The following is a 115343-nucleotide window of genomic DNA, read 5'->3' as shown; positions in this document are numbered from 1 at the left end:
ATCAGCATTTTGCGAAATACAGCTTAGGGCTTGATGAACGAAAAACCTATAAATTGGATGCACCTGATATTGGACAGCTTTTCCATGAAGCTTTAAAAACAATTACAGAGTGGATTCAGGCAGATGGTAAAGATTTTGCGCAATTAAATAAAAAAGATACAGATGCCTATGCTGAAAAAGCTGTGGTCAACTTAGCTCCTATCCTGCAGCATCAAATATTGCACAGCTCAAATCGTTATAAATATATTCAGCAGAAGCTTCAGGAGGTAATAGCACGAGCTGCATTTGTGTTAAGTGAACAAGCACGGCAAAGTAACTTTACACCAGTTGGTCTGGAGCTTGGATTTGGAGAAAAAGAAACACTTCCACCTTTGACGCTGCCATTGCCAAATGGGTTTGAGCTAATGCTTAGAGGAAGAATAGACCGTGTTGATAAAGCATTGAATGAAGAGTCATTATTCTTAAGAATTATAGATTATAAATCAAGTGCCAAAGGTTTGAATCTCATTGAGGTTTATTACGGATTGGCATTGCAAATGCTCACATATCTGGATGTTGTTTTATCCCATTCCGAGCAATGGCTTGGCAAGAAAGCAACACCAGCCGGCGTCCTTTATTTCCATGTGCACAATCCAATGATTTCTGGTAAAAATAAAATGAATGATGAAGCTATTGAGAATGAAATTTTCAAAAAGTATAAAATGCAAGGACTGCTTTTATCAGATGAAGAGATTGTTAAGCTAATGGATACATCACTCGCTTCAGGTTCAAGCCAGATCGTACCTGCAGGTGTTAAAAAGAACGGTGGATTTTACAACTACTCAAAAATAGCTGATAATGAAACATTTACAAGTCTGCAGCAACATATTCATCAGCTGATGATGCAGGCTGGTGTAGATATGACAGCAGGAGGGGTGCATCTCAACCCATTCCAGCATAAGCAAAATGTTGCTTGTACATTCTGTTCATTTCGTTCTGTATGTCAATTTGAGCCGATATTGGAAGAAAATAATTACCGGAAACTTACCGATTTAAAAGATGATGATATTTTAGAGAGACTCCGAAAAGAGGAGGGATATAATGGTTAATTGGACGAGGGAACAAGAGGAAGCAATTTATACCGATGGCAGTGATGTGCTTGTTGCAGCAGCAGCAGGTTCAGGAAAAACAGCTGTACTAGTTGAACGGATTATTCAAAAGCTGCTGAAAAAAGATAATCCTGTTGATATTGATTCATTACTTGTCGTTACATTTACGAATGCAGCTGCACAGGAAATGCGAAACCGGGTAGGCTTGGCACTTGAAAAAGCACTTGCAGAGGACCCTGCTTCCATTCACTTGAAAAAACAGCTCTCTTTACTGCAGAGAGCTTCTATATCCACACTGCATTCCTTTTGTCTGGATGTAGTTAAACAATATGCCTATTTGCTGGATATTGATCCATCTTTTCGAATTGCCAATGATATGGAAGCAGATCTGATCAAGCAAGAGGTAATTGATGATTTATTTGAGGAATGGTATGGGACGGAAGGAGAAGCGCAGGAGAGATTCTTCGCAGTTGTCGATCGATTTTCCAGTGATCGAAGTGATGTGGAAGTCGAGGATCTTGTGCTTAAACTTTATACATTCGCCATGCAAAATCCATGGCCCGATCACTGGCTTGATCAGCTGGCTGAGACATACAATGTGCCCGAAGACTGGCAGGAATCACAGTTGGATTGGCTATCTATCATAAAAAGAGAAGTAGAAAGTCAATTTGAAGCGATCGAACAGGAAATGACCCTTGCGCAGGAGTTAACGAAGGAAAGTGATGGGCCTTATCAATATGCAGATACCATTGATACTGATTTTTTAATGCTGAGGGAAGCTCTTGCACATCTTCATTCCTGGGATGATTTACAAACATATCTGTCCGGAAGTGCATTTGTAAGACTTTCAGGCAAGAAAGCAGATTGTGATGAGACAAAAAAAGATAAAGTAAAAGCATTGCGTGAGAGCTATAAAAAACGCTGGGAAGGTATGAAGAAAGATTGGTTCAGTCGTAATTTAACCAGTCATGTTGATGATATGCGTGAGCTGGCACCTGTTATCAAGCAGTTAACAGAACTGGTAAAACAGTTTAAAGCCCGGTTTACAGAACAAAAGCGGGAAAAAGCAATTGTTGATTTCTCTGATCTGGAGCATTATTGTCTCAAGCTTTTAGTTGATGAAACTTCAACAATGGATCAGCCCATACCTTCAAAGGTTGCCAATCAGTTCAAGAAGCAGTTCAGTGAATTGTTAGTTGATGAATACCAGGATACCAACCTCGTTCAGGAAACCATTTTAACTTTAATCAGTGACCAAGCAGGGTCTGGTAATATGTTCATGGTTGGTGATGTGAAACAAAGTATTTATCGCTTTCGTCATGCAGAACCATCACTTTTTATTCAAAAATATAAACACTTTGCGAGTGAGGAAAATACAGCAAAACGAATTGACCTGGCAAGTAATTTTCGAAGCAGGGAGCATGTTTTAACAGGGGCTAACTATATTTTTAGACAAATCCTTGATGAGGAATTAGGCGAAATTAATTACGACGAGAATGCCGAGTTGATATATGGGAATAAAATGTATGATGATCTACCTTACACAACGCCATATCCGGAGCTGCTTATAATTGATAGGGAAGCACCGGAAGAAAAAGAAGATGCTACAACAGAAGAAGAGAATTATCAGGACTTGGAAAAAGCACAGCTGGAAGCAAGGGCCTATGCGAAAAAAATAAAAACCTGGATTGGCCGTAAGGATGTTTCTCCACTTAAGGTCGTTGATAAAGCAACACAAACGCAAAGGGATTTGCAATATCGTGATGTCGTTATTTTAATGCGATCCATGACATGGGCACCTACGATTGTGGATGAATTAAAAAAACAGGGAATTCCGGTCTATGCAGAGCTTTCAACCGGATATTTTGAAGCAATAGAAGTGAAAATCATGATCAGCCTACTGAAGGTTATTGATAATCCAAGACAGGATATTCCGCTTGCTTCTGTTTTACGTTCACCGATTGTTGGATTAAATGAGGATGATTTAGCATCTGTTCGTCTTGCAGGTAAAAATGAGTCATTTTATGATGCCATGAAGCTATTTAAAAAACAAAATACAAATAATGCAGCCAATCAAATAGCGAATTTCCTTGAACTGTTGGAGCAATTTCGCTTGGCTTCAAGACAGGGAGCTTTATCAGAATTAATCTGGGATATTTACAGGGAAACCGGCTATTATGATTTTGTAGGGGGCATGCCTGGTGGAAGGCAAAGGCAGGCAAATTTACGAGCATTATATGATCGTGCCAGGGGGTATGAAACAACATCATTTCGAGGGCTTTTCCGCTTTCTTCGTTTTATTGAACGAATGGAAGAGCGCGGTGATGACCTTGGTTCAGCCAGAGCATTAAGTGAACAGGAAGATGTTGTCCGGATTATGACGATTCATAAAAGTAAGGGGCTGGAGTTTCCTGCTGTGATTTTGGGTGCGATGGATAAGCAGTTTAATTTACAGGATTTAAAACAGAAATATTTGCTGCATAAGGACTTAGGGTTTGCGAGTAAATACATTGATCCTGTAAAGCGCATAAGCTACCCAACATTATTTTACCATGCCATTGGACAGGAAAAATTGCGTGAGCTTCTGGCGGAGGAAATGCGCGTATTATATGTTGCATTAACAAGGGCGAAAGAAAAACTCGTGATGGTCGGCAATGTTCCATCATTCGACAAGAAGCAGCAAAAGTGGCAAAAAATGATTGATCATTCCCAGTGGGTTTTGCCCGCACATTTTCGTATGGAATCCAAAACATATTTAGATTGGGTTGGACCAGCTCTAATCAGGCACCAGGAAAATAATGTGTTACGGACAGAAGAATTAACAGATGCTGTATTAAATGAAATTCGGATTGATCCTTCCAAATGGAGTGTTTCGATTATCCATGGCAGTGAATATGCGAATTTGGATGAATCAACAGCAGAAGCAGATATGGCGCTAAAAAGTAATATAGTGAACTGGAACCAAGTTGAAGTTCAGGATGAGCTGTTGGAAAAGGAAGTAAATGATCGCCTGTCCTATCAATATCCTTTTGAACAAGCTGCCAAATCCCGTGCCAAACAAACAGTTACTGAAATTAAAAGACAGCGGGAAATACAGGATGAATATAGCTCAGATCAGCTCATCCCGGCTTATCAAGCACCAATTGTAAAGCGTCCAAACTTCATGCAGAAAGAAAAAACAATTACGGCTGCTGAAAAAGGTACTGCGATGCATACAGTAATGCAGCATTTACCAATGAACAGACCTTTAAACAATGCTGAGGTTGCTGAGCATTTAGAAGCTATGATAGATAAAGAGGTAATAACAAGGGAAGAAGCAGAAATAATAGATAGGAATGCTATTGAACAGTTTTTCAAGACAGATATCGCCGCATATATGATGGAGGAGGTATCTTCACTGAACCGGGAAGTACCATTCAGCCTTTCTTTACCAGCAAGTGAGGTATATGCATCCTGGACAGGTGATACAGATGAAAGTGTCCTGATTCAGGGTGTAATTGATTGTATTATTCCGAAAGATGATGGCTGGATTATTCTGGATTATAAAACAGATGCGATTAATGAAGATGTTACTGATGAGGTTAAAGAGAAGATGATCAAAAGATATAAAACACAAATGGAGCTTTATCGATATGCAATAGAAACAATTTGGAAGCAACCTGTTAAAGAGACGTATTTATATTTCTTTACAAAGCAGCTAATCGTAGAAGTACCAAGTGAATAAAGACATGAGATCAACCTTTTATGACAAAGGGTTGATCTTTTTTTTGGCTTTTTTGTAAATTTTGTTGTTTGTTATTCTTTGTAGTGGATGTAAAAGTCGACATAACTTAGTGTGCTACCTCCCACTCTTTAGAGGATGAGTGCTAATTCAGCGCTACGGAAATACACTACGCTTTCCGTGGGCGGCTGGTGAGCCTCCGCTTGCTACGCATTCGGGGGTCTCACCTATGCCTTTCCTCCCACAGGAGTCTACGTGTATTTCCTCCGCTGGGATGGTGCTTTCACCTTCAAACAATTATTGTCCACTTTTGTGATGAATAGTTGGATCTGTAAGCAGTCGAATCTAGCACAGGAAAAAAACAGTCTGAAGCTATTCCCATAGAAAAAAATATTTGAACGCAACTTAGAGTAGCTTTCTTCCAGGGGAAAAAGCTCCATTGACTTTATGCGCTGGAATGGTGAAATTCTTTACTAGCGTAGGTAGAATACGAAGACTCCTGCGGGAACAGCACGTGTCTGAAGACCCCGCAGAGTGGGTTTCTCGAGGAGGCTGAAGCCGGGCCCGCGGAAAGCGAAGTATTCTGCCGAAGCGAGTTTTAGCACTCAATCAGCATTCGAATTAGTGAACACGTCACACAAAAGAATTTTCACTGTGTCGCACTTTATACCTTTGTTGCAAAAAAAATTTGGAGGGAGGAGTATCAGCAGTTCCAACCTCTTCGAAAAACAGCCTTTTTTATTTTACGATTAATAATCCAGCCACATATTTTAGGACTCTCCGAAACCATAATTTCCTCTTTTTATTGTCACATTTAGGTGAAGTTCATTGTTTTGTCATGAATTCACTTAATTCGTGATGGAAATCACACAACCATGTGATTTGAATCACTTAGAAAAGACCCCTTCAGAAATAAGATAGAAGTAAGAAATAAATAGGGAGGTAATTTCAGATGGAAGATAAAATCACTAATACAGATGAGCAATCACTAAAGGGTACCCTGTTTTCTTCATTAGTATTTGTTGGCGGTGGAATTGTCGCATTTATATTATTACTGTTTATCGTTTATATGACGAGAGTTTAAGGAGGGAAATAACATGAAAATGCATCGTGCTGAAGAGATTTGGCTTATTATTAGTGTCAGTGTTTTAGTTCTTTCCATGGTAGTTACAGGATACCAGACATTTGCACAGGGAATGGGACCACCTAGTAATATGGAAACAATCGATCCACAGAAGGTAGATGAACATGAACTATTTTCCGAACCTGGCGTTTATAAAACAGGTGAGAATCAATATGAGGTTGTTATGACATTGCAAATATTCTCGTTCACACCAGGTGATATCGAAATACCTGCAGGTGCTGAAGTTACATTCACAATGACATCAAAAGACGTTGTTCATGGATTCCAAATTGCCGGAACGAATGTGAATGCAATGGTAATGCCTGGACATATACAAAAAATAACAGAGACTTTCGATGAACCTGGCGAGTATTTGATTCTATGTAATGAATACTGTGGTGCTGGACACCAGGCGATGGCTACGACAATTACGGTTAAATAGGAAAGGAGGAAAATGAAAATGGAAACAGCAGTTTTAAAAGAAACATTTATGGATAAAACAAATAAAAAATTAGGTGTTAATCCGGAAGATGCACTTGTTTCAAAAGTATATTTATCTTTAGCATTTATCTTATTGTTAGTTGGCGGAACGTTAGGTTTACTTCAGGGTCTTAACCGTGCCGGACTTTTGCAGTTGCCTGTATGGTTAAACTATTATCAGATTTTAACAGCACATGGAATTTTACTTGTAGTTGCATTTACTACGCTGTTCATGACTGGCTATTTTTACGCAGGGGTTTCACACACACTTGGAGGATTGACTTCAAAGGCAAGGAAATTTGCCTGGAGCGCACTTGCTTCATTGCTAGTTGGAACTGTAATGATCATGACCACAGTAGTGATGGGTGAAGCGTCAGTAATGTACACATTTTATCCGCCAATGCAGGCTTCACCTTGGTTTTACATTGGTTTGGTATTCCTGGCTCTTGGAATATGGTTGGCAGGAACAGGGGTATTCGTAAACGCAGCGAGCTGGAAAAAAGCAAACCGCGGTCAGAAATTACCATTGTTCTCCTTTTTCGCAGTTGGAGGTTACCTCCTGCTGATACTGGGAAGCCTTGGTATAACTGCTGAAGTATTAATGCTCATCCCTTGGGCTTTTGGGTGGACAGAAACAGTTAACGTTATGCTTAGCCGGACACTCTTCTGGGCTTTCGGACATACAGCAGTTAACGTTTGGTATTTAGTAGCAGTATCTGCATGGTATGTTGCAATACCAAAAATTATTGGTGGGAAAACATTTAGTGACGTCTTAGCACGTGTAGTCGTTATTTTATCCGTAATATTAAACGTACCTGGTGGATTCCACCATCAAATTATTGACCCGGGAATCACACAAAGTGTTAAATTCATGCACGTATTCATGAGTTTATCAATTGCACTTCCATCACTATTAACAGCATTTGCAATGTTTGCGATATTTGAACGGGCTGGAAGGAAAAAAGGTGCGACAGGACTTCTGGGTTGGTTTAAAAAATTGCCTTGGAAGGATGTACGTTTCCTTGCACCAATGATTGCAATGATTACATTTATTCCAGCTGGAGCAGGTGGAATTGCACAAACGAATAACCAATTAAACCAAACTGTTCATAACTCTCTATGGGTAGTTGGTCACTTCCACTTAACTGTTGGGGTAACTGTTGCGCTGACATTCTTTGGAATCGCTTATTGGTTGATTCCATACTTAAGCAAACGTGTAATGACAGCAAGACTGAATAAATTAGGACTTATTCAAACATGGCTTTGGGCAATTGGAATGCTATTCATGTCAGGATCCATGCACTGGGTTGGACTTCTTGGTTCACCACGAAGAACATCTTTCTCAACATATGGAGACAATGCTACAGCATTAAGCTGGGATCCATACCTGATGTTCCTTGGAATTGGGGGAACACTCCTCTTCGCAGGTGTAGTATTAATGGTATATATCGTATTCCATCTAATGTTCAGGGCACCTAAAGGACATACAGAATTTCCTATAGCAGAAGAGGAAGAAAATGCTTCTCCGACACCGAAATGGACAGAACGTTGGGGCCTATGGATTGTACTGGCAATTGCAGTTATTTCAATGGGATATGTTATCCCGATCGTTGACATGATTGTAAATGCACCTCCGGGATCACCCGGATTCAAGACCTGGTAATCGATAAGTGATATAAGATAACTAATGGAATAGCCCTGCATATCGAGCTATTCCATTAGTTTTAGTGCTATAAAATTTATGTAGGAAGTGATCATTATGATCAAAAACAAACATAATAACCTTGCAATAATTATTGTTTTATTATTTGGAGTTGCTTTATTTTATGTGGGAACAGATGGCTTTCAGGCATATACGGCCGAGACAGCCAGGACTACTAAATTAATTGATGAAAAACCCTCGTTTCCTAAAGTAACACTGGAAGACAGTCAGGAGAGAATGTATCCTTTTTCGGAATTTGAGGGGAAATATGTAATGCTAACCTTTATTTATACCTCCTGTACAGATGTTTGTTTGCAATTGGAAGTAAATCTGGCGGAGGTGTATGATCAGATTCCGGAAGAATATATAGGGGAAGACATTGCATTTTTAAGTATTAGTTTTGATCCAACCAGGGATACCCCGGAAGTGTTGGATAAATACAGAAGCTATTTTGAAAGTGATGGGGAAACTTGGCGAATGGCAAGAATTCCCAACCAAGAGGAATTGGATTCACTTCTGGATGATTTTGGAGTAATTGTTATTCCGGATGGAGAAGGGAATTTCGTTCATAACTCTGCATTTTATTTAGTTGACAGAGAAGGTAATTTAGCAGATGTAATGGATTATACCAAAATTGATGAAGCAGCTGAGAAGGTTACATCAATTCTTGATGCTGAAGCGACCCAAAGGATTTCATCAATTCCTGATACTGAAACGGGGGAATAAATTATGAGACAGGCAATGTATGGATTGGTATTGTATGTTTTCTTAATGCTTCCACCTGTGGCTAACTTGGCAGAATCGGTTATGACAATTCATATGCATATGCAAATGCCCCTGTTTGTTATTGCTGGCATGTTGATGACCCCATTTTTGAAACAGCAATTTCCAAGGTTTTTTGCAAAGTGGAATAGTAATGGAGTACCAGGTATTATTTTGTTCATGATCGTAGTCATTTATTGGATGATTCCACGTACAATGGATGAGGCATTGACAATACAGGCGATAGAGATTTTTAAGTTTATTAGTTTACCATTTTTAGCTGGAGTACCTTTACGTGACAGCTGGAAGAAAATTAGATTAGTAGGTAAAAATATTATTTTTGTAACATTAAGTGTTATCTGTGGTTTTATGGCATGGTTATATATATTTTCACCGGAGCAATTATGTAATAATTACCTGATTGTAGAACAAATAACACTGGGATGGGCATTTTTATTCCTGGCATTAAGTATTATGATTTATTTTGTACAACAGTTTTTCGTTGACCGATCTGAATGTGAGTAAAGCATGAAGAAGAGATAGTCTGATAAAATAGACTACCTCTTTTTTTAAGCATTGGCAGTTACGTTCTGATCACTAACATCTGGATCAAATGGATTGGTGGAACTTACTCCATTATTTGTACAGATAAAATCCCCGGTATTTAATGATCCAGAACCAGTATTTGTTTTGGAAGTGCTTTTTGGTGAAAGGTAAAAGGAATCACCAAAATTTATGACCCCGCCACCAACACTGTTTATTTTAATCGGTCCAACGATGGATGGCATAAAAACACCTCAGAAAAATAATTTCATAGAATAGCATATGAAATAAAATCAAAAGTTGTGTATAGTTAGGACTGAAGCTTTCGAAAATGCTTGATTCTTGCATCGCCGGTAATATTGTTAATGCTTCCCACTTGAAATACAGATGAACTGCTCACACCAATTAAAGAAACATTCTGTACGTGAATGGATTCGGCGTGGTGGATTGTGTTTGTATGGACACTGTATTTCGGTTTAAGCCAATTTGCTTCTCTATTAAAGATGGGATAGTCACGGAAATGTAGATTATCCTCTTTGGTAAATGTTGCACCTTCCTGTTGTACGGCAATACCTCTGGATTTCTGTGTTGTTGTAACAGTGTCTCCAATTGTAAAAATAGAACTGTAGGATATGGAAATTGTACGTATATTAGATATTTCGGCGGTTCGTTTTTCCATACTGACATTCCTCCGGTTATGGTGCTAATGGTACAATATTTCCAATAGTGAATGCTTCCGGTGGGGTATCAAAAAAAGAGGAAAGATTCATTTCTTCATTATCCCCGATCAGGAAAACTGACGAAGCAGCAACATTATCGACTTGAACATTTTCAACGTTTAATCCCCAGTTGTGTACCTCTATATTCATTATTCTTCTCCTTTTCCTTCATTTGTTTGGATATAATTTAATAAGGACTGATAAATTTCCTTTTTAATTTGATCACTTATATAAAGCTTGAAATCCTGTTCATTTGTTAATTTATTGTTACGCATTGCTTCCTGTTCATAAAAGGCAATGCGGCTTGGAAGCTGTTTTTCAATATCCTGAATCATTACAGACTGAAAATCTTCATCAATCGTATAATTATATGATTTGGATAGATCACGAATTATAGAAGGCCCATTATCATGCAGGTAACTGCTTAATTCAGAATTTAATGTCTGTTTTAGTGGTGGTGGGTTTTGTGGTACTTGATTTTGATGAACACCAAAGTCTTCAATATTGGCTAAATCATTGGGGGATAAACCGATTTGAAGGGTTCCATCAAGACGCTCAATTTTCAGTTGATCAAAGTTATATTCGATTTTTTCTATCGTATTTGTGCTTTTTTCCTGAAATGCTTTTTCCAGGCTGTGCAGTCTTTTTTCCAGTGCTTCTATCATTTTTTCCTGTTTTGTCATGTAATGGTGCAACTCGTAAATATAATTGGTCCAGTCATTACCATTCATAAAATAATCCCCCTTCACTGTTTTATAGACGGATGCCTATAAACAGATTATGCAAAGGATATTGAGATGTGCTATTGCACCGGAGGAGATAATGGTATGATGGGGGTAACACTTCCGATTGGCTCAGCAGGGGCAGCAGGTCCTGTATATCCACCTGTGTTGTATATGTCAGATTGTGCCTGGATACTTCCCGTGCTTCCGATCTGGAGGACAGATGAATTGGTAATAGAGCCAACTTTTATCATATAAATACTGATTGATTGATGGATGGTTAAATTCAATGTAATTCACTCCGATACTAACTAATAGGCTGATCGATTTTATCAGAATCATAAACCTTCGTGATGGAATTGTTTAGATGAATACGGATTCCGTCTCCCGTGTTAAATGAGCCACCACCAGCGAATGTTTTTGCATTGCTTTCAGGGCACATGGAATACACGTCTCCAATATTGAAAATACTTGATGCAGATATATTGATTACTTTAACAGCACCCACTTTGGCTGGCATTGGAAAATCCTCCTTCCTGTTAGTTTATGTAAATACATATAATTGTTGAGAATTTTTAAGGATGTTCTCTGTTTTTCTGGGTTAGAGAAATTTGACATTGGTATTAGATGAAAGGATTTTAACATGAAGAATATTGTTTCCCCAATAAAAGGAAAGAACAGATTAATATGGATAGATGCTGCACGCGGATTTGCTATTTTTGGAATTTTCATCGTTAACATTGGGGCATTTTCTGCTCCATATTTTATGTACGGCGGTGCAGATGATGCCTGGAATTCTGCTGCCAGCCAATACACACAGGCTATTATAGATATCTTTTTCCAAGCAAGCTTTTATACACTTTTTTCGTTGTTATTTGGCTTCGGATTTCAGATCGTGAAGGAGCGGCTGATTGAGCGTGGCGTGGAAGTCTACGGCTTTTTAAGCAAAAGACTTCTGATATTAATTTGCTTTGGTATGATCCATGCATTTTTAATTTGGCATGGAGATATTTTATTATCATACGGCTTAATTGGTTTATTGTTATTATTATTTTTGCAGGCTAAAGAAAAAACGCTCCTGCTCTGGGGGATCATTTTACTGGGCACAAGTGTTGGTATTATCTCTCTAATGTTATATATGGTTCGGGACTATTTACATTTATATGATGCAGATGCAATTAAGCAGGCTTTCAATAATTATCAAAACAGTAATCTGATGAATATATGGACACAAAATTATCATGACTGGGTGTATGGTAATGGCGGAATGAGCTACTTATTATTAGGGACAACCTTATTGCCATTATTTTTGTTTGGCATGTATTTAGCCAAAAAACGCCTGCTTCATGAACCAATGAAACATAAATCTATATTGATCACATGGTGGTTTATTTCTTTACTGTTTTTTATTATTTTAAAAGCAGGACCACACTTTTTGGGAAATCCATTATGGTTTTCATACATTCAGGATAATATTGGCGGAACTGCTTCCGCATTGTTTTATATTTTCTCAATTACATTACTCACTCAAACGGAAATAGGGAAAAAGTTAATCACACCATTTATTTTTGTAGGGCGAATGGCTTTAACGAATTATATCATGCAATCTGTCATTAGTTTTTTATTATTTTATGGAGTCGGGCTTGGTTTGTATGGTTCAATCAAGCCACTCACTGGAGTTATCATTGTGATTATCGTATTCAACTTGCAGGCTCTGTTTAGTAAATGGTGGTTTTCCCACTACTTATTTGGCCCTTTGGAATGGATATGGAGAAGTTTAACCTATAATAAAAAACAACCATTTCGACAGAGAAGGGATGGATAAGATGGATCAGAATTGGAAGGAAAAATGGGTGGGGGAATCAGCTCGAAAGTTGAAATGTCCGCCCGTGGGAAATTTTATTGTTTTTTTAAAAAAAGGGTTAGGAATATTATGTTAATATTAAATGGAAGGCATCATTAAAGACCAGATGATTTATTATTTTTAACAAGTTATGCCGTAATAAAATAATGTAATGAAATGTGGTGATTAAATGAATCAGAGAGTAAACAAATACAACCAGCCAATTGGTGAGGAGTTGCCCGGTTGGCAGAAAAGAAAAATCCCTTCCAATATGTATTATGTCGGAAAATATACCATTGTCACTAGATTATCTCGTACACATACCAAAGAGCTCTATAACGCCTATAAAAATTCTCACCCTAGTAATTGGACCTACTTACCCGACGAACCACCTCATAACTATGAAGTATTTGAACAGACATTACTAGAAAAAATAGAAAGCAGCACACACATCTATTATGCTGTGTTAAATAAAGAGACAAACAAACCACTTGGGATCTTTAGTTTAATGAGGATAGATCAGGCAAATGGGGTGATCGAAGTAGGAAATATTAATTTTTCGGATGCAATAAAAAGAACAAGAATGTCTACCGAAGCACACTATTTATTAGCCATGTACGTATTCGAAGAACTCCAATACCGGCGCTATGAATGGAAATGTGATTCCCTTAATGCTCCCTCCATTCAAACGGCAAAACGTTTAGGATTTAAGTATGAAGGCACCTTCAGAAATGCCGTTATCTATAAAAATCGCTCACGAAACACCAGCTGGTTTTCAATGCTAATAGAAGAATGGCCTCTACATAAACAAGCATTAACTCAATGGTTGACAGAGGAGAACTTTGATGACAAAGGAGTTCAAGTTCAAAGATTAGAAGCATTTAAGCAATAAGAACAAAATTGCTTGCTTATTTATTAAAGCAAACGGGCGCTTTTCTCAATAGGCTGTTCATCTATTTGTTGAAAAACTTAATAATTATCCCCCTTATGTATTCAACAGGGAGGCGTGGAAAATGAAACTCGGATATATTATCAGGAGAATAATGCTTAGCTTAATGGCATTGGCTGGATTTTTATTAGCTACAGTCTATAATTATCCTGTTTACGGAAGTATTTTGTTGGTGATTACTCTGATTGCCTTATTTATAGTTCACCATTTTGAAAAAAAGAAGTAATATAGATAATTATTGTAAAGAATTACACTTAAACTATTTGGTGGAAGTAATTCAAAAGGCCGGAGATTTAGGAGTAATTGAGCAAATTTATTTAACAGTTGTTACAACGAACGCATCAGCTAAACGATTGTGCTCATCATTTGGTTTTAAAGTATTTGGAACTGAAAAAAATGCTTTGAAATATAATGATACATATTTTGATGAATACCATATGGTTTTATTTCTTTAAGTATTTTTTTATATTGGTGAATACCAGAATAGTAGAATAGAAAAACATTGTCACATGTTCAAGATGTTATATTAGATCAGTTCTTAGCAAATGCCAATGACCCTAGCTGGTATTTTCCATTTACAGAAGCAGTTCAAAATCTATCAGAGGAAGAAGCATTGAAGAAAAATCTCAGCTCATTGAACTGAGATTTTTAATTTTAATTACAAAAATGGTGTAATTCGTTATACAATTAACCTTTCAATACTTCTTTAATTTGATCTATTGCCCAATCCAGGTCATCTTTTTCGATAATAAGAGGAGGGGCGAATCGAATTACATTTTCATGTGTTTCTTTACATAATAACCCTTTTTCTTTTAATTGTTCGCAATATGGTCTGGCTGATTCAGTTAGTTCTACACCAACGAAAAGGCCTTTCCCTCGAACTTCTTCAATAATTGGGTTATCAATTTTCCTCAGTTCATCCATCATATAATTACCTAATTCCAGTGAACGATCTGCTAAATTTTCCTCTTCCAGTACTTCCAGGGAAGCTACAGATACAGCACAAGCTAAAGGATTTCCGCCAAATGTAGAGCCATGTGAGCCTGGGTTGAATACGCCAAGGATATCTTTGTTGGCAACAATACAGGAAATAGGGAAGACACCGCCACCCAATGCTTTTCCAAGAATGAGAATATCCGGAGTTACATCCTCCCAATCACAGGCGAACATTTTACCACTGCGGCCAAGTCCTGCCTGAATTTCATCAGCAATATATAAAACCTTATTTTCTTTACACACATCATATGCTTCTTTTAAGAAACCTTCAGGTGGGATGACAATACCTGCTTCACCTTGAATTGGCTCAAACAAAAAGCCTGCAGTGTTTTCATTAATTGCTGCCTTTAATGCATCGATGTCACCATATGGAATAAGTTTAATTCCAGGGAGCATTGGCCCAAATCCACGTTTATATTCTGTTTCGGATGATAGAGATACTGCTGTCATTGTTCGACCATGAAAATTACCAACACATGCGATGATTTCTGCCTGATCTTCTGCAACACCTTTTACATCATACGCCCAGCGTCTCGCTGTTTTAATAGCAGTTTCCACGGCTTCAGCACCAGTATTCATCGGCAGCGCCATTTCTTTATTTGTAAGCTTACAGATTTTTTCATACCAAGGCCCCAATTGGTCGTTATGGAAAGCTCTTGAAGTAAGGGTTACTGCGTCCGCTTGTTTTTTCAATGCATCAATAATTTTTGGATGACGGTGACCCTGGTTTACAGCGGAATAAGCACTTAGCATGTCCATATAGCGATTGCCCTCGGGATCTTCTACCCAGACACCTTCAGCCTTTGCTATTACAACAGGAAGCGGATGATAATTTTTTGCCCCGTATTCCTGTGTCTGATCAATGATTTCCTGACTAGTTTGTACCATACTACCCCTCCAATAATAAAAATTTACAGTCTATTTCAGTATAACAGTTTTTGCTCCAATTTACTCCCAGTTTGAGGTTCAAAAATATTAAAGTTCCTGTACAACCTATTAAATGAAATTTTATTCCTCACATGGTATGATATCGATAGTAAATATTGTAAAACTGGAGGATTATAAATATGACACATATGCATATTACCGGATGGGCGTTAGCAATAATTTTGTTTATCGTAGCACTAATTATGTACAATCAGGGAAAAGGAAAGCCGGCAAAAATTGTACACATGATTTTACGCCTTGATTATTTATTCATTCTTTATAGTGGTGGAAGTCTGATTGCAAATTATTTCGGTGGAAGCTCACTTATGCCTGAGGCGATTATTAAAGGACTTGCAGGTATCTGGGTTATTGCTGCACTCGAAATGATTCTTGTGAAAACAAATAAAGGAAAGCCAACAAAAAGCTTTTGGATTCAATTCATTATTGCATTTTTAATCACGTTAATTCTAGGTTTCTGGCGTTTACCAATGTAATGACTGGATCATACTTATTAATAATAAAGCTGTCTCTGATGAGGCAGCTTTAGTTATGGTTGGAAACCTACAACTGTGAAGTATTTTCAACAATAATCCATTAGTTATTGACTATTAAAATGTAGGGTTAATAATAGAACAAGAGCTATTATTAACCGTTGGAGGAACAAATCTTATGAAAAAGACAGCATTATTGTTTATATCACTATTTTTTATTGCATTTACTGCAAATTCTGGCACTATCTCAGCACAGGAAAGTCAAATACAGGATGAAATTATTTATAATATAGTAGTGGATCGTTATAATAATGGGGATTTCAACCGGAATGAGCAGGTAAATATTGAAGACCCTAATGCCTATCATGGGGGGGATATCCAGGGAATCATTACAAAATTGGATACTTTTCAGGAATTAGGAGTGACAACCCTCTCATTATCACCAATTATGGAAAATGCGCCAGCGGGCTACCACGGATACTGGATAGAGGATTTCTACAGTATAGAGGAACAGTTTGGGACAATGGAGGATTTACATACATTAATCGACGAGGCCCATAAAAGAGATATAAAAATTGTTTTGGAATTAGTATCGAATTATATTTCATCAAGTCATTCGATCGTCTCTGATCCGGAAAAAGCGGATTGGTTGCTTGGAGACGCTAATTTATCAACAGATTGGGCAGACAATGTTGCTGTCTTAAATCAGGATAATCCGGAAGTACAGACATTCCTTACTGAAGTTGCTGAATTCTGGATGAATGAAACAGATATTGATGGGTTTAAACTGCAAGCAGTCGATCAGTCATCGATAGATTTTCTGGAAACTTTTACGGCACATATAAAAAGTATTAATCCTGAATTTTATATCATTGGAGATATATTAAATACAGACGAAGATTTGAAGGAAATCAAGGAAATCTCTGGTATTGACATGGTAGATAATCCAATACTTCAACAATCCATGACAAATACTTTTTCAGAGTTAGGTAATCCGGTTTCAGATTTATATGAGGCCTGGGAAGAAAGTGGAAGTGAAAAGGACCTTCTTTATATTGATAACAAATACACAGACAGATTCACCCAAGTATTTGCAGAAAATGGACGTAATTCAGTAACTGCATGGTCATTGGCATTAACATATATGTATACTACTCCTGGTGTGCCGTCATTATTTCAGGGCTCCGAATTACCAATGTACGGGGATGCATCAGAAACACAAAAGCTTGTGCAATTTAATAGTGGAGATGCTGAATTAACGGAATTTCATAACCGGATTTCATCATTGCGTTCACAATTTCCTGCCTTAGTCCATGGAGATTTCGAACTTGTTGATTCAAGTGGAGCGATGAGTGTTTTCAAGAGAACATACGAGGATGAAACCATGTTCATCGCTATTAATAATGATGAAGAGTCACAGGCTGTTTCCGTTACTGGAATTGATTCAGGGATGCAGTTAAGGGGATATCTTGGGGATAATATTGTACGTGAGAACGATAATGGAGAATTTAGAATAAGTATTCCCCGTGAAACTGCAGAAGTATTTTCAATTGAGCCTGATCAGGGATTTAACTGGGGTTTAATTGGTTTTGTGATAGGGGTATTTCTATTGTTTGTAGTCGGTGTGATTTATTTAACTCGTAAGCAAAAAAAGAGAGAAGCGAGGGAGTAGCTTCTCTCTTTCTATCCGGATACAATGATTCCGCCATTCACATGGATCATTTGCCCGGAAACATAGCTCGAATCCTCACATGCTAAATAGACATAGGCAGGCGCCAGCTCTTGTGGCTGGCCAGGCCTTTTCATTGGAGTATTTCCACCGAATGAATCAACCTTTTCTTCACTGAATGATGCCGGAATTAACGGTGTCCAAATTGGACCGGGAGCTACTCCATTCACTCGGATTCCCTGATCAGCCAAAGCGCTGGCCAATGATCTTGTGAAAGATGTTATTGCTCCTTTTGTAGCGGCATAGTCAATTAAATCCTTGCTTCCCTGATATGCAGTTATGGAAGATGTATTAATAATGGAACTGCCATTTTTTAAGCTTGGTAATGCGGCTTTTGTCATATGAAACATTCCAAATACATTGGTGCGGAATGTTTGTTCAATCTGTTCACTGGAAACTTCCAAAAAACTTCCTTGTGGATGTTGTTCAGCAGCATTATTTATTAGGATATCTATTTTTTTAAACTTGTCCAATGTTTCAGTAACTGCTGCTTCACAAAATGATTGATTTCCAATATCTCCATTGATTAATAAGCATTTTTGACCTGCTTGTTCAACCAATCGTTTTGTCTCATTGGCATCCTCATGTTCGTCCAGGTAGACAATTGCAAGATCTGCGCCTTCCTTGGCAAAATGAACACTGACAGCTCTCCCGATCCCACTATCTCCACCTGTTATTAAAGCAACTTTATTTTTTAGTTTATTACTCCCTTGATAATTGCTGCGAATATATTCAGGTTCGGGATGCATTTTCGATTCCAATCCCGGTTGTCTATCCTGATGCTGGGCAGGTGGTGTCTGTTTTCCATTGGAGTGTTCCATCCCCATTTTTATCTCCTCCTCGTAAGTATTTCCTGCTATTAATCTTCCCGAATCATTATTTTTCAATCATAAAAGAAAAAAAGCCCTTAAGTAGGACTCGGGGCTTAAGCATATTCGTGGGCTGAGACAGCACCTTGTTTATGTAACTGAAAATAAATTCTTCGATAGTCTTTTATGTCTATTTCTTCTGCAATATACTTCTTTTGATAGTAGTCCAATAAATCATTTACCGATTCAGGTGATTGCTTGTGTTGACTTTCAAAAACGCTGGTTATTTCATTAATAAGCATGGAATTCCTCCTCATATATTTTAAAAAAGGTTGTACTAAAAAATATATGTAGGAATCACCTAGTTCATTCGATGATTTTTTGGCAGTTAAGAAAGTATAACTACTTTCTTAACTGCATAAGTGCAACTAAGGCATACGCCTAAAGGCTTGGCGTATGCCAAGTTTTCTAAATTTAAATGAAATCCATAGCATAATGAGGCCAATTAGTAATAATAGGCTTGCTGCAAGAAGTCCCTGTGTATAAAAGGGAATGGATGTGAAAGTAAACCATTCTGTTAGAGCCTGACTGAAAAGGAATAATTCGTTTAGGATAAATCCAATGAAAAAAATAATAAAACCATTCCTTGTACGCTGATTGGCAGGTAAAATGCTGACCATTTGATATTGTGCCAGAATAAAAATGCTAACAAATCCTAACAAGGTGAAATGCAAATAACCGATAATAACACTTCTTGTTTCATAAATAAGCTGTGCCATGGAAGGTGTGATCAGGCCAAGCTCCATGGTGCTTTTGCCAAATAATAATACTAATGCGATCCAAATACAGGTGACAGTTAATGTTGAATAGGCTTTACGGATCTGTTTCCATGTACGCTTAAATGCCAATAAGACACACACTACTCCAATCCATTGCCCAATACTGCCAATGACCGCAAGTATCTCCGCAGATGCACCCAAATCTGCCCAAAGCACTGATAAGAAGTAGCCAGGAAATAATGCTATAAAATAGATCCAAAACCCTTTGTTGAGAAGGGGAGCATGGATTTTTACTTTTTTGGAATAGAGCAGAATGATGAATAATCCGATTAAAAATAATGAAAGCCATCCGTTATACTGAAAATGTAAATAAAAGTAGATTGCCATATCAAAGAGATAGGATTCCTTCAGTCCATTTGCTGAAATAAATGCGAGTGCATAAGGCCCAATGGAGGAAATGATCAGCGCTATTAATGCACCTTTTATAAAGAGTGAAGCAGACTTAGGTACGGATTTATTTGCTTTTATATGACGATAAATAAAAGAGGCTGCCCAATATTCTGCGAAAATATGTAATGTGGAAAGAACAATCGAATATACGGCATAGCCCTGATAAATAAATGCCAGGAACATGAAAAACGAAATAACAAATATTGTGCATGTGAGTGCAATGGCTTCATTTTTTCGTTTAATTGTTTTCCAATAAATAGATAAGAAGACAATAAAGACACCTAAAAAAGCCCATCCTAAAATAGCTAAATGCGAATGTGCATGTAATATATTTGTATAAGAAGCGGAAAAATCGGGATAGAATGGAAAAGCTCTCATCCATACACCGGATAAAGCTGTAAGTATAAAGAAAAAGAATGTAAAGTGTACAAATATTTTAGGCATTGTTAAATCCCCCTGAAATTCCATCTATGTCCATGATAGATAAAAAAGGACTGGTCATGCAATATGAATGGATGAAAAGTCAAAAAAATATAATAAAACTATGTCGGAAAAAGCACAAAGTTGCTGTGACTTGGAGAGAAAGCGATATTAATCCGTGCGCCGGCAGCGGCTGATGTTTCTGCTTTCGAGCTGATGTTCAGCTTAGCTTCAAAAGCTAAAAGAAACAGCAGGGGGAAGCTCCTGCTGTTTCCCTAAGTTGTTAGTATGGGAGTGACTGATCGGGCAAAGAAATAGTCTTTATTATAGTTTCATCCTTTATATTATACACCTTCATTTGATCATATGATAATGTGTAAATTAAATCATCCACGGAAACAATCCGCTTTATTTCCGATTCCCATTCAGCGTATTCTATATTATTTTCCTGATGGGTAATCGTGTCTTTTAGCTTAATTCCATTTTCAGGTGTGATGTTATAGAGGAGAGCACCTTCAAACAGATATTGCTGGTCCTCGTAGGTGATATCTCCTTTATGAACTGTTTTTGCTTCGAACAGCATCGCAGGGAAGCCAAATAGGTTTTTAGTTGGATGCTGATACATTGCTTTATGATTATGATTCAATTCGGAATAGGAATGACCCTGGCCGATAATTTCACTGAACTTTTCTTTTGGATTTGTGGGATCTGTTACATCAAACAGTGATATCTTTAATCCGTCCATTTGTACGAGTGGCTCGGGGCCATGTTCATTTTCAACTAATTTTGTGTTTTGTCCGAAACCAATCAGATGATTATCATCAAGTGGGTGGAGATAGTCACTAAAACCCGGTATTTTTAATTCACCCAACACAGTTGGATTTTTTGGATCTTTTAAATCGATCGCAAATAATGGATCAACTTGTTTAAAGGTTACCATATATGCCATATTTTCCATAAAACGGACACTATAGATTCTCTCTCCCTCAGCAAGTCCTTCAACAGCACCGAGAGGATTTAAATTAGCATCAAATGTATAGAGATTGTTTGTTGAGGGTTCATCCTCACTCCACATATCACCCTTTGTTGTTGCAATCCGGAACGTATCACCCTGTTCATCCATCGCAAATTGATTAATCAATGTTCCATTAACGGTTGTCTTAGCGTTATAGCTAATGTCCCCATCATCAATTTTAAATTGGATGATTTCCGTATTTGCAGCAGCAGGCCTTGCTATCATGGTATCTGCAGATTCCTTATCAGTTGATGTTCTTTTGTTTGTTTTGTATTTATTTACAGCAATATAGATATGTTTTTTTGACATATACATTTGATTTGATGCACCTAAATAGGTTTCCACCTTTGCTTCTTTTTCCATGTCATTTAAGTTAATGGATGTTAACATCAGGAAGTTTGCCTCTTCGCTGTCAGGGAAAAAATACATATCATCAAAATGAACAGCCCCACCTTCATTGCTTACCGCAGTATCTTTTATAAATGGACGAATTTCAGGATTATCTGATTCCTCAAGTATTTGGTAGGGTGGATGTTCATTAGCAATAAGATATAGATGCCCATTCATTTTCCTTGATGCGGTTAAATTGCCCTCAACAGTCACTTCTCTGATTTTATTTGGGTTTTCTTTGTCGGAAATATCATAAATATAGGCTGTTGTAAGATTACGATGGATAGGGAGAACGGCTATCTCATTATTTGAGTTTTCATTTGTTGATTTCTCTATATCTGCGGGGCGGATTGTTCGGTAAGTGTAACCGATACTGATTAAATAATCATTGTGCAGATAGAGTTCGTTTGGCTGGAAATCCTTTTCTTCAATTTTACTGACAACTTTACTGTCCTGCTTATCGGTGGCGGCAATTAAAATATCAGCTTCGCGGGCAAAGTAAATGAAGTCACCATCACTTTTTACCTTATCCCCCTCGTCAATACCTGCAACTTGAACGTTTGTTTCGGAAGTTGCTAAACTTTGGCTATCCCCGCCGCTGGCAGCCATATCCGCAGACTCATTGCTCATTTCCGCAGATTCGCTTTCTTCAATGAACACTCCGGATTCCTGTTCATTCCTACGTTCGTTTAAAAGAGTCACTAATTGTTTCTTATTTTTAATATTCGGTAATTCCTCAACAGCAGTAAAGGCATGGGTTAGTGAGTCGGATATTTCCTTTCCGGCAGCTGTTTGTACCTGATCTGAAATAGTGATTTGGTAATCTTCATCAATGGTGTAGCCGTTTTTAGGAGGTTTTAATGTTAAAATTGTATTCGACTCGTTCCATTCCAAGGTAATTGGGATATGCTTATTTTTGCTATCAATGACTGTTACAGTTTTATCCGTGAATGTATCCGGATTCATTTGCTTAGAAAAATGAACCCTCCAATCTTTAAATGCCTGTACATGACTTGAAGCGGAAGGGATCTCTGCTTTAAGTCCATTGGCAGGAAATAAGATAAAAGCCAATGCAGCTAAGCAAACGATGCCAGCAGCAACAATCCAGACAATTTTATTTTTCATTATGACACCCCTTTTTATGAAAATTTTTCCTTTAAACAATTAGACGTGAGTAAACGGGTTAGGTTACAAGTTTTGTATTTTATTTTTTTTAGGAGATAGGGACATGGTGTGAAAATTGGGGAGGGGAGGGGTTAAAAGTTGAGAGACAAGTCCAAGAAGTTGAGAGACAGAGCAGGAAAGTTGAGAGATAACCCTGCCATCATGGAATACGTCTCAACTCAAGCCCTTTTTCTCTCAACTTCAATTAGATATCTCTCAACTCAGATACTTTTTCTCTCAACTTCAATCAGATATCTTTCAACTTCAATGATTCCAATCCAAAAAACATGAATATGAAAAGAAGCAGCGCTGACGATTGAATCTTAGGGAAATGTGGAATAACTTATTCTAAGTGTTGAAAAAAAGCCTGACCCTCAATAGGTCAAGCTTTTTCGGAAGACTTATTTGGTTTGTTTGAGAAAAAGAGTGCGATGGTTCCGGGACCGGCATGTGCTCCAATAACTGAGCCAACCATTTCTATAATGATATCCTGGACGCCGAATTTTTCTTTAATCATCCCAGCTAATTGTTCGGCTCTTTCAATATCATCACAATGGCTAATGCCAATTGTCTGGTTTTTAAAGTCAGTACCGCGTTCTTCCATAATTTGTAGCATGCGATTAAATAATTTTTTAGATCCTCTTATTTTTTCAAGAGGGATTAACTTTCCATCATCAACATGCAAAATTGGTTTTATTTTTAATAAGGAACCAACAAAGGCAGCTGTTTTACTTACACGGCCACCACGGTAGAGGTATTCTAAATCATCTACTGTAAAAATATGTTCCATGTGCTTGGCCCGATATGTCGCTTCTTTTAGTATTTCTTCGATAGAAGCCCCTGCTTTTGCAAGTTTAGCTATATGAAGTACAATTAAGCCATAACCCAGTGAGGCGCACTTTGTATCAATTACATGAATTGGGGCGTCAGGGTATTCATCTTTTACTTGCTGTTCCATCATTTTTGCAGCTTGATATGTACCAGATAGTTCAGATGAAAATGCTAAATATACTAAAGGTTGATTTGCCTCAGCATATGAGGTAAAAATAGTTTGAAAGGTCTGTGCAGATACTTGGGATGTTTTTGGAACTTTTCCTTCTCTCATCGCATCATAAACGGTTTTCGGATCAATTTCTACACCGTCTTCAAATTCTTTTTCATCTAAATGAACAGTTAATGGTACCATTTCGATGTCAAATTCGTTATAATGATTCTTTGACAAATCACTTGCAGAGTCAGCAAGAATTTTAATATTCATTGTTCCACCTTCATTCATTATAAATACTTGTATTTCTTATAGTTTAAAGCTAGTAGGAAAGATAGTCAAAGTATATTTGATTATTTAAAAAATATTAGAAAAATTGGCTTGTCGCGAATCCTTAGGTGGCGAAAGCACAAAGCCTGCACTTATACTGATTTTAAAAAAGTTATACTTTGCTATCAGTGTAAAAAATGAGTTGGGAAAAAAGTTGGGAGGTTGCCATGTTTATCGTTGAAGCAAAACGAATTATTGTTGTTATTTTTGGAGCTTTACTGAATGCTATTTCGCTGAACTTCTTCTTAATTGAAGCAAATGTTTATGCAAGTGGCTTTACCGGGGCTGCACAGCTGGTCTCCAGTGTGTTTAATGATTTTATCGGAATTAGTATCAGTACAGGTATTTTACTCTTATTATTCAATATTCCTGTAATTATTTTAGGCTGGTTCAAAGTTGGAAGAGGTTTTACAGTATATAGTATTATTTCCGTTATTGCTGCTACTTTTTTCCTGGAGGTACTGCCTGTTTTCTCACTATCGGATGATATTATTTTAAATGCCGTTTTTGGTGGACTTATTGGTGGTGCCGGTGTTGGTATGACATTGAAATTAGGTGCCTCAACCGGTGGGATGGATATTGTTGCAATGGTATTATCACGTATGAAAGATAAGCCAATCGGAACATACTTTTTATCATTAAATGCCGTAATTATTGCGATGGCGGGTATTCTTTATCTACCTGAAAATGCGTTATATACATTATTAACACTTTATGTAACAACACGTGTAATTGATGCACTTCATACACGTCATGAAAAAGTTACTGCAATGATTATTACACTTAAAGCAGATGAACTACAAGCGGCAATTCATAATCAAATGGTACGGGGGATTACGATTATACCTGCAAAGGGTGCGTATACAAAGCAGGATAAAAATATGATGTATCTTGTTATCACAAGATATGAATTGTATGATTTGGAAAGAATAATTAATGAAGTTGATCCAAATGCATTTACAAATATTGTTCAGACAACCGGCATATTTGGATTCTTTAGAAAAGATTGATGAAACGGGGAATATGTAATGAAATATATCATCTTGTTATTGACTGCAATTATGCTGATAGGATGTGCTGAGTCACAGGAGCCAAATACAGAAACAGAAACACAGGAGAGTGCAACTGTTAACTTTAGAAATATTGATGTACAAATAGAAGCAAATCAAATTAATTTAGCAGGTGAAGCAAATACGGAGGAAGATGAAATATTCTATACGGTTGATCATGGGGAACAGATGATAGTTGAAGAAACCAATATTCAGCTTGATGAAGGAACCCATGGGTGGAGTAGTTTTGAGCTGGAAATCACTTTACCGGAGAAATCTGCAGATAAAATAGAAGCCCCCATTGTTACATTATATGGAAAAAACAAAGCTGGAAAAGTCATGAATCCAAATTATATACCTGTTGACCTGGAAAATAGCTAATAAAAAAAGGAGGTAAGCTAAATTTAGCTTACCTCTTCATTATATTGTATTGTATGTATGATCAGTATCCGTATTTTGCAAATACCTCAGTTACTTTAGGTGACAAATCATCCCATTCAGCGTCAAAGTCTTTATTTACAGTAATAAAATGTTGATATCCAAAAACGTTTGCCACACCTTCAAGCTGCATTAAAACATTTAAAATTTCATACTCACTTGTGTCACCAGGCATAACAGAAATACTGTTTGTTCCTTCAAATATAAGCTTATCTGTAGTGAATTTTAGTGCGTTTGGATTTGGTGTAGCTTCTACACGAACTCCCATAGTTATCCCTCCTAATCATACTATATCTATATTAGCAGAAATAGAGTGAAAAAGAAATTATAATAAATGCCCCCACAATCATGTGAGGGCAGATGTTTGCTGTAGTAAATCCTTTTCATCCATTTAATGAATTGGATATTACTGTATGCAATATGCAGAGGTTAGCTTAACTGATTCCTTTGTTTCAATTGTTGTTCCAGCTGTTGCAGTTGTTGTTTTTCCTCGGGGGATGCCTGGTTATATGCTTCCTGAATGGCATTTTGTGCTGCCTGTTGATCGGTTTGGCTGGCATTGGTATTTCCTTGCGCATTCATAAAGTTAGTAACAGCGTTTTTAGCTTGTTGAAATAAGTTATTTTCCAACTAAAACCCTCCTACGGTATGATTATCTGCTTCCTCTTGTTTTCGTTTTACATCTGAAAACCTGGATCTGTAAGGAAATCGTTCGTCGTGTTTTTTGACAGAATCAACGCCTTGTTGAACAAAGCGTTTTGATTTGCTTCCTTTTCCCACGATGACTCACTCCTTCAGTTTGCTGGAAATGCAACAACTAAACAAAAAAGTGAACGCTTTTACACGCTCACTAGTAGTATGGATGAAACTTTAATATATATAGTAGGAAATATCCGGGAAAATTACACAGATTTAACTTTTAACTGTAAATACTCCTCCAGGAAAATTCCTATTCCATTCTGTTCATTTGTATCTGCAACATGTTTGGCAACTGATTTTAATTCATCGATTGCATTCCCCATAGCTACTCCAACACCTGCGTAATCAATCATTTCCAAATCATTATCTTCATCACCAAAAGCAATTATTCTTTCATTTGGGATATTAAAATAATAAGCAATTTTTTGCAAGCCAACCGCTTTGTTCATCCCTTTTTTAACAATTTCAATAATATTCCATGGAGCGCCCCATTTGCGGTGTTCGATCAGCTCAGCATGATAATCGTTCAGATGACTTCTAAGTTCATGAATATGCTCTTCTTTCGGATGAATAAGAACAGATGTAGGATCTTCTGTCAGCAGATTTTTTAAATTTCCAATTGTAAATGGTGGATCATCCTGAGCTGATTGAAAAATATCGATTATTTTTTCGTCATACTGGTCAAGGTAAACATCGTCCATCACTTCTGCTAAAATATTATTAACATCCAGTTCATAACAGGCATCAATGATCTTATGTGCAGTCCGTATTGGCATTGGATTATGAAGGGCATCCCATTTATTATCCCGCGGATGATGGATAAGTGCACCATTAAAATTAACCATAGGTGTATCCAATCCAAGCTGGTGATAATAGTCAATACTTGCACGATGTGGTCTGCCTGTAGCTATTACAACGATATGGCCTTCATCCATTGCCTTTAATACAGTTTGTTTTGTTCGGGAACTAATTTCTTTTTTATCTGTTAATAATGTACCGTCCAAATCTAAAGCAATTAAATGTCTTTTATTTTCCATTAATCTCACCTCATCTGACAATAGTGTATAAGTGATCGTAAAATATGTAAAGTAAATTTTTTCTTTACATTGTTTGCAAAGATGTCAAAGTTAATATTACTATATAATAGGGAACATGCAGGTATAGTAAGTAACAAATTTTCATAAGGGGACTAAAAAATGATAGGAATATACGAAAAAAACATTAAAACAATTCCATGTCTTGTTGTTGTTGATGCTGATCGGGAGAACGAAGCTTTGCCAATTGTTACTTATTTTCATGGGTTCACCAGTGCGAAGGAGCATAATTTGTCTTTAGCTTACTTATTGGCAGAGAAAGGATTTCGGGTGGTACTTCCGGATAGTGAATACCATGGTGCAAGGGAACAGGCAATCTCTTCCTTGAAAAAGCAGATTTCCTTTTGGGATATTGTAATGCAAAATGTAAAAGAATTAAAGGATATTAAGGATTATTTTGATGAAAAAGGATTGGTTTTAAACGAACGATTTGGTGTAGCCGGTACCAGTATGGGTGGTATAACAACATCTGCAGCTCTAACGCAATACCATTGGATTAAAGTGGCTGCGGTGCTAATGGGTTCACCTAAAATAACTACCTATGCGAAAACATTGGTGAATAGCTTCAAAAAAATGGGTGACCTTCCAGTGACAGAGGACATGATCGATCATCTCTACGAACAGCTTGAAAATTATGATCTGTCTAAACAGATGGAAAAACTGAATGGACGTCCGTTGTTATTTTGGCACGGTGAAAATGATGCAGTTGTTCCATTCGACCATTCGTATACATTTTATGAAGATGCAGCAAAAACGTATGAAAATGCTGATAAGATACATTTCATAAAGGAATCCAACCGGGATCACAAAGTAAGCAGATATGCTATTATTGAAACAGTTAAATGGTTTGAAGAGCATTTGTAAGTAAGTGAGCTATATCATTTAAATTATTGAAGAAATATGTTTAAATATAGGTATGAAGTATACGAGGAGGTAAATTCATGGATGAAGCTTTAAAAGAAAATATGATAGGTGCCCTTGAGAACGTAATTGACCCTGAGTTGGGCATCGATATTGTTAACCTTGGTTTAATATATGACGTTGATTTAGATGAAGAAGGCATGTGTACAGTTACAATGACGCTTACAGCGATGGGTTGCCCACTTTCAGCACATATCGAGGCTGATGTAAGACGAGCACTTGCAGATATTCCGGAAGTTAAAGATATTACAGTTGATATTGTTTGGAACCCACCATGGGGAAAAGAAAAAATGTCCCGCTATGCAAAAATTGCGCTTGGTATTCCGGACTGATTCATTTCACAGAGGTTGATTCATTTCATATGGGTCAGCCTTTTTATTTTGCACTTTGATAATGTTGATGAGGTGAACCATGCAAAACGAACCGAATTTCCCAATTTGTCAAATAGTTGGTTATAAAAATTCTGGAAAAACAACCTTGATGGAAAAGCTGATTCGCTATTTCGCTTCACAAAATAAACAGGTTGGTACGCTAAAGCATCATGGACATGGAGGAGAACCTGAGCTCGTTAAAGAAACAGATAGTTATAAGCATTTGGAAGCAGGGTCAAGAATCAGTGCAGTCCAAGGGGAAAATCAGCTCCAAATTACGATAAATGATGCTTCTTCAAAGCTGGATGAACTGATTCAATTTTATACATATGTACCAATAGATATTTTACTAATAGAAGGATACAAACAAGCGGCTTTTCCTAAAATTGTATTAATTAAGGAGGAGCAGGATTTACAGCTGATCAATGAGCTGGACAATATAATCGCAATTGGTACTTGGGATGATAACTTAGTCAAAAATTTGAATTATTTTACTTTTATTATGGAAGAAACAGACAATAACTTGCCCAGGCTTGCGGAGTATATTACAGTTAAAGATAGAACGCATTTTAAAAAGGGGAACCTGAAAAATGGAGAAAAACTTTTGGATAACGAATGAGGCTATAGAAATAAATGATGTAGTAAATAAAGTGGTACGCCCGGAAGCTGGTGCGGTCAATACATTTATCGGAACTGTACGTGAATTTACAAAAGGAAAAAGAACATTATATTTGGAGTACCAGGCTTATGCTTCCATGGCTGAAAAGAAGCTTGAGGAGATCGGCCGGGAAATAGATCAGAAGTGGGGAGATGCAAAGACGGCAATTGCCCACCGAACGGGTCGACTGGATATCTCTGATATTGCAGTTGTTATCGCTGTTTCAACCCCACATCGCAAAGATGCTTTTGAGGCAAGTCGTTATGCGATAGAACGAATTAAAGAAATGGTTCCTATCTGGAAAAAGGAAAACTGGGAAGATGGAACACTTTGGATAGGGGATCAAAAGGAAACGAAATCCTATAAAGAAAATACGCCAATCGGGGAGGATCATACAAATGATTGATGTGTTATTTTTTGCCGAACTGCAGGAAGCAGTAGGACAGGAAAAAGTCTCGTTACAGATTGAAGGGATTACTGTAAAGGATTTAAAAACAAAATGGCTCGCGGAATATGAGTTGGATAATATAGATGATGCCATGGTTGCAGTAAATGAAGAATATGCTCAAGAAGATACTGTATTAGCAAGTGGAGATGTTATTGCATTTATTCCACCGGTAAGTGGAGGGTAAAATGCGTGCGGTTGGAAGACTTTAATCTGTGGCATGGGAGATGCCTCTCGGAACTGAGACATATTGGAGAGTTGAGAGATAGTGGCTGGAAGTTGAGAGACGGCGGCTGAAAGTTGAGAGACAGCAGCTAGAAGTTGAGAGACACCTGCCGAAAGTTGAGAGACGCCCCCTGAAAGTTGAGAGAAAATGAAGAATACCTTACTTATCTCTCGACTTTCTATAGTTATCTCTCATTTTCACACATTATCTCTCAACTTTTTACTTGCATCCATGATGACCCCGGCTGAACAATAGGCCGAGCGCAGCAACATCGCTCTAGCCAAATCCAAGCATTCCTTTTGCTTTGTCACTCATTTTTCCGGGGTTCCAGGCGGGATCCCAGACCATATCCACGTGTACGTTACCAACTTCTTCGATCTGACTGACGCGATGTTTCACACCATTTGTTATACTATCATGCATCGGACAGCCTGGAGTAGTTAATGTCATTTTAATTTCAACATTGTCCTCAATGTCCACACCGATTCCATAAATAAGACCAAGATCCATAATGTTAATACCTAATTCTGGGTCAATCACTTCAAATAAAGCTGCACCGACTTTCTTTTCAAGAGACATAATAAAAACTCCTTCCAATTTTTTATACAAATAAAACCCGTACAATGGATACAGCATAGGCCAGTGAAGTTAATGCCAATAATCCCTGGAAAATAAATACCACTGCTCCTATTTGAAATAATGCTCCTAAAGTTAACCCGATCACACTTACCGTGAATAATACAAATAGGACAACACTCACTTTTTCATTTATCATTTCTTTAAGTGTTGGCACTTTTTCTTTCCCGATTTTATTCGAATATTTATGTGTCCACCATAAAAATGGAACAATTTTGTATAAATAGCCGAGAATACTGAATATAATCCAACCCATAACATAAAGGAAAATCAGCCAGCTCCAAATGGTTGGATGATCAACACCGGTCACTTTTAGAAGTACTGCAATCAAGTGAATTGCCAGGCCATTACCTATAGCCAAAAGCGAAAATGTAAAAGGTTTATCAAGTTTCTTCTTTATCCGTTTTGCTAAAATTTCCTTTATATCAAGGACGAAAAAGCTAAACCCAATGAATAATACCAGCCATCCGGATGTTTCCAGAAACATAAAATCCAGCCAAAATGAACTGATCAGCAAGATCAAACCAATGATATAAGTAAAGAATGCCGGCTTTGCCCATTTCATGGAAAATCCATGGGAAAGACTGAACATCGGAACTAATTTATACGAAAATCCAAAGATTAATAATGTGAACCATCCTGCAACACCTAATACAATATGTGAAGCTAAAATTGTATTATGGCTGCCAATTCCACCATAAGAAATATTCCAGGCTAGTAAAAAACCTGCGACAATCGTGAGAAAAAAACTTGTGATTGCCCCAAGCACAAAATAAGTCATCATATTTTTATTCTTTTGCTTAAGGATTGTTTGCACCATTTGAATAATAAACATAATAATACCAATGATGGCCAGAATTCCACCGTAAATAGCATTATCTGGCTGAACGCCGAGCAAAATTGCAAACAATGTAACTCCAATAGCTGTAATAATGAATTGAATATATCCAAGCTTTTGACTCCAAATAGGTGTTAAAAACGCAACAGGAACCAGCTGATACATTGCTCCCATCGCAATCATTACTGCATAGCCCAGCAACAGAAAGTGTGCACCCATCCAGATGTCGGGCAGGCGAAATTGCCCTGCCAATAATAAATCATTATTGAAAAAAAGAATAGCCTGTGCCACAACTAGCGCAATAAGAGCATAAATAATAAATGCTAGCGGCAGTTTGACATTTGTGTCTGATTTCATGCTCATTCCAGGCATCAATTTAATCACCAGTCTTTGTTATGGAAATTTTGAAGCTGCCATCATCCAGCGGTTCAGTTTCATGAAGGTAGCCACGATCATTCAATTCTTCATACAGGAACATTGGTCTGCGGTCGTTGATAATTGCCAATGATTCTCCGTTATTCATTTTATCCAAAGCCTTTAGTGTTCGCATCATTGGTTGTGGTGGCTCAAGTCCCCGATTGTCAATGATCATTTTTGTGTACCTCCTGTTTTTGTATAGGTTACTTTCCAATGCTTTCTCTCTACTTTTTCTGCTTCATGTTCAAAGCCTTTTCTTTTTAAAATGGCATGTAATGGAACTGGATTGAATGGGGCATGCAAAATGAATGCCTGGCCATCTTCCAATTGCTTTACGGTGCCCATGATTTTATCAAAAGGTTCTTTCTTTAATCTCAAGTCCTCGCGTACATCCAGCTCAACGATTTCTTTTGTATTCATCTAAATCACCTCTTTTTATAATTTCTACTCTTATGATAATGATTTTCAATTAGAAAAGTAGTGACTTGTATCACAAATTTAAATAGGAAGTTTTAAAGTGAGGCTCTTTATGTAAACTGTGGGGCTGCACTTCGTTCGGTCCCACCAAAATACTGGGACTACGCACTGCTCGCCCCATCGAAACCATTTGTTGTTTTTTTGACTTTCGTAGTTCCTATAGAATGCGATTTAACCATAGCGTGACATTCTTCTGCCCTTTTGAAGATGAGTGCTAGTCCAGCGCTCCGGAAACACACTTCGCTTTCCGCGGGCGGCTGGTGAGCCTCCTCGAGCTGATGCTCTCCGGGGTCTCACCTATGCCTTTCCTCCCGCAGGAGTCTATGTGTGTTTCCTCCGCTAGATTTCCGGTTACTGCCGATGAACTATATTAGTAATTAATATTCAAAACATCAAACCACCTCACCAGTTCGGGTGAGCGGAGGGCGGTGACTCTTGCGGGAATAGCACGTCCCGCAGAGTGGGTTGCTCGAGGAGGCTGAGGCCGTGCCCTAAGGTCCGCATCCGCCCGCAGCGATCCCGGACGGCGGCAATAGCACATGTTATTGGAATCAATCTCGATTTACTTCGCATTTTATATCAACTATGGTGCAGAATAACAACAAGGTTTTCAGTGGAGCGAGCAGTGCGAGTCCCAATCTATGTGAAAACAGCCTAAAATAAAGCTGAATGCAAAAAAAACGAGACCGGAGTTTCGTTTTTTTAGAAGAGAGAACTATAAAATTTTGGCGATATACATGTTGATACTAATTTAAGCTGGATCCGGCTGTTTAAAATAATTCATCATCCAATCCGTCAGTATCCAGTACAATAAACCCGGCCTTATCTTGTGAGACTAATTTCTTCTTTTTAAGCTGTGTTAGTGTGCGACTGACTGTTTCACGACTGGAACCTATCATATTTGCCAGTTCCCTGTTCGTAAATTGAGTTAATATACGAACTTGGTTATCTGTCGTTTCTTTTCCGTAACTTCTGGAGAGGCGCAGCAGGAGCATGATAATTTGTTCATATGTATTGTGAAGAATCTTTTCTTCCAAGCGCCCTTGCAGGTCAACTATAATATCACCTAAGACACGGAATAATTTTATACAAATTTCCGGATGTGTTATGAGGAAATTTTCAAATAAATGAATGGGAATATATATTAAAACAGCATCTTCAAGAACTTCTGCATGTGCCGGATAATTGTCTTTTCGAAAGAACCCCTGGTGTGGGAACATATCCCCTGGTTGTAACACATTTACAATTTGTTCTTTCCCATGAAAATCTGTTTTATATATTTTGATTTTGCCTTGATGTATGAAATAGACATTTGTTAATGGATCGCCTTGCATAAAAATATGTGCACCATGACGATACAGCCGGTTTTTGGCTAATTCAATAATTGGCTCCATTTCAAAGTCTGTCAGATCTTTAAAAATAGCAAACCTCTGCAAAAGGTCCCGTACAGATTCAGAGTTCATTGTAATACTCCTTCCTAATCATCTATCTATAATACTGATTCACCTAAAGTAATCGCTTTCCTCTCTTTATCTTATCACGTTATATCTGTTGAAACCTGAATGAAATGTGACTATTTTATGAGACCGTGATAAAAATCATAAGTTAACGGTGTTTTAACTCACTTACACCAAATCAATTTCAGCCTATGATAAGAATGTCCAGAAAATACAAAATGATTAACTGGGAGGTTAATAAGATGAATGATATTAAATATACAACTAAGTTGCATGCACCAGACATAGAGCCAAGACATAGACATCCGCGGATTTTTGAAGTATTTGATGAGTTGAAACCAGGTGAATTCATGCAGCTTTCAAATGATCATAATCCAAAACCATTACATTATCAATTTAAGATGGAAAGGGAAGACACATTTTCCTGGGAGTACCTGGAAGAAGGGCCAACACTTTGGCGGGTAGCGATTGGAAAAAAATAATTTCAAAAATAGATCCTTGAAACTAATTTCAGGGATCTATTTGTGTCGAAATAATGAAACTGTACAAATAAGTGAATAACATCACATCCTATATAAAGAAGGAGATTTACAATTTAGACAGACCTTTTTTATTGATTTAACAATGCTTGATGGAAAGCCAAGTTTACTAACAGGAGGATTACCATGTTTACAAGAGATTATAATGAAAATCCGTTTATTGTTATTTGGGAATTGACACGTGCCTGCCAATTAAAATGCCTGCATTGTCGTGCTGAGGCACAGTACCACCGGAACCCATTGGAATTAAATTTTGATGAGGGTAAGAAACTAATTGATGATATATATGAAATGAATAATCCAATGCTTGTTTTTACCGGTGGGGATCCATTGGAACGTCCGGATGTTTTTGAAATCGCCGAATATGCGGTTAAAAAGGGTGTGCGTGTTTCCATGACACCATCTGCAACACCAAATGTAACAAAAGAAGCGATGCAAAAAGCAAAGGATGTCGGTCTGGCCAGATGGGCATTCAGTGTGGATGGCCATTGTGCAGAGGTGCATGATCATTTTCGTGGTACAGATGGTTCGTTTGATTTAACGATGAACGCTATAAAATATCTGCATGAACTTGAAATGCCGCTCCAAATTAATACGGTTATTTCCAGATACAATTATGAGTACTTGGATGAAATGGCCGAAATGGTAGAAAAAATGGGTGTAGTCCTTTGGAGTGTATTTTTCCTTGTTCCAACAGGAAGAGGGAAGGAATCTGATATGATTTCACCAGCTGAACATGAAAAAGTTTTACGCTGGTTATATAAGCTATCTAAAAGAGTTCCTTTTGATATTAAAACAACTGCAGCCCAGCATTACCGCCGTGTTGTTATTCAAAATAAAATGCGTGAAAATAAAGGGATGAGCGATAAAGAACATATCTTTTATGAGGATGCACTTAACGAAGGGAAGACAGGTCAGATTGATGGATTGGGCCGTGCCCCTAAAGGAGTAAATGATGGAAATGGTTTTGTATTTATATCGCATACCGGGGATGTATATCCAAGCGGACTGCTGCCAATTAAAGCAGGTAATGTCCGTCAGACACCATTAGCAACTATTTACCGTGAATCAGAAGTATTCCAGAACTTAAGAAATCCGGATAAATATAAAGGAAAATGCGGGGTTTGTGAATTCCGTCATGTCTGTGGTGGATCCAGATCAAGAGCTTATAATGTAACAGGGGATTATATGGAGAGCGAACCATATTGTGTTTATATTCCAAGAGCATGGCGTGAAAAAATGAAACAGGAAAGAACAAAAGTAAAATAAGAGAAGGTGAGACTATGCAATGAGTCTCACCTTTTAACTATAAGAATAAAATAACAAGTATACCTACGATGAAACAATAGAATGCAAAATATTTCAGGTTACCTTTAGCCATGACGTTGATAAACCATTTTAATGCATAGAATGTGGCAATGATAGATGCCATAAATGCAATTAAGTATGGAATCATTAATGTATCAAAGTCTGGATCACCAATAATATCAGTTACTGATAATACGCTTATTCCAAGACTGACTGGAATATATAATAAGAATGAAAATCTTAGTGCAGTCTCCTGTTTCATACCAACTAGCATTGCCGCAACAATGGTAGCGCCTGAACGACTGATTCCCGGAATTAAAGCAACAGCTTGAGCGAATCCTACAATTAGGGCATCTTTTATGGTGAGATCTCCATCATTTTTACTACCTCTAAGATTACGTATAATCCATAAAGCGGCTCCGGTTAAGAGTAGAGTATAACCCACTATAGCTACACCGCTTAGCTTTTCACCAATATAGTCTTCAAATAATAAACCAAGTACCCCAGTTGGGATCGTTGCTATCACAAGAAATACAATAAATTGAAAATCGCCTTTAGCATCCTCTTCCTTTTTTGTAATGTAACGAAAGCTATTTTTAATTAATCGAATGATGTCATTACGGTAGATAAGAAGAACTGCTATCAGTGAACCAAAGTTAACTAATATTTCAAAAGAAAGTCCTTTAATTTCAATATCAAATAGTTCACGGAAAATGATTAAATGTCCGCTTGAAGATATCGGAATTGGTTCTGTAAATCCCTGAATTAATCCCAATATTAAATACTTAAGTAATATCCAAAGTTCTGTGATTGTTTCCATAACATGTTCCTCCTGGGAATGCTTCATTTTCATTTCATATATAAGTCACCAATCTATAGGCATATGAATAGTCTATTTGGTGAGGAGGGTTAAGAAAATGAAGAACGATTATCATCATATATACGATTTATGTAAAAAACATATGCACTCCTATGTGCTTGCTGAAATGGTTGACGGATCAAAGCTGGATGGAATTATAACCGGACTGGATGAAGAATATGTTTATTTTGCTGTACCAATAGATCAAAATCAACATCAATCACCGGATTATCCTCCAAACGAGAATGACCGCCAGTTTGGCTATGGCTACCCGGGCTACGGCTATGGTTACCCTGGCTATGGCTATGGTCGTCCTCCAAGGAGATTCAATAGGCTCATTTTGCCTCTGGCAGCACTTACTGCATTAACTGTATTACCCTGGTATTAGTTTCAAAAGGAGAACCCTTGCCAGTTTGGTTTCTCAGAAGGCAAGGGTTCTTCCACCATATCCAAATTCAGCTGTTACTCTTTTCCTCTTTCAATATGCCATCACCTAAAATGGCAACGGCAACTATAAAGAGACCTGTTACGACAAATGTACCCATCATGCTGAATTCATTTCCAGCCATGCTTGCTAGAACATAAGAAATCACAGCACTAATCAGCACTGCCCAAATAATTGTTACTATGTACCGCATCGCTACACCTCATCTTAAGAAAATTGCTTTCTATAATTTTTAAAGATAATCTATTGTTTTAAAAACATTCTTATATAGTTTACCAAATCAGAGGAAAAATTAAAAGTATTTCTTTTATCATCTACATAGAATTTATCGAGGGGGATTATATATGACATTTTTAGTTGCAAGCTGCAATCACTGGATTGGTTTTCATATTGTAAATGCTCTCCTGGAAGAGGGGTATGAGGTTGACGGAGTAAGCGGGGAGGCCGGTAATGAAAATCTGCCAATGTTTTTTGGTAGAAATAGCCTGTTTACAATGGTAAATGCAAATGAAAGAAAGGATTATGATATAGTAATTATTATTGACGAAACGCTGAACATGGAAAGAATTGAATCAAAGCGTATCATAAAAATCGGTGAGATTTCTGATGGAAGTGAAAATACTGTCCATATTAAAAACCTTTTACTTTATGGTGAATGGATGGCAATGAATGAAAAAGGTATATATAGTAATAATGAATTTATACCATTTAATTCAAAAACTTTTCAGGATGAGGCAATATACATCAAGGATTTTACGAAGGCTTTAATACAATGGCTAAAAACAGATGAGCTGCCATCAAATCTACATGTAAAATCTTCGAAAAATAAAGACGACAAAGGTTTAAAACTTGAAAATACCATCTATCTTCGTGACAATATACCTAAGGAAGAAAAATTAAAAACAGTATTAACTCATTATAAAGAATTTATAAAACTGTACGAATAAATTTATGTATAATAGTCAAAATGATACAATAAAGAAAGACAGCTAGTTGCAGACAGGAGTGCCTACATTGAAAAAAACATTCATTATTCTATTATTCATTTTAACTTTAATTATAATCACGGGCTGTAGTGGTTTAAAGAGTCAGGATCATATTCAAAATGTAGGTATGCTGGTTGATGGCACAATAGAAAGTCAGGCATGGAATGAAAAAGGCTATGAGGGATTACAGCAAATTGGTGAACAGTATGATGTTAATGTATTTTACAAGGAAAATATAGTTACAGAACAGGAAATTGAAAGTGCTGTTAATGAATTTGTTGAGGATGGGGTAAATCTCATATTTGGACATAGCAGTATTTATGGGAATTACTTCATTGATATAGCGGAAAATTATCCGGATGTTCATTTCGTTTATTTTAATGGGGGATACTCTGATGATAATGTCACAAGTTTAAATTTTAATGCACATGCAATGGGTTTCTTTAGTGGCATGATAGCAGCGGAGATGACAGATTCCAATCATGTAGGAATGATTGCAGCATTTCAATGGCAGCCAGAAATAGAAGGCTTTTTCGAAGGTGTAAAATATCAAAACCCATCAGCCGAAGTGACAGTTGAATTTGTAAATAATTGGAACGATAAAGAAACTGCAGCTGATTTGTATGAAAAAATGCGTGAAAACAATGTTGACGTTATTTATCCCACAGGAGATTCCTATAGTGAAGAAATAATAAAACGCGCAAGTGAAGATGGTATTTATGCCATTGGCTATGTAGCAAATCAATCTGAAATAGATGAAAATACCGTTTTAACAAGTACTGTTCAACATGTGGACAAGCTGTATGAGATAACAGCAGAGAAGTTTAATGAAGGAGAACTTGAAGGTAGTATACTAACTTTCGATTTTGCAGATGAAGTCATTTCATTAGGTGAATTTAGTCCAAGTATTCCTGAAAGCTTTCAGAAATTTATGGAAGAAACAGTTGAAACATATATCGAAACAGATTTATTACCAAACGAAAGATAGGAAATTTCATTATTTCTTGCATGTTAGAAAAATATACATTAAAATTAGTACCAAGTCATAAGATTTGATATTAATATTTAGTATATAAGGAGATGGAAATATGAACGTAGGTGTGTTAGGCACTGGTCATTACCTTCCAAAAAAAATAGTTACAAATAAAGATCTGGAAAAAGTTGTGGACACAAATGATGAATGGATCAGAACTAGAACGGGTATTGAGGAAAGAAGAATAGCCGATGATGATGTGAATACATCGGATATGGCGTACAATGCTGCGAAGAATGCATTGGAGGAAGCGGATGTTAAAGCAGAGGAGATTGATTTAATACTGGTTGCGACAGTTACACCTGATACACCTTTTCCATCGGTGTCCTGTATGCTTCAGGATAAATTAGGTGCTTCAAATGCCGCGGCTATGGACATAAGTGCAGCATGTACAGGGTTCATGTATGGAATGATCACAGCGAAGCAATTTATTGAAACAAAGGCATATAAAAAAGTACTTGTAATCGGCTCTGAAAAACTGTCCAAAATTACAAACTGGGAAGACCGGGGTACATGTGTCCTTCTTGGAGATGGTGCGGGTGCTGCAGTTCTGGGTGAAGTTTCTGAAGGCAGAGGGATTTTATCCTTTGAGCTTGGTGCAAATGGTGCAGGTGGCAAGGAACTTTACCAAAATGAAGATAACCATCTTGTGATGAATGGCCGTGAAGTTTATAAATTTGCTGTCAGACAAATGCCGGAATCAACAGTCAATGTAGTTGAAAAAATCGGCCTAAGTAAAGAGGATGTAGATTATTTGGTTCCACATCAGGCGAATATCAGAATTATGGATGCAGCACGTGAGCGGTTGGGAATTTCAGAAGATAAAATGGCAAAAACCATTAAAAAATATGGAAATAACTCTGCAGCATCGATCCCGATGGCTTTATCGGAATCCGTCAAAGATGGTAAGATAAAAGATGATGATTTGATCGTTTTGGTCGGATTTGGTGGAGGTTTGACCTGGGGCGCTGTAGCCATGCGTTGGGGCAGATAAGCCATTAATATGTTTAGTAAAAGTTCTATAGGAGGATACCTTTATGGATGAAAGAAGAGTGGTCATAACAGGCTTAGGGGCGGTAACACCTTTAGGAAATAATGTTGAAACAATGTGGGGAAATATTTTAGAAGGAAAATCAGGTGTTGATTTTGTAACACGGGTAAACAAAGATGATTTTCCGGCAAAGGTTGCAGCAGAGGTGAAAGATTTCGACCCAACGGATTTCATGGAGAAAAAAGATGCACGCAAGATGGATCCATTTACACAATACGCTGTAGCAGCTGCTAAAATGGCAGTTGAGGATGCTAAGCTCACAATCGATGAAAGCAATGCAAACCGTGTTGGTGTATGGATTGGTTCAGGTATTGGCGGAATGAAGACATGGGAAGAGCAGCATACAAAGCTTCTGGAAAAAGGACCGAAGCGGGTCAGTCCATTTTTTGTTCCAATGATGATCCCGGATATGGCAGCAGGGCAGGTGTCCATTCAATTAGGCGCAAAAGGAATTAATTCCTGTTCGGTAACTGCTTGTGCATCTGGTGCAAATTCCATCGGTGATGCATTCAAAGCAGTTCAGCGTGGTGATGTGGATTACATTATTGCCGGCGGAACAGAGGCACCTATTTCAAACATGGCATTTGCTGGCTTTTCTTCAGCCAAGGCATTGTCATTGAATGAAGATCCACAGAAGGCAAGCCGTCCATTTGATAAAAATCGTGATGGTTTTGTAATGGGTGAAGGTTCAGGAATACTAATTCTTGAAACACTGGAATCAGCATTAGAGCGCGGAGTTCATATTTATGGAGAAATTGCGGGCTATGGTGCAACAGGGGATGCCTATCATATTACAGCACCTGCCGAAAATGGTGAAGGTGCAGCAAGGGCCATGCAGCATGCACTGGATGATGCTGGGGTTACGCCTGAAGACGTGGATTATATTAATGCACATGGTACGAGTACTGCACTTAATGACAAATTTGAAACAACAGCGATTAAGACGGTTTTCGGGGAACATGCATACAAATTGGCAGTATCCTCAACCAAATCGATGACAGGCCATCTGCTTGGTGCAGCTGGTGGTGTTGAAGCTGTAATATCAATTAAAGCAATTGAGGATAGTGTTGTACCAGCAACAACGAATTATGAGACACCTGATGAGGATTGTGATCTGGATTATGTTCCAAATGAAGCAAGAAAACAGGATGTTGATGTTGTTGTAAGTAATTCATTAGGATTTGGCGGGCATAATGTTGCATTAGTATTTAAAAAATATAAAAAATAGATTGTTTATGTGAAAGCTGACCAGTAGTGTGTACTGGTCAGCTTTTTTCGGTTGTGGGGTGGGTGGTTTTGGGGTTGAGAGAGGGGTTGGGAGTTGAGAGACAGCACCCGGGAGTTGAGAGAAAAGAGGAAATCCTTACTTATCTCTCAACTTTCTTTAGGGATCTCTCAAGTTTGGCAGGTTTTCTCTCAACTATACTTAGTTATCTCTCAACTATACACTTGTATCTCTCAACTTTCTCACCAAAATCTTCCCACACTCCAAATAACTCAGGTAATTAATATTCATTTATTCACTTGTCCAAGCATAAATTAATAAAAACAATGGGACAGGCTTGGGTGATAATAGATGGGATATATATTTTTATTTTTAATTGGATTCGGACTTGCTGTCGCTGGCGGGGTAACTATAATTGCATACATGAATTTCTTGCCTGCAGGAATAGGGTGGGTAGATTACTTTATTTTTATTAAAGGCAGAATTGAGTGTTATTTTCTGCCTGCTGGAATTATATTAATGGCTTTTGTAATTTATCATTACCCAAACAAACTTTAATCTCAGCAAAAATAGAATATTTTTTCCAATTGATGGTCATAATGTATTCTAAGTTGAGTTATAAAAGTGAGGGTTGATTATGTTATATTTGCATGATGTGTGGGTGAATTGGTTTGAAGGGGAAGAAAATGGTTATAATGTATGTTATTTTCATGAATGGCGCAGAGAAGATGCAATTGAACTGCTGGATCAGGTTCCATTGCTGTACATAACTGATGAACTATACAACTATATTGAAAATGATATGCATGATTTACCTAAAGCGATGCTAGATACAATTTACAAACGAGCTTACATGCGAAAAGGCCAGGATAGATCGGTATTGGATTATGCATGTGTTGTAACGAACGGTAATGATATATTGGCAATGGATACCATTGGCTATCAAATACCAATTCGAAAAAGCAGATTAATACCAAGGCAGGAGCAGCTTGTTTATGACATGATCCAAAACACGAAACCGCAGTCTTTCCAATACGATGATAGAAATTATGAAAAAGAATATCATATTCTTTCCATGAAACCGGAACTTATTTTTGGATTAACTAGAAAAGAACGACAACTGAAGCAGCTTTTAATGATGGGATTAGATCAATTACGAACAACAAATAATCCAAAAGAATTACGTTATTGGCTGACAGAATGGGATCCAAAAACCTATCCATTTAATCGATTCATGGATGAAAATAAGGTATGGGACGAGTTATACAAAGGCGTCCAGCAGGGTTGGAGTGCTGCACATGAAGAGCTATGCCTAAAGTTAATTAAAGGCCAGCCATTCCTTGAAAAAATGTGGGAGATTGAAAATGGCCAGGAGCAGAATGCTTCGAAATAGCTTTTAATTACATGTGTGTGGCTTGTTTTACCTGAAAAAAGCCGAAGTTCACAAAGAATATGCTGATGTTCACAATGAAATGGTTAGAAGTTCATAGTGAGATGGTCAGAAGTTCACAGCAAAATGGCTGAAGTTCACAATTCATTATTCACAAATCAAAAGGGCGTTCCCATATTCGGGACGCCCTTCATTTTACTTCTTCTTTTTAACTCTTCCAAGTCCCATAGCCTTCTTAGCTTTTGCTACAGTTTTATTGGCAGTAAAAGAAGCCTTTTCTGCACCATTATCCAAAATTTCATCCAATTGATCGGATTCGAGTAGAGCATAATATTCATCTTGAATTGGTTTTAATACATCAATTACAGCATTTGCTACGCCTTGCTTGAAATCTCCGTAACCTTTACCTTCATACTTTGCTTCCAGCTGTTCAATGGACTCACCACTGCAACTAGAATAAATTGTCAAAAGGTTGGATACCCCCGGTTTATTTTCCTTATCAAATTTTACGAAGCCTTCTGAGTCGGTAACAGCACTTTTAATTTTCTTCTCAATTTTCTTTGGTTCATCAAGCATGGAGATGAATCCTTTATCATTTTCGTCGGACTTACTCATTTTCTTCGTGGGCTCTTGTAATGACATAATACGCGCACCAACTTTTGGAATTCGAACTTCTGGTACGGTGAAAATATCATTGAAGCGATTATTAAAACGCTGTGCCAGGTTTCTTGTCAGCTCCAAATGCTGTTTTTGATCCTCTCCAACTGGAACCAGATCTGTTTTATAAAGTAAAATATCTGCAGCCATTAAGGAAGGATATGTTAATAAACCTGAAGAGACACCCTCTTTTCCTTCTGATTTATCCTTGTACTGTGTCATTCGCTCCAGTTCACCAATATAGCTTATCGATTGCAACATCCAGCCAAGCTGCGTGTGTGCAGGAACTTCTGATTGTACAAATAATGTGGAACGTTCCGGATTGATACCAGATGCAAGATAAAGTGCGGCAAGTGAACGAATGTTATTTCTTAGTTTTAAGCGATCTTGGGGAACAGTGATTGCATGTTCATCTACAATACAAAAATAACAGTCAAACTCCTCTTGCAGCTCGGTAAACTGCTTCAGTGCTCCTAAATAGTTTCCAATCGTTAACGTGCCACTTGGCTGTATTCCGGAAAAAATTGTCTTCATCTAACTTCACTCCATTTATTTTTTTTATAATTTCAGGCATTAAAAAAAGCCCATTTATCCCGTCAAACAGGGACGAATGAACCGCGGTGCCACCCTAATTATTCTGCATTTGCAGAATCACTTAAAAAATTAATTAGCTCAAAAGTCCAATTCCAATTTACCTTGATGCTTGTTTTCACCGGCCACAAGCTCTCTAAAACCAGGAGATAAAAAGTACTACGCCTTTTTCATTGCTAATGATATTAGTTTTTATCATTATATATTTCATTTTAATGAAGTGCAAGTGGAAAGGAAATCTAACATCCATCATTACTCATCTAATAACTTCGTTAAAAGAGTATGTTTCACCATTTTTATAAGCTTCCATTGCTTGTTCAATTTCTGCAAGTTCCTCTTCTGTTAATTCCTCATCTTCTTCATCTAGCGCTCTCCTTAATAGCCTTTTCATCATTTCATCTACAACTTCAACCGTATAACCTTGTTCTCCTGCTAATCTGTCCTCTTCAACTGCTAGTAGGTTTTCGCGAAGACGAAGCACTACTTTCCCTTCGAGTAAAAGTTTCCATATCCATTACAACTAAGTCACCTTCACCATTCTTGGTCAAATAAACAGGCTCTTGTGATTCCTTGCAAAGGGCGGAAATTTTATTATAATTATTTCGTATTGCAGCAGATGTTTTAATATCAAATATTCGCCAGTTTACATACTTATCATGTACACATGGTAAATCAAATTTTGGAGCATATTAAGGAGGGATTTTTAAACTAGAAGCTAAAAAGGAAGGGTGTTACATCGTGAATAGAAATATAATTGATTGGTCAACATTTATAGGAGCTTTATTGATTATTTTGGCTGTATCTTTACCACTTATATTTTTCCCGGAAACGGGAGCAGAGGTAATCAATCTGGCAAATACATTTATGACGACCAATTTTGGGGTATTCTATATCCTGCTTGGAATAGCGGCATTATTTTTCCTTTTATATGTAGCATTTAGCAGGCACGGAAAGATTAAGTTAGGCGGAAGAGAAGTGAAAAGGGAATTTAACACCTTTTCTTGGGCAGCGATGCTGTTTTCTGCGGGTATCGGTTCAAGTATTCTTTATTGGGGAATGATTGAGTGGGCGTATTATTATCAGGCGCCACCATTTAATGTAGAACCAGAATCGGGGGCGGCCATTGAATATGCGACATCTTATGGGATTTTTCACTGGGGTCCAATTGCTTGGGCAATTTACACATTGCCAGCACTGCCGATTGCCTACTTTTACTATGTTCGAAAAAAGCCCATACTGAAAATTAGTGAATCTGTTCGACCGGTATTAGGGAAAATGGTGGACGGTCCAATAGGGGTTATTATTGATGTCCTGTTTATGTTTGGCTTAATGGGTGGGGCTGGAACGACATTGGCTCTTGGTACACCAATGATTGCAGAAGGCGTAAGTGAGATTACAGGTATTTCAGTTACGATGGGACTTCAGGCAGTGATTATGCTTCTCGCAACGGTTATATTTGCTGTAAGTTCCTACTCCGGGCTGCAAAAAGGCATCAAATTTTTAAGTAATGTGAATATTTATTTGGCCTTTTTCTTACTTGGCTTTATATTTCTCTTTGGTCCAACATTATTTATTAGTGAAACAACTGTAACCAGTTTAGGTATCTTAATGAACGATTTCTTCCGGTGGTCAACATGGCTGGAACCTCTCGCAACTGTAGATGGTTTTCCTGATTCTGGATTTCCAGAATCATGGACGGTATTTTACTGGGCATGGTGGGTTGTTTATGCCCCATTTGTCGGGTTATTTGTTGCTCGGATTTCACGTGGACGTACGATTCGGGAAATGATTTTAGGCACGATGATATGGGGAACGTTCGGAAGTGTGTTGTTCTTTGGCATCCTCGGAAACTATGGAATGTACTTACAGCTATCCGGTTCATTTGACGTAATCGGATTTATGGATGTAAATGGTGCACCAGCTACGATTATTGAGATATTGAATCAGTTGCCAATGGCTGGAATTATTGTGGTTATCTTTACGATATTAGCGTTGATTTTCTTAGCAACGACATTTGATTCCGCATCCTATATTTTAGCTGCTGTGGTTCAAAAGCATATTGACACGGGAGAACCATTACGTTGGAACCGCCTGTTTTGGGCATTTACGCTTTTATTACTTCCAATGACTTTAATGTTTATCGGGGGTCTTGAAACACTACAGACAGCAAGTATTGTTGCTGGTTTCCCGGTTCTATTTATCATGTTCTTACTCGCCTGGTCCTTTATGAAAGCATCCAGTGAAGACTTAAAAGCACATAGAGAATACCGTGCAAACGTCATCTATATCGAGCGAAAAAAGACGGATAAGTCTAAGTAAACTGCAATAATCCTCATACCGTGAAAAGAGATGTTTTGATGAAGATGCAAATGGGACATATTGTTTACTATTATTTAGCTGTGCATTAAATAACTAAAATGGCTGTCGTGTTGAACGACAGCCATTTTTATCCTAACAAGATTTCATAAGATGGTAATCTTGGAAAGTCATATTATTTTTTCAAGAGCAATTTTAAAAACAAGCTGCTCCCACAATAATTAATAGGATAAACAATACAACGATTAACGCAAAGCCGCCACCAGCACCGTATCCAGCACCGCCAACAGGTCCACCATAGCCATATCCGGCTCCAGCAACTGATCCTCCGCAGCCACAGCCGCCTCCACTAGGTCCAAATCCAAATCCCATGTGAATCCTCCTAACATTTCATTATATTTTTAAAATTAAAATCCAACATAAGCCGTACCTACAATAATTAGTAGGATAAACAATACGACAATTAATGCGAAACCTCCACCGTAGCCATATTCAGCAACTGGTTCACTCATGAAAACAACACCTCCAAACGTATATATCTAGCGTATGTAGAAGTATTCATACTGTCTAGACGGATACCCATGTTTAAGGATCTTTAGGCTTCCATTTTTTTGTCCCTAAGCTTATTTTCAATCTCCACGAAACCCCTAATGCATTTGTCCTTTACTACAATTAATGCCAATACATACAATGTCATATATCTATTTAGATATGGGGGTGGAAAAATGTCGGTTGGTCATTATCATGCACTTTGTCAAAAATATAGAGGAAGAGCTGTTGAAATAAGAACCCATGATGGAATATGTCACAGAGGAATTATTCAGCGTGTTAGCAACAACAGGGTATTTATACAACCATTTGGACGTAATAGAAATTTAGGTGGATTTGGTTATGGTTACGGCTATGGATATGGATTTGGTGGATTCGGATATGGACTTGCATTGGGTGCAATTGCTGGATTAGTTTTACTTCCATTTTTCTTCTGGTAATTTGATATAAAATTACTATCGTGAGGACAGTAAAACAGACGAAGTTTTTCGTCTGTTTTATCTCTCCTATGCCTAAGCAAGTTACTCTCAGGAAGTGGAAATAGTTCTTCTCTTTTATACCTGTGCAATCGTATCGGATTTAATCTCCAACAATTCTTTAGACGTTAATTTGTTTGTTTTCATATAGTTTGTAACCAGGTAATATCCGATACAATACCCTATCATTTTGGGATAGCGACGTAATCCATATAAAATGTCCTGATGTTTACGTTCCATTTTTAAAGTATTTTTATTTGGAAGAACCAGCCCATTCCATAGTTCCTTCAACTGGTCTTCTGAATAATACGTTGTCCAGCCAGCAACAAATTTTTCACCAAATCTTTCACGGACTGCATTTTCAGCCAGTCCTTCTAAAATAATTGTATCCAGCAAGACGTAATCTTCTTCTTTTTTTGAATAGCTGGTTAGACGACAAACGTGGTTATATTCATGCGTAAATAGTGCTTTTATTTCCTTTTCTGTATTATCCTTTGAAATAAATAAAAACAGTTTATCGTTGAAGGCAAGACCGGACTTTCCGTTATGTTCCTGTTTCATTTTTCGATTGTTGGGATCTGAGGGAAAGATAAAAATTGGAATACTCGGCCCTTCCCATAATTTTTGAAGTTGTCTTTTTTCCTTTTGGACAAGTTCCCATACTTTATTATCCTGCAATTGTCGCACGAATTCTTTCCCATTCTTTAAGGGGTAACGATACATACCATGGGAAATTAAATGATTATAGATTTCGGGCGCATATACATCTTCAAAGTATGCCGTTAGCTTTTCGCACAATTCAACCGGCCTGTCATACAAATCCAGTAACCATTTATCTGTTCTAATTACACTCATAGCAATACTCCTTATTACACATCTTTTACATAAAATATGTATCTTGCAATTAAACGTTACCTTCCTAAATCCTACATACTAATAAGGTAACCGAATTCTTTCAGCCATCATATTGTATATGTAATTATTACACTTGAAAGGAGCGGGACTAAGCTTGAATAACACATATCTCGATTGTTTAGCATTATTTGGTGTTGGGGGTGCCCATCCAGGGGGGCTTCAATTAACGAAAAGAATATTATCACAGGAAGATATAAATGAAGAGAAGCGGGTTCTTGATGCCGGTTGTGGTACTGGTCAAACAAGCGCATATATTGCAGAAACCTACCCATGTCATGTTACATCATTGGATTACAATAAAATAATGGTGGATAAAGCAAGAAAAAGGTTATAGAGTTTTTAGATGCTGTGTGTAGAATGGTTCAGAGTCGTTTTTGAAGGGGGGTGTAAAAGAATGACTATTAGAAAAGCTACTTATCATGAAACACAAGAAATATTGGATTATTCAATAGATGTATTAAAAGAAGCAAGCATGGGTTATGTTATTCCAACACAGGAAAAAGCACATCAAATGGTGTTCTCGTTTTTATCTGCTGGCTATTATCTTGTCTATATTGAAAAAAATGTTATAAAGGGCTGGATTGCTGTCACAAGTACGATTGACTATTATACAGATGATACTGTCGGGATCATTCCAGAAATCTATGTACTGCCAAACTATCGCAGACAAGGGTTAGCAGAAATACTTTTTAAAGAAGCACTTAAGCTTTTGAAAGAGGAGGGGTATACAAAAGTCCAATTAAATGTTTTTTCAGGAAACCATATAAAACATCTTTATCAAAAGCTTGGCTTTCAGGAAATTTCTACATTGATGGAAATAAAATTAGATAATGAAATCTAGAAAGTTATTTTCGTCATTGCAATCATAGGGAAATGGTTAGTGGATTTAGTAAATGTTTTTTTATATTCCACAAATTGTTACGATTCCAATTCTGATTTTGATCGTTTCGTTGTCATCTGGATCTCACTTTACCATTATCAATTACCTATTGGTTGTATAATTCTTTTCGTTGATATGTTGAAAGTATGACGCCTCCCACAATAAATAAGGAACCTATTATCTCTACACTTGTAATCGGCTTGTACAATAAAATTAGTCCCATAATCATAGCTACAAAAGGTTCTAAATTAGATAATATTGATGCATTCGAAGCATTGACATGCCGAATATTGTTATTCCAAATAAGTGTAGCGATACCGTGTACAACAATTGCTGTTCCAATTAGAAAAGCCCAATCGGGAATATTCATACTTACCCGTATTGGATTGTCTGCTACAAAAACAAACGGAATTGAAACAATAAAGCCAACAATATTCGAATATAAGGTAATTGTAAGTGGATCAACTTTACGTGAAAGCACCCTTGTCATAATAATCATGATGGCGAATGTTATCATCGTAACAACAATCCATAACAAACCTTTATCAATACTTAAAGAGGACAAGCTCCCTTTAGCTACAACAAAATAAATGCCCACTATCGCAACAACAGACCCCAGCAACATGCGAATCGTCAATTTTTCCTTTAAGAAAATGGCTGCCAAAAAGCCAGTTAAAATAGGAGTTGTTGCCAGAATTAATGCAGATGTTGTTGGATCAGCGGTTTCTAATCCCACAAAAAAAGTCCATTGATTGATAAATACACCAACAATCCCAAGAAAAGTAATAGCAAGTAAATCTGTTTTATTTAAACGTTTAAAATGTTTTTTATATGAGGCTATTCCAATTAAAAATAACACAATAAAGAAAAGCCTGAGTGATGTTAATAGAGAGGGCGAGAAATCCTGCAATAAAATTTTTCCGAACACAAAATTACTGCCCCATACTAACACACAAAAAGTGAGCCACGTATAAGCTTTTAACATATTTTTTTATTCTCTCCTAGATGAAAATTACAACTTTACTATTATAGACTTTATGGTCAGTTACATATACTTTTTTGCTTTGGTGATGTTAGATTAGTGTTGGAAGAGAATTTTTAAAATGAAAAGAAAAAATTAGCTTCGGGGGTTTATGAAATGGAAAGCTCATTAAACAATGTATTTATTATTGTGATTCTATTAATCCCTATGAAAACAGATACAGGAGATATAACATCGAAATTTCTGGATGATTTCAGCGTTGATTTAATGTATATTTTTCAAGATTGACCGGGATTTTACAGTAAGAATTACACATAATATTAATTCAGTTGCTGCTTTTCACCCTAACCCTAATAATTCCAAATCATTCGGGCATAAGTAACAGATATTGAAAGCATTGTTTTAAAGACATAAGGGTAAAGTCAGATAAAGGAGGTTATCCTGTGTTACTCACAGAACTATTGGAAAAATTAGATGCAAAGAAGGATCGTATCATAGAAATACGGCGATACCTTCATGAAAATCCGGAAGTTTCGTTTCAGGAGGAAAAGACCGCTGCTTACATCGAAGCATTTTATAAAGATTTACCAGTGGATTCAATGGAAACAGATTTTGATGGGCAAAGAGGGATCGTTGTTACAATAAAAGGTGCAAACCCAGGTAAAACCATTGCAATTCGGGCAGATTTTGATGCATTGCCAATCAAAGAGGAAACAGACCTTCCATTCGCTTCTAAAAATGAAGGTGTGATGCATGCGTGTGGACATGACGGGCACACCGCATACATGTTGATCTTGGCTGAAACGTTAGCGGAGGTAAAGAAACAATTAACGGGGACGATTAAAGTCATTCATCAACCAGCTGAGGAAATGCCTCCAGGTGGAGCCATCGGTATGATTAAAGCAGGCGTTTTAGACGGAGTGGATGCCGTGTTTGGGATTCATGTCATGTCGATGATGGACACAGGAAAGGTATATTACAGAAGTGGAAATACTCAAACCGGAAGATCTTACTTTAATCTGAAAATTCAAGGGAAAGGCGGACATGGTTCCTCACCACATATGGCAAATGACGCCATTGTCGCAGCAAGTTCATTTGTTATGAACTGTCAAACGATTGTAAGCCGCAGAATCGATCCCTTTGAAACTGCTGTTGTAACAATTGGTTCCTTTGATGGAAAGGGACAATTTAATGTCATCAAGGATGCCGTAACACTTGAAGGGGATGTGCGAACGATGTCACATGAATCTCGTGATATTGTGGAGGAACAGGTTCGTGAGTTTGCCAAAGGATTAGAAGCTTCCTATGGTGTCGAAACGATCCTTGAATATAAGAATGACTATCCAGTACTATATAATGACCCGGGAGTGACAGAACAAGTCCAAAAGGCTTTGGAGCAAGCCTCTATTCCGGAAGTAGATGCTGTCGAGGAAACAGTGCCATTGCCACCATCTGAGGATTTCGCTTATTATCTTAAAGAAAAGCCAGGCTGCTTTTTCTATGTAGGTGCAATGCCCGAGGATAGGAAATGGTATCCGCATCATCATCCCAAATTTGATATTAATGAAAAAAGCCTTATTATAAGTGCAAAGGCAATGGCGGCAGTTGTAGCGTCTTTCTGTGATTCTGAAAAATAGTAGTTATACCAACCGAACTTAAGCACAAGATCTCCCAGAGAATTCTTGTGTTTTTTGTATGTAAGGAGTGGAAAAGGACTGAACATATTTCGCTAAACAGTAGATCTACATATTTATTTATTAAAAATGAATAATCATTCATTTTATGCTATTCTGTATATATGATAAGGGTGGGAAGGGGAAGGATGTATGTTTCTAAAAAGGAAATCTTTAATAGGTGAGATGAGTAATGTACGATTCATAAATGGAACGGTAACATTAAAGAATGTGAAGTTAAATGTCTGCAGCTTTGAGACTGACGGTGTTTTAATTGATACTGGTTCAAAATCATTGCTAAAGGAATTTAGTCCATTTTTTGCACAGGCAGATGTAGACAAAGTTATGATTACACATTTCCATGAGGATCATACTGGAGGGGCAGCGTTTTTACAAAATGAATATAAATTACCTATTTATATGAATGAAATGACAATAGGAGAATGTTCGCAAGAAGCGGATTATCCGTTGTATCGACAATTATTTTGGGGAAAAAGAGTTCCCTTTCAAGCGGAGCCGATTGGCAACACATTTACTTCCCGAAATGCAACGTGGGATGTAATCAATACCCCGGGACATGCAAAGGATCATCTATCATTTTTGAATCGGGAAACAGGACAGTTGTTTTCAGGAGACTTATATGTACATCCCAAAACGAAAGTTGTATTACGTGAAGAAAATATACCTTCTATCATCAATTCAATAGAAAATGTGCTGACATATGATTTTGGTGAGTTATTTTGTTGCCATGCGGGATATGTGAAGGATGGGCGTCAAGCGCTAACAAGGAAGCTTGATTATTTGAAAGAACTGCAGGAAAATATATGCTTACTGCAAAAGCAAGGATATAATGAACATGAAATTAAGGAAAAGGTTTTTAAAAAGAAATATCCGATTACATTTCTTTCTGGCGGTGAATGGGATTCGATTCATATCATTAGATCAATTCTTAATAACTAATAGTGAATAGGCGGATTAGAAAAAAAAGCCAATTAAATTATGAAATATTAGATATATTTTTATGTATTATCCTTTTATTTCCATTCTTTGCCGAACTATAAAAAAATTCGACAAAATATCTAATTTTACCCATTCATTTATCTATCTTTTTCATATATACTAGATTTAAAGTAAATTTAGGAGAATGATAGTATATGAGGAGAAGCCAGCATAGAATTTTTACAGTTATAAGCGTTCTACTGCTCTGTTTTTTAATACCTATAACAAGTAGTGGAGAAGAAACACTTCAAGCAAGCGTACATAAAGAAAGACAAACGAGTTTAAAATTAATTGATACAGATAAGCATATGAAACGTTTTACATATGATTCAGGCTACAATTTTGAATATCCTGATGCGGTCAGAGGGATTTATGTGACGGGTAATTCAGCAGGTGGCAGTCGTTTTGAAACACTGCTTGATCTTGTTGAAAACTCTGATTTAAATGCGATGGTCATCGATATTAAAGAGGATCATGGTAATTTAACGTTTAAACCGAAAGAGGGATCACCCTATGAGGATATCGCTAAGAATTTTATAAGTGATCCGGAAAGCATGATGCAGGTTCTTGAAGAAAAGGGAATCTATCCCATTGCCAGAATAGTAGTTTTTAAGGATTCGGTACTTGCAAAAAAACGACCCGATTTATCTTTTACTAAAAATGGTGAGGTCTGGGTAAACAATAAAGGAGAGGCATTTGTAAGTCCATTCCAAAAAGAAGTTTGGGAGTATAATGTGGAAATTGCGAAGATGGCTGCAGAAATGGGATTCCAGGAAATTCAGTTTGATTATGTTAGATTTCCGGAAGGATTTGAAAGCTACGATTCGGAGCTTCAATATTCCCTTGGTGATTATGAAGACTCTGAGCTCAACAACATAAAAAAACGTGTTGAAGCTGTTACAGATTTTGTCGCATATGCCAAAGAAGAATTGGAATATTACGATGTTGATGTAGCAGTTGATATATTTGGTTACGCAGCAACTATTGAAGAGACACCAGGTATCGGGCAGAACTTTTCGAGGATCTCAAATAATGTAGATGTTATTTCATCGATGATATATCCAAGTCACTGGACATCCTATTTTGGGATTAAAAAGCCTGATATGGAGCCTTATAAACTTGTAACAGAATATGCCAAAGTAGAAAATGAAGTATTGGGTGCACTGGAAGAGCCACCGGTTTCAAGACCATGGATTCAGGATTTTGAAGCACCATGGTTATACAGTGGGGCTACAAAACAATACGGAAAAGCTGAGGTAGAAGCTCAAATAAAGGCACTATATGAAAACGATATTTATGAATTTTTATTATGGAATGCAGGAAATACTTATACGAAAAATGTTGATTATAAAATCGGCCTGGAGTAAATCCGCCAGCAGTGGGTTGCTGTAAGGTGAAACAATAAATAATAATACATGAATCAGGGAAGCAAATAGTTATGGAATTTGTATCCCTGATTTTATGTTTGATCAAAATTAGCATATCCATTGGATTAACATCAGCCTGAGGCGAAACATCAGCTCGAAAGCTGGAACATAAGCCCGAGAGCCGGAACGTCAGCCAGGGAGCTACATCATCCATCAAAAGACCCGGACATAAAATTTAAAAAGAATTACATACTAATAATAGCTTGTTTTTCCATGAGCATTTAACAAACCACCTTTTTTCCGTTATACTAAAAAAGACTAAAACTTAAGGAGTAGATCAATGAATTGGTATGAAAAGTTAAAAAAATACTTTCCAGTAGAAGAAATGAAATCAAAGGAGCATATGGAAATGCTTTTAGATGAAAAGGGGGATGTATATTACAAGGATGAAAGCCCCCAGCATGTAATGATGTATGCTGAATTTGATAGATTTATTTTTATCGATTATGTATGGGTTTCCACTGAAACAAGAGGCCAGGGAATAGGGCATCAATTAATTGAAAAACTTAAAAAGAAAAATAAGCCTATTATTCTGGAAGTGGAGCCGGTTGATTACGATGATACAGATACTGAAAAGCGTCTTCACTTTTACCACAGAGAAGGATTTACTCACGCACAATCTATTGGATATAACCGACGTTCATTAGCAACAAATGAAGAAACGCCACTGGAAATATTATATTGGTCTCCAAGTGATGAATCAGAAGAAATGATTTTTGAGCAAATGAAAAGGATGTATGAGGATATTCATACATATAAAGATAAAGAAATTTATGGTCAAGCGTATCAAACAGTCGATGAGGTTTTAAATTATGATGAAGATCGTGATACACAGGATATTCTGGAAAGCTTAAATTCACAGGAAAAAGCGTAAGTATAAATAAAATGAGTCTATTTCATAATTTCAAAAGACTTGTTTTAGTATTCTGTTATAAGAATGGACAGGTAAACGTTTTTAAAATTTATTAAAGTATTTTCAGTTTATATGTTTAATTGAAAATGGAATGGGGTATCTTACAAGTACATGAAAAATTTGTGAACATTTGAATGTACCCTGTATTTTTCTTGGATACCCCCTACCTTTTACTTGACAATTGTAGTATAATTTACATATAGGGTTAATTAAACTTATTTTAATCTAATAAGTAATTCAGTGTTTATGAAAATACCCATTTTAGAACGGGGAGTGAAGTTTTATGGTAACACTTTATACCTCACCAAGTTGTACATCTTGTAGAAAAGCAAAAGCATGGTTGGAAGAACATGATATACCGTTTAAAGAGCGTAATATATTCTCAGAGCCATTAACACTGGATGAGATCAAAGAAATATTGCGTATGACGGAAGATGGAACTGATGAGATCATCTCAACACGCTCAAAAGTCTTTCAAAAATTGGATGTCAATATTGAACAATTACCAATGAAAAACCTATTCAATTTGATCCAAAAAAATCCTGGTCTCTTGAGAAGACCAATTATTTTAGATGAAAAACGGCTGCAAGTGGGTTACAACGAGGATGAGATTCGGAGGTTCCTACCAAGAACAGTACGTACCTTTCAACTACGGGAAGCTCAAAGAATGGTTAACTAAGTTAGATAAAGAAATATTATAATGAAACGCAGATCACTTTTGTGGATCTGCGTTTTCAATTTTTTTAGTGACAAATAGGCAGAAATGGGTTAGAATATGATACTAACAATTCAAGATAATTCTGTATAACTGCGTGTTCAAAAAAGGGAAATAAACTTTATAAAATAAGTTTCAAAATATAGGCATATAAATTTCCAAAACACATCACATTATCATACAATGGTAATAGACATTCTCAGGCGCTGTCCTAAAATATCAATTAGGGACGGTGTGCATGGATAAATGAATGGTTAGGGAAATAGAATACAGGGTATTGAATGGTAAATAAGAAATAAATATTAAAATATAGATTAAGGTGAAGCGATCTCTTCTACCTGACTATTTTATGGAAAGGAGAGAAATTAAAATGGAAATAGAAAGAATAAATGAGAATACGGTTAAATTTTATATTTCCTATATTGACATTGAGGATCGTGGGTTTGAACGTGAAGAAATTTGGTATAACCGCGAACGAAGCGAGCAATTATTCTGGCAGATGATGGACGAAGTAAATTATAAGGAAGACTTCAATGTTGAGGGGCCATTATGGATTCAGGTTCAAGCAATGGAAAAGGGATTAGAGATCATTGTCACAAAAGCACATGTATCTAAGAATGGAGAAAACCTTGAACTTCAGACAGAGGACGGGAACATTGTTGATTTTCCAGTCGATAAAAAAATAGAAAATATTCTAGATGATAAATTTGGGAAATCCGAAGAGGGTGAGGATGAAGAATCTTCCCTTGAAGAAGAGAATCTGTGGATCATTGTAAGCTTTAAAGAATTCGAAGATGTCATTCAGTTAAGTCATTACTTTGATAACTATATTGAAAATGCAGAAGAAACGCTATACCATTATAATGATAAATATTACTTGTATATGGAATTTTCACAGGATTCGCTTGATGATCATCTACAGGAAAACATTATCAGTCAGGTATTTGAATTTGCTGAGGACACAGATATGACCATTCATTTGCTGGAGGAATATGGGAAAAAGGTCTTTGAAACAAATACATTTTCTCAGATCAGAACTTATTTTCCAGTTCAGGTTTAGGCACTCCTATAAAAGAGTGTCTATTTTTTTGCAAAAAAGTTTCCCATATATTAAAATCTTTAATTTTATAGCAGGATTATGATGATCTTTGTCGAATAGTGTATATTCAGGAGGTGGTCTCATGCTGCAAGCAAAATTAAAGGAAGGAAAGCTAGTAACGCTTGCCACATTTAATAGAAAAGAAATTGAACAAATGAAACAGCAGAAATGGAAATTTTACTGTCCTACCTGCAATCATGAAGTAATCATGAAAGCTGGGTCAAAAATGGTACCACATTTTGCACACATGTCCAAAATCCATTGTCCTTCAAACGAGGGAGGAGAGGGACCCTACCACGAGCAAGGGAAGCTCATGCTATATCAATGGTTAAAGAGCCAAAATATAAATGTACAGCTGGAAGCACATCTTAAGGAGATCAATCAACGTCCGGATTTGTTGCTGACAATCAATAATAAACGGATTGCGATGGAATACCAATGTGCACGCACACCGGCCGAACAGATAAAACAACGAAATGAAGGCTATAAAAGGGCTGGTATAACACCAATATGGATCCTCGGGGCCAAACGCTTCAATCGTCAGACTGGAAATCATTTTAGATTAGATCAGTTCACACTTCAATTTATCCACCAATTCTCATCTGGACTTCCACTAACATTATTTTACTTCTGCCCACAGACACTACAATTTATTATCATTCAGGATATTTATTTAACAAGTACAGGACAGGCCATCGGAAAAATCACTTCAACTAAATTAAACAACATAAGCTTTCCGGATGTTTTTATCCAGAATTCATTCTCCCCAAATCAACTGAATCAATTGTGGAAAAACGAAAAAAGGCAGTTCCGTTTAAAAACGAGAAAGAATCTTTATGGTAATGAACTGGCCTGGCATCAGTGGTTGTATTTGAAAGGAACCCACCTGGAATATCTGCCTTCAATTATTTACCTTCCTGTAGCTTCAGGTTATCTGATGAAAACGCCAGCATGGAATTGGCAAAGCCGACTATGTTTGGATGTTTTAGATAGGCTTGCAACCGGACAGACACTTTCCCAGAGATCAATTAAGTATCATTTAAGGAAACATATACAACAGCCGCGAGACTTCCCGCTGATTCCTTCTGAAGATAATCCAATTGAAAACTACCTTCAACTACTCACGCATTTAAATATCGTTAAAAAACTGTCTCCTTCTCATTATCAAAAGAAAAATTCCTTACAATTTTATAAGAGTATTGAAGAGTCATTACAGGGCGATAATGACTTAATGAATGCACTTGCAAATCATCCGGACAAAATACAAGCATGATATGATGATAATTCGTTATACTAAATAAATAGGGGTTTTTAAAGGAATTTAATAAAAAATCTAGAATTATTAATGGTATAGAGATAAAAGGAGGAATTATAGTGGCAAAAGCGACAAAAGAATTACAGAAGCGTAGTGAAATACCGGAAGAGTCAACATGGAGATTGGAAGATATTTTTGAAACAGATGAAGCATGGCAGAAAGAATTTAAAAAATTACAAGCAGATATTCCCGAGGTCGAAAAATATCAGGGGAAACTGGCGGATTCCGCACAAAACCTGTATGAATTATTGAAGCTGCAGGATGAAATTTCCGAACGCTTGGGCAGGCTGTATACATATTCGCATATGCGTTATGATCAGGATACAACAAATTCTTTTTACCAAAGCTTAAATGCTCAAGCTGAAAATGTACTGACACAGGCATCAAGTTCAATGAGCTTTATCGTACCGGAAATCCTTGCAATGGACGAGGCTAAACTAAATGGATTCCTTGAAGAAAAAGAGGAATTACAATTGTACAAAAAAACATTGGATGAAATTACACGTCAGCGTCCACATGTATTAAGCCAAAAAGAAGAAGTATTGTTAGCAGAGGCTTCAGAAACCTTATCCAATCCAGCACAAACATTTGGGATGCTTAATAATGCTGATTTAACATTTCCTGAAATTAAAAATGAAGATGGGGAAAAAGTAGATCTAACACATGGAAGGTATATCAAATTCCTGGAATCCAAAGATCGCCGTGTTCGTGAAGAAGCGTTCAAAGGAATGTATGATACGTATGGAAAATTTAAAAATACATTCGCATCGACATTAAGTGGAAATGTTAAATCAGATAACTTCAATGCAAAGATCCGCAATTATGAAACTGCAAGACAGGCGGCACTGGATAATAATAACATTCCCGAGCAAGTGTATGATAATTTAGTTGAAGCAGTAAATGAAAAATTACCAGTGCTTCATCGCTACACAAAATTACGCAAAAAAGTATTAGGGCTTGAAGAATTGCATATGTATGATTTGTTCACACCACTTGTAAAAGACGTGGACATGGAGATCCCATATGATAAAGCTAAAGAATATGTGCTTGCTGGTTTAGAACCACTTGGTAGTGAATATGTCGATATTCTAAAAGAAGGCTTTCAAAATCGCTGGATAGATGTGGAAGAAAATAAAGGGAAGCGCAGTGGAGCATATTCTTCCGGTGCATATGGTACAAATCCATATATTTTATTAAACTGGCAGAGTAATGTAAATGATACATTTACACTGGCACATGAGCTGGGCCATTCAGTGCATAGTTATTATACAAGAAAATCACAGCCATTTCGCTATGGTAATTATTCTATCTTTGTGGCAGAGGTTGCGTCAACAACGAATGAAGCATTATTAAATGATTATATGTTAAAAAATCTGGATGACGAAAAACAAAAGCTGTACTTGTTAAATCATTTTCTGGAAGGTTTCCGCGGAACTGTATTCCGTCAGACTATGTTTGCTGAATTCGAACATGATATTCATGTAAGATTGCAAAATGGTGAAGCATTAACAGCAGATAAACTTACCGAACTTTATTATGATTTAAATAAAAAGTACTTTGGTGATGACGTTGTCTCAGACGAGGAAATCGGTCTAGAGTGGGCGAGAATTCCACACTTTTACTACAATTACTATGTATATCAATACGCTACAGGATATTCAGCAGCAACAGCACTTGCCAAGGAAATCCTTGATGGAACGGACGGGGCTGTGGAGCGGTATCTTGACTTCCTAAAAGCGGGAAGCAGTGATTATCCAATTGAGGTTCTGAAAAAAGCAGGGGTGGATATGACCTCCAAACAACCAATTTTGGATGCATTAGATGTATTTGAAAGTAAATTGAATGAAATGGAAGAACTGCTTTTGAAATAAAAACAAAAATAAAACAGGATGATCACACAGATCATCCTGTTTTATCTCATTCTACCGCGGTATACGCGTCTATGTGTGAAGGAATAGATGGTTAAATAGATCGAAATAAATAATAATGGCAGCGTGAAATATAGCGGAATAAGTGACATTAGTCCAAGAACATTCAAAAAGAAAGCAAAGACGGTTAGGAAAAGAAAAAGAAAGGGGAGATGGCCTTCTTTCATACTTATTCACACCTTTCGTTAGGGTGGATGTTAGAGTATATGTTAACTATTTGTGAAGTAGAAGTGACATTTCTGTGAAGGAATGCACATACTTATTGATTCTAAAATAGAAACTTGGTATATTAAGAATGTAAGATAAATGAAACAAACAAAACCCCTTTGTTTGAACATGAAACTTTCTCCCATCCCCCTTTGTTTTATACAAAGAGAGATTAAAGGATATACGCTGCCCCGTATATCCTTTATTTTTGTCTGAAAGTTATATATTATATTTCCAAAACGATCCATATTTAACCGGAACCCTTTGTACTTTTTGTTTTAATTGCAGTTTCTTCATTTCTTTTTCTGTTTTGGCCATTGTCCAGTCATATACTACAGAAACCTCTTTGCCACCAACAACTTTGTAAAAAGCCAGAAAGTCTTCCAATGGCGGCTTTTCAGAAGGGATTGGACTTTTTTGAAGGATCTCCTGTAAAATATGAACGTAAATTTCATATGGATATAATCCGGAAATTTTAATACCCTGTTCTTCTACCAGCTGATTAAAAAACACGATCGTTGGGATATAGTCTACTTCCATTTCATGTGTCAATTTCAAATCACATTGAAAAGCTTTTTTAGCTGAATCAGAGTATAGGTCGCTTTTAAATTCGACTATATCGAGATTTGCTTCAGTTGCGCAATCAATGAGTACCTGTTCGTCAGAAATATTTTGTTTATTCAGGAAGACATTTTCCTGCACTTTACGTAAAAAAACTCTACCGGCTTTTTTACCTTGCAGCTCGGCAGCTTTTATAGCTAATGATGCAAGCCATGGCAATGAAACTGGATTCTCAACCCACAAATCACCATCACAGCTCATACCTGTTCTTTTCGCAGTTTTTTCCCAGATGTCTCTGATTTTTTTCGGTTTATCAAATTGATCTTTATTTAATGTATTTAAATGACCACTTACAATCGGGCGTATCGTAAAAAATCGTCCATACTCAATAGAAAGCTTTTTTAAAATAGGTTCCAGAGACCAGCATTCGGGGCAAAGAGGGTCAATAAAAACGTAAATTTCAATCGGTTTTTGTACAAAATCAAAAAAGCTATATTTATCCGATGTGTTTGTTTGTGATGAGCTGTTTAGCTCAGTTTGATTCCAACTCACACCGATTCTCCTTTCTATTATTCTGGTGTATTCATCATGTGGTTTGCGGTCATGGTTAGTCTTTCGAATATAGCTGTACGGTATGGTTCTTCAATTTCTGCTTCAATTAGTGCTTCACCCATGCATTCCAGCCAGGCATCCCGTCTCTGGGGTGTAATTGGAAAGGGCAGATGTCTTCTCCTCATCATGGGATGACCGCGGTCTTCTTGATATAGTTTGGGTCCACCAAAAAATTGTGTTAGAAATAAACGCTGTTTCCTAGCTGTTTCTGTTAAGTCTTCGGGAAATATAGGAATAAGCTTTGGATGTTGGCCTACCCGCTTATAAAATGCAGTAACAAGCCTATCTATCGAATCAAAGCCACCAATCGATTCAAATATTGTTCCAGAGTGCGTCATATATCTATCCCCTTATTTGATTCTCTGCTACATTTACATTTATTTAATATGTACATTATATTGTAGCAACGGAACATGGTCTGGGCAAATGATCTGACTTTTTGTAGAGGATGTACAATTTTTAGTATAAACAGCCTATATTTCAATAGTTGAAAAAAAACGCTTTATTTTATTGGGCGTTTCTTTTTTATGGATTTGATGCTCCGTTAGCAAGGAGTTGAATGCTTCCAGGCCAATAGCTTCAGTTGGTGCTTCAAGCTCCAATTCATAATCGGAATGACCATTATATTTACTGTAATCCAGAACGAGTAATACATTGTTATATTTCACTTCACGTCGTTCGGTCGTCAGGCTTCCATAATAGATTAAGTTTTCAGGTGAAATCCCTTTTTCTGTCAGTTGTTTAGTTGTATGCTCTTTTTTCACTATATTTCCATTGATCCAGGAATGTGCTTCCTGTTTTGTTAAAGCATCATGTGTTTCGAGCAACCCCTGTGGATGAGGTTCCTTTAATGTCAGTTTATATTTTCCATTCTTTTCTCTAATTCTTAAAGCACAGCCATTTTCTTTTAGTGTGAAATCTTTTGTTTCAAAGTAATAGTTCGTTTGTGTTTCACTATATTCAGGAAAAGGAAGATTATACAATAATCGGTTAAACTCTTCCTTTGTTAATAAATTTTTATATTCGATTTCGATTTCCTGTGTCATGGAACAAGCCCCCATATCTTAGAAAACTTGGCTTATTGTCAAGCTTTAAAGGCGAATGCCTTAGTTGTTTTCCGCTGCGGACCGTTGCTTTCCGCGGGCACGGCTTCAGCCTCCTCGAGAAACCCACTCTGCGGGGTCTTCAGACACGTGCTTTTCCCGCAGGAGTCAACGGTCCTCCGCTCCAAACAACCGCTACAAATGTGCAAGCATTTGTTTAAATTAATCAAGAAATTTAAACAAAGTTCTAAAGCGCAATTCTAGCGGAGGAAACACATTGAAGACTCCTGCGGGAGGAAAGGCATAGGTGAGACCCCGGAGTGCGTAGCACGAGGAGGCTCACCAGCCGCCCGCGGAAAGCGAAATGTGTTTCCGTAGCGAATCCTTGCTCTCAACCAGCGTTTATAAAAAAATTCGCTATCAGTGTAAAAATGGTTACATTTGATTATGGCTAATTCTTATAGAATATGCAAAGATTAGCCATTAACAAAAATTGTGATAAAATGGTATTGGCATCTCTAGTAGTGGTTTAAACATTCACTCTAAGTGCCAGTTCAAGAAGGAAGAATTCAATTGTCTTTTTTAGATGAATACAGGTGGTGTTGACGATGAATTGGGGAGCAATACTTGCACCTTATGCACAGGTCGTTGAAGAATTGAAAGTAAAATTAAAAGGGATTAGATCACAGTTTGAATACGATTCAAGACATTCTCCCATTGAGTTTATTGTGGGCAGGGTGAAACCAATTCCGAGTATTTTGGAAAAGGCTGAAAGTAAACAAATCCCTTTAGAAAATATAGAAAAACATATTCAGGATATTGCCGGTGTACGAGTGGTTTGTCAATTCGTTGATGATATTTACACGATTGTTGACATGCTTCGTACACGCAAAGACTTAAAGATAATTGAAGAAAAGGATTATATTGCCAGAAAGAAAGAGAGTGGCTATCGGTCATACCATATGATTATTGAATATCCTGTGGAAACGATCGCTGGAATAAAAATAGTCCTTGCTGAAATTCAAATACGTACATTAGCAATGAATTTCTGGGCAACAAATGAGCATTCCCTTAATTATAAATATAAAGGAAGTATTCCAACAGAAATTGAAAAAAGACTGCAACGTGCTGCAGAAGCTGCATTTAAATTGGATGAAGAAATGTCTAAAATAATGCATGAGGTACAAGAAGCGCAACGGATTTTCCATAGAAAGTGATTACATAAATTATTTTAGAGGTGAAGGAGCTGATTCTTAAGTGAAATTTAAAATTGTGTCAAAAGGTGATGAACGTTCGAATAAAATTAAAGCTACCATGAAACAATATCTAACTGAATTTGATTTGGTATATGATAAAGAAACACCGGATCTTGTTATTTCTGTAGGTGGGGATGGAACTTTTCTTGAAGCATTTCACCGCTATGTACATCGATTAGAACATACGGCATTTGTCGGTGTTCATACAGGACATTTAGGGTTTTACGCAGATTGGACACCTGATGAATTGGAAAAATTAATCATTGAGATTGCAAAAACACCTTTTCAAGTTGTAGAATATCCTTTGCTTGAAGTAACCATTCGTGCTGAATCAGGTGGGAAAGAAGACCGCTTTCTTGCATTGAATGAGGCGATGATAAAGACCGCAGATGGGTCCGTTGTATTTGATGTGGATATCAAGGGAGAGCATTTCGAAACATTTCGTGGAGATGGACTATGTGTTTCCACACCTTCCGGAAGTACAGCATATAATAAAGCTTTGGGTGGAGGAATTATTCACCCATCCCTTGAGGTGATCCAGCTTACAGAAATGGCTTCCATTAATAATCGGGTTTTTCGTACCATTGGTTCGCCATTAATATTACCAAAGCATCATACATGTCTCCTAAAGCCTGTCGTAAATCGGAGCTTTTTAATTGCAATTGATCATTTTACAACGAATTATACAAATGTAAAATCAATTCAATGTCGTGTTGCTGAGGAACGGGTTCGTTTTGCCAGATTTAAACCATTTCCTTTTTGGAACAGAGTACGTGATTCCTTCGTAAGCGAAGATGATAATAGAGTATAGTGACGGTGAGTGGGAATGAAATGGACGATACTTAATAAACATAACGACATGATCGTTCGTGATTATTTGCAAGAAATCCATGGTTTTTCAAGAAGATTGATTAAAAGTGTAAAATTCGATGGGGGAGACATACTTGTAAATGGTACGGGGAAAACAGTAAGATACGCCTTGAAAACAGGGGACTTACTGGAGGTTAAGTTTCCTCCCGAAGTTGTGGCAAATCATATGAAACCGGAAAAAGTGGATCTGCCTATTATTTATGAGGATGATGCCATTATTGTGATAGACAAGCCACCACAAATGGCGACTATTCCATCGCTAAATCATACTGCAGGTACTCTCGCTAACGGGCTTTTAGGTTATTATGAGAAGAATGATATTCCATTTACTGTACATATTGTTACAAGACTGGACAGGGATACATCGGGATTAGTATTAATAGCTAAACATCGATATAGTCATTCTTTACTTTCTGCCATGCAAAAAACGGGTGGGCTGAAACGGAAGTATAAGGCGGTTATTGAGGGTAAGCTGTCGAAAAGAGAAGGAACAATCGATGCTCCTATCGGAAGGAAAGCTGGCTCTATTATTGAAAGGACAGTAATAGATACAGGGAAACAGGCAATTACTAATTATAAGGTTATCGATGAACGCATGAATCATTCATTAATAGAGATTGAGCTTGAAACAGGCAGGACACATCAGATCAGGGTGCATTTCTCATACATTGGGCACCCTCTTGCAGGCGATGATTTATATGGTGGCTCAACTGACATAATTACCCGCCAGGCATTACATTGTTATGAAATAAGCTTTGAACATCCGTTAACGAAGAAGCATCTGCTGTTTACGTCTGAACTGCCGGAAGATATGGAACAATTAGTATCTGGATTTCATTGAAAATAAGTAAATTTTTCTGCAATAAACTGCTGCTTTGATGGGACGCTTACTGTTTTTTCTTCAGGCAGACGAAACGCTGTTAAAGCATGTCCAAACACGCAGCCTGTATCAATATTAATTGTTTTATTTATTTTGCGCGGTTGTTTTACAGGTGTATGTCCATAAACAATCCAATGATCCCCAACGTAATCCTGGGCCCAGTCCCTGCGGAGCGGTCGACCATCTTCCAGGAATTCTCCGGTGACGTCACCGTAAAGTACGAATGTTTTCACCTTTTTATCAAAACGGCCAATATAGGATTCCTTTATACCGGCATGTGCTATGATCACTTTCAGTTCTGGCAGCTGTAGGTAGAGAGGAGATTCCTCGTATAATCTCATGAATTGATTGGATACTTCTTCTTGTTTGTGATCAGGTAATGCTTTATATTCTGCTACCGTTGTTTCCAATCCATGGCGTTCATGAACTTTATTCCCCAGAAAATAGCGATACAACTTATTGCAATGGTTGCCAGGCACGTATTTTGCTTTACCATGAAAAATTACCATTTCATAAACAAGCTGAACTACATCAAGGGAAGCTGGCCCCCTGTCTGTAATGTCCCCTAAAAATACAGGTATTCTGCCATCAGGGTGAATATATATATTATTTTGTTTTTGATAACCAAGCACAGAAAATAGTTCGTGTAATTCATTAATGCAGCCGTGTACATCACCTATGACATCAATTTTCATAAATAAACCACCTTGCTATTTGCTTAATTTGGTGTATCGGATTATTATCTTTTGCATGTTTTGTATATAATGGATATTTATAGATTACCCATCCCTTTCTATTTTATAGCAAGTGTATCGTAAATTGCTGAATTTTGGAATTGTTTCATATCGATAAAAGCCGGGAAATATTTATTATTCGGTTGTGGCAAGAGAGGACGTGTTCGAGTGGAAGCTTATAATAAATTTGATAATAATAATGAAGATAAATACGAAGAACATCGTAAGAAACTAAGGGCAGCATTAAAGGAAGAACAAATGGAACAGTTTCGATTTGAATTCCTTGATATGCATCCATATGATCAAGCGATGTTTTTTATGGAGCAGCCAAAAGATTCCCGCATGCAGATTTATTCCTATTTATCCCCTGAAGAAATCGGGGAGTTAATGGAAAGCATTGAACTGGAAGATATAGAGGTCTTCTTTGCAGAAATGGATCCTCGTTTCGCATCTATGGTTCTTGCAGAAATGGCAGTGGATAATGCAGTAGATATTTTAAACGAGCTGGATAAAGATCAAGTTGTCAGTTTTTTAACAATTATGGATAAAGAAGCGGCAGACGAAATTAAACAATTGCTTCACTATGAAGAAAAAACTGCCGGTAGTATAATGACTACTGAATTTGTTGCATTATATCAAACACAAACGGCTAAAGAGGCAATGCAGCGACTAAAAGATAGAGCTCCGGATGCAGAGACCATTTATTATTTATATATCCTCGATGATGATAAACGATTGGTAGGAGTGCTTTCTTTACGGGATTTAATTATAGCCGATGAAAATATGCGCATTCAAGAGATCATGAGTGAAAAAATTGTTACAGTCTCCGTTGCAAAAGACCAGGAAGAAATTGCACAAATGATGCGGGATTATGACTTCCTTGCACTACCGGTAGTTGATTTTCAGGATCATTTATTAGGGATTATTACAGTCGATGATATTATGGACGTTATGGAAGAAGAAGCAAGTGAGGATTATTCCAGATTGGCAGGTGTGTCCGAGGTAGAACGCAGTGATGATAATGCATTCATTTCTGCGAAAAAACGTCTGCCATGGCTAATTATTTTGCTGTTTTTAGGAATGTTTACGGCAAGTCTGATTGGCCGATTTGAAGAAACACTAGATCAGGTGGCAGTATTAGCTATCTTTATTCCATTAATTGCCGGAATGGCCGGAAATACCGGAACACAAGCCTTGGCAGTAGCTGTCCGCGGACTGGCGACAGGTGAATATGGTAAACAAGGAAAGACAAAACTGATGATACGAGAAGCAGGTACAGGCTTAATTACAGGAACTGTCTGTGGAATTGTAATTACAGTTGTTATTTACTTATGGAAGGGCGATATATTCTTAGGGTTGCTTGTAGGAATTTCAATTATGGCCACATTAATTGTAGCAACCCTGGCCGGATCACTGATACCAATAATAATGGACCGTTTTAAAATCGATCCCGCCGTAGCATCCGGCCCATTTATCACTACAATAAATGATATTATCTCGATTTTAATCTATTTTGGCATGGCAACAGCATTCATGAACTTTTTGATTTAGGATTTTGTAGGGGTAGCAGCATTCTGTAGGGGATGCTGTTTTTTTGTTTGGGTGGTGTGATATTGGCTGTAGAGCAGTGAAAATATCGTCCGGAGATCGAATATATCGTCCGGAGCCAGGAAATATCATCTGGAGATCAAATATATCGTTCGGAGCCAGGAAATATCATCCGGAGATCGAATATATCGTCTGGAGCCAAGAAATATCCTCCGGAGATCAAATATATCGTCCGGAGCCAGGAAATATCCTCCGGAGATTGAATATATCGTCTGGAGCCAAGAAATATCCTCCGGAGATCAAATATATCGTCCGGAGCTAAGAAATATCCTCCGGAGATCAAATATATCGTCCGGAGCCAAGAAATATCCTCCGGAGGTCGAATATATCGTCCGGAACCAAGAAATATCGTCCGAAGATCGAAAATATCATCCGGAGCCAGGAAATATCCTCCGGAGATCGAATTACCTAGAAATAAGAGCAAAAACATTATTTCCCAAATTACCGCACCAAACACATTTCATTTACTGGGTTCATATAATGGGTTGACGAATTAAATAAAGGGGAGATTCATACATGGGAAAGAAGAAAATTGCGAGGGAGCCGCTGCTTTATATTCACCAGCCCACGAATCAGACGCCTAAAGCGCCGATGCAGTATAACTATGTTACTCCAAAAAAGCGTAGCGAACCTGAACAACAGCAGGGGGATACATCGACAGGCTCCGCTCCAAAGCGTCCGGTAAAGCGTAATGCTTATTATAAGGAATTAAATCGAACTGAAAACAGTGAAGATAACAATGAAGTAGATGATCGGGAAGATCCTGAAGACTCAAACGAGCAGAACTACCAATACGATACGGACGGCCAGGATGAACCAGAAGCAGCATTAGATAAAGATAAACCATCGACTCATGGGGAATCAATAAAATTTAAAGATATGACTCTGGAGGAAAAGGTTGCTTATTTTGTAAATAAACCAAGCTATACACCGAAAATGAGATGTGAAGTGAAGACAGAAGAAAAAACATATCGTGGAATTATTACGGATTACAAAGAAAATGATGTTTTTATACGTGTAGGAAAAAGATCCACAAGTACACAAATTCCAATGGACAAAATAAGTAATATTCGCATGCTGGGATTTTAGGCACACTAATTAGATTTTATAGTAGTACCTTGTTTCCTCGGAAACCGCTATACTTTCCAATAAAAAATACACCAGGGAAAAGAGGGATGAACCTCTTCTCAATGGTGTATTTTCATTTTGTTCACTTGCTATTAGTTAAATGCATCAATTGCTGGTAAGCAAGTAACGTGGCAGAAACAGCTTAAATCAACTGTAATACAGATTCCTGTAGCACGAAGACGTCCTGTATGCTGTTCAACAGGATTATGCGGATTATCTTTATCGTCATCTCTGTCTCTTAGTAACTCAAGAACTGCACAGCAATCATCTGTGACTTTCTTAACTCTGAAGTAAAAGCTGGCTTCTACATCGCGGATTCTTCTCGGATGTGCACCGAAACCTTTGAATGGTGCGCAATTTCCTTTACAGTACAAAAGAACAGGTACAGTATCTAAACCATTTCCGTCGTCTCTTTCGCCTAGCAAATCTTGAATGGACTGATCACAGCTGCTATCACAACAATTTTCTACAACATCATTTTGAGCATCTGCAATTTCCTTTAGAACATCACATACACAATTACCTGTGTCAAAGTCTTTTCCACAACCCATGAAATATTACTCCTTTCAAAATGTAATTGACTCAGTTGTCTTTAATAGAATATGTGTTAGTACACAGATTGTGTGGGCATTTATCGGGGTTCCAATAGATAATTATCATTGGATTTTCTAATAAAAGGGCGAATGTCTATACTTGGGTACCAATTTCTACATAAGCTAATAAAGACCTAACTTAAGAAGGGGTGAAAGCAAGATGTCCGGAAAGAAACAAGTTATCCATGTGAAAGATTTAGTGATTAAAGCTGATAACGTCATTTTGGAACGTCCACATCGCCACGATCGTGATCCATTTTTCGGATCAAATCAAGACCATGATAAAGACGAGAAGGAAGAGTCAGATAGCAGGGAACATCGTGATCCATTTTTTGGTTCCGTACGAGGCCATGATGAAGATAAAGAAGATGATGAAAGTCCAGAATCGTCGGAACACCACCAACAGCGTGATCCATTCTCCTGGTTTACACAGAGTCGTGAAGATGAAGAAAGTCACAAGTCAGATGATCACAGAGATGATCATGAAGAAGATGATGATGAAAATAAAAGAAAGCCATTTTCCTGGTTTTAAAATAGGGCAGCTATCTTTTAGCTGCCTTTTATTTACTGTTTGGAGTGGATAGAATGAAAAAAACGCCTATTCCTGGATTGAAACATTTACGTGCAATTGACAAGCATTTAGAAAAAAATGAAAAATACTTTCATAGACCAGAAAAGAAAATGCATGAATTTGAAAAGGAAATCTTAGAGTGGAATGATGAATTTCTGAAATCAATTACAAAAATTGAAGATGCAATAAAAGAACTGGAAAAAAGAATGGAAGGCTAAATGGAAGGTTTATAACTTTTTAAAAACGGGTATATGTAAGTAAGAACAGTCATAAAAATAGGAATACTTGCGAATATTATTTTAAATAGTCAGTGAAATAAAGGGGAGGATTATTTGTGGGGTATATCTTACCGATAGAGCATTATCAGTATAATGATTATCAAAAACGTGTTATACAAGAGAAACGCAATCCACAATTTATTGAGCGGCCATTTAAAGTGATATTGGAAAAACAACATCAGGAAATAATAAGCGAATATGACCGGCTAAATGGAGTTCCTGAAAGCAAGCGGTATCCTGTTGGACTTGATGCGCTAAATGCAGAGAGGTATTATGGAGAATTAACAGGAAAAGGGCAGAAATTCAGCGAAAGTGTATAGTTATTACAAAATTAATCTATAAAATAACATATATAATTATTAAATAAGGTATGAAGACTAATCGTGATAGTCTTCATACCTTTCATGATCTCGATTTACAAACGGAAGGACAAATAGCTTTTTACCTTTTGTATATTCTGCGTAAAATACATCTTCAATTCTTGCGTATTTTTGCTTTCTTAATTCATCCTTTAGCCATTCCTCAGTTAAATTATTCTCTATTAGATTATCATAAATTATTTCCCCATCATTTATTAAGGTTATAGCCAGCGCAACATGTTGTGGAGCTATTTGCATATCGCTTTTGTTTGGGGTCTGAAAAGGGGATTTCTTCAGGACAGACACAGTTCCATTTGTCTCTAAAACAGCATATTCTACCTCTTGAATCGAGAAAACATCTTTTCCTCTAAGCAGGTTTTGCAATTGGTTGATGTCCAGCTTGTTTTTTTTCATTGTATCACGTATTAATTTTCCATTATAAATTATGATGGAAGGACTACCTTCCAGGAGTGCACGGGTTCCTTTGAATTTTTGCGAGATGATTTCTGTGAAATATAATAAGCCTCCCCATAAAATAATCACGAATGCTATTTCAGGAATACCTGCCTTTTCATCAAATAATGCATTTCCGACAAGTTCACCCAAAATTAAAGCGGAAATAAAATCGAAAGCAGTTAATTGGCTGATTTGTGTTTTTCCCAGTATTTTAGTTAAAATAAATAAGGTAAAGAACCCAAAAAGTGTTTCAAATAACATCGGTAAATAATTAGACACTGTTTTCATCCCCCTTTAAACATTTAGGGGTTAGTTTAACCGAGAAATATCGGATTCATGCATAGCAATAAAGCAAATAAACATCAGCATCAGTAGAAGGACTTGAACGCCCTAAGAAGAGTACATGAATATACATAAAAAAGGAAGAGAACATCCATAAAAGTGAGCACGGAACTTTCGTACGAAAACACAATATCCAAATAAGAAATCAATAAAAATGAGCGCTCCATTTAAAGTGGAGCGCTCATCAATTATAATTCTTTTACCATTGTGACATGTGGTATGCCTGCATCCATAAATTCTCCGGAAACTGTTTCATAGCCCAGTTGTTGATAAAATTCTATAGCATGTGTTTGTGCGTTGAGTTTGGCCTTCGTGAAGCCTTTTTCTGAAATGATTTCTTCCATTGCTGTGATAATTTGTGTTCCGTGTGATTTTCCGCGATGCTCTTTTATAACACATATGCGTTCAAGCTTGCCATAGCTGTCAACGAAGCGAAGACGGCTTGCTGCAATGGGTTCGCCTTCTTCATAACCGACGAAGTGAATGGCAGTTTCATCATGCTCGTCAAGTTCTTCTTCTGGTGATACCTTTTGTTCTTCAACAAAAACAACCATTCGCACGTGCTTTGCCGCCTCGAACTCATCCAGTGAGTCGACTAGCTTAATGTTCACACGTGTTCCTTTCCAAACACAAATGATTCAAACACGGTCCATGCTCCATTGTCCAATTGATATAGAAGCTGGAACCGGTCAATTTTATCTTCAACCTGGAAGTTTTTCATTTTCATACTTCCAAACACATCGGAATATTCATCTTCCAATAATTTCTGCGCAACAGTAATATGCGGGACGAAGGAAAACTCTCGATTATCAGGGAATTTCCCGGAATGCAGTTTTTCATATAAATCAATTATTTCCTGAATTGGCTCGACTTTTAAATAAATCGTATTGGTTACAGGAGCAAATGTGCTGACTTTATTTACATTAATGGTAAAAGGTTCTGTTTCATTTGCAATGTGTTTTAGTTCGGTAACTAATTCATCAATTGTTTCATCGTCTGCTTCAAATGATTCCTTCAAAGTAATATGTGGTGGAATCAAAGCATAATGCGGATCATATCGCTTTCTGTACGAATTTGCTTCATCCTGAATGGCCTTTGATGGGAAAAATGCTATACCATATTTCATCATTAAAAAACCTCCTATAATATTTACCATTTTTTAAAAGTACTGCATATGATGGATCAGTCTATCGTATTTTTAAGCATTATCTTTTATTATAACAAAGATTGGAGCAAAATAAGAGATCTATTTTCATATTATTGTAAATATTAATTAAACATTGTAGTAAGCACACGCTTCATATCCTTCTGCCAATACTTCCATGTATGCTGTCCGTCCTCTAATTCATGATAATGGTAGCTGACGCCTTTTGTTTTTAAAAGATCATTTAATTTGCGATTTGGTGTGACGAAATCGGACTTTTTACCATCTGTCGTATCAATTGAAGTTTCAGCTGTTCCAATTGTATGATACATATCGATCGAATGAATATCTTTTGCATTGTCCACAGCATCAAGCACTGTTTGATCAACATAGGGTGACTGCATAATCACCTTGCCGAATGTATTCGGATATTTGAGTGCCGTCATTAAAGCTAATGTACCTGCAAGTGAGTCACCCATCAATGCACGGGACTGTCCCATATGATAGGTGGGAAGCTCATGATCAAGCAGTGGAACAACCTCATGGACTAAAAATTTGGTGTAGGCTGCATTTTGTTCTCCTGATGGATGATATTTTTTCCTGCGATCAAATTTATCCCTGTAGTGAATGCCGGCAAATACGGTGTTCGTAATTTCCTGTGCCGCGTGTAATCGGTCACTTAACGTTGCAATTCTTCCCATTTGAAAATAATCATTACCATCCTGCATGATACAAATATTATATTTATATAATGGAGAGAAACTTTCAGGCTGGTATATTTTTAATGTCATTTCTTCATTTAAATAGCTGCTATCAATTATTTTTTCTATAAAAGCACCTTTTCGACCCATGTAGACACCTCAATTAACTATATATTCCCGAATTTTCCTTAGGTAAACGAGCTACGTCCATTATAGCCCGATCAATTCGCTTTTTCTAATAATTGTCCTTTGAATAATTTGTAGTAACTTCCCTGAAGGTCCAGAAGTTCATCATGGCTCCCTTGTTCAAGGATTTCGCCATGCTCGAGCATAATAATTTTATCCGCCTCTTGGATTGTATTCAGGCGATGGGCAATAACAAAGCTTGTGCGGCCTTTCATCAGGCGTTTCAAGGCATCCTGAATTTTTAATTCTGTAATTGTATCAATATTACTTGTTGCTTCATCAAGTACAAGAATCGCTGGTTCGGCAAGTAAAGCCCGTGCAATTGTTAATAGCTGCTTTTGCCCCTGACTAATACCACTGCCATCCTGATCTAAAATGGTATCATATCCGCCCGGAAGTTTTTCTATGAAATCATGTGCATTGGCATCCTTTGCCGCAATAATAACTTCTTCATCTGTTGCATCCAGACGGCCATAACGGATATTTTCCCTAATTGTATCATGGAATAAAAAGGAATCCTGCAAAACAAATGCCATATGTTTACGAAGATTTGACCGTTTAATATCCTTCAAATCAGTCCCATCCAATGAAACTTTCCCACTATCATAATTATAAAAACGGGAAATCAGATTAATGATCGTCGTTTTCCCTGCACCTGTATGACCAACAAAGGCAACCGTCTCACCAGGTCTTGCTTCAAAGCTGATATTTTTTAAAATAGGTGTCTCTTCATAAGCGAAGGATACATCTTCAAAAGCTACATGCCCGGTTGTTGAGGTAAGTTCCTTTGCATGATCCTCATCTGTCTCTTCTTGTTTTTCATCAATTACATTAAATACACGTTCAGCCCCAGCCACAGCTGAAAGCAGAATATTAAATTGGTTGGAAAGCTCATTCAATGGTCTGGTAAACTGACGTGCATATTCTGTGAAAATAACAATTACACCAACCGTAACAAGTCCTGTACCGTTAATGGCAAGAATACCACCAACCAATGCAATCAGGCCAAAGCTCAGGAAGTTCAGCATATTCATTACTTTTGGGATAAATCCGGAAATTGTCAATGCCCAGAATCCGGTATTTTTCAGCTTATTATTTCGTTCTTCAAATTCACGAATAACCCTGTCTTCTTGGGAGAAAGTCTTTACAATATGCTGACCTGACACAATTTCCTCAACATAGCCATTTACTTCACCAAGATCATTTTGCTGCAGTTTATATAATGGACCGGTCCGTTTCGTAATCCATTTCATTCCTAAAAACATCAATGGAATGATCGACATCGTTACAAATGTAAGAATCGGACTGAGATAAAGCATAACACCAACAGTACCGACAAGTGTCAGCACACTGGCAAAAATCTGAATGACGGACTGATTCAATGTATTGTTCACATTATCAATATCATTTGTTACACGGCTCATCAATTCCCCATGCTGCCGTTTATCAAAGTAAGAAATAGGCAGGCGATGGAACTGATGAAATAAATCAGAGCGCAGTGCATATACGGTGTTTTGTGCAATTCCTACCATCCAAAAGTTTTGCATGAAAATCGATACAGAATGGAATAAGTAAATGATGACCAGCCAAACAAGGAGAATGCCAAGACCAGCACTTTCCTTTGTTACAATAAAATCATCAATTGCCATTCCGATCATAAATGGCCCAAGCAGGCTTAACCCTGAACTGATCAGTACCATTAAAATAACGAGTGTCAGTTTAGCTTTTTCACGAGCTAAATAGGACCAGATTCGTTTAATGGTACCGGCAGTATTTTTTGCTTTCTTTTTCTTATTTGTTTCAATATTATCAAGGGCTATTCTTTCATATTGAAAAGGCTTCTTTAGCTGACTACCTGGCATATGCATACTCCTTTCCAAATTGTGACTCCACAATTTCCCGGTATAGATCGGATTTCTTCAACAGTTCCTCATGTGTTCCCATTGCAAGAACTTTTCCATCATCCATCAGTAAAATTCGATCAGCACTAATGGCTGTGGATATTTTCTGTGTAATAATTAATGTTGTGCAATCATAATCCTGGATTGCCGTAAGCAAGCGTGATTCTGTTGCTAAATCAAGGGCACTTGTACTATCATCAAGCATTAAAATTTTCGGTCTGCGAATTAGCGCACGAGCAATGGAAATACGCTGCTTCTGTCCACCAGATAAGTTAACCCCTTTTTGCCCGACTTTTGTGTCATATTGATGTGACAGTCCCATAATCGTGTCATGGATCTGTGCGTCCTTGGCTGCCTGAATAATTTCGTCTGTTGTCGCACCATTTTTACCCCAGGCGATATTATCAGTGATCGAGCCCGTAAACAGAAGGGGACTTTGTGGTACATAGCCAATACTGCCTCTAAGCTGATCTAGTATATAGGAAGAAACTGGTTTACTGTCAATTAAAATTTCACCCTGATTGATATCATAAAGACGTGGTACAAGCTGGAATAATGATGTTTTTCCTGTACCGGTCGCACCAATTATCGCAAGCTTTTCACCAGCATCCACGTTGAATGAAATATCCTTTAAGACTGTTTTATTTGTACCTGGATAAGCAAAGGATACATTTTGATATTCAATTTTACCTTTTGTTACGACAGCTTGCTTATCTGCATCCTGATGATCTACAAGATCGACATCTAATGTAAGTACCTCGCTAATTCTACTGGCAGATGCTTTCGTACGGGAAAAGGCCAGGATAATAAATGTAAACATGGAAATAGCCATGGAGACACGGAGTGCATAGTTAACAATGGTAACAACCTCACCAACGGAAGTTTCTCCGGCAATAGACTGTACATTTCCAAACCAAATAATGAAAATCAGGCTTAAATTCATAATAAACAAAAGAATAGGCATAGATGCTTCCACAAAGCGAAATGTTGTCCGAGTAATATTTGCCAAATCACCATTTGCCTTTGTAAAACGATTTTCTTCATGATTCCGACGAAGGAAAGCTTTAATAAGCCGCATGCCTGCAAGGTTTTCCTGCATTACCCTGTTAACATTGTCGACATTACGCTGTACCTTATCAAACATTTTACTGGCAACCTTCAGTACCCATAATAGGAAAAGGATAAGGAGTGGAACGGTAACCACGAAGATAAGTGCAAGTCTTGCGTTCACTACAAATGCCATGATGACTCCACCAAGAACAATTAATGGAGCTTTTGCCATAATCCGAAGTGCCATAAAAATGGTATTCTGGATCTGCCTGACATCATTTGTAAATCTTGTAACAAGCCCGGAAGTGGGGTATTGATTTAAATTTTTAAATGAAAAGGCTTGAATCTTCTCAAATAATTTCTGGCGAATGTCATATCCAAACGCAAAACTCACATGCGATGAATAAAAGGAATTAATAATCCCGGCGACAAATCCTGCAAATGCAAGGCCAATCATAATACTGCCCCACATCATGATATTATTTATATCTTCTTCGATGACCCCATTATTAATCATCAGCCCCAGAAAGAAGGGAAGAAGCAGCTCAACAGCCAGCTCAACAAAAGTTAAGCAATAAGCAATAATAATGGGTAGTTTATATGATTTTAAAGGCGAAAAAACATTTCTCACATTGACCCTCCGTAAATATAAAATAAATGTAATTTTTCTATTATTATAATGGTAAAATGAACTTTTATCCAGTATTTGTTTCGAGTTACGAAATGATTTTGTGGATGTATTGGGGTGGGGGAGTTCCTTGGCTCGTTTTTGCGTAAACAGTACATGGTGTGCAAACCAGTTTATACAACGTGTACTGATTGAAAGAATTGTGGCTTGGATCAATTAAAAGTAGATTTGTATTGACAGAAATTCTCAAATTATATATAGTTAATTTACAGCAAATTACATACGATTCCGTAGCTCAGCTGGGAGAGCGCATGCTTGACAGGCATGAGGTCGTTGGTTCGAGCCCAATCGGAATCACTAACCTAGAGAAGCGTCAACCCTTTATTATAAAGGGGTTGGCGCTTTTTATTTGGGTGATGGGTGATGTGCGGGGACGGTTCTCTTGTTTCAAATATTCCGATTGTATATAAAACTAAGTAAATTGAAACGGAAGAACCGTCCCCATGTTGCCACCAAGTGGTCCTATAGTAATCTCCTGATCCTTAAATAAAAGCAACTTATATAAGAACAGTGGTAAATACTATATCGCAAAGCTAAAATTTTAAATATTCCTTTATAAGAATATTCCTTGTATGATATATTGGAACCATGGAAAAGATATTGAGTGCTATTGCCGAGCCAAACAGACTAAACATCATTGAATTATTGCACGATGGCCCTTGTACAGTAGGGGAAATCGCTGAACAGCTTCGTCTTCGCCAGCCTCAAGTTTCCAAACACCTTCGAGTACTTTGTGAAGCAAGGCTCGTAGAGGTTCATCCAATGGCCAATCGTCGTATTTATAAATTACATGTTCAAGGGTTGAAAGAAATAGACAGTTGGATCGATTCCTTTAGACACTTGTGGGAAGACAGATTGGATCAATTGGAAGATTACCTAAAGGAACTGCAACGGAAGGAAAAGGGCGAATAAAAGACATATATCAAACAGTATGCTTTTAATACCTGTGAAGGAGGATTGTTTATCAAGAAGATAAATATATATAAATAAGGAGGAATATAAATGTCTGAAAAAAATGCGACAAATCGTTTGAACTCGTATGTTGATGGAAAGAAACTTGTATTGGAGAGAGTGTTTGATGCACCAAGGGAACTCGTCTTTAAAACCTTCTCGGAGCCAGAACATTTAGCAAACTGGTGGGGACCTACTGGCTGGAAAACAGAGAATAAAACATTTGATTTTAAGCCTGGAGGAGTTTGGCATTTTTGTATGACTTGTGAGGATAAAAAACAAAAAAATTTTTATGGTCAAAAATCTTGGGGAAAGGTTACCTACCATGAAATTATTGTACCAGAGAAGATTGTATACACAGATGCATTCTCTGATGAAGAAGGTAATGTTAGTCCAGATGCCCCTAAGCAATTCATTACTATGAACTTTGAAGAGCAGTCTGGGAAAACCAAGCTGATTATACAAAACCAATTTGAAACGGAAAAGGCACTTAAAGCCGTTATAGAGATGGGCTTAGAGGAAGGAATGTCCTCACAATTTAATGAACTTGATGAATATCTTAAACAAGTTATATAGGTAATCATTTTATAAAAAAATAAAATTAATATTTGTAAATAGAGAAACAGGCACCTATCTTGAATATGATCGGTGTCTTAATTTTTGGTGAAAATAAGTGAGTTACTTGTTTTGAGATAATTGGTACTAAGTAATACCAGCTAATAGTAAAAAAATATTCCACAATTGGCGCGATGTTTAATAAGAGTCTTTTTTCATCTTCAACTCTATTGTGCTTTAGTTGCGTAAAGACACACGGGGGACGGTTCTCTTGTTTCGAAAATTCCAATTGTGTATAAAATTGAGTGAATTGAAACGAAAGAACCGTCCCCATGTTTCCTTCCCGACTATAGGGATAAATTAAGGGTAATACCACATCCTAAACATTAGACTACAGAGATACGGAGGGTTATTGCATTGAACTATAAAAAAGGCGTATGTACGTTATTTAGCACTTTTTTGCTTTGCATCTTTCTTTCAGCTTGTCAACATTCAGACGAAGGGGATAGGAACTCCCGACCCCAACCGGAACAAACAAAGTACAATCAAGAGGCAGAAAATGAAAATCTGGATGACCAGCTACGGCTTGCAGGGGGTTCAGAAAAAAATGTTCGCCAGCCGCGCCCTGTTTCAAATAACAAATTACAAAAGGAGTATTCTAACATTGTTGTATTGCGTGGAGCTCTAACCGAAAATGAGGTAGCTCTAACATTTGATGATGGACCAGATATCCGATTTACTCCTCAGGTACTTGATGTGTTAGCTAAACATGATGTGAAAGCAACTTTTTTCCTACTAGGTTCCAGAGCAAAGGCACACAGAGAAATAGTAAAGCGAATTCAGGATGAAGGACATGCGATTGGAAACCACACCTATTGGCACCCGAATTTATCGGAAGAGGACTTAGGAAGATTACACTGGGAATTGATGGAAACGGAACAGGTTATTGCGGATATTACAGGATTTAAACCACGCCTCTTTCGCTCTCCATATGGCGCTTTAAACGAAGAGATCGTTAAAATGCTGGGTGAAGAAGGTAATACGGTTATTGGCTGGAATGTTGATTCTCTTGACTGGAAACAACCAGGTGCTGAAATTATATCAGATAATGTACTAAGTAACGTTGGTTTCGGCTCTATTATATTAATGCACGATGGTGGTGATTGGACCTTGGATCTATCTGGTACGGCTCAAGCTTTAGATGAAATCATTTCAAAACTAAAGGAGGATGGAACAAAGTTTGTCACGGTACCGGAATTAATCGGGGTACCTGAGGCGAAATAGCTGTGGCACAATAACCGAAAATAGCCTTATAAAAAAGTAAGTGCTTCAGCATGAATAATTTTTTCCAGGATACTCATGTTAAGTGCAGGAGGTGGTCAAATGGGAAGAGATCGTCAGGAAAAGAAGTTAAGAGAGAGTGGGCGTGTGGAATCAGATCGGGATGTAGGGCTTCGCTATAAAGGCTCAACGAAAATGTCCAGTCCTGAAGAAGCTAGAAAATTAAATGATGGTAGAAAGTAAAACAAAAAGCGATCAACTTAAATGAAAAGGGGATCGCTTTTGATTATTGTATTATTATCTTGAACAATCAACCACCAACAGTTTCAAAGAAGTTAACTAATGACTACTATTTTCAACACTTTCGTCAGTCTCAACTTCACCTGTTTTTTCCCGACCTCTTGTTCTCACTTCTGCAATACTTATACCTACAAGAAGTCCAATAAGCAAACCCCATTGGATTTCCCCCGCTATAAGGCTTGCAGCTTCAAAACCAACAATTCTACCAATAAGCATTATAATATATCGAGTATTTTACATATCATCACCTTTCGCATTATTCATCTATCCAGAAAAGTTCATCTAAAGATTGGTTCCTTTTTATTAGAATAATAGGATTCTTGGTTTAAAATCCATAGAAATTGTAATTTTTGTAAACCTATTTGTTAGATAAAATTGCTAGTATAAGTCTACATTTTGACCTACAATATTATTTGAAAATTCACACATAAGTTTACCAATAAATTGGAAAGCGATTGGTTTTCACTTGGTTTTATAATGTATTCTGAATATTTATGTTAAAATAAATTTAGAGATTGTGAATTTGTACTTAAAGTAACTAGCAGAAGAGTTGAAAGTGAAACTTTCATTATTAAGATAAAATAAGGACGTACATTCTTGTTTGTGGAGGGGTTTTATGAGCAAAAAACGAAATTTGGTATTATTTATTGCTACAAGTTTGGACGGATATATAGCTACAAAAGATGAGTCTTTAGATTGGTTATTTAGTGTTGAAGGTGAAGGGGATAATGGTTATTCGGAGTTTTATGATACTGTTGAAACAGTTTTGATTGGTAAAAAAACTTATGATTGGATAATGAGACACGAAACAGAAGAATTCCCATATAAAAACAAAGAGTGTTATGTTTTTACAAGGTCTACCGTTGAGGATACCGAAGATGTAAGTTTTATAAATGGAGATATAGCTAGTTTTATAAACCAACTTAAAAGCCAAGAGGGAAAAAATATTTGGATTGTTGGTGGAGGGGAATTACTACAAACTTTCATTAAAGAAAAATTAGTTGATGAAATAATCTTAACAGTAGCCCCAACTATAATTGGAAATGGAATTCCGCTATTTAGAGAAGGCGAATATCAACTAGACCTATCATTAAAAGGAACAAGAAACTTCAATCAGTTTGTAGAATTACATTATATCGTTAAAAATTAAAGGTAACAATTTCCAATTGCCTGGTGCATTAGCGAAAGAAGCAATATTGAGGTAAAGGGCAGGATAATTAAAATGTAGGGAGAAAACCAATGAATTTAGGTAATCCAATAGCAAGAGGAAATACTGCGAAAATTTATCTTTTCGACAACAAAATAGTTAAAGTTTTTAAAGACTATTTGCCCGAAACTGAATCCGTAAATGAAGCAAAGAAGCAAAACTATGCCTTTTCATGTGGGCTTCCTGTACCTGAAGTTTTAGATGTTACCAATATAAACGGACAACAAGCAATTATAATGGAATATATTAAGGGAGAGACATTAGGAAATTTATTTTTCAAAGATAAAGAACAAGCAGAGTGTTACCTGAATATTTCAGTCGATATGCAACTTCAAATTCATAGCATTATTCCAGAAACAATCGAATCAATGTATGATAAGTTATATCGTCAAATTGAGACAATAAATAATTTAGATAAAAGGCATAAATCTTATTTGTTAAAAAAACTGGAATCATTTACATTTGAGAATAGGCTCTGTCATGGTGACTTTCATTAATTTAATTTGATTAAAGAAAACAACCAAGTGGTAGCTTTAGATTGGGTTGATTCGAGTGCTGGAGATATTCGTGCTGATATATATCGGACTTATCTTTTATATTCCCAATTTTCATCTGAAATAGCAGATATGTACTTGCGACTTTATTGTGAAAAGAGTGGACTGTTAAGGTCTGAAATATTTCAATGGGCTCCAGTCATTGCTGGCGCAAGATTATCTGAAAATGTCTCATCTGAGAATTCGGAACGACTTATAAAGATTATAAATAAATACTGCCTAAATGAAAAAGGATAAGTCCCTACTATGCTCTAGCACAATTGAAAATAAAAAGGAAGAGGCTTTATTTCTTGGCTATGTGGGAAGCCATCACAAATATTTCAAATTATGTCCGTATTCACCGTGACATTTATCACACTTTTTCAGATATAAATATCCTATGATTAATATGCAGCATCCAAAATTTAAATAGGAGTGATAGTCATGGTAGAAACTGTAGAAACATTTGATGGCTGGTATGCATTACATGATTTTCGGACAATCGATTGGGAAAAATGGCAGCAAGCTTCTGAGGCACAGCGAAAAAGTGTGCTGGACGAATTTCACTCACTAGCTTCCGATTGGAAGACAATAACTAACGAAAAACAAGGGGATCAAGCTTTATTTTCCATTGTAGGACAAAAAGCTGATCTTATGTTTATGACACTGAGACCAACTATGAAAGATCTGAATAAATTTGAAAATAAATTCAATAAAACTGCACTGGCACACTATATGAAACCAGCATATTCTTATGTATCCATTATTGAAAAAAGTTCATATACAAAACCACAAACAGACCCATATGAGGATCCGGCAATGCTTAGTAAGTTATTTCCAAAAATACCTGAAACAGAATATATGTGTTTTTACCCAATGAGCAAACTGCGTGGGGAAACCAATAACTGGTTTACATTGCCTAAAGAGGAACGTGGCCGGATGATGCTTGATCATATAAAAACAGCAAAACCTTTTACAGAAGACGTAAAACGGATCATCACTGGCTCTATTGGTCTTGATGATTATGAATGGGGTGTTACATTATTTTGTGATGACCCACTGCAATTTAAAAAACTAATTTATGATACCAGGTTTGATGAAGTAAGTGCGAAATATGGGATTTTTGGTTCGTTTTATATTGGAAATCAACTTCCATTCAGGGAAGTTGATGAATATTTCTCGGTATAGGTTTTGGAGCATAAAAAAGGCTGCTCCGATATATAACCGGTTCTGTTGGCTACTGTTACCACAAAAATTTAAAAATGCAATGTAAAATGACTACTAAATTGTATATCAATTTGTAGTCATTTTTATGTTGATACAGAGACATCTGATTTTGTTACAGTCTTAAATTTGTATACCATTTCCTGTGACTCTACAGTGTATTCTGACTATTTATGTTAAAATAAATATAGAGATTGTGAAAGGTTGATCTTAAACTAACTGGCAGTTTAGTGAAAGAGTCCAGATTAATCTTTGTTCAGCAATCGGGCCAGCGCGACAAGTACTGTGATAAATGTCTTTCGGCATGAAAACACAGGAAATTTATAAAGAAAAATTTCAACTTTACAACTGAGGATAGGAATGACGAAACCATGTTTTCTAAAACTATCCCATCAATACTCCTGCGTGCGTCATGAAAGACAGTTCATGGGGTTCGAAATACAGGTAGAGTCGGCAAAAGGAAGGCTAGAGCCATTCTTTCGGAAAAAGGTATGCCAACTGATATGCCGGATGGCTGAAAAACTAGATATGGTTAGTATGTTCCCCTCTGAAGGAACTGACGAACTTCTGAATTTAAGGGTCTATAGATTGAACATAGTGAAAGCTATGTCCCATCCTACGGTGGGGTGAGTGGTGTAGAGTAAAATTTGGCCCTCTGAAATACATTATACTGAACAATGGCGGTATCAAGCTCACAGGCTTACAGGAAGCACCTACGTCTAGAACAGATAGCTATGTTGTAAGGTACTTGGGAAACAAGAGACGTTGAAATAAGGACTGTCATCCGAAACGGTTGCTATAAGGTAAAATCGAAATGTACTTGTTCTTGTGAAGGTAGGGGTACGACCAACGAAACTTCTGTAATGGAAATGGAGGAACAGCCCCAAGTCTAACGAATTAGAACGATTATTTTCTTCACGTGAATGACACCGATCGGGTAGGAATGTGGGAACATCACTCACTAGGAGGGATGCCACAGTGTCAACTTTGAGATATTGGGATTACTACAATATGACGGAAACTTTTACTGAGTTGTATGAAAAGGCTAGTAATAACGACACTTTCAATAATATCTACGATATTATTACATCTAGAGAAAATATCTTATTAGCTTTTCGCACAATCAAATCTAACAAAGGTTCTAAAACACCTGGTACAGATGGAAAAACCATCGATAATATAAAAGAGATTACGGAAAACGAATTAGTAAGTGTAATTCAAACAAAACTAGAAAACTACCAACCTAAGAAGGTCAGAAGAAAATGGATTGAAAAAGAGAACGGTAAATTGAGACCGCTTGGAATTCCTTCTATTCTTGACCGTATCATTCAACAATGCTTTAAACAGGTCCTTGAGCCAATCGCTGAAGCCTATTTCTACAAACATAGTTACGGCTTTAGACCGTTAAGGTCTACTCATCATGCTATGGCAAGGATCCAATTCTTAATTAATCACGCGCAACTACACTATGTGGTCGATGTTGATATAAAAGGATTTTTCGATAACGTGAACCATACACTGCTTACCAAACAGTTATGGAACTTAGGTATTCATGATAGAAAAGTTATAGCTTGTGTATCTAAAATGCCAAAAGCCGAGATTGACAAAGAAGGAATACCATCCAAAGGGGTTCTTCAAGGTGGTATCTTATCAACGCTGCTTTCTAACGTCGTACTAAACGACCTAGATCAATGGGTCGCGGGGCAATGGGAATTCTTCCCTCTTTCAAAAAACTATAAATCAAAAGTTGGAGAACGTTATGCCAAGAAACGTACAAACCTCAAAGAAGGATACCTTGTGCGTTATGCGGATGATTTTAAAATTCTTTGTCGTGATGGAAAAACAGCGCAAAAGTGGTATCACGCGGTTAGATTATATCTTAAAGAACGTTTAAAACTAGATATTTCACCAGAAAAGTCTCAAATCGTAAACTTGCGAAAGAGAGAATCTGAATTCTTAGGTTTTACGATTAAAGCGAATGTAAAAAGAAAGAAAAGAGTTGCCCATACGGGCATTAAACGTAGAAAACAGGAAAAACTCAAAGAACAAGCTAAAGTTCATATCCAACGGATAAAAGATTCCCCTACAACTCAAAATGCATTGCGCTTTAACAGTTTTGTTTTAGGTATTCACAACTATTTTAATCGTGCTACACACGTCAATCTAGAATTCTCACGTATTGCCTATGAATTAAAAGCCTTTCTGTATAATCGCCTTCGTCCTGTAGGAAAATATGGACATCCAATCAACCCTAGTAAGGTTTATAAAAAGTTCTATAGCACACAAGTTAAAACGTTCAAAATAGACGGGGTCCACCTATTTCCTATTGGCGATGTTAAAACAGTGAATGCAATGAATTTTAGTCCGAAACTATCTCTTTACACGGAAGAAGGCAGAAAGAAAATTTATGATAAACTAAAGCCGAATGTCGGGTTGGAAATCAGCAGACTGTTGAAAGCGAAAATTCCAGATAGAACCGTTGAATACATGGATAATCGCATAAGCCGTTTTAGTATGAAGATGGGAAAATGCGAAATCACAGGCTGGACTTTAACCGCAAATGAGGTTCATTGCCATCATTATACACCACCACATCTTGGGGGAACGGACAAATTCAACAATCTACGTATTCTTCATAAAGATATACATCGGATTATACATCGTAAAAATACAGATATTATCTCGTCAGAGATACAGAAATTCGAGTTAACTGATTCAATGATAAATAAACTAAATCAATACCGAATGGAATGTGGGCTTGAGAAGGTAGTTTAATTTCACGTCAAAAAGTAACGAAGAACTTATAATCTAGTATACATCAATAGATGGAGCGCCGAATGCTTGGAAACTAGCACGTTCGGTGCGGAGCAGGGGAAAAGCTGGAGATAACTTCAAAGGCTTACCTATTGCTACGATTGTTGAAGAACATGACCTTTTTTTACGACAGTATAGTGAAACCTTTTATGGAAGAAGCCCAGCTAAACTTCTTATGTAAAGGTAGCTGAGCTTTATAACCGGATTATGCAAATAACGCTTTAAATAAGTGCAAATTATCGGTCAAAGTGACACTTTTATGGTGCTTCTATTTTATTCAATTAGTGTTATAACTTATGCAACTTCTTTTGGCATATCTCCAAGCAGTTTTGCTTGTATCAGACGTCTTCTGACAACAATGCCAATCCAGCTGGCTAGAAATGCCTTAATGAATCCTACAGCAAGAAACGGGTATACTCCGGCAGCCAAGGAAGCACTCCATCCAAGATCCAGTACAAGTTTCAATTGAATAGTACCAAAAACCAGTGTTACAAACATTCCCATAATATTTGCGATGACAGCCATGGGGATTGTAAACCTTGTTTTTTCCAAAATGAGACCAGTAACGTACGCTGCGGCTATAAACCCAAAAATATATCCACCTGAAGGGCCTACAAGCACCTGTGGTCCCCCGCTGAATCCAGCGAATACCGGAAGGCCGACCGCTCCAATCGCCATATAGAGCACCATTGCCAATGATCCCTGACGGCTTCCAAGGATAGTTGCTGCAATCCCTACTGCCAGTGTCTGGCCACTGATTGGAATAAGCGGAAGCGGAATTTCCACCTGTGCAAGTATTGCAGTTATAGCGGCAAATATAGCGATCTTAAGCATAATTCTCAGTTTATTACCTTGTCGATTCAATGTAAACGTCCCCCTTTCGATTAAAAATTATTTTAATCGAAAGGGGGATGATTGTCAACCGATATAATTAAATGGTTTACAATATTACGTTCTACATATCGATCATTAAAAAGAAGTAGCACTTATTTCAAATTTAAGTTTCAATATGCATTGTTCGTGATAATGAAAAAAATACAGAAGTTGAAGTTCCACCACCTTGATATGATACTTCATCAAAGTTATTCAACTGTTTCTTTCTTGGTATGTTATTATATATTCAATTAATGGTCGCGCCAGCTTAGGAACCTTTATTTGATTTATGCAGCAATCAGGCGCGATTGCTAAATAAACGATTGCGTCCATATCTTACAGTCGGGCCATTTAACGTAAGAGGTGTATTAAGAATTAATTGTATAAGAAGACATACGCAATAATGCATCTTATAATAAAGTCATCTTCCACAAACGGGCGCTTTTCTTTAAAAAGAAGGCGTCTTTCTGTAATGAGTCAGATTCCAGAAAAATACATTTAGGGGATTAGATCATGTTAATGTGAAAAAGAAATTGTGAAGGTTTATACTTAAACTCTATGGTGCGTTAGCCTAAGTGCCTTGATTTGACTATGCCGCAATCGGGCGCGATAATGGCATAGAAACCTGCTAACTAATTACGTATAAGGGTGCAATAGCCGAATAAGTCTGTGCCATAAAAAGGCCAATTTATGGAATAGTGTAGTGTTAAAATTAAAATAAATCGTCTATGATGGGGGGGCTCAATTTGTCACCAAGAAAGCTAGATAACAGAGGAATTGTTTTAATGATATCTCGAACAATAATCACAATAATTCTGATCTTTGGTATATACACTTTTTTTAATAAGGAACCAATCGCTGCTAAATTACTTGCAATGGGTGGTTCTATTGGACTTCTGTTTTTATTAATTATGTCCTTTAGGTCGTCACCAGCATCAAGTAATTAATCATCTATTTAGTTCCTTTAACGGGTGCTTTAATTAAACAATTATATGCTTGAACAAGGCCATTTAGCAGAGTAACTGAGAGGTGGTATGAATATGGCAACTAACTATTCTATACAAAAACGTGCTTGGTATTTAAAAAAAGGCTGGGTATATGCAATGTGCTTTATAACACCACCTATTGGTTTTATTAATGTTTTATTGAATCAGAATCGTTGGCAACGTGATGAAAAACAATTATATTTAGGCATTGCTATAATAATGGGGATTTTTTGGCTTCTAAAGTTTTTTCAGTTTTGGGTTTCAATAGCATTTGCTATTGTCGCATATTTAGTTATCCTTATATGGCCAAAAGATTCAAAAGAATAATAGTTAGCAAAGTATTAAACAAACGGACGCGATTGTGGAATAAAAATTCTCATTTCTTTATTGTGCTAACGGGTGCTTTAGCACAACAAGGAGATCGTCAATAAGGCGGTCTTTTTTACTTAAGGGGCAGGTTTGTTCAACAAGAACTATCTCTTATTGTGTTAACTGAAGGATTGTTTAAAATTCAAATTATCAATACTTTAAAGTGAAAATATTTAAGTTTAAATAATGTTTTATAAATAATATTGACTAATATCGTTGTCAAAATGACTATGGTAATATATAATGTGCTCGAGGTGATAAAATGAAAACTCGGCTTAAGGAATTACGTGCTAGAGATGGTCTTAATCAAACCGAGTTAGCCAAACGAGCGAGAATTTCTCGGCAAACTGTAAGTTTAATTGAGAGAAATGAATATATGCCATCCTTATTAATTGCAGTAAAAATTGCAAATGTATTTCAAGAACCAATTAACAATGTATTTATTTTTAGTGAGGAGGAACTGTCTTGAAAATGTTAATTGTTTATATTGCTTTCTTATTATTTGGGCTATATGAATTGTTTGCTAGCTTTAATCATCAATTATTCGAAGCTAATCTATTAATGATTTCCAATTTAGTTGTTATTATTTGTTTAATATTCGCTCGTTTTAATGTACATAAAGCAGAGCAAGGTAGCTTAATGAAAGTACATATGGATATAGAAGATATTCATCAAGTCACATTAGAAAGAATCGCTTATAATGCTGCGACTTATATTCAAATCGCACTTTCCCTTTCCTTTACCGCAACTCTTGTAGGATTTTTACTGTTGAGGGATACCCAACCAGTTATTGTTCTTTGGAGTGGCATACTATTGTTGATATCGTTTGTAAGTTTATTTCCAAGTGAAAAGATTGTTAGTATTACAAATCCGAATTTTAAATTTCCTGACCCTCAATCGAAAAATTATGAACAAGAATATTTTAATCAATTTGATGATGGTGAAAAATATGTCATGCTAAAAGGTCTGTATGGGCTATATTCACTTGTTACCTTGTGTCTTGTTCTTTTAGCATTCGCCTTAATGTTTTACTCTATCTTTACAGATAATTCACAGTTAGTCAGTATTATTGGCATTGGTATATTGTTGTTGCTTATTCAGGTAAGGTATACAAGTAGTTTAAAACCAAGTAAATTAGAATAGATTTTGAAAATTTATAGCCTTATTGAAAAGCCAATTAGAGTTCATATTGTGCTAAACTGGTGCAATAGTTTAATCAAGACGATCATTGAATTGATTGTCTTTTAGTTTTGGTAAAACAATTGGAATATTATGCTATTATTGATTTACAAAGATCCACTGCTAACAAAGCAGTAGGGTTTAGGATTAATCAAACAAATAAAATGGAGTAGGTAATGTCTTTGGAATATATCACAACACAATTAATAATGATTGCATTATTTATCTTAATCATTCATTCAATCGAAACACTAGCATATTCCGTACGTTTATCAGGTGCAAGGGTGAAACTATTAGCATCGGCTCTTTCCCTATTTAACGTGATGGTAATGGTTTCAAGGTTAGCGAATATGATGCAACAGCCTTTTACAGGAAGTTTGATAGATAATGCACCAAAAGAAAATGCTCTAGAATTCGTTGCTAGTCAATATCGAATTCTAATTGGTTCTGCAACATTAGGAACAATTATTGGTCTACTTTTATTACCAACATTTATTGCTATTTTTTCTAGAGCAATCATACATCTAGCAGAGGAACGAGGGTCTATTCCTGCGTTATTGAAAAAAGGGTTTACTATACCTTACTTAAAACGTGCAGGAAAACATATTCATTTACCTAGATATGCTTATTTAAAAGATATGAACTGGCGGGATATACCGATTAAATTATTTTGCACTAATATGTTGATTACGGCAATTTATACAATAGGAGTATTATCTGCACTATATGCAGCGTTGCTTGCACCTGAACGGGCCACAACAGCTGTAATGGCATCGGGTTTAATTAATGGTGTAGCCACAATCTTACTCATTGTCTTTATCGATCCTAAAATTTCAATCCTTGCAGATGATGTGATTAACCAAAAGGGAAGCTATGTTAGTTTAAAAAGTGCTTCTATTATGATGGTAACATCAAGGTTATTAGGAACACTGTTAGCACAAGTGTTATTCATTCCAGGTGCAAAGTATATTGCTTGGTTTACTCAGTTCATTGTGTAGTAAAGAAAATACATATGTATTATTACTAACCTTAGATAATTGAAGGGAAATTGTGAAGTAATACACTTACACTATCTGGTGCTTTAACACAATAAGGAGATTGTCGGTATGGGAGCCTACTCTGAGCTATCGGGCAGTTTAGTTGGGGACACTACCACGTTGAAAGTTCACTGGGACAAATGGGGGTCTTGATTTGAAAAAACATTGGAAATTGGGGTTGCTGTGTATTGTGATATTCCTTACGGGTGCCTTGTATATGAATATTGGATTTCCTTGGGATTATCTTAAAATGAAAGATGATTTTAATAAACATTTAACTCAATACGAAACTGAGATGACATTGAAAGACATCCGTTACGATTTCTTACATGATGAGTATCACGGCAAAGCACATCCCAAAAACAACCCTGACCTTCAATTTCACATCGGGCAAAATCAACGCACGGGGGAAATTGAGGATGATTATAAATTCGAACGAATACGGTTAAAGGCTAACCAAGAGGTTAGTGCAATTTTAGAGAGGTATTTACCACAACGCATCAAACCAGCTTCCGAAATCGAAGTGGTTGCCTTCGATACAAAAGCCCTGGAAATTAACGTATTAACAAAAAAAGTTGTTGATGCACAAACAAAAGAAAAAATAAAACAGTCAATTATTGAAATAGGGTATCTGCCAGAACAACTATTTTTTGAAACAAAAAGCAGAGAATAATTGCTACTTTTTTAGAAATTCACTAACTGGTGCTTTAACACAATAAAGAGACTGTCGATATGGCAGCCCAGCCTATCTTTGCTATCTGGCAGGATTGTTTAAGAAGGAAATCTCTTAAAGTAAAGGCTTGTAGTATTAAGATAGCCTTGAAACATAATAAGATAACTGGGAATTAGGAGGTAGGACATTGAAATCAATTGAATTAAATGAATCAGTAACAACGTTTTTATCTACACACAGACTATTTGAAGAAGATGAAATTCAGCAAGTCCAGTTACTACATAGATTAGACTTAGTGAAGGCATTTGGGATAGAAAAAGGTATGAGTATAATAGAAATTGGCTGTGGCCAAGGCGATACAACAGTAGCATTAGCTGACGCAGTGGGAAAAGACGGGAAGGTTATCGGAATTGATATTGCCAGTCGTAATTACGGATCTCCTTTGACGTTGGGACAAGCAACAGACTTGATCAAGAAGTCTGCATTGGGTGAACGCATCACGTTTCATTTTGAAATGGATTTTGACACATTTGATTCTAACGAAGTCTTTGATATAGCAGTGTTATCCCACAGTTCTTGGTACTTCAAAAGACCTGAAGATTTACTCCGTTATTTTAAGAAGTTGCGAAAAATGGCTAAACGTATATGCTTTGCTGAATGGGATCTTGACTTTACTCACATAGACCAGCATTCCCATTTTTGTGCAGCTTCCATTCAGGCCTTATACTCTAATTTCGTAAACAATGATGGAAATATACAGAATTTGTTTCATAAAATACAAATTCAAGAGTTGCTCGAAAAGGCAGATTTCCATATCGAAAAGCAATGTACAGTCAATGCAATGTATTTGCAGGACGCAAAGTGGGAGAAAAGTTATACGAATAGCATTCGTGAAGAGTTCGTTGATGCTCCCCCAATGATACAATCAATGGTCAACAGTTACTATGAATTGATGAATACCTCAAATGACAATGAGCAATCATTAAATAGTTTCATTATATGTGCAAGGTGATTTAAATTTATAAGCCTTGTAAACATACGACTGGTGCTACAATAAGTCGAATCCTCCTTATTGCACGATATGGTGCTATTGCGAAATAATGAACGTGTCTACTAGAGTATATAGTAAGGAGAAATAATTTAATGGATGATAGAACAATAACAAGCGATGATGCAATTTTCTTTATGGATATGGTGAATTCTGCTAAAAGTCCTAATCATGTGCCCAGATTTTATCAAGTTAAACCGTATTATAAAATATTGGATGATCCAAATTCTAATGAGTTTCAGCGGTTTATAAAAGTTTATAATGCTGGAATACATATTTTAAAGGAAAGGGAACAAATGATCTTGGATGATTTATACGGGATAAACAAGCCAAGGATCACCCACAAAAAAGCCAGTATACCACACAATATAACACAGGAACGTGTTAGACAAATATGCTATAAGGCGGAACTGAAAATAGTAACATATTTATTGAGACAATTTAAAGGGATATTAAAATAACATGAATTTATGATGCTTTAGTTGGCGGAGGAAACTTTCTGTCTCCCAAAAGAAAATACTATGATTTCAATAATCGGGCGCGGTAATGGCAAAAGAACCCGTGCCCTAATTACGTATAAGGGCCATATTCTTGAATAAGGATATGGGTTAGTGAAAAAATCAATCTTCAAAAAATGGAGAGAAAACAATGCACAAACTAAACCAATATGTACAAGAAAAAAAGGCTAAAATAAAGAAAGTACGCCAGCTAGAACATTATCTAGATCGTGGCACTTATGAGTTTGATAACGAATTGAGAGTTCTGTTTAATAAGACGGAAAACAATTCCCCTATTCTCGATAGTTCATTTGACACTCATAACTTTGATCAAAAATGGTCACCCCAGTTAGAAGAAGGAAAGTTGTTGTTATGTTGCTCCGAAAACTCTTGGATGATAGGAGCTTCATAAGTATTAAATAAATGGATGTTTTTGGTTATGTTAGAATAATTTGAGTAGGACGTCTAAGAAAAGATTGGAGTTGTAAAAATGAAGAAAAATAAAATTTTTATCGTAACCTCTTTAGCCGCTTTATTAGTCGTATTTTCCGCTTGCGATTCATCCGATGAGCAAAGTAAGGCAAGCAGTGATGAGCCAGAGGTAGACAAAGTATCCGAAAACGAAGATGAGTCAAAAGATCCGACAGGCGGTGACACAGAAAGTAGTGAAGAGAACGAAAAAGAAAAACAAGATGAGGTTAATGCAGAAGAAAAGTCTGCCGAAGATAATAATCAATCAGCAGTTGCAGGAAAACAAGAAAACACTAAAACTGAACAAACTACCAATACAGATGAAAATCAAGAGAATCCATCGGAACCCGAGGAAAATATCCAAATTACGAGTGGAGAAGAAGCTGTCCAATTTTTAAAGCAGCACTTAAAAGAAGGAAAAAATGATGATGTTTCATTTGGTGCAACAGAAACATCTTCTACTGATGATTATGGTTCGTATTATACGGTACAACTGGTTGACGTACCTACTCGTGTATCTGGAAAAACTGGAACTTTAGGTACCTACAAGGTTTATCAAGATGGCACTTATAAGGATTTTTATGATGATTTGAATTAGTAAACAAATACTTAGTCAAAATGAGCTTGTTTTTGCCAAGCTCTTTATTCATTTTTTGTCATTCAACAGGGTAATCACCAATGCTACATATATTAACGCTGCTGACACAGCATCGGCTAAATTCTATTGTCTCTGTGGGCTTTGCTCACCTTCCTAAATAACATTACATAAATTAATCATTAACCCATAAGATAAGACTGAAAATTAGGAGGGTATTTTATGGGTTTTACAGAATATTGGGATGAAATTTATGTGAAGACAGAAGAACTTAATGAGCTTTTATCGTCCTACTGGAACGCTTATTCCAATATTGGTACATGGCAGTTCTGGGTAACTTTACTGCTTTTTGTTATTCCATTGGTTTTACTTTTCTTTAAAGTTGATAGAGAGAGGATTTTTGAAGTCCTTTTCTTTGGCTATACGGTCCATATTTTATGGACTTATACCAGTATGATTCTTGAAAGGAATAATTTCATGATTCATACACACTTTCTTTCACCTGCTCTGCCATATTCATTGAATATAACGGTTTCCATTCTTCCTGTAGGTTTTTTACTTTTATATCAGTATACAACAAAACATAAGAAGAATTTTTACATGTATTCCATTCTTTTAAGTGCAGTATTTGCATTTGGTTTTGCAACAATAGAAGAATGGATGGGCTTATTGAAGTTTTATAAAGGAGCAAATAACTTCCATATATTCCTTATTGACCTTGCAGTTGTCTTTATTTCCTACTGGTTTACATTGTTTATAAAAAGATTAAAAGATAATCACGCCAAAAGTAACCTCTCATAGGGTTACTTTTTTATTTGCCAGTGAAACTGGATGGGGAAATAATTGATTGTCTTTTTTTTGAATAATATTAGGAATATTATGTTAATATTGAATGAAAGGCTGCTGAGCTCTTTGGCAGGTTTGTTTAAGCGTGTCGTTTAACTTGTGTTCGGCAAACGATCCATATTATAGAATTAGAATAAAAAGGATGGGCGATTATGGCGTTTCTTATAGTAGGAACAGAACTAGTAATGGTACTGCATCTTAGTTTTATATTTTTAATTGTAACAGGTATATTATTAAGGAGTGATTTTATTGCTAAGAAATTTATCTTTTTTTATAGGTACAGGGCTATTAGTGATTAGTTGTTTAATAGGTTGCTCAAACGAACCAGAAAAGACAGAAAGTGATGTTACCTTTAGTGATAAAAATGCAGAAGAAAAAGGCGTTTTATCAAAGGATGATGCAGAAGTTCTTGTCTATAACGAACTTAGTGCTGAAGAAAAACAGAATTTGACGATTGATTTTATAAAAGAAGAGGGAACAAAATATTTCATTAGAGTTTATGAAACTGTAAATGGTGAAATGAAAGTTAAAAAGAAATATACTGTTGACTTCTATACAGAAGAAATCAAACTAATAGACTAATAAAGCAGGTTTTATTAAGATTTGTTCCTCGACTAACTCATTAAAGTATAAGTGGCAAGAATTTTTTTTAGTAACTGGCTGGATTAGCTATAGAGTACGGTCTAATTTACTTTCAACAATCGCGCCATTTAATTGAATAACTTGTAAAAAGAGGTGATTGAATGAACACCCATATTTTTCTGCTAATCATACATATTATTGCGGGTAGTTTTTGCTTATTGACAGGAGCAATCAATTTTTCTGTAAAGAAGGAAAAAGGCTACCATACGAGGATTGGAGAATGGTATCATATTGGCTATTTAGTGGTTTTCATAACCTCTGTTGGAATGGCGATAATTAATTGGTCAGAAAGTGCTTATCTTTTCTATATAGCCATTTTTTCTTATGGGTTAGCTCTTTTTGGATACCTGGCAAGAAAGCTGCGTTGGAGAGGTTGGTTGTCAATGCATATAAGTGGAATGGCAGGTTCTTATATTGGGATTATTACTGCTATTTTGGTCGTTAATGGTGCAGCCATTCCATTAATAAATCAAATTCCTTCTTTATTATTATGGTCTATGCCTACCATCATTGGCACCCCAATTATTTTTATGGTAGGTAGGCGTGTATAAAACCCATACAAAATGACGTTGGGAAGGTGTTACAGGGTATTGGTAATGAAGATATTTTGAAATAATCAATCCTTTTAATTGAGAATTATTATCACTTACTGTACATTAGATAGTAACGATACATATAAAGGGGAGTATATAATGCAAATATACTGGACTAAAATAAATAAGATTATTGAAGAAGCGCCTGAGGTTAGAACGTACCTACTTGACTGTCCGAAAGACTATACATGGGAAGAAGGTGCTCACATCCACTTCGCACTGGAAGGTTTTAATGCCGGAGATAAACCAAACCGCAGCCTGATTCGTCATATGTCAATCTCCACTTTGCCACAATCAAATTTAATCGGGATCACAACACGTATCAAAGAGCAGTGTTCTGAGTTTAAAGCGATTTTAAGAAATCTGGAAGTCGGCAATGAAGTTGCAATCTTTAAAACGCATTCGAATATACCGCTTAAAAGAGAAGACAAAAATGTGTACCTCCTGTCATCAGGTGTCGGCTTGGCAACATTCAGACCGCTTGTACTTGATTATTTCGAACGTGCTGACAATGTTCATCAAATTCATTCCCTGAACATCGATTCATCAAAGGATTTCTTATTCACTAACATTTTTAAAACCGCACCTGAGAAGAAGTTCACATCACAGTTCGTCGATAACCGTAAAGACTACTATGAAGAAGTGAAAAATCTCGCTGCAGACAAGGATGGACAATTCTATGTTGTCGGCAGCGATGAGTTCCTTGTGCAGAACATTGAGGTACTACGTGGGCAAGGCATCAAGCCGGAACAGATTATGCTCGACAAGCATAAACAACAAAGGCTTAAGTTTTTATCATATGATTTGTCAGTTTAAGCGGGATAAAATATTTTCTTGGTCAATACTAAATAGATGTTTTATTAAATGGTACTTTTCTTAAAGAAGGAGAAGTACCTTTTTCTATTGGCGGTAAAGAAAGTCTATCCATATTTCCTTCTGGGGCTCCGATTACTCGCCCCACCGTAAAGATTTGCATAAGTGCAACTAAGGCATTGCCCAACCTAAAGCGAATGCCAAGTTTTCTAAAATTTATTAATAACGGGCAAGAGTTATAAAGACTTATCAAAGAGGGAGGAGACCCTTTTGAAATTGACTCATAGTAGTAAATTTATAATCAGGTTAATTCTCTACATTTTTATATTTGTTGTGTACGGATTAATTATCTATGCTAGCTCATTATCTTATGAATACTTTACAGAAACAGAAGAAGCTAACCTGATACTATTACTAGCATTTTCGCCTACGATTTATATCATCATTTTATATGGTGAAATCAAGAAGATATTTGACGAAAAAACAAGTCTAAAGGATATGTCGAAAGATAAAAAAATTTACTTGTTTTTGGTATTATTATGGACAATAATATTCTTCAGCTTGTTAATATATTATTTCATCTAAAAATGAAATGTGAAAGGACTGTCAATTTGTATGCTGATTTGATGGTCCTTTTTTATTGATATAATAGGATTCCCGGATTAAAATCCATTAAAATTGTAGTGTAATTTGTACACCAATTAGTTAGATACAATCCAGTGTTGGTCTACATTTTGACCTGCAATTTTATGTGCAAACCGACATACATAAATTTATCAATAAATTGGGAATCCATTGATTTTTACTTGACTTTATCTTCTGAATACTTATGTTAAAATAAATAGAGAGATTGTGAAGTAATGATCTTAAACTAACTAGCAGGATAATGGAACAAGAAGTGGATTTAAATGAGGAATTTTGAAAGCGGAGGGATAGAATGGGTATAGACGTTATCTACAGAAAAGCAAAAAATAGCGATAGGGAAGATTTATATGTGATGGCAAAAAAATTAGCAACAAGTTTTGATGTTAATGAACCTGACTTTTCAAATGTCTTTAAATCACTCTTAGACGATGAAAGTGTTGATTTGATCCTGGCTGATAAAGAACAAAATCTTATTGGATATGTATTTGTACTTCACCATCCCGCTTTCTATGCGAACGGAATAATCACTTGGGTTGAGGAACTTTTTGTGATAGAAGAATATAGAGGTAAGAAAATCGGGAAGCACTTAATGGCGGAGGCAGAGAAACTATCAAAAGAACGGGGTTCTAAGTTAGTAGCACTTGCTACGAGAAGAGCGGATAAGTTTTATAAGTCTATTGGATATGATGAATCTGCAATGTACTATAAGAAAACATTTTAATTTAGTTTTAAAAACTAATATCCTCTTCAACACAATGGTGCGTTTCTTTTGTTAAGGCAATAAAGTATCAGGGAGGCGGAAGTATGTTTGGAGATAAAAGTCTAAAATGTACCGTATGTAATAAAAATATTGAAGTTAACGAAAGCATAGTTGTGGAGTTGAAATTACCTTCTCAATTGAAAATGCCCTATGGCATGTTGGATGCTGCACTAAGGAAGCAAGCTGATAGAATAATTTGTTCAAATTGTAAATTATAGATTATTTACCTCTCTTTGTTGTGACGATTTTATAATAATAGGGGTGGCAATTTGTTAAGTTAAACTGGTGCTTTAGTACAATAAAAAGGCGAAAAAAAAGAGTTCAGTAGCTGCTTGGAGATGCTAGGAGTTGTGTTGAATGACTGTATTTTTATTCCTTATACCTATAATTGGCGGAGTAGTTATTATCGGTACTATTTTGATTTTTATATATAATATTTTAAGAAGTAAAAAGCATTACTATTCCTGGGTTATACTTGTAATGCTTATTATTTTTTTATACATTACAGCTCATTCTTTTCTTAAGTATATCAATATATTATAAAGCACTTTTAAGCTATCTGGTGCAAAAGTTCAATAAGGATTATGTTTTTTTAGGTAGAGTTAGGATGTAAAAATATATATGGGGTGAACCGAATGATTATCTTAATCACATTAATTTTAATATTGTTTTTAATAGATTTTAAAACAATTAGAAGGCAAAATGATACGATAATAGAACTAAATGAAAAGGTAATTTATTTATTAGAAGAAATCAAAAATAAGTAAACGTACTACTCTTTAACAATCTGGTGCTTTAGCGAAAGAAGCAATATTGAAGTAAAGGGCAGGATTGTTTAAGATGAAATTTAATATGGAGGTGTAATCTTATACCATTAGAACAGGAAGTAATGGGTTTGTTAATTGGTGGATTTTCTATTGTTATGGGGATTGCAATTTTAGTTATTGTATTCCTTTGGGTGAAAAAGAAAAATAATAGTTCAGGATACATCTGGACAATACTTCATTTGCTATTAGTTTCTGTTGCATTCTATTTTGGATTAAAGGGCATAGCTTTTGACTACAATCATCCAATGGCTTCAGAAGAGATCTCGCTCCAAATAGGTATTTCTGGAGTTGTTTGGGCATTGAGTATGCTTTGCTTAGTAATAGCATTATTTAGCTTTTCGAAAGAGAGAAAGCATAGTGCATCTTAAACAAACGGGTGCTTTAATACTACAACAAGAACGTCAAGGCGGTCTTTTAAAGATAATAAGAGAAAGTGGGTTCGTATTACAATGGCGAGTAGTAAAGCAATAGAATTAAATAATTTTTCAATTGGGTTACCCAAAAAAATGATATATGGAAATGGTAAGGAGATAAATACAGGGATTAGTAAACAAATAATTGAAGAGGCTTTTTTAACAAAAAACAGATTTCAAGGTGATGGGGTTGGAGACTTAAAGAATCACGGTGGTCTAGATCGTGCTGTATGTGTTTACCCGTATGAACATTATTTTCTGTGGGAAAAAGAACTTGGTAACCCTCTACCACCCTCAACTTTCGGTGAAAATTTAACAGTAACGAATATGTTGGAAAAAGATGTTTGTGTTGGAGATATTTTTCAACTTGGAGAAGCCATTATACAGGTTACTCAAGGTAGAATACCGTGTAGTACAATTACAAAGCGAACTAATCACCCTTCTCTTCTAAAAAGGATGGTACAAACAGGTTTTACTGGTTATTTATGTCGTGTTTTAGGAGAAGGTATTGTACGAAAAGATTCTAAAATTACATTGTTGGAATCGCACCCTAACAAAGTATCAATTCTTTATGGAAATGAGATTTATTTTCATAAACAAAAAGATATTGAAGGAATAAAAAGATTATTAGCTGTTAGGGAATTGGCTGATGAGTGGAAAGAACCTCTGGTAAACAGGCTAAATAAACTTACCGCCTTTTAGTAATTTTTCTTTAAAAAAATCTTATTTGGATATAGAATTTTAAATTGAGCAAGTCTTTCTTCAACAAAATGGGGCAAGAGTTGAACAAGGTGGCTATCAAACTGATCATATTTTTTTTAGAAAAACCGATTGAATATTATGTTAATGTTAAATAAAAGGCTCTTGATCTATCTGGTTCGTTTTATTGAAGAAAGGGTGTTCTGCTTTGAGAAAGGTCGAAGTATGTTCATATAGTGAAAAATGGTCTTTAATGTTTGTAGAAGAAGTTGAAATACTTAAATTCATTTTTGGGAATGAAATTGTAGATATTCATCATATTGGTAGTACATCAGTTCCGGGTCTAAAAGCTAAACCAATATTAGATATAATGCCAGTCGTTAAAGACATAGATCTCGTTGACAAATACAATCCTGAGATGGGGATCAATGGGTATGAACCTAAAGGTGAGAACGGAATACCTGGAAGAAGATATTTTCAAAAAGGTGGCGACAATCGCTCTCATCACGTTCATATTTATCAGGTTGGAAGTTGTGAAATAAAACGACACTTGGTTTTTCGAGATTACCTGCAAAGAAATCTCGAAGTAAAGAAGAGCTATGGTGAATTAAAAGAAAGATTGGCACAACAATTTCCCTATGATATTAAATCATACATAAATGGTAAGGAACATCTTGTAAAAGAAATAGAAGTAAAAGCGTTGAACTGGTATGAAAAAACCAGGAAGGATTCATTTAATGTTGATTAATTACTGTTAAGTTTTATTGATTTAACTGGTGCTTTGGTTGAATAAGAGTAAAAGCTTTTTGTGCTAAAATTAGATATTGAATGCTATAAATTAAGCGTATCACCAAAAGATACGTTTTTTAATTTTATATATTAATATCAAAATGAAAGAAAGTATTATAAAAAACAAACTCTTTTGTAAAGTACATCGTCTTATATTTAAAGGGGAGAAATAGCATTGGAAGAAGTATCAGCAGAAGCTTTTCAAAGTGAAGATAAAGCAGAACTTATCGATCAAATGATGACCCAATATGGTCAAGAGATATTGCACCTTGCGTATTCTTATGTAAATAGTAAAGAGATTGCCGAAGATTTAACACAAGAAATATTCATTAAATGCTATAACTCCCTTCATACATTTAAGGGGAAATCCAAGTTAAGAACCTGGTTATGGCAAATTGCGATTAATCACTGTAAAGACTACCTGAAGAGCTGGTATTACAAAAACGTAACCCAAGCAGAGAACGAGAAGTTATTTGATAAAGCACAAGCAATAAGTGTAGAACAGGCATTTATTCAAAAAGATGAGGATGAAAAATTAGTAAATGCAATCATGGATTTACCAGTAAAATATCGGGAAGTAATCTTTTTATTTTATTTTGAAGACCTAACTATCAAGGAGCTAGCTACTTTAATAGGTATTAATCAAAATACAATTAAAACACGTCTTAAAAGAGCAAAGGAACTATTAAAGAAACGATTGGAGGGTAATTAAATGGAAAATAAGCTAAGAGGACTTCGTGAAACAATGGATAAGAAAAGGTTTAGCCAACTAAACTTTTCAGATCAAATTCGCCTTCAAGTTCATGAAAAGATAAGAAATCAGAACAATAAAGAGGAAAATATCCTAGTAGTGCTGCAACTTCTTATAAAGGAAAAGACAGGGTTTGATTTGACTCAGCAATTAAATTTCAAATGCAATCATTCTTTTGAAGAAAATGAAGGGGAGTTATATACCTTATTACATGCCTTAGAACAAAACGGATATTTAATTTCAAAATGGAACGAATCTGAGGCTAAGTTATACCAGACAAGTGCTAAGGGTAAAAAAGCTATACAAAAAGCTGGGAATCAAGAAAGACAAAAGGGGTTTTTATTCAAAGAATTATTAGAGGGGTGATGAAAAATGAGAAAAGATATGGACTTCTTTTTAAAGGAAGTTACTAATCAAATTCGGTCAAAAAAAGCGAAAAAAAACGTCGAGGCTGAATTAGAATTTCATTTGAATAAATCAAAGGAATATTGGGTTACAAAAGGCTTTGATGAGGAGGATGCAGAAATAAAAGCAGTAGAACAAATGGGAAACCCGATAATCCTTGGCAATGAGTTTAATAAACTTCATAGTCCAAATCCAATATTATATTTTAAGCCCTTATTGCTCCACTTGCTGATTAGCTTAATGGTAGGAATTGCACTTAATTTAGTTTTTAGTATTGATAGGCTTATGACTGATACCTTTGTAGCAAAAGTTATTTATGCAATTGCCACACTTTCTGCTTGTTATCTATATTTATATATTGGTAATAGGTTTCTTAAAAGTTTTTCTAACCATCTTTTATTAAAATCAGTTGCTATTATATTTGTAATTAATATAAGTTTAGCAGTAAGCGGACAATTAATAATGAACGTTGGATCGGGTGTCACGGCAGAATATGGGCAATTTATCATGCTGATTTTTTTAGCATTTAATTTCGGATTTTATACTGTATTTGACTTATTACCAGCTTTACCTGGATTCTTAACTATCCTTTTATTATCCTCAGCTTCCCCGCTACTTTTATATGTAGGCAGTAGAAAAAGTAGTAAAATATTAGGAAATCAAAAATAGTAAAGAGGGAACTGAGGAAATCTACATTGCTATTGCTTCATATTGTTTTCTTTATGAAAAAAGTCTGTGGTATTTAAGGAACTGGTGCATTAGCGAAAGAAGCAATATTGGTGTAAACTGCGATAGCACAATAAGAGCAATCGCTTCTTGAGCTATCTGACAGACTAATGCAGTAATAATAAGTTATAATTTATTATATAAGATGTTTGTTATAGGAAGTGGTCTATATTATTTACGCAATCGTATTATTTATAGTTGCAGGTATCGCCGAGATTGGTGGAGGTTATCTAATTTGGTTATGGTTAAGAGAAGGAAAACATGTTTTTTGGGGAATAGGTGGTGGAGTAGCATTAGCCCTATATGGTGTGATTGCTACATTTCAAACCTTTCCATCGTTCGGTAGAGTTTATGCTGCATACGGTGGAGTTTTTGTAGTTCTTTCTGTTTTATGGGGTTGGGGAATTGATAGGAAAACACCTGATTTATATGATTGGGTAGGTGCTAGCATTTGCTTAATTGGTGTATCCGTAAATTTGTTTGCGCCACGCCATTAAAAGCAAATAGGGTGAGTTTTGTTGAGTAAATTTCCAAAATGGTTATGGTTTACAATTGTGGCTTTTATTATAATTTCTTCCGTTAGCTACTTTTTAATCCACTCATATTATTAACCCAACCGTCGTATGACTTGAGTCTGGCACACTCTTAAGATTAAAACCGCATTCTTCGGTTGAAAAATGCGGTTTATTTCAATAAATAGTTCTTTACTTTTGTTCAATAATGGCGCTAATGCTATATAGGTGTTGGCATTAAGTTCTTAAATAACTTCACTTCTTTATTGGTTAATATTAAGCTCCTTCAACCATATCCCGTCTACTATAACCAAGATAACCCATTACCATTAAAGCGATGCTAATCACAGTTATTGTAATGAAAACTGGAGTACTAAAATCATCCATTGGCATTTGTGGAATCCAGCTTTGAATGGCTGTTTTCGAAAACCATTCTGGTAAGTCTAATATACCTCCAAAGTAGTTTAGTGCAAAGGAATAGCCAAGATAAAAATAAACCAACTTACCTAATTTCGGAACCCAACCGAGAGCTAAAGCCGCAAGACCAGTAAAGAATAATACGGATGGTAAGAAGTTGTAACCAGCAGTGAGAAAATCCACTATATCCATCGTTACGCTATCTCCCATTACGGAGATGGCTGTGCCACCAAGACTACCGGCAGCTAATAAGATCCCTGCTAAGCCTGCAAAAACCGCTAAACCAATACTGGTCCAATAAAGTTGTCCGCGAGTCACTTTTGTAGCATAAAGCTGACTTAAGTGTAAGCGGCTTTCTTCAGTGAAAAGTTTATTGACAATAGCAATTGGCAAAATAGAAACTAAAACAATCATAACCATCATAATCGTCCCAGTGAATGATTCTTCGATAGAAACACCTGATTGAGAAAACATCTGTTTCATCATTTCGTTACTCTCAAGGAAAGTTTGCATGTCTCCATAAATTGAACCATAGGCCGCCCCCATAATAACAAAGGCGACCAACCAGCCAATCATCACTCCTTTATTAATCTTGGTAAATAAACCCCGAACAGATAACAAAGATTTTTTTGCATTTCCTCGACCTTCTCTTTCAGGAAGATAGCCTGCGCCCATATCACGTGCTCCTTCAAGAGCAAATGCAATGATCACTACGATTGCACTAAAAATCAAAGCAAAAATAAGCGGAATCCAGTTGTTTTCCGTGAAGGGATACGTTAAATAAGTCCAACTAAGTGGATTGATTATAGAAAAATCAACATTGGAGACATCTGTCCCTGCACGAATAATATAAAGCAATCCTACAATCCCAAGTGCTGAACCTGTTGCACTGGTCGAGGACGGCATAATTTGAGCCATAACAAGTGCAAATCCTGCACCGACAATCCCAGCAAATCCGATGGAGGCTCCAAATAAAAGGGAACCTTCAGCAGAAATCGTATCTGCACCGAAGCTCATCATTACTCCACCAATAAAAAGTGCAAGTAAGGCATTAATGACAATGGTTTCCATCATGGAAGCAAGCGAGTTTGCTTGACGACCTATCTGAAAGGAGCGTACAAGCTCAGTAAGTCCAAGATCCTCTTCTTTACGAGTATGACTGACCACGTGTAAAACAGACATTATCATCGCAAATAGTCCACAGAATAGTAACATTTCATGCGCATACATTGCGCCTAACGTATAATCTGCTGCTGATTCTACTGGTGTAGGACCTACCATGGCTATCATTGCAGGGTTTTTTAGTGTTTCGTACATCCCCACCAAACCTTGACCTTTTGCTATTTCTTCGAAGGCTGAAACAAATCCTGCTGAAAACAGCCCAACTCCTAAAATCCAAACTATTATTTTTTTCCAATCACGTTTCAGATATAGTGCAAACAGTGAATCCCAATGTGTAAATTTCTCCCTCATTGCATCTTCCCTCCTTTTTAAAGCTTAGCCTTCATAATGACGCATGAATAAATCCTCAAGAGTAGGTGGTACTGCTTCAAATTTTGTAACACCCAGCTTGGTTGCTGCCAACAAGATATCATTGAAGTATTGATTATCTGCAGAGAATGTAGCTTGATTATCTGTTTGTTCGAAATCATGTACGCCGTTTACTCCTGCAATTTCAGCAACATTTCGTTCTGTTGCTAAAGTAACGGTTGTTCGTGTCAAGTGACGCAATTCTTCAAGGTTACCAGTTTCCACAATTTTTCCCTGCCGAATAATGACAACTTTATCTGCCAGACGTTCAACTTCACTTAAAATATGTGAGGATAGTAAGATTGCTTTACCTGCTTCTTTGATTTTTTCCACTTCTTCTTGGAAAACGGCTTCCATTAAAGGATCCAGACCAGAAGTCGGCTCATCAAAAATATATAAATCCGAATCAACAGATAACGCTGCAATCAAACCAACCTTTTGCCGATTTCCTTTAGAATATCCTTTCGCTTTTTTCTTAGGATCTAATTCAAAGCGTTTAATTAAATAATCGCGTTTTTGCTTGTTTCCTCCACCATGCAATTTAATAAACAAATCAATAATTTCTCCCCCTGTGAGACTCCTCCAAAGAGAGACATCACCAGGAACATAGGAAATACGTTTATGAATTTCAATACTGTCTTTCCAAACATCTTTTCCAAAAATCTCCGCATGACCGTCATCGCGCCTGATAATACCTAATAAAGTACGGATAGTTGTAGATTTACCAGCACCATTTGGACCAATAAAACCGACAACTTCTCCAGCATTTACTGAGAACGTCACATCATTTAATGCTTGAAATTTACCAAACTTCTTTTGCAAGCCTTTTAAGTTAATTACTTTTTCCACCATACATACACTCCTTCGTTTATAAATTGAACTTCATTTACAAGTAAGGTACTTTTCTGTTTAAAGAGAAGAGAAGTAAAAACATCAGATAAAGGAAACTGTCAATATGTTATTGATTCATAATTTCCCTTCTCAGGCTTAGTTTTAAACTATAATAGATTTATAAGTTCATAATATACTTATTTCTCCCTGTAGTCAATGTGATTTTATACTATTATATCTTTGATAGTTCGTAAATATTCGTATATAATATAGGAAAGAATACAATTATCTTATGAAATTTTTTTCATGATATATAGGAAGTAGGTATTTAATTTGAATGGCTTTCAAAAACGAACAGAGGAAAAGAAAAAACAGATTTTAGAATCAACTTTTGAATTGATGAACACAAATGCTAGCGGGAGAAATGTAACCATAGAGGAGATTGCAAAGCATGCAAACGTAGCAAAAACAACAGTATTTAAGTATTTTGGTACAAAAGAAAATCTTATCCATGAAGTTTTTAAGGGTTTTTTTGATGAAATGGGTGAAACAGCAAAAAAGATCATGGCTGAAAATAGACCTTTTGAAGAAACACTTCTCGCAATGAGCCAAAATAAGATTCATTATCTAAATAAAATCAATCAATCATTTTATATGGATATGATGGAGTATATTACAGAGAAAGGGGACGACGGATTGTCTTTGATGATGGATAAATTCTCCAAAGAAAGCTATAGTATGATGTTAGATTTGTTCCATCGAGGGCGTAAAGAAGGCAAGGTAGACTTAAAATACTCCGATGAGTTTCTGTTGCTTTATTTCAGGACCCTTGTTGAAGGTATTTCTAATCCGCAGATATATGAAAAAGTTGTACCTTACACGGCAGAGTGGACAGAATTGCTGATTAAAGGTCTTGCACCAAACAGAAGAGAGTAGTAAGGAAAAGACTTATCTTCACTCAAGTTGGAATTCCAGTTAGAGTCTATCGATGAGAATAATTGAATGATGTTTAATAGAATGAAACTTTTTTCTTTCCTATTCAACTCATCCTTATATAATGGTTTGTGAAAAAGATCTTGTTGACAATTGAATAGAATAGGAGTATTTTATAATAATAAAATATCCATACACCTTTTATTCGCTGAATCTTTTTTTGAGCGGGGGAACCATTTTGATAGATGAAAAGCTATCTTGGGGTGAATCTTACTTTGTAAGAAGGGATACTCTCATTCCCTAATCCGACAGCTAACCCCGTAAGCGTTATATTTATTATTCCCGAGAGAAAGGTCAAAGGTTTAACCTAAGACCATTCTTATTTGTATGGTCTTTTTCTTGTTTTATAAGGTAATTGGTGAATGTTTATTTGAGAATGGAGTGAGTTATTTGGAACTTTTTCTTAGATTTACCTATGCACTCATATTCCTGATAGGAGGACTTGGGTTAACCTTTTTAGGAGTTAGTATTATTTATAAAGTGATACATAATCATAAACATCATTGATCATAATAGCTTAATTCATGTATTGTATGGAATGGGAAAAGGGGAATATTCGTGAAAAAGGAATTTGCAGTAATTGGATTAGGCACATTTGGCAGCAGCGTCTGCAAAGAATTATATAACTTAGGAAATGAAGTATTGGCAATTGACATGGATGAAGAGAATGTAAGAGAAGTAATGAATAACTCATCTTACGCAACGGTAGTAAATGCAACAGATCAAGAATCGTTGGAATCGCTTGGAATACAAAATTTCGATTATGCAGTTGTTTCGATTGGAGAAAATATTCAGCAAAGCATCCTTTGTACATTGATTTTAAAAGAAATGGGAGTCAAAAATGTTTGGGTTAAAGCCAAAAATGAAAAACATCATAAAATTCTAGAGAAAATCGGAGCCGATCGTATCATTCACCCTGAACAGGAGATTGGAATTCGTGTAGCAAACCAATTGGATTCAGGAAAAATTACAGATTATATTGAACTGTCGAAAGACTATAGTATTATTGAGGTGGTTGCAACAAAAAGGATGTCAAATCATTCGCTAGTAAACTTGGACATCCGCGCAAAATTCGGTTGTACAATCCTGGCTATCAAGAGAGAGGAAAATGTAAACATTTCACCCTTGCCTGATGATACCATCTTGAAAGGGGATATATTGGTAGTAATGGGACATATCAAAGACTTAAAACGTTTTGAAGATAAAGGAGTATAGAAGGTTGTAACGTACAAAATACTGACATATAAAGTCGCTGCCTTTTTCCATAAAGCAGGATATGGTTTATTTAGTTTAATTTATAGAAGAAGTAAAATGAGCATAATGATGAACTTGGAATAATTAATTTCGGAAAATTTCAATTAAGGTGTTAGGCATTTTGTTATTATTTGTTTATAAAGACTGAATTAACGGTACAGGATACTTTTAATAGGGATTCATAAAGAAATGAGTGGTTTGATGAAATCTATGAGTAAATTGAAACGAATGTCAAAGGTACTATCAATGGCGTTTGTCATCTTCATTCAAATTTATTGGTACAAAGTTAGAAAAAAACCTGAAGCTGATTGGAATACATTGTGGGGGAAAATAGGGAGTAGATTTCGAAAAACATTATTTGAATTAGAAGGATTACTTATTAAAATGGGGCAATTACTAAGCATTCGAGAGGACTTGCTTCCAAATGAGTTTATCCGTCAAATTCAAGACCTTACAGATCAAGTTCCCCCTTCTGGTTGGGAGGAAATTAAGGGGATTATTGAAGCAGAATGGAGAGGTCCCTTAGACCAATTCTTACTTCACGTCGAAAAAAATGCGATAGCTTCTGCCTCTATAGGAGAAGTTTATAAGGGGGTTTTAAAAGATGGCAAACCAGTTGCCATTAAAGTACAACGCCCAAATATCCAATCAGTCATACAAACGGATTTCCGTACGTTAAGTATTATTATTTGGTTTGCCCATCATTTTGTTCCCATGCCAAAAGGATTTATAAATTTACAGGTTTTGTTTAAAGAACTCAAGGAAGTTATTGTACGGGAGCTTGATTTTTCGCAGGAAAAAAATAATCTACTCTATTTTAAAGAACGTTTTAAGGATGTCGATAGAGTAAAAATTCCAGAAGTGTATTCCGAGCTAAGTACATCAAAGGTATTGGTAATGGAATGGGTCTACGGAATAAAGCTGACAGATAAAGAAGGAATAAGTGAATTAGAAGCTAACGGATCTGAATTGGCTGAGCATCTCATTGAAGTTTTTCTTCCCCAGTGGCTTGAACGTGGTATGTTCCATGCTGACCCTCATTCAGGAAATGTATTCGTATCAAAGGATGGACAAATCATATTACTAGATTTCGGAATGGTAGGGGAAATCTCTAGGAAGGATGCGACATATTTTCAAGTATTAATTGAGAGTTTGCTATCAAAAAATTACCCTAAAGCTGTGGAATGCTTGACTCATCTAGGATTCTTGCTACCTGAAGCAGACCCAAGGACGATGGAAAGGTTGTTGGCTGAATTATTGTCTTTTCAATCTACACAATTAAAAGAAATGGACCTTATAGCTTTAAAATTGGAATTGAATGCTATAATTCAAGCACTTCCAATTCAAGTACCCACGAGATTTGTTTTCTTAGGTCGGTCTTTCATTACAATCGAAGGAATGCTACGTAGCTTGGTATCAGAAGATGAACTTATTAACGTATTAAAACCAGTATTTATGAAGTGGTTAAGTAAACAAGGGAATAACAAGTGGTCGTTTATTTCGTTTTGGTTGCAATCACAGCCTTTATTTAAGACTTTCCATTCCTTTACAGGGTTTCTAAAACTACCTCAAAAACTGGATGATATAAAGGAAACCGAGCAACGAAGACACTTTCAATTTACTATATATGAAAATTACAAAAAACAATTATTTCAATTAACACTCTTTGGTATTCTAGGAATTGGGACGGGGATATATACTTCTCACCAACTTATCTTACAGCTTTCCGTCGGGGTGTCTGTCGTCTCTGGTGTCGGATACTTCATTTACAGTTTAAAGTTAAAAAAATGGATGAAATACATGCACGAAAAACGAAGGGGATAACATTTATTTTATTATCAATAAGGATTGTGAATGACTGTTGAGCTATCTGGCTGGTTCGTGTCAAAGATGTTGGTTTTTATAGCAGATTTATTGAAGATACATAGAATTATAGATTTTTTTCATATACGAGGGGGAATTTTAATGTTAAAAGTAAGCGCATTAGAAAACAGAGACTATAATTTGATTAAGGCGGCAGAAGAAGTAATTGAAAAGAATTATAGGTATGGAAGACACCATATTGGTTCGGCAGTAAGAACAACTTCTGGACATGTTTTTGCAGCGGTTCATCTAGAAGCAAATGTAGGAAGAATAGCGGTATGTGGAGAGGCTATGGCACTTGGTAAGTCTATTTCAGAAGGAGAACACGAATTTGAGTCTATTGTAGCGGTTGCTCATCCACATCCTCACGAAGATATAGAAAAATGTTGGGTTGTAGCCCCATGTGGTATGTGTCGTGAGTTAATAAGCGATTACGGAAAAGATACTGATGTTATCATTTCTTACAATGGGAAATTAGTAAAGTGTAATGTCATGGCGTTATTACCAGAAAAGTATTCTAGTGATATAGAGTCATGATTTGTTAAGATAGTGTTAGATAAAGTAAAGGCTTTACCAGATGAGACACTATTAATGATAGGTTGGTTTGATTATATTAGAAAGAGAGATGATTATGGCACTTTTTATTTCTGGGTTTTTGATAGGATTGTCGCTTGTCCTTCAATTAGGCACTGGCAATCTAGGGCTTATCCGTACAGGGATTAAAAAAGGGTTTTTTCCTGCATTCATTTTTTCATTAGGTTGTGCAGTCGGTGATGGGGTTTATGCTTTATTATCCGTTTTAGGAGTTGCACTATTATTAGAATCAAGTTTCATCTTCCAAATTATTTTGTGGATTGGTGGAACAGGGATGCTGTGCTATTTAACTTTTCAAGCATTTAAAGATTCGGTTGCCCCAGCGGAACTTGACTTAAATGAAAAAGGAATCGAAAAGAAATCTTTATGGGCATTCTTCTTCACAGGATTTTGGTTAGTGGTTTCTTCACCAACAGGTTTGGTATGGTTCGCTACTGTTGCAGGAAGTGTTGTGAGTTCAACTATCGGGAATTCCGAAAATCAAAGTCTTCTACCATTTATCTTAGGATTTGTTACAGTTTCAATTGTATGGGGAGCAGTTTTATCGTATGTAAGTAGTGTGGGTGGAAAAATGATGGGAAATAAGATGGTGCGTCTTTTTTCATTAGTTTCAGGTGTATTATTTTTATACTTTGCCTATTATGTATTTTCAAGTGGTATTAAAAATATTCTTTAATATTAATCGTCAATATTTAACCTTGAATTTTGTATATTTATTAATAATTAGTAGTAATTCTTTATGTTTTAGATAATATAGAATCATGTAAATGTTAAAGTTAATAATTGACATTAACTGTAGTTTATAATAACCTATACATGATAATATGAGTATATGTTCATATAACTAAACTGATAAATTATATAGGAGTGTAATAAATGAATGAAGAACAGAAACCCGAAGAGTTGTTGAATGAAGAAGGGCAAGATTTAGATGAAGAGACGTTGTTTATCGTTTCTCAAACCTTCAAAGCATTGAGTGATCCAACCAGAATTCGTATTTTGAACTATCTGTGTACAGGTGAGCATGCCGTCAATGATATTGCGGAGACATTAAACTTAAGTCAATCCAGTGTCTCCCACCAATTACGTTTCTTAAAAAATTTAAGACTAGTCAAATATAGAAGATCAGGAACAACGTTGTATTATTCGGAAAATGACTATCATGTTATTAATTTACTAAAGCAGGCAATTGAGCATGCTTCACATCATTAATCTAGGAGGGGGTTTAGAATGGGAAACGATCACGGACATGACCATACACATGGTGCAAATAAAAAGGTTTTATTAATCAGCTTTATTATTATTACTTTATATATGATTGTGGAGGCCATAGGCGGACTTCTTACTAATAGTCTTGCCTTGTTAGCAGATGCCGGACATATGTTAAGTGACGCCATTTCACTTGGGGTTTCGCTACTAGCCTTCACACTTGGAGAGAAGGCTGCTAACTATAGTAAAACTTTTGGATATAAACGATTTGAAATATTGGCAGCTGTTCTTAACGGATTAACACTCATAATCATTGCGATTTATATTTTTTATGAAGCAATTCAGCGTTTTCAAAACCCACCTGAAGTTGCTTCAACGGGGATGTTAATCATCGCTATAATTGGCTTACTGGTTAATATTCTTGTTGCGTGGATTATGATGCGTGGTGGGGATGTAGAAGAGAACTTGAATATGCGAGGAGCATACTTGCATGTAATTAGCGATATGCTTGGTTCGATTGGTGCCATTATCGCTGCACTGCTCATCATATTTTTCGACTGGGGTTGGGCAGATCCACTCGCAAGTGTTATTGTCGCAGTACTTGTATTACGCAGTGGCTACTATGTTACGAAATCGGGGCTTCATGTCCTGATGGAAGGGACACCACAAAATGTAGATGTGGAGGATATGATTCAAACAATCCTAAACACAAAAGGCATTCAAAACGTTCATGACTTGCATGTTTGGTCCATTACAAGTGGGTTAAATGCACTTTCCTGTCATGCAGTTGTAGATGATCAAATGTCCATTGCTGAAAGTGAACGATTGCTCCGTCAAATCGAACATGACCTTGAACACCATAATATTCATCATATGACGATTCAATTAGAAACGTCGGATCATCTGCATGACGATTCGATTTTGTGTAAAGTGCAAGCTGAATCATCTGGACACCATCATCACCATCATTGATGGAAATTGTAATATCAACTAAAAGACGAGACGTTTAATACTCAGTAGATGATATCAATCCTGTCTACTACCACATTCGAGTAATTTATAAATGTATGAACAACTCAGGAAAGGTGTCATATAATCATTGTTGGCACAACATAATTTATTAGTCTATGACATTTAACGGATCACAATTATTGAAAGGAGAGCCGCCATTTCGATGGTGGCTCTCTTTATGGTAGTGGCTGCTCGCAGTCCATATGGATAATAAAAAAGAGACACCCTATCATGGATGCCCTGATGATTGTTATTTCTTATCTAATTTTTCTTCAATTCTCGCTAACCGTTGTAATACTTCGTCTTTCCATTGTTGATCATCTTTATCTTCATTGTCATTTTTGGAATTTGTATATTCATTAATTTTATTCAATGCTTTATTAACATCAAATTTAGGCATCTTTTTCACCTACCTATGTAGTACTTTACAAAGAGCAGTAGTTATCTTGCAAATTTATGACTATTTTCTGCTTTTCCGATAACTTATTGGATAACGATCTAAAAAGAATGACATAGTTATTATCTTAAATACCTAAATCCTATAGCTTTAAAACGAAGCACTATTAATGACAACAAAGTAGGCTTTTTTCCATACAATATTATGAGGTGAAAAAATGCCAATAGTAAAATATACAAGTCCAGACGTTGATTTAATGGCAAGGATGATGAGGGCAGAAGCAGTAGGTGAAGGAAAGCAAGGAATGCTGTACGTCGGAAATGTAATTGTTAATCGTTCTAAAGCGGATTGTTTAGATTTTAGAGATGTAAGAACAATTCGAGATGTCATTTTTCAAGTACAGGGAGGAAATTATTCTTTTGAAGCTGTCCAAAAAGGTAATGTATTTTATCAAAGGGCGAGAGAAGTTGAAAAGAGATTAGCAAAAAAGAATTTAGATTATTGGAGGGTACACCCGGCGAAATATGCTCTTTGGTATTTCAACCCATATGGTCCATGTCCTCCAACATGGTACGGTGAACCTTTTTCTGGTCAGTATAAAAATCATTGCTACTATGAACCGGCAGCCGGAACATGTGCCAGTGTTTATTGAGTTATTGTATTTATCCGGGAAAACAGGTTAATGAAATATTGTAGTTAAATAAGATAATAAATTGGACCAAATATTTTAGACAGATTTAATATGTATGGTTCTTTTAACAGTACTCCGAAAACAAGTCTCCCTCTTCAATCGCTTAAAGGGTGTGACCCAGCGGTAAGAGGGAGATGAATTTCGGTTGATGATGGCCAAAGGCTCCTAAATGTTGGTTAGTTTTGTAAGTCACTTTTATTATCAATATATAATGACCCGTCCTTTTGAATTTCAGCATAAAAGACATCTGAAATAGAATTAACCCCAGCCAGGTTTAATTGTTGATTGATCCATTGTTTGTTTATATTTAGTTTGCCCATATTTTCTTGATCAACTTTACCATCAGAAATTATGCTTGTAGTTATAGGGAAAACATCTGTATTGACCTGTTGAATGTTCATATCGGATTGAGTCACGGGTTGCCTCTGTTCCTTTTTTAATACAGAAAGGTTGCCACTTGTTTCAAAAATAGCGTAATCAACGTCGGTAATAGAAAATACATCCTTTTGTCTTAATAAACCATTCAGAGCATCTACATCTAAACGCACTTTACGTAATTCCTCTTCCATAATTTTACCATCTTTAACAACAATACTTGGTTGGCCTTGAACTGCAATACGGAAATTTTTGGATTTGATATTTAAAATTCCCATTATTAATGTAAAGGCACTCCAACCTATTAATGCAATTACACCATTGCGAATACTAAGTGTAGAATCAATTGCCAGGGAAGCACCGATTGTACCAATTGCGATTCCCGAAATGAAATTAAAAAAAGTCATCTGAGAGATTTCTTTTCTTCCCATAATTCTTGTCAATATTAATAAGGTAATAAAGGCAATAGTTAGTCTCAATACTAGCTCTGGTATTGGCATATCAATTCTCCTTTTTGAAAGTTTGACATATTTTATCCCCCTGTATAGAACATCACTGTGTCAAGTGTCCATTAATTTAATACATCTATTATTTCCCCGGTTATACTGTATATACCATTAAAGGACAGAAGGTTTTTACTTATATGCAGCTCAGGAATGGAGGAAGGATTTAGATGAAAAAAGCATATGTAAACTTTCCGCACAAACCGAGGTCTATGCGATATGGGTTGAATAGGTAAGCGTAAAATAGTCCACACCTATTTCTAGATGTGGACTAATGTTATGATTTATTTAGATTTATTTGGAACACGACATTCTTCTGGAATTGTCGATGACCATGGTAGGAGTTGATCTAATTTAGT

At 36.4% G+C, this 115343-nt stretch carries 137 protein-coding genes, 1 tRNA gene, 2 pseudogenes, 1 riboswitch and 1 other annotated feature (1 of these 142 running past the window's edge); of the genes and pseudogenes, 92 read left to right on the top strand and 48 right to left on the bottom strand.

Going from position 1 to position 115343, the window contains the following annotated elements; genetic code table 11:
- The 7 genes from addB to CIL05_RS12695 form a co-directional block, all read left to right on the top strand.
- Positions 1-1088: the 3' end of a helicase-exonuclease AddAB subunit AddB gene (addB, locus tag CIL05_RS12720; RefSeq protein WP_095655919.1), read on the top strand. It extends 2407 nt beyond the left edge of the window; 1088 of the gene's 3495 nt are visible here — the last part of the coding sequence; the start codon falls outside the window, past its left edge; its stop codon occupies positions 1086-1088.
- Entirely contained in the window at positions 1081-4812 is a 3732-nt protein-coding gene (gene addA, locus CIL05_RS12715; RefSeq protein WP_095655918.1) for a helicase-exonuclease AddAB subunit AddA, read from the top strand. The genes addB and addA overlap by 8 nt, the downstream gene beginning before the upstream one ends.
- Before the next feature lie 949 nt (positions 4813-5761).
- Entirely contained in the window at positions 5762-5893 is a 132-nt protein-coding gene (locus CIL05_RS22820; protein ID WP_276245346.1) for a hypothetical protein, read from the top strand.
- Positions 5894-5906: 13 nt separating this feature from the next.
- The gene (locus CIL05_RS12710; RefSeq protein WP_095655917.1) at positions 5907-6374 is read left to right on the top strand and encodes a cytochrome c oxidase subunit II; all 468 of its coding nucleotides are present in this window, start codon (positions 5907-5909) and stop codon (positions 6372-6374) included.
- Between the two features lie 18 nt (positions 6375-6392).
- A complete protein-coding gene (locus CIL05_RS12705; protein ID WP_095655916.1) occupies positions 6393-8075 on the top strand; it encodes a cbb3-type cytochrome c oxidase subunit I in 1683 nt (560 codons plus the stop codon).
- Positions 8076-8171: 96 nt separating this feature from the next.
- Positions 8172-8840 carry an SCO family protein gene (locus CIL05_RS12700; RefSeq protein ID WP_095655915.1) on the top strand — a complete coding sequence of 223 codons (669 nt, stop codon included), beginning with the start codon at positions 8172-8174 and terminating at the stop codon, positions 8838-8840.
- A 3-nt stretch (positions 8841-8843) separates the two neighbouring features.
- The gene (locus CIL05_RS12695; RefSeq protein WP_206207783.1) at positions 8844-9401 is read left to right on the top strand and encodes a hypothetical protein; all 558 of its coding nucleotides are present in this window, start codon (positions 8844-8846) and stop codon (positions 9399-9401) included.
- A gap of 44 nt (positions 9402-9445) precedes the next feature.
- On the opposite strand, the gene CIL05_RS12690 is transcribed toward CIL05_RS12695, so the two are convergent.
- From CIL05_RS12690 to CIL05_RS12665, 6 genes are all read right to left on the bottom strand, one after another.
- The gene (locus tag CIL05_RS12690; protein WP_095655913.1) at positions 9446-9664 is read right to left on the bottom strand and encodes a spore germination protein; all 219 of its coding nucleotides are present in this window, start codon (positions 9662-9664) and stop codon (positions 9446-9448) included.
- A 65-nt stretch (positions 9665-9729) separates the two neighbouring features.
- A complete protein-coding gene (locus CIL05_RS12685; RefSeq protein WP_095655912.1) occupies positions 9730-10098 on the bottom strand; it encodes a spore germination protein GerPE in 369 nt (122 codons plus the stop codon).
- 16 nt (positions 10099-10114) lie between these two features.
- Positions 10115-10288, bottom strand: a complete 174-nt coding sequence (locus CIL05_RS12680; protein WP_095655911.1) for a spore germination protein GerPD — start codon at positions 10286-10288, stop codon at positions 10115-10117.
- Positions 10288-10869: a spore germination protein GerPC gene (gene gerPC, locus CIL05_RS12675; protein ID WP_095655910.1), complete on the bottom strand. Its 582-nt coding sequence runs from the start codon at positions 10867-10869 to the stop codon at positions 10288-10290. The genes CIL05_RS12680 and gerPC overlap by 1 nt, the downstream gene beginning before the upstream one ends.
- 71 nt (positions 10870-10940) lie before the next feature.
- Positions 10941-11150: a spore germination protein GerPB gene (locus CIL05_RS12670; RefSeq protein ID WP_095655909.1), complete on the bottom strand. Its 210-nt coding sequence runs from the start codon at positions 11148-11150 to the stop codon at positions 10941-10943.
- A gap of 17 nt (positions 11151-11167) precedes the next feature.
- Positions 11168-11380 carry a spore germination protein gene (locus CIL05_RS12665; RefSeq protein ID WP_095655908.1) on the bottom strand — a complete coding sequence of 71 codons (213 nt, stop codon included), beginning with the start codon at positions 11378-11380 and terminating at the stop codon, positions 11168-11170.
- Between the two features lie 123 nt (positions 11381-11503).
- On the opposite strand from CIL05_RS12665, the gene CIL05_RS12660 reads away from it, so the two are divergent.
- The 5 genes and pseudogenes from CIL05_RS12660 to CIL05_RS12645 all read left to right on the top strand — a co-directional run.
- The gene (locus CIL05_RS12660) at positions 11504-12685 is read left to right on the top strand and encodes a DUF418 domain-containing protein (RefSeq protein WP_095655907.1); all 1182 of its coding nucleotides are present in this window, start codon (positions 11504-11506) and stop codon (positions 12683-12685) included.
- A 208-nt stretch (positions 12686-12893) separates the two neighbouring features.
- A complete protein-coding gene (locus tag CIL05_RS12655) occupies positions 12894-13595 on the top strand; it encodes a GNAT family N-acetyltransferase (protein ID WP_095655906.1) in 702 nt (233 codons plus the stop codon).
- A gap of 121 nt (positions 13596-13716) precedes the next feature.
- Entirely contained in the window at positions 13717-13878 is a 162-nt protein-coding gene (locus tag CIL05_RS22260) for a hypothetical protein (RefSeq protein WP_165769120.1), read from the top strand.
- Positions 13862-14107, top strand: a complete 246-nt coding sequence (locus tag CIL05_RS12650) for a GNAT family N-acetyltransferase (protein ID WP_240510186.1) — start codon at positions 13862-13864, stop codon at positions 14105-14107. The genes CIL05_RS22260 and CIL05_RS12650 overlap by 17 nt, the downstream gene beginning before the upstream one ends.
- 47 nt (positions 14108-14154) lie before the next feature.
- A pseudogene (locus tag CIL05_RS12645) lies at positions 14155-14274 on the top strand (DinB family protein); the annotation flags it as partial.
- A 65-nt stretch (positions 14275-14339) separates the two neighbouring features.
- On the opposite strand, the gene CIL05_RS12640 reads toward CIL05_RS12645, so the two are convergent.
- Positions 14340-15536, bottom strand: coding sequence for an ornithine--oxo-acid transaminase (locus CIL05_RS12640; RefSeq protein ID WP_095655904.1), 1197 nt, complete (start codon positions 15534-15536; stop codon positions 14340-14342).
- A 179-nt stretch (positions 15537-15715) separates the two neighbouring features.
- Between CIL05_RS12640 and CIL05_RS12635 the strand changes: the two genes are divergently transcribed.
- Together CIL05_RS12635 and CIL05_RS12630 are read left to right on the top strand one after the other, a co-directional pair.
- Positions 15716-16069 carry a YisL family protein gene (locus CIL05_RS12635; protein WP_095655903.1) on the top strand — a complete coding sequence of 118 codons (354 nt, stop codon included), beginning with the start codon at positions 15716-15718 and terminating at the stop codon, positions 16067-16069.
- Positions 16070-16244: 175 nt separating this feature from the next.
- Positions 16245-17738 carry an alpha-amylase family glycosyl hydrolase gene (locus CIL05_RS12630; RefSeq protein WP_095655902.1) on the top strand — a complete coding sequence of 498 codons (1494 nt, stop codon included), beginning with the start codon at positions 16245-16247 and terminating at the stop codon, positions 17736-17738.
- Positions 17739-17749: 11 nt separating this feature from the next.
- On the opposite strand, the gene CIL05_RS12625 is transcribed toward CIL05_RS12630, so the two are convergent.
- From CIL05_RS12625 to CIL05_RS12605, 5 genes are all read right to left on the bottom strand, one after another.
- On the bottom strand, positions 17750-18622 hold the full coding sequence (locus CIL05_RS12625) for an SDR family oxidoreductase (protein WP_095655901.1): 873 nt from the start codon (positions 18620-18622) through the stop codon (positions 17750-17752).
- Between the two features lie 98 nt (positions 18623-18720).
- A complete protein-coding gene (gene yppF / locus CIL05_RS12620; RefSeq protein WP_095655900.1) occupies positions 18721-18906 on the bottom strand; it encodes a YppF family protein in 186 nt (61 codons plus the stop codon).
- A 126-nt stretch (positions 18907-19032) separates the two neighbouring features.
- Positions 19033-20277, bottom strand: a complete 1245-nt coding sequence (locus CIL05_RS12615; protein WP_095655899.1) for a hypothetical protein — start codon at positions 20275-20277, stop codon at positions 19033-19035.
- A 259-nt stretch (positions 20278-20536) separates the two neighbouring features.
- Complete coding sequence (locus CIL05_RS12610) at positions 20537-22783, bottom strand: beta-propeller domain-containing protein (protein ID WP_095655898.1); 2247 nt, start codon at positions 22781-22783, stop codon at positions 20537-20539.
- Between the two features lie 421 nt (positions 22784-23204).
- The gene (locus CIL05_RS12605) at positions 23205-24080 is read right to left on the bottom strand and encodes a DegV family protein (RefSeq protein ID WP_095655897.1); all 876 of its coding nucleotides are present in this window, start codon (positions 24078-24080) and stop codon (positions 23205-23207) included.
- A 224-nt stretch (positions 24081-24304) separates the two neighbouring features.
- On the opposite strand from CIL05_RS12605, the gene CIL05_RS12600 reads away from it, so the two are divergent.
- Both CIL05_RS12600 and CIL05_RS12595 read left to right on the top strand, forming a co-directional pair.
- Complete coding sequence (locus CIL05_RS12600) at positions 24305-25147, top strand: YitT family protein (RefSeq protein WP_095655896.1); 843 nt, start codon at positions 24305-24307, stop codon at positions 25145-25147.
- An 18-nt stretch (positions 25148-25165) separates the two neighbouring features.
- A complete protein-coding gene (locus CIL05_RS12595; protein WP_095655895.1) occupies positions 25166-25567 on the top strand; it encodes a hypothetical protein in 402 nt (133 codons plus the stop codon).
- Positions 25568-25628: 61 nt separating this feature from the next.
- Here CIL05_RS12595 and CIL05_RS12590 read toward each other — a convergent pair whose 3' ends face one another.
- The 4 genes from CIL05_RS12590 to CIL05_RS12580 all read right to left on the bottom strand — a co-directional run bounded on the left by CIL05_RS12590 (position 25629) and on the right by CIL05_RS12580 (position 27360).
- Positions 25629-25892 carry a NifU N-terminal domain-containing protein gene (locus CIL05_RS12590; protein WP_095655894.1) on the bottom strand — a complete coding sequence of 88 codons (264 nt, stop codon included), beginning with the start codon at positions 25890-25892 and terminating at the stop codon, positions 25629-25631.
- 161 nt (positions 25893-26053) lie between these two features.
- Positions 26054-26254 carry a DUF3813 domain-containing protein gene (locus CIL05_RS12585; RefSeq protein WP_095655893.1) on the bottom strand — a complete coding sequence of 67 codons (201 nt, stop codon included), beginning with the start codon at positions 26252-26254 and terminating at the stop codon, positions 26054-26056.
- Positions 26255-26404: a hypothetical protein gene (locus CIL05_RS22255; RefSeq protein ID WP_165769119.1), complete on the bottom strand. Its 150-nt coding sequence runs from the start codon at positions 26402-26404 to the stop codon at positions 26255-26257. It lies immediately after the preceding gene.
- A gap of 122 nt (positions 26405-26526) precedes the next feature.
- Positions 26527-27360 carry a Cof-type HAD-IIB family hydrolase gene (locus CIL05_RS12580; protein ID WP_095655892.1) on the bottom strand — a complete coding sequence of 278 codons (834 nt, stop codon included), beginning with the start codon at positions 27358-27360 and terminating at the stop codon, positions 26527-26529.
- A 159-nt stretch (positions 27361-27519) separates the two neighbouring features.
- Between CIL05_RS12580 and yjfP the strand changes: the two genes are divergently transcribed.
- From yjfP to moaD, 5 genes are all read left to right on the top strand, one after another.
- Entirely contained in the window at positions 27520-28281 is a 762-nt protein-coding gene (gene yjfP / locus CIL05_RS12575) for an esterase (RefSeq protein WP_095655891.1), read from the top strand.
- A 77-nt stretch (positions 28282-28358) separates the two neighbouring features.
- Positions 28359-28670, top strand: coding sequence for a metal-sulfur cluster assembly factor (locus tag CIL05_RS12570; RefSeq protein WP_095655890.1), 312 nt, complete (start codon positions 28359-28361; stop codon positions 28668-28670).
- 79 nt (positions 28671-28749) lie between these two features.
- Complete coding sequence (gene mobB, locus CIL05_RS12565; RefSeq protein WP_095655889.1) at positions 28750-29328, top strand: molybdopterin-guanine dinucleotide biosynthesis protein B; 579 nt, start codon at positions 28750-28752, stop codon at positions 29326-29328.
- Positions 29300-29773 (top strand): molybdenum cofactor biosynthesis protein MoaE, encoded by a 474-nt coding sequence (locus CIL05_RS12560; RefSeq protein WP_095655888.1) that lies wholly within the window; start codon positions 29300-29302, stop codon positions 29771-29773. Before mobB ends, CIL05_RS12560 begins: the two co-directional genes overlap by 29 nt.
- Positions 29766-29999, top strand: a complete 234-nt coding sequence (moaD, locus tag CIL05_RS12555) for a molybdopterin converting factor subunit 1 (protein WP_095655887.1) — start codon at positions 29766-29768, stop codon at positions 29997-29999. Before CIL05_RS12560 ends, moaD begins: the two co-directional genes overlap by 8 nt.
- Here moaD and CIL05_RS22930 read toward each other — a convergent pair.
- The 6 genes from CIL05_RS22930 to CIL05_RS12530 form a co-directional block, all read right to left on the bottom strand.
- The gene (locus CIL05_RS22930; RefSeq protein WP_369126508.1) at positions 29933-30187 is read right to left on the bottom strand and encodes a hypothetical protein; all 255 of its coding nucleotides are present in this window, start codon (positions 30185-30187) and stop codon (positions 29933-29935) included. The two genes, moaD and CIL05_RS22930, sit on opposite strands and share 67 nt — an antisense overlap.
- A 127-nt stretch (positions 30188-30314) precedes the next feature.
- Entirely contained in the window at positions 30315-30617 is a 303-nt protein-coding gene (locus CIL05_RS12550) for a metal-sulfur cluster assembly factor (RefSeq protein WP_095655886.1), read from the bottom strand.
- A 22-nt stretch (positions 30618-30639) separates the two neighbouring features.
- The gene (locus tag CIL05_RS12545) at positions 30640-31884 is read right to left on the bottom strand and encodes a hypothetical protein (RefSeq protein WP_240510185.1); all 1245 of its coding nucleotides are present in this window, start codon (positions 31882-31884) and stop codon (positions 30640-30642) included.
- Positions 31885-31888: 4 nt separating this feature from the next.
- The gene (locus CIL05_RS12540) at positions 31889-32104 is read right to left on the bottom strand and encodes a DUF2249 domain-containing protein (RefSeq protein ID WP_095655885.1); all 216 of its coding nucleotides are present in this window, start codon (positions 32102-32104) and stop codon (positions 31889-31891) included.
- Positions 32101-32349, bottom strand: coding sequence for a DUF2249 domain-containing protein (locus CIL05_RS12535; RefSeq protein WP_095655884.1), 249 nt, complete (start codon positions 32347-32349; stop codon positions 32101-32103). The genes CIL05_RS12540 and CIL05_RS12535 overlap by 4 nt, the downstream gene beginning before the upstream one ends.
- Positions 32350-33176: 827 nt before the next feature.
- Positions 33177-33869, bottom strand: coding sequence for a Crp/Fnr family transcriptional regulator (locus CIL05_RS12530; RefSeq protein ID WP_095655883.1), 693 nt, complete (start codon positions 33867-33869; stop codon positions 33177-33179).
- Between the two features lie 236 nt (positions 33870-34105).
- Here CIL05_RS12530 and CIL05_RS12525 point away from each other — a divergent pair, with 236 nt between their 5' ends.
- Positions 34106-34345: a DUF2249 domain-containing protein gene (locus CIL05_RS12525; RefSeq protein ID WP_095655882.1), complete on the top strand. Its 240-nt coding sequence runs from the start codon at positions 34106-34108 to the stop codon at positions 34343-34345.
- Between the two features lie 183 nt (positions 34346-34528).
- Positions 34529-35671, top strand: a complete 1143-nt coding sequence (locus tag CIL05_RS12520) for a TIGR04053 family radical SAM/SPASM domain-containing protein (protein WP_095655881.1) — start codon at positions 34529-34531, stop codon at positions 35669-35671.
- 37 nt (positions 35672-35708) lie between these two features.
- On the opposite strand, the gene CIL05_RS12515 is transcribed toward CIL05_RS12520, so the two are convergent.
- Positions 35709-36530, bottom strand: coding sequence for an undecaprenyl-diphosphate phosphatase (locus CIL05_RS12515; protein WP_095655880.1), 822 nt, complete (start codon positions 36528-36530; stop codon positions 35709-35711).
- A gap of 97 nt (positions 36531-36627) precedes the next feature.
- Here CIL05_RS12515 and CIL05_RS12510 point away from each other — a divergent pair, with 97 nt between their 5' ends.
- On the top strand, positions 36628-36957 hold the full coding sequence (locus tag CIL05_RS12510; RefSeq protein ID WP_095655879.1) for a hypothetical protein: 330 nt from the start codon (positions 36628-36630) through the stop codon (positions 36955-36957).
- 67 nt (positions 36958-37024) lie between these two features.
- Here CIL05_RS12510 and CIL05_RS12505 read toward each other — a convergent pair whose 3' ends face one another.
- Complete coding sequence (locus tag CIL05_RS12505; RefSeq protein WP_095655878.1) at positions 37025-37207, bottom strand: DUF2929 family protein; 183 nt, start codon at positions 37205-37207, stop codon at positions 37025-37027.
- A 151-nt stretch (positions 37208-37358) separates the two neighbouring features.
- Here CIL05_RS12505 and CIL05_RS12500 point away from each other — a divergent pair, with 151 nt between their 5' ends.
- The 6 genes from CIL05_RS12500 to CIL05_RS12475 all read left to right on the top strand — a co-directional run bounded on the left by CIL05_RS12500 (position 37359) and on the right by CIL05_RS12475 (position 42702).
- Complete coding sequence (locus CIL05_RS12500) at positions 37359-37961, top strand: hypothetical protein (protein WP_095655877.1); 603 nt, start codon at positions 37359-37361, stop codon at positions 37959-37961.
- 58 nt (positions 37962-38019) lie between these two features.
- On the top strand, positions 38020-38988 hold the full coding sequence (locus CIL05_RS12495; protein ID WP_338066940.1) for a BMP family ABC transporter substrate-binding protein: 969 nt from the start codon (positions 38020-38022) through the stop codon (positions 38986-38988).
- A gap of 100 nt (positions 38989-39088) precedes the next feature.
- Positions 39089-40027: a beta-ketoacyl-ACP synthase III gene (locus CIL05_RS12490; RefSeq protein ID WP_095655875.1), complete on the top strand. Its 939-nt coding sequence runs from the start codon at positions 39089-39091 to the stop codon at positions 40025-40027.
- Positions 40028-40070: 43 nt separating this feature from the next.
- Positions 40071-41312: a beta-ketoacyl-ACP synthase II gene (fabF, locus tag CIL05_RS12485; protein WP_095655874.1), complete on the top strand. Its 1242-nt coding sequence runs from the start codon at positions 40071-40073 to the stop codon at positions 41310-41312.
- A 348-nt stretch (positions 41313-41660) separates the two neighbouring features.
- On the top strand, positions 41661-41867 hold the full coding sequence (locus CIL05_RS12480; RefSeq protein ID WP_095655873.1) for a YuzI family membrane protein: 207 nt from the start codon (positions 41661-41663) through the stop codon (positions 41865-41867).
- 79 nt (positions 41868-41946) lie between these two features.
- Positions 41947-42702 carry a YjbA family protein gene (locus tag CIL05_RS12475; RefSeq protein ID WP_095655872.1) on the top strand — a complete coding sequence of 252 codons (756 nt, stop codon included), beginning with the start codon at positions 41947-41949 and terminating at the stop codon, positions 42700-42702.
- 192 nt (positions 42703-42894) lie between these two features.
- Here the strand turns inward: CIL05_RS12475 and trpS are convergent, their stop codons facing one another.
- On the bottom strand, positions 42895-43890 hold the full coding sequence (gene trpS, locus CIL05_RS12470; protein ID WP_095655871.1) for a tryptophan--tRNA ligase: 996 nt from the start codon (positions 43888-43890) through the stop codon (positions 42895-42897).
- A gap of 65 nt (positions 43891-43955) precedes the next feature.
- Positions 43956-44130, bottom strand: a binding site (T-box leader).
- A gap of 73 nt (positions 44131-44203) precedes the next feature.
- Positions 44204-44428 (bottom strand): hypothetical protein, encoded by a 225-nt coding sequence (locus tag CIL05_RS22420; RefSeq protein ID WP_206207782.1) that lies wholly within the window; start codon positions 44426-44428, stop codon positions 44204-44206.
- A 257-nt stretch (positions 44429-44685) separates the two neighbouring features.
- Here CIL05_RS22420 and CIL05_RS12460 point away from each other — a divergent pair, with 257 nt between their 5' ends.
- Positions 44686-46266 carry a BCCT family transporter gene (locus CIL05_RS12460; RefSeq protein ID WP_095655870.1) on the top strand — a complete coding sequence of 527 codons (1581 nt, stop codon included), beginning with the start codon at positions 44686-44688 and terminating at the stop codon, positions 46264-46266.
- Between the two features lie 192 nt (positions 46267-46458).
- Here CIL05_RS12460 and CIL05_RS22815 read toward each other — a convergent pair whose 3' ends face one another.
- The gene (locus CIL05_RS22815) at positions 46459-46635 is read right to left on the bottom strand and encodes a YjcZ family sporulation protein (protein ID WP_095655869.1); all 177 of its coding nucleotides are present in this window, start codon (positions 46633-46635) and stop codon (positions 46459-46461) included.
- A gap of 35 nt (positions 46636-46670) precedes the next feature.
- Entirely contained in the window at positions 46671-46775 is a 105-nt protein-coding gene (locus tag CIL05_RS12450) for a YjcZ family sporulation protein (protein ID WP_095655868.1), read from the bottom strand.
- Between the two features lie 213 nt (positions 46776-46988).
- Between CIL05_RS12450 and CIL05_RS12445 the strand changes: the two genes are divergently transcribed.
- Positions 46989-47252, top strand: a complete 264-nt coding sequence (locus tag CIL05_RS12445) for a hypothetical protein (protein WP_095655867.1) — start codon at positions 46989-46991, stop codon at positions 47250-47252.
- A 114-nt stretch (positions 47253-47366) separates the two neighbouring features.
- On the opposite strand, the gene CIL05_RS12440 is transcribed toward CIL05_RS12445, so the two are convergent.
- Positions 47367-48143, bottom strand: a complete 777-nt coding sequence (locus tag CIL05_RS12440) for a DUF2268 domain-containing putative Zn-dependent protease (RefSeq protein ID WP_095655866.1) — start codon at positions 48141-48143, stop codon at positions 47367-47369.
- A gap of 154 nt (positions 48144-48297) precedes the next feature.
- On the opposite strand from CIL05_RS12440, the gene CIL05_RS12435 reads away from it, so the two are divergent.
- Positions 48298-48537 (top strand): class I SAM-dependent methyltransferase, encoded by a 240-nt coding sequence (locus tag CIL05_RS12435; RefSeq protein ID WP_095655865.1) that lies wholly within the window; start codon positions 48298-48300, stop codon positions 48535-48537.
- Positions 48538-48597: 60 nt separating this feature from the next.
- On the top strand, positions 48598-49044 hold the full coding sequence (locus CIL05_RS12430; RefSeq protein WP_095655864.1) for a GNAT family N-acetyltransferase: 447 nt from the start codon (positions 48598-48600) through the stop codon (positions 49042-49044).
- A gap of 145 nt (positions 49045-49189) precedes the next feature.
- On the opposite strand, the gene CIL05_RS12425 is transcribed toward CIL05_RS12430, so the two are convergent.
- Positions 49190-50068, bottom strand: coding sequence for a DMT family transporter (locus tag CIL05_RS12425; protein ID WP_095655863.1), 879 nt, complete (start codon positions 50066-50068; stop codon positions 49190-49192).
- A 153-nt stretch (positions 50069-50221) separates the two neighbouring features.
- Between CIL05_RS12425 and CIL05_RS22810 the strand changes: the two genes are divergently transcribed.
- The 9 genes from CIL05_RS22810 to pepF all read left to right on the top strand — a co-directional run bounded on the left by CIL05_RS22810 (position 50222) and on the right by pepF (position 60077).
- On the top strand, positions 50222-50353 hold the full coding sequence (locus CIL05_RS22810) for a hypothetical protein (protein ID WP_276245345.1): 132 nt from the start codon (positions 50222-50224) through the stop codon (positions 50351-50353).
- A 155-nt stretch (positions 50354-50508) separates the two neighbouring features.
- Positions 50509-51702 (top strand): M20 family metallopeptidase, encoded by a 1194-nt coding sequence (locus tag CIL05_RS12420; RefSeq protein WP_095655862.1) that lies wholly within the window; start codon positions 50509-50511, stop codon positions 51700-51702.
- 189 nt (positions 51703-51891) lie between these two features.
- The gene (locus CIL05_RS12415) at positions 51892-52698 is read left to right on the top strand and encodes an MBL fold metallo-hydrolase (RefSeq protein ID WP_095655861.1); all 807 of its coding nucleotides are present in this window, start codon (positions 51892-51894) and stop codon (positions 52696-52698) included.
- A 194-nt stretch (positions 52699-52892) separates the two neighbouring features.
- Entirely contained in the window at positions 52893-54104 is a 1212-nt protein-coding gene (locus CIL05_RS12410) for a putative glycoside hydrolase (protein WP_095655860.1), read from the top strand.
- Positions 54105-54444: 340 nt separating this feature from the next.
- Positions 54445-55038: a GNAT family N-acetyltransferase gene (locus CIL05_RS12405; RefSeq protein ID WP_095655859.1), complete on the top strand. Its 594-nt coding sequence runs from the start codon at positions 54445-54447 to the stop codon at positions 55036-55038.
- A 322-nt stretch (positions 55039-55360) separates the two neighbouring features.
- Positions 55361-55756, top strand: coding sequence for a transcriptional regulator SpxA (gene spxA / locus CIL05_RS12400; protein ID WP_094884347.1), 396 nt, complete (start codon positions 55361-55363; stop codon positions 55754-55756).
- A gap of 406 nt (positions 55757-56162) precedes the next feature.
- Complete coding sequence (gene mecA / locus CIL05_RS12395) at positions 56163-56852, top strand: adaptor protein MecA (RefSeq protein WP_095655858.1); 690 nt, start codon at positions 56163-56165, stop codon at positions 56850-56852.
- A 121-nt stretch (positions 56853-56973) separates the two neighbouring features.
- Positions 56974-58164, top strand: coding sequence for a competence protein CoiA (locus tag CIL05_RS12390; protein WP_095655857.1), 1191 nt, complete (start codon positions 56974-56976; stop codon positions 58162-58164).
- 101 nt (positions 58165-58265) lie between these two features.
- The gene (gene pepF, locus CIL05_RS12385; RefSeq protein ID WP_095655856.1) at positions 58266-60077 is read left to right on the top strand and encodes an oligoendopeptidase F; all 1812 of its coding nucleotides are present in this window, start codon (positions 58266-58268) and stop codon (positions 60075-60077) included.
- 41 nt (positions 60078-60118) lie between these two features.
- On the opposite strand, the gene CIL05_RS23060 is transcribed toward pepF, so the two are convergent.
- The 4 genes from CIL05_RS23060 to CIL05_RS12365 all read right to left on the bottom strand — a co-directional run bounded on the left by CIL05_RS23060 (position 60119) and on the right by CIL05_RS12365 (position 62560).
- Positions 60119-60301: a hypothetical protein gene (locus CIL05_RS23060; protein ID WP_095655855.1), complete on the bottom strand. Its 183-nt coding sequence runs from the start codon at positions 60299-60301 to the stop codon at positions 60119-60121.
- Between the two features lie 259 nt (positions 60302-60560).
- A complete protein-coding gene (locus CIL05_RS12375; protein WP_095655854.1) occupies positions 60561-61454 on the bottom strand; it encodes a ClpXP adapter SpxH family protein in 894 nt (297 codons plus the stop codon).
- A 17-nt stretch (positions 61455-61471) separates the two neighbouring features.
- On the bottom strand, positions 61472-61852 hold the full coding sequence (locus tag CIL05_RS12370; RefSeq protein ID WP_095655853.1) for a globin domain-containing protein: 381 nt from the start codon (positions 61850-61852) through the stop codon (positions 61472-61474).
- A 135-nt stretch (positions 61853-61987) separates the two neighbouring features.
- Positions 61988-62560 carry a CYTH domain-containing protein gene (locus tag CIL05_RS12365; RefSeq protein WP_095655852.1) on the bottom strand — a complete coding sequence of 191 codons (573 nt, stop codon included), beginning with the start codon at positions 62558-62560 and terminating at the stop codon, positions 61988-61990.
- Between the two features lie 605 nt (positions 62561-63165).
- On the opposite strand from CIL05_RS12365, the gene yjbM reads away from it, so the two are divergent.
- The 3 genes from yjbM to CIL05_RS12350 are packed head-to-tail and all read left to right on the top strand — an operon-like array spanning position 63166 to position 65524.
- Complete coding sequence (yjbM, locus tag CIL05_RS12360) at positions 63166-63774, top strand: GTP diphosphokinase (protein WP_095655851.1); 609 nt, start codon at positions 63166-63168, stop codon at positions 63772-63774.
- Positions 63775-63814: 40 nt separating this feature from the next.
- Positions 63815-64624: an NAD kinase gene (locus CIL05_RS12355; protein WP_095655850.1), complete on the top strand. Its 810-nt coding sequence runs from the start codon at positions 63815-63817 to the stop codon at positions 64622-64624.
- A gap of 15 nt (positions 64625-64639) precedes the next feature.
- Positions 64640-65524 carry an RluA family pseudouridine synthase gene (locus tag CIL05_RS12350; RefSeq protein WP_095655849.1) on the top strand — a complete coding sequence of 295 codons (885 nt, stop codon included), beginning with the start codon at positions 64640-64642 and terminating at the stop codon, positions 65522-65524.
- Here the strand turns inward: CIL05_RS12350 and prpE are convergent.
- Positions 65518-66258 carry a bis(5'-nucleosyl)-tetraphosphatase PrpE gene (prpE, locus tag CIL05_RS12345; protein WP_095655848.1) on the bottom strand — a complete coding sequence of 247 codons (741 nt, stop codon included), beginning with the start codon at positions 66256-66258 and terminating at the stop codon, positions 65518-65520. The genes CIL05_RS12350 and prpE overlap by 7 nt on opposite strands.
- A 207-nt stretch (positions 66259-66465) precedes the next feature.
- On the opposite strand from prpE, the gene mgtE reads away from it, so the two are divergent.
- Together mgtE and CIL05_RS12335 are read left to right on the top strand one after the other, a co-directional pair.
- A complete protein-coding gene (mgtE, locus tag CIL05_RS12340; protein WP_095655847.1) occupies positions 66466-67848 on the top strand; it encodes a magnesium transporter in 1383 nt (460 codons plus the stop codon).
- Between the two features lie 573 nt (positions 67849-68421).
- Complete coding sequence (locus CIL05_RS12335) at positions 68422-68994, top strand: CotO family spore coat protein (RefSeq protein ID WP_095655846.1); 573 nt, start codon at positions 68422-68424, stop codon at positions 68992-68994.
- Positions 68995-69125: 131 nt separating this feature from the next.
- Here the strand turns inward: CIL05_RS12335 and CIL05_RS12330 are convergent, their stop codons facing one another.
- On the bottom strand, positions 69126-69584 hold the full coding sequence (locus CIL05_RS12330; protein ID WP_095655845.1) for a CotY/CotZ family spore coat protein: 459 nt from the start codon (positions 69582-69584) through the stop codon (positions 69126-69128).
- A 202-nt stretch (positions 69585-69786) separates the two neighbouring features.
- On the opposite strand from CIL05_RS12330, the gene CIL05_RS12325 reads away from it, so the two are divergent.
- From CIL05_RS12325 to CIL05_RS12315, 3 genes are all read left to right on the top strand, one after another.
- Positions 69787-70158, top strand: a complete 372-nt coding sequence (locus tag CIL05_RS12325; protein WP_095655844.1) for a hypothetical protein — start codon at positions 69787-69789, stop codon at positions 70156-70158.
- Positions 70159-70211: 53 nt separating this feature from the next.
- Complete coding sequence (locus CIL05_RS12320) at positions 70212-70415, top strand: hypothetical protein (RefSeq protein WP_095655843.1); 204 nt, start codon at positions 70212-70214, stop codon at positions 70413-70415.
- A gap of 116 nt (positions 70416-70531) precedes the next feature.
- Entirely contained in the window at positions 70532-70795 is a 264-nt protein-coding gene (locus CIL05_RS12315) for a hypothetical protein (RefSeq protein ID WP_095655842.1), read from the top strand.
- 57 nt (positions 70796-70852) lie between these two features.
- Here the strand turns inward: CIL05_RS12315 and CIL05_RS12310 are convergent, their stop codons facing one another.
- The 6 genes from CIL05_RS12310 to CIL05_RS12285 all read right to left on the bottom strand — a co-directional run bounded on the left by CIL05_RS12310 (position 70853) and on the right by CIL05_RS12285 (position 77245).
- On the bottom strand, positions 70853-71569 hold the full coding sequence (locus CIL05_RS12310; protein WP_095655841.1) for a DUF421 domain-containing protein: 717 nt from the start codon (positions 71567-71569) through the stop codon (positions 70853-70855).
- Between the two features lie 251 nt (positions 71570-71820).
- A complete protein-coding gene (locus CIL05_RS12305) occupies positions 71821-72243 on the bottom strand; it encodes a GNAT family N-acetyltransferase (protein ID WP_095655840.1) in 423 nt (140 codons plus the stop codon).
- Positions 72240-72758 carry a YjcG family protein gene (locus tag CIL05_RS12300; protein ID WP_095656012.1) on the bottom strand — a complete coding sequence of 173 codons (519 nt, stop codon included), beginning with the start codon at positions 72756-72758 and terminating at the stop codon, positions 72240-72242. Before CIL05_RS12300 ends, CIL05_RS12305 begins: the two co-directional genes overlap by 4 nt.
- 143 nt (positions 72759-72901) lie before the next feature.
- Positions 72902-73627, bottom strand: coding sequence for an alpha/beta hydrolase (locus tag CIL05_RS12295; protein WP_095655839.1), 726 nt, complete (start codon positions 73625-73627; stop codon positions 72902-72904).
- A 71-nt stretch (positions 73628-73698) separates the two neighbouring features.
- On the bottom strand, positions 73699-75525 hold the full coding sequence (locus CIL05_RS12290) for an ABC transporter ATP-binding protein (RefSeq protein WP_095655838.1): 1827 nt from the start codon (positions 75523-75525) through the stop codon (positions 73699-73701).
- A complete protein-coding gene (locus tag CIL05_RS12285; RefSeq protein WP_095655837.1) occupies positions 75515-77245 on the bottom strand; it encodes an ABC transporter ATP-binding protein in 1731 nt (576 codons plus the stop codon). The genes CIL05_RS12290 and CIL05_RS12285 overlap by 11 nt, the downstream gene beginning before the upstream one ends.
- Positions 77246-77526: 281 nt before the next feature.
- Here CIL05_RS12285 and CIL05_RS12280 point away from each other — a divergent pair.
- The 5 genes from CIL05_RS12280 (at position 77527) to CIL05_RS12255 (ending at position 80332) form a co-directional block, all read left to right on the top strand.
- Positions 77527-77599: transfer RNA gene (locus CIL05_RS12280), tRNA-Val, on the top strand.
- A 291-nt stretch (positions 77600-77890) separates the two neighbouring features.
- Positions 77891-78214: an ArsR/SmtB family transcription factor gene (locus CIL05_RS12275; RefSeq protein ID WP_095655836.1), complete on the top strand. Its 324-nt coding sequence runs from the start codon at positions 77891-77893 to the stop codon at positions 78212-78214.
- Positions 78215-78304: 90 nt separating this feature from the next.
- Entirely contained in the window at positions 78305-78829 is a 525-nt protein-coding gene (locus CIL05_RS12270) for an SRPBCC domain-containing protein (protein WP_095655835.1), read from the top strand.
- A 396-nt stretch (positions 78830-79225) separates the two neighbouring features.
- Positions 79226-80092, top strand: coding sequence for a polysaccharide deacetylase family protein (locus tag CIL05_RS12260; protein ID WP_165769118.1), 867 nt, complete (start codon positions 79226-79228; stop codon positions 80090-80092).
- A gap of 99 nt (positions 80093-80191) precedes the next feature.
- Positions 80192-80332 (top strand): YpzI family protein, encoded by a 141-nt coding sequence (locus CIL05_RS12255; RefSeq protein WP_095655832.1) that lies wholly within the window; start codon positions 80192-80194, stop codon positions 80330-80332.
- A gap of 96 nt (positions 80333-80428) precedes the next feature.
- Here CIL05_RS12255 and CIL05_RS22250 read toward each other — a convergent pair whose 3' ends face one another.
- The gene (locus tag CIL05_RS22250) at positions 80429-80605 is read right to left on the bottom strand and encodes a hypothetical protein (protein WP_165769117.1); all 177 of its coding nucleotides are present in this window, start codon (positions 80603-80605) and stop codon (positions 80429-80431) included.
- 400 nt (positions 80606-81005) lie between these two features.
- On the opposite strand from CIL05_RS22250, the gene CIL05_RS12250 reads away from it, so the two are divergent.
- From CIL05_RS12250 to ltrA, 4 genes and pseudogenes are all read left to right on the top strand, one after another.
- Positions 81006-81539 (top strand): dihydrofolate reductase family protein, encoded by a 534-nt coding sequence (locus CIL05_RS12250; RefSeq protein WP_095655831.1) that lies wholly within the window; start codon positions 81006-81008, stop codon positions 81537-81539.
- Between the two features lie 89 nt (positions 81540-81628).
- Positions 81629-82387 (top strand): annotated as a pseudogene (locus CIL05_RS12245) (phosphotransferase family protein).
- Positions 82388-82573: 186 nt separating this feature from the next.
- Positions 82574-83317, top strand: a complete 744-nt coding sequence (hemQ, locus tag CIL05_RS12240; RefSeq protein WP_095655830.1) for a hydrogen peroxide-dependent heme synthase — start codon at positions 82574-82576, stop codon at positions 83315-83317.
- A gap of 1014 nt (positions 83318-84331) precedes the next feature.
- Positions 84332-86128, top strand: coding sequence for a group II intron reverse transcriptase/maturase (ltrA, locus tag CIL05_RS12230; RefSeq protein WP_095655828.1), 1797 nt, complete (start codon positions 84332-84334; stop codon positions 86126-86128).
- Between the two features lie 333 nt (positions 86129-86461).
- On the opposite strand, the gene CIL05_RS12225 is transcribed toward ltrA, so the two are convergent.
- A complete protein-coding gene (locus tag CIL05_RS12225) occupies positions 86462-87031 on the bottom strand; it encodes a biotin transporter BioY (RefSeq protein ID WP_374705740.1) in 570 nt (189 codons plus the stop codon).
- 755 nt (positions 87032-87786) lie between these two features.
- On the opposite strand from CIL05_RS12225, the gene CIL05_RS12220 reads away from it, so the two are divergent.
- The 24 genes from CIL05_RS12220 (at position 87787) to CIL05_RS12105 (ending at position 103301) form a co-directional block, all read left to right on the top strand.
- A complete protein-coding gene (locus CIL05_RS12220) occupies positions 87787-87987 on the top strand; it encodes a hypothetical protein (protein WP_095655827.1) in 201 nt (66 codons plus the stop codon).
- Positions 87988-88080: 93 nt separating this feature from the next.
- Positions 88081-88353 (top strand): hypothetical protein, encoded by a 273-nt coding sequence (locus CIL05_RS12215; protein ID WP_095655826.1) that lies wholly within the window; start codon positions 88081-88083, stop codon positions 88351-88353.
- A gap of 304 nt (positions 88354-88657) precedes the next feature.
- Positions 88658-88864: a helix-turn-helix transcriptional regulator gene (locus tag CIL05_RS12210; RefSeq protein ID WP_095655825.1), complete on the top strand. Its 207-nt coding sequence runs from the start codon at positions 88658-88660 to the stop codon at positions 88862-88864.
- A 2-nt stretch (positions 88865-88866) separates the two neighbouring features.
- A complete protein-coding gene (locus tag CIL05_RS12205; protein ID WP_240510191.1) occupies positions 88867-89538 on the top strand; it encodes a DUF3169 family protein in 672 nt (223 codons plus the stop codon).
- Positions 89539-89783: 245 nt separating this feature from the next.
- Positions 89784-90572, top strand: a complete 789-nt coding sequence (locus tag CIL05_RS12200) for a lipid II flippase Amj family protein (RefSeq protein WP_095656011.1) — start codon at positions 89784-89786, stop codon at positions 90570-90572.
- 193 nt (positions 90573-90765) lie between these two features.
- On the top strand, positions 90766-91284 hold the full coding sequence (locus CIL05_RS12195; RefSeq protein WP_095655823.1) for a hypothetical protein: 519 nt from the start codon (positions 90766-90768) through the stop codon (positions 91282-91284).
- Positions 91285-91471: 187 nt separating this feature from the next.
- On the top strand, positions 91472-92296 hold the full coding sequence (locus tag CIL05_RS12190) for an SAM-dependent methyltransferase (protein ID WP_095655822.1): 825 nt from the start codon (positions 91472-91474) through the stop codon (positions 92294-92296).
- A gap of 131 nt (positions 92297-92427) precedes the next feature.
- Positions 92428-92793, top strand: coding sequence for a hypothetical protein (locus CIL05_RS12185; protein ID WP_095655821.1), 366 nt, complete (start codon positions 92428-92430; stop codon positions 92791-92793).
- A gap of 187 nt (positions 92794-92980) precedes the next feature.
- Positions 92981-93241: a hypothetical protein gene (locus CIL05_RS12180; RefSeq protein WP_095655820.1), complete on the top strand. Its 261-nt coding sequence runs from the start codon at positions 92981-92983 to the stop codon at positions 93239-93241.
- 78 nt (positions 93242-93319) lie between these two features.
- Positions 93320-93898, top strand: a complete 579-nt coding sequence (locus tag CIL05_RS12175; protein ID WP_095655819.1) for a hypothetical protein — start codon at positions 93320-93322, stop codon at positions 93896-93898.
- Between the two features lie 219 nt (positions 93899-94117).
- A complete protein-coding gene (locus tag CIL05_RS12170) occupies positions 94118-94696 on the top strand; it encodes a hypothetical protein (RefSeq protein WP_095655818.1) in 579 nt (192 codons plus the stop codon).
- A gap of 294 nt (positions 94697-94990) precedes the next feature.
- Positions 94991-95323 carry a hypothetical protein gene (locus CIL05_RS12165; RefSeq protein ID WP_095655817.1) on the top strand — a complete coding sequence of 111 codons (333 nt, stop codon included), beginning with the start codon at positions 94991-94993 and terminating at the stop codon, positions 95321-95323.
- Between the two features lie 161 nt (positions 95324-95484).
- Entirely contained in the window at positions 95485-95934 is a 450-nt protein-coding gene (locus CIL05_RS12160) for a DUF2306 domain-containing protein (protein WP_095655816.1), read from the top strand.
- Between the two features lie 141 nt (positions 95935-96075).
- Entirely contained in the window at positions 96076-96792 is a 717-nt protein-coding gene (locus CIL05_RS12155) for a ferredoxin reductase domain-containing protein (protein WP_095655815.1), read from the top strand.
- A 267-nt stretch (positions 96793-97059) separates the two neighbouring features.
- Entirely contained in the window at positions 97060-97374 is a 315-nt protein-coding gene (locus tag CIL05_RS12150; protein WP_095655814.1) for a hypothetical protein, read from the top strand.
- A 352-nt stretch (positions 97375-97726) separates the two neighbouring features.
- Positions 97727-98155 (top strand): GNAT family N-acetyltransferase, encoded by a 429-nt coding sequence (locus CIL05_RS12145; protein WP_095655813.1) that lies wholly within the window; start codon positions 97727-97729, stop codon positions 98153-98155.
- A gap of 83 nt (positions 98156-98238) precedes the next feature.
- The gene (locus tag CIL05_RS22245) at positions 98239-98412 is read left to right on the top strand and encodes a hypothetical protein (protein WP_165769116.1); all 174 of its coding nucleotides are present in this window, start codon (positions 98239-98241) and stop codon (positions 98410-98412) included.
- A 671-nt stretch (positions 98413-99083) separates the two neighbouring features.
- Positions 99084-99389, top strand: coding sequence for a hypothetical protein (locus tag CIL05_RS12135; protein ID WP_240510184.1), 306 nt, complete (start codon positions 99084-99086; stop codon positions 99387-99389).
- Positions 99390-99470: 81 nt separating this feature from the next.
- The gene (locus CIL05_RS12130; RefSeq protein ID WP_095655811.1) at positions 99471-100136 is read left to right on the top strand and encodes an MOSC domain-containing protein; all 666 of its coding nucleotides are present in this window, start codon (positions 99471-99473) and stop codon (positions 100134-100136) included.
- Between the two features lie 205 nt (positions 100137-100341).
- Positions 100342-100881: a GrpB family protein gene (locus CIL05_RS12125; RefSeq protein WP_095655810.1), complete on the top strand. Its 540-nt coding sequence runs from the start codon at positions 100342-100344 to the stop codon at positions 100879-100881.
- A gap of 216 nt (positions 100882-101097) precedes the next feature.
- Entirely contained in the window at positions 101098-101634 is a 537-nt protein-coding gene (locus CIL05_RS12120) for a sigma-70 family RNA polymerase sigma factor (RefSeq protein WP_095655809.1), read from the top strand.
- Complete coding sequence (locus CIL05_RS12115; protein ID WP_095655808.1) at positions 101635-102039, top strand: PadR family transcriptional regulator; 405 nt, start codon at positions 101635-101637, stop codon at positions 102037-102039.
- Positions 102040-102045: 6 nt separating this feature from the next.
- Positions 102046-102747: a permease prefix domain 1-containing protein gene (locus CIL05_RS12110; protein ID WP_095655807.1), complete on the top strand. Its 702-nt coding sequence runs from the start codon at positions 102046-102048 to the stop codon at positions 102745-102747.
- 227 nt (positions 102748-102974) lie between these two features.
- Positions 102975-103301 carry a YnfA family protein gene (locus CIL05_RS12105; RefSeq protein ID WP_095656009.1) on the top strand — a complete coding sequence of 109 codons (327 nt, stop codon included), beginning with the start codon at positions 102975-102977 and terminating at the stop codon, positions 103299-103301.
- Between the two features lie 291 nt (positions 103302-103592).
- Here CIL05_RS12105 and CIL05_RS12100 read toward each other — a convergent pair whose 3' ends face one another.
- Positions 103593-105206, bottom strand: a complete 1614-nt coding sequence (locus tag CIL05_RS12100) for an ABC transporter permease (RefSeq protein WP_095655806.1) — start codon at positions 105204-105206, stop codon at positions 103593-103595.
- Between the two features lie 24 nt (positions 105207-105230).
- Positions 105231-106115, bottom strand: coding sequence for an ABC transporter ATP-binding protein (locus tag CIL05_RS12095; RefSeq protein WP_439144840.1), 885 nt, complete (start codon positions 106113-106115; stop codon positions 105231-105233).
- Between the two features lie 312 nt (positions 106116-106427).
- On the opposite strand from CIL05_RS12095, the gene CIL05_RS12090 reads away from it, so the two are divergent.
- The 7 genes from CIL05_RS12090 to CIL05_RS12060 all read left to right on the top strand — a co-directional run bounded on the left by CIL05_RS12090 (position 106428) and on the right by CIL05_RS12060 (position 112979).
- Positions 106428-107030, top strand: coding sequence for a TetR/AcrR family transcriptional regulator (locus CIL05_RS12090; RefSeq protein WP_095655805.1), 603 nt, complete (start codon positions 106428-106430; stop codon positions 107028-107030).
- Positions 107031-107223: 193 nt separating this feature from the next.
- Positions 107224-107369, top strand: a riboswitch (cyclic di-AMP (ydaO/yuaA leader).
- A gap of 276 nt (positions 107370-107645) precedes the next feature.
- Positions 107646-108302, top strand: a complete 657-nt coding sequence (locus CIL05_RS12085) for a potassium channel family protein (RefSeq protein WP_095655804.1) — start codon at positions 107646-107648, stop codon at positions 108300-108302.
- A gap of 228 nt (positions 108303-108530) precedes the next feature.
- Positions 108531-110165: an ABC1 kinase family protein gene (locus tag CIL05_RS12080; RefSeq protein ID WP_240510183.1), complete on the top strand. Its 1635-nt coding sequence runs from the start codon at positions 108531-108533 to the stop codon at positions 110163-110165.
- A 141-nt stretch (positions 110166-110306) separates the two neighbouring features.
- Positions 110307-110741, top strand: coding sequence for a cytidine deaminase (locus CIL05_RS12075; RefSeq protein WP_095655802.1), 435 nt, complete (start codon positions 110307-110309; stop codon positions 110739-110741).
- A 67-nt stretch (positions 110742-110808) separates the two neighbouring features.
- Positions 110809-111474: a LysE family translocator gene (locus tag CIL05_RS12070; protein ID WP_133065304.1), complete on the top strand. Its 666-nt coding sequence runs from the start codon at positions 110809-110811 to the stop codon at positions 111472-111474.
- A gap of 200 nt (positions 111475-111674) precedes the next feature.
- Complete coding sequence (locus tag CIL05_RS12065) at positions 111675-112010, top strand: ArsR/SmtB family transcription factor (protein ID WP_095655800.1); 336 nt, start codon at positions 111675-111677, stop codon at positions 112008-112010.
- Positions 112011-112028: 18 nt separating this feature from the next.
- Complete coding sequence (locus CIL05_RS12060; protein WP_095655799.1) at positions 112029-112979, top strand: cation diffusion facilitator family transporter; 951 nt, start codon at positions 112029-112031, stop codon at positions 112977-112979.
- 289 nt (positions 112980-113268) lie between these two features.
- Here the strand turns inward: CIL05_RS12060 and CIL05_RS22240 are convergent, their stop codons facing one another.
- Positions 113269-113418 (bottom strand): hypothetical protein, encoded by a 150-nt coding sequence (locus CIL05_RS22240; protein ID WP_165769115.1) that lies wholly within the window; start codon positions 113416-113418, stop codon positions 113269-113271.
- A gap of 214 nt (positions 113419-113632) precedes the next feature.
- Here CIL05_RS22240 and CIL05_RS12055 point away from each other — a divergent pair, with 214 nt between their 5' ends.
- Positions 113633-114067 carry a cell wall hydrolase gene (locus CIL05_RS12055; protein WP_095655798.1) on the top strand — a complete coding sequence of 145 codons (435 nt, stop codon included), beginning with the start codon at positions 113633-113635 and terminating at the stop codon, positions 114065-114067.
- A 215-nt stretch (positions 114068-114282) separates the two neighbouring features.
- On the opposite strand, the gene CIL05_RS12050 is transcribed toward CIL05_RS12055, so the two are convergent.
- Positions 114283-114981, bottom strand: a complete 699-nt coding sequence (locus CIL05_RS12050) for a DUF421 domain-containing protein (RefSeq protein WP_095655797.1) — start codon at positions 114979-114981, stop codon at positions 114283-114285.
- Between the last annotated feature and the right edge of the window lie 362 nt (positions 114982-115343).

It is taken from the genome of Virgibacillus profundi (genome assembly GCF_002287375.1).
In the GTDB taxonomy this organism is placed as follows: Bacteria; Bacillota; Bacilli; order Bacillales; family Amphibacillaceae; genus Virgibacillus_K; species Virgibacillus_K profundi.
This window is presented reverse-complemented; position numbering and strand designations above follow the sequence as displayed.

What these genes read in the sequence shown, in the direction of transcription:
- addA (WP_095655918.1), top strand. Translation starts at nt 1,081, where the DNA reads ATGGTTAATTGGACGAGGGAACAAGAGGAAGCAATTTATACCGATGGC.
- CIL05_RS22820 (WP_276245346.1), top strand. Translation starts at nt 5,762, where the DNA reads ATGGAAGATAAAATCACTAATACAGATGAGCAATCACTAAAGGGTACC.
- CIL05_RS12710 (WP_095655917.1), top strand. Translation starts at nt 5,907, where the DNA reads ATGAAAATGCATCGTGCTGAAGAGATTTGGCTTATTATTAGTGTCAGT.
- CIL05_RS12705 (WP_095655916.1), top strand. Translation starts at nt 6,393, where the DNA reads ATGGAAACAGCAGTTTTAAAAGAAACATTTATGGATAAAACAAATAAA.
- CIL05_RS12700 (WP_095655915.1), top strand. Translation starts at nt 8,172, where the DNA reads ATGATCAAAAACAAACATAATAACCTTGCAATAATTATTGTTTTATTA.
- CIL05_RS12695 (WP_206207783.1), top strand. Translation starts at nt 8,844, where the DNA reads ATGAGACAGGCAATGTATGGATTGGTATTGTATGTTTTCTTAATGCTT.
- CIL05_RS12690 (WP_095655913.1), bottom strand. Translation starts at nt 9,664, where the DNA reads ATGCCATCCATCGTTGGACCGATTAAAATAAACAGTGTTGGTGGCGGG.
- CIL05_RS12685 (WP_095655912.1), bottom strand. Translation starts at nt 10,098, where the DNA reads ATGGAAAAACGAACCGCCGAAATATCTAATATACGTACAATTTCCATA.
- CIL05_RS12680 (WP_095655911.1), bottom strand. Translation starts at nt 10,288, where the DNA reads ATGAATATAGAGGTACACAACTGGGGATTAAACGTTGAAAATGTTCAA.
- gerPC (WP_095655910.1), bottom strand. Translation starts at nt 10,869, where the DNA reads ATGAATGGTAATGACTGGACCAATTATATTTACGAGTTGCACCATTAC.
- CIL05_RS12665 (WP_095655908.1), bottom strand. Translation starts at nt 11,380, where the DNA reads ATGCCAGCCAAAGTGGGTGCTGTTAAAGTAATCAATATATCTGCATCA.
- CIL05_RS12660 (WP_095655907.1), top strand. Translation starts at nt 11,504, where the DNA reads ATGAAGAATATTGTTTCCCCAATAAAAGGAAAGAACAGATTAATATGG.
- CIL05_RS12655 (WP_095655906.1), top strand. Translation starts at nt 12,894, where the DNA reads ATGAATCAGAGAGTAAACAAATACAACCAGCCAATTGGTGAGGAGTTG.
- CIL05_RS22260 (WP_165769120.1), top strand. Translation starts at nt 13,717, where the DNA reads ATGAAACTCGGATATATTATCAGGAGAATAATGCTTAGCTTAATGGCA.
- CIL05_RS12640 (WP_095655904.1), bottom strand. Translation starts at nt 15,536, where the DNA reads ATGGTACAAACTAGTCAGGAAATCATTGATCAGACACAGGAATACGGG.
- CIL05_RS12635 (WP_095655903.1), top strand. Translation starts at nt 15,716, where the DNA reads ATGACACATATGCATATTACCGGATGGGCGTTAGCAATAATTTTGTTT.
- CIL05_RS12630 (WP_095655902.1), top strand. Translation starts at nt 16,245, where the DNA reads ATGAAAAAGACAGCATTATTGTTTATATCACTATTTTTTATTGCATTT.
- CIL05_RS12625 (WP_095655901.1), bottom strand. Translation starts at nt 18,622, where the DNA reads ATGGGGATGGAACACTCCAATGGAAAACAGACACCACCTGCCCAGCAT.
- yppF (WP_095655900.1), bottom strand. Translation starts at nt 18,906, where the DNA reads ATGCTTATTAATGAAATAACCAGCGTTTTTGAAAGTCAACACAAGCAA.
- CIL05_RS12615 (WP_095655899.1), bottom strand. Translation starts at nt 20,277, where the DNA reads ATGCCTAAAATATTTGTACACTTTACATTCTTTTTCTTTATACTTACA.
- CIL05_RS12610 (WP_095655898.1), bottom strand. Translation starts at nt 22,783, where the DNA reads ATGAAAAATAAAATTGTCTGGATTGTTGCTGCTGGCATCGTTTGCTTA.
- CIL05_RS12605 (WP_095655897.1), bottom strand. Translation starts at nt 24,080, where the DNA reads ATGAATATTAAAATTCTTGCTGACTCTGCAAGTGATTTGTCAAAGAAT.
- CIL05_RS12600 (WP_095655896.1), top strand. Translation starts at nt 24,305, where the DNA reads ATGTTTATCGTTGAAGCAAAACGAATTATTGTTGTTATTTTTGGAGCT.
- CIL05_RS12595 (WP_095655895.1), top strand. Translation starts at nt 25,166, where the DNA reads ATGAAATATATCATCTTGTTATTGACTGCAATTATGCTGATAGGATGT.
- CIL05_RS12590 (WP_095655894.1), bottom strand. Translation starts at nt 25,892, where the DNA reads ATGGGAGTTCGTGTAGAAGCTACACCAAATCCAAACGCACTAAAATTC.
- CIL05_RS12580 (WP_095655892.1), bottom strand. Translation starts at nt 27,360, where the DNA reads ATGGAAAATAAAAGACATTTAATTGCTTTAGATTTGGACGGTACATTA.
- yjfP (WP_095655891.1), top strand. Translation starts at nt 27,520, where the DNA reads ATGATAGGAATATACGAAAAAAACATTAAAACAATTCCATGTCTTGTT.
- CIL05_RS12570 (WP_095655890.1), top strand. Translation starts at nt 28,359, where the DNA reads ATGGATGAAGCTTTAAAAGAAAATATGATAGGTGCCCTTGAGAACGTA.
- mobB (WP_095655889.1), top strand. Translation starts at nt 28,750, where the DNA reads ATGCAAAACGAACCGAATTTCCCAATTTGTCAAATAGTTGGTTATAAA.
- CIL05_RS12560 (WP_095655888.1), top strand. Translation starts at nt 29,300, where the DNA reads ATGGAGAAAAACTTTTGGATAACGAATGAGGCTATAGAAATAAATGAT.
- moaD (WP_095655887.1), top strand. Translation starts at nt 29,766, where the DNA reads ATGATTGATGTGTTATTTTTTGCCGAACTGCAGGAAGCAGTAGGACAG.
- CIL05_RS12550 (WP_095655886.1), bottom strand. Translation starts at nt 30,617, where the DNA reads ATGTCTCTTGAAAAGAAAGTCGGTGCAGCTTTATTTGAAGTGATTGAC.
- CIL05_RS12545 (WP_240510185.1), bottom strand. Translation starts at nt 31,884, where the DNA reads ATGCCTGGAATGAGCATGAAATCAGACACAAATGTCAAACTGCCGCTA.
- CIL05_RS12540 (WP_095655885.1), bottom strand. Translation starts at nt 32,104, where the DNA reads ATGATCATTGACAATCGGGGACTTGAGCCACCACAACCAATGATGCGA.
- CIL05_RS12535 (WP_095655884.1), bottom strand. Translation starts at nt 32,349, where the DNA reads ATGAATACAAAAGAAATCGTTGAGCTGGATGTACGCGAGGACTTGAGA.
- CIL05_RS12530 (WP_095655883.1), bottom strand. Translation starts at nt 33,869, where the DNA reads ATGAACTCTGAATCTGTACGGGACCTTTTGCAGAGGTTTGCTATTTTT.
- CIL05_RS12525 (WP_095655882.1), top strand. Translation starts at nt 34,106, where the DNA reads ATGAATGATATTAAATATACAACTAAGTTGCATGCACCAGACATAGAG.
- CIL05_RS12520 (WP_095655881.1), top strand. Translation starts at nt 34,529, where the DNA reads ATGTTTACAAGAGATTATAATGAAAATCCGTTTATTGTTATTTGGGAA.
- CIL05_RS12515 (WP_095655880.1), bottom strand. Translation starts at nt 36,530, where the DNA reads ATGGAAACAATCACAGAACTTTGGATATTACTTAAGTATTTAATATTG.
- CIL05_RS12510 (WP_095655879.1), top strand. Translation starts at nt 36,628, where the DNA reads ATGAAGAACGATTATCATCATATATACGATTTATGTAAAAAACATATG.
- CIL05_RS12505 (WP_095655878.1), bottom strand. Translation starts at nt 37,207, where the DNA reads ATGCGGTACATAGTAACAATTATTTGGGCAGTGCTGATTAGTGCTGTG.
- CIL05_RS12500 (WP_095655877.1), top strand. Translation starts at nt 37,359, where the DNA reads ATGACATTTTTAGTTGCAAGCTGCAATCACTGGATTGGTTTTCATATT.
- CIL05_RS12490 (WP_095655875.1), top strand. Translation starts at nt 39,089, where the DNA reads ATGAACGTAGGTGTGTTAGGCACTGGTCATTACCTTCCAAAAAAAATA.
- fabF (WP_095655874.1), top strand. Translation starts at nt 40,071, where the DNA reads ATGGATGAAAGAAGAGTGGTCATAACAGGCTTAGGGGCGGTAACACCT.
- CIL05_RS12480 (WP_095655873.1), top strand. Translation starts at nt 41,661, where the DNA reads ATGGGATATATATTTTTATTTTTAATTGGATTCGGACTTGCTGTCGCT.
- CIL05_RS12475 (WP_095655872.1), top strand. Translation starts at nt 41,947, where the DNA reads ATGTTATATTTGCATGATGTGTGGGTGAATTGGTTTGAAGGGGAAGAA.
- trpS (WP_095655871.1), bottom strand. Translation starts at nt 43,890, where the DNA reads ATGAAGACAATTTTTTCCGGAATACAGCCAAGTGGCACGTTAACGATT.
- CIL05_RS22815 (WP_095655869.1), bottom strand. Translation starts at nt 46,635, where the DNA reads ATGGGATTTGGATTTGGACCTAGTGGAGGCGGCTGTGGCTGCGGAGGA.
- CIL05_RS12450 (WP_095655868.1), bottom strand. Translation starts at nt 46,775, where the DNA reads ATGAGTGAACCAGTTGCTGAATATGGCTACGGTGGAGGTTTCGCATTA.
- CIL05_RS12445 (WP_095655867.1), top strand. Translation starts at nt 46,989, where the DNA reads ATGTCGGTTGGTCATTATCATGCACTTTGTCAAAAATATAGAGGAAGA.
- CIL05_RS12440 (WP_095655866.1), bottom strand. Translation starts at nt 48,143, where the DNA reads ATGAGTGTAATTAGAACAGATAAATGGTTACTGGATTTGTATGACAGG.
- CIL05_RS12430 (WP_095655864.1), top strand. Translation starts at nt 48,598, where the DNA reads ATGACTATTAGAAAAGCTACTTATCATGAAACACAAGAAATATTGGAT.
- CIL05_RS12425 (WP_095655863.1), bottom strand. Translation starts at nt 50,068, where the DNA reads ATGTTAAAAGCTTATACGTGGCTCACTTTTTGTGTGTTAGTATGGGGC.
- CIL05_RS22810 (WP_276245345.1), top strand. Translation starts at nt 50,222, where the DNA reads ATGGAAAGCTCATTAAACAATGTATTTATTATTGTGATTCTATTAATC.
- CIL05_RS12415 (WP_095655861.1), top strand. Translation starts at nt 51,892, where the DNA reads ATGTTTCTAAAAAGGAAATCTTTAATAGGTGAGATGAGTAATGTACGA.
- CIL05_RS12410 (WP_095655860.1), top strand. Translation starts at nt 52,893, where the DNA reads ATGAGGAGAAGCCAGCATAGAATTTTTACAGTTATAAGCGTTCTACTG.
- CIL05_RS12405 (WP_095655859.1), top strand. Translation starts at nt 54,445, where the DNA reads ATGAATTGGTATGAAAAGTTAAAAAAATACTTTCCAGTAGAAGAAATG.
- spxA (WP_094884347.1), top strand. Translation starts at nt 55,361, where the DNA reads ATGGTAACACTTTATACCTCACCAAGTTGTACATCTTGTAGAAAAGCA.
- mecA (WP_095655858.1), top strand. Translation starts at nt 56,163, where the DNA reads ATGGAAATAGAAAGAATAAATGAGAATACGGTTAAATTTTATATTTCC.
- CIL05_RS12390 (WP_095655857.1), top strand. Translation starts at nt 56,974, where the DNA reads ATGCTGCAAGCAAAATTAAAGGAAGGAAAGCTAGTAACGCTTGCCACA.
- CIL05_RS23060 (WP_095655855.1), bottom strand. Translation starts at nt 60,301, where the DNA reads ATGAAAGAAGGCCATCTCCCCTTTCTTTTTCTTTTCCTAACCGTCTTT.
- CIL05_RS12370 (WP_095655853.1), bottom strand. Translation starts at nt 61,852, where the DNA reads ATGACGCACTCTGGAACAATATTTGAATCGATTGGTGGCTTTGATTCG.
- CIL05_RS12365 (WP_095655852.1), bottom strand. Translation starts at nt 62,560, where the DNA reads ATGACACAGGAAATCGAAATCGAATATAAAAATTTATTAACAAAGGAA.
- yjbM (WP_095655851.1), top strand. Translation starts at nt 63,166, where the DNA reads ATGAATTGGGGAGCAATACTTGCACCTTATGCACAGGTCGTTGAAGAA.
- CIL05_RS12350 (WP_095655849.1), top strand. Translation starts at nt 64,640, where the DNA reads ATGAAATGGACGATACTTAATAAACATAACGACATGATCGTTCGTGAT.
- prpE (WP_095655848.1), bottom strand. Translation starts at nt 66,258, where the DNA reads ATGAAAATTGATGTCATAGGTGATGTACACGGCTGCATTAATGAATTA.
- CIL05_RS12335 (WP_095655846.1), top strand. Translation starts at nt 68,422, where the DNA reads ATGGGAAAGAAGAAAATTGCGAGGGAGCCGCTGCTTTATATTCACCAG.
- CIL05_RS12330 (WP_095655845.1), bottom strand. Translation starts at nt 69,584, where the DNA reads ATGGGTTGTGGAAAAGACTTTGACACAGGTAATTGTGTATGTGATGTT.
- CIL05_RS12325 (WP_095655844.1), top strand. Translation starts at nt 69,787, where the DNA reads ATGTCCGGAAAGAAACAAGTTATCCATGTGAAAGATTTAGTGATTAAA.
- CIL05_RS12320 (WP_095655843.1), top strand. Translation starts at nt 70,212, where the DNA reads ATGAAAAAAACGCCTATTCCTGGATTGAAACATTTACGTGCAATTGAC.
- CIL05_RS12300 (WP_095656012.1), bottom strand. Translation starts at nt 72,758, where the DNA reads ATGAAATATGGTATAGCATTTTTCCCATCAAAGGCCATTCAGGATGAA.
- CIL05_RS12295 (WP_095655839.1), bottom strand. Translation starts at nt 73,627, where the DNA reads ATGGGTCGAAAAGGTGCTTTTATAGAAAAAATAATTGATAGCAGCTAT.
- CIL05_RS12290 (WP_095655838.1), bottom strand. Translation starts at nt 75,525, where the DNA reads ATGCCAGGTAGTCAGCTAAAGAAGCCTTTTCAATATGAAAGAATAGCC.
- CIL05_RS12275 (WP_095655836.1), top strand. Translation starts at nt 77,891, where the DNA reads ATGGAAAAGATATTGAGTGCTATTGCCGAGCCAAACAGACTAAACATC.
- CIL05_RS12270 (WP_095655835.1), top strand. Translation starts at nt 78,305, where the DNA reads ATGTCTGAAAAAAATGCGACAAATCGTTTGAACTCGTATGTTGATGGA.
- CIL05_RS12255 (WP_095655832.1), top strand. Translation starts at nt 80,192, where the DNA reads ATGGGAAGAGATCGTCAGGAAAAGAAGTTAAGAGAGAGTGGGCGTGTG.
- CIL05_RS22250 (WP_165769117.1), bottom strand. Translation starts at nt 80,605, where the DNA reads ATGCTTATTGGTAGAATTGTTGGTTTTGAAGCTGCAAGCCTTATAGCG.
- CIL05_RS12250 (WP_095655831.1), top strand. Translation starts at nt 81,006, where the DNA reads ATGAGCAAAAAACGAAATTTGGTATTATTTATTGCTACAAGTTTGGAC.
- hemQ (WP_095655830.1), top strand. Translation starts at nt 82,574, where the DNA reads ATGGTAGAAACTGTAGAAACATTTGATGGCTGGTATGCATTACATGAT.
- CIL05_RS12215 (WP_095655826.1), top strand. Translation starts at nt 88,081, where the DNA reads ATGGCAACTAACTATTCTATACAAAAACGTGCTTGGTATTTAAAAAAA.
- CIL05_RS12210 (WP_095655825.1), top strand. Translation starts at nt 88,658, where the DNA reads ATGAAAACTCGGCTTAAGGAATTACGTGCTAGAGATGGTCTTAATCAA.
- CIL05_RS12205 (WP_240510191.1), top strand. Translation starts at nt 88,867, where the DNA reads ATGTTAATTGTTTATATTGCTTTCTTATTATTTGGGCTATATGAATTG.
- CIL05_RS12200 (WP_095656011.1), top strand. Translation starts at nt 89,784, where the DNA reads ATGATTGCATTATTTATCTTAATCATTCATTCAATCGAAACACTAGCA.
- CIL05_RS12185 (WP_095655821.1), top strand. Translation starts at nt 92,428, where the DNA reads ATGGATGATAGAACAATAACAAGCGATGATGCAATTTTCTTTATGGAT.
- CIL05_RS12180 (WP_095655820.1), top strand. Translation starts at nt 92,981, where the DNA reads ATGCACAAACTAAACCAATATGTACAAGAAAAAAAGGCTAAAATAAAG.
- CIL05_RS12175 (WP_095655819.1), top strand. Translation starts at nt 93,320, where the DNA reads ATGAAGAAAAATAAAATTTTTATCGTAACCTCTTTAGCCGCTTTATTA.
- CIL05_RS12170 (WP_095655818.1), top strand. Translation starts at nt 94,118, where the DNA reads ATGGGTTTTACAGAATATTGGGATGAAATTTATGTGAAGACAGAAGAA.
- CIL05_RS12160 (WP_095655816.1), top strand. Translation starts at nt 95,485, where the DNA reads ATGAACACCCATATTTTTCTGCTAATCATACATATTATTGCGGGTAGT.
- CIL05_RS12155 (WP_095655815.1), top strand. Translation starts at nt 96,076, where the DNA reads ATGCAAATATACTGGACTAAAATAAATAAGATTATTGAAGAAGCGCCT.
- CIL05_RS12145 (WP_095655813.1), top strand. Translation starts at nt 97,727, where the DNA reads ATGGGTATAGACGTTATCTACAGAAAAGCAAAAAATAGCGATAGGGAA.
- CIL05_RS22245 (WP_165769116.1), top strand. Translation starts at nt 98,239, where the DNA reads ATGTTTGGAGATAAAAGTCTAAAATGTACCGTATGTAATAAAAATATT.
- CIL05_RS12135 (WP_240510184.1), top strand. Translation starts at nt 99,084, where the DNA reads ATGGGTTTGTTAATTGGTGGATTTTCTATTGTTATGGGGATTGCAATT.
- CIL05_RS12130 (WP_095655811.1), top strand. Translation starts at nt 99,471, where the DNA reads ATGGCGAGTAGTAAAGCAATAGAATTAAATAATTTTTCAATTGGGTTA.
- CIL05_RS12115 (WP_095655808.1), top strand. Translation starts at nt 101,635, where the DNA reads ATGGAAAATAAGCTAAGAGGACTTCGTGAAACAATGGATAAGAAAAGG.
- CIL05_RS12110 (WP_095655807.1), top strand. Translation starts at nt 102,046, where the DNA reads ATGAGAAAAGATATGGACTTCTTTTTAAAGGAAGTTACTAATCAAATT.
- CIL05_RS12100 (WP_095655806.1), bottom strand. Translation starts at nt 105,206, where the DNA reads ATGAGGGAGAAATTTACACATTGGGATTCACTGTTTGCACTATATCTG.
- CIL05_RS12095 (WP_439144840.1), bottom strand. Translation starts at nt 106,115, where the DNA reads ATGGTGGAAAAAGTAATTAACTTAAAAGGCTTGCAAAAGAAGTTTGGT.
- CIL05_RS12080 (WP_240510183.1), top strand. Translation starts at nt 108,531, where the DNA reads ATGAGTGGTTTGATGAAATCTATGAGTAAATTGAAACGAATGTCAAAG.
- CIL05_RS12075 (WP_095655802.1), top strand. Translation starts at nt 110,307, where the DNA reads ATGTTAAAAGTAAGCGCATTAGAAAACAGAGACTATAATTTGATTAAG.
- CIL05_RS12065 (WP_095655800.1), top strand. Translation starts at nt 111,675, where the DNA reads ATGAATGAAGAACAGAAACCCGAAGAGTTGTTGAATGAAGAAGGGCAA.
- CIL05_RS12060 (WP_095655799.1), top strand. Translation starts at nt 112,029, where the DNA reads ATGGGAAACGATCACGGACATGACCATACACATGGTGCAAATAAAAAG.
- CIL05_RS22240 (WP_165769115.1), bottom strand. Translation starts at nt 113,418, where the DNA reads ATGCCTAAATTTGATGTTAATAAAGCATTGAATAAAATTAATGAATAT.
- CIL05_RS12055 (WP_095655798.1), top strand. Translation starts at nt 113,633, where the DNA reads ATGCCAATAGTAAAATATACAAGTCCAGACGTTGATTTAATGGCAAGG.
- CIL05_RS12050 (WP_095655797.1), bottom strand. Translation starts at nt 114,981, where the DNA reads ATGCCAATACCAGAGCTAGTATTGAGACTAACTATTGCCTTTATTACC.